Here is a 94,825-nt window from a genome sequence, read left to right as displayed (position 1 = left end):
ATACCTCCTTGGTTCTATTTTGGTTCTATTGAAGATATTTGATTCGTAGGAAATTATACCGTATTTGAGCCTCGTTTCATCAATAAATACTGTATATAGACAAATTTTTTCATTTGACCCAGTCTGAGAGTTTGTCCGTGTCATCCGACCACTTTGAAGTAAGGACTTTTTTGTATCAAAAACCACTTGATTTCTTCAGATGTTTCGGTGTGGTGGCACCCCGAAACATCTGAACATCTAAAAAGTAAATTATTTGTTTTCCTCCGTGTCTCTGTGTGAAAATTTTATTTTTTAAAATTCCTCACGCCCCTTGAATCTTGTATTTCCTGGGGTCGGTGGCTTTGATAATGGCTGAAACGGAATGCTGGTTGAATCCTTTGAATCCCTGCGCTCTCTGGATATTTTCCAGGTGGCCGCCGAGTGCACCATCCTTGCGAAACATATCATGCTGTGTCACTGTTATCAAGCCCTTTTCCAAAAGATTGTCCAGCCGTCCTTTGTCCACGTGCCACATTTCCCCTTCTGTGAATGCCTGTTTTAAAAATTCAAAATAAGAGAATGGGTTCATTGTAATAATGTTTGACTGCTTTAGGTCGGTGCGCAATTTTTCAAAATCAAACCGTGCCGCGAGGTGATGGAGACCGGCCTGCAGGATGCTTTCTCCATGCAACTCCACCCACAACCCAACCGTCCCCCTATGTGTGGTTTGTTTTAACCCGTGTCGGGTAAAATTCTCATTCCTTTCTTCTTTTAGGAGATCGATATCGGTAAACAGCACGATATTGCAATCCGGATGCTCAAGGATCTGTGCGCCCCAGCCCGCTTCCTCACCCGCAAAAAACTGCTCGCGGCAGACAAATCCGAGGGTTTCAAAGATTTTTATTAATCGTGTAAAATTCCCCCGTGAGGAACGGTAGGTATGGTGGTCGTGGTTTCCCCAGCCCAGCCCCAGCCTGTCCAGCCTGGCCTTTTGTATCTGACCTGCCCGGTTTCTTCTCTCCCAGTAGGCTCGTTCCGCCCTGAAAAAGGCATCTGTTACCCTGGCTGGTGTAAGCTTTTTGCACGTATCATAAATCAGTTCCTGTATAGCTTCCATGGCTTCCTCAAGACTTTCATAATACCGCTGCCTGCAGAAAAATGTTTCCAGCGCTTGTCGGTATTCCCAGGTATCTTCGGTCAGTTTTTCAGATACGCAGAAGCCATTATACCCTCTCCTTTCCACTGCAGAGAGGATATAAGTACCCTGGGCAGAAATAACCGCTTTCCTGTAAGGTCCGTAGATATCACCTTCTCTAGAAATATTTTGGCCAATCACCTGAATAAAGTGGTCTAACCTCTCAGGCTTGAGTACGACTTCGATAAAATTTTCCTGGCTGAGCAAAACAGGGAAGAAGACGGCCCCAGGATGCATAAATACCCTCATGCCGGTTGGGGCTTCAATGTGGTCCATTTCCTGAAAGCCGGTCTCCTCAATGGCTTTTGCGCTAAGAACATCCTCTGGTAAAATAACATGATCAATCCAATCAAGAAATCGTGTTGAGGTTTCCTGTTCTATTCGAGGAGAAAGATTGCAGGCAAAATCGTTGTTCCTTAAGAATACGTCAATATGTTGTACCAAGAGGTTTTCAGCATGGGGATAAAGTTTCCAGTCGAATTCATGTGTAAAGCCGCAGTCTGTTGGTCTCATTGAAACCACCCTATTGAACACAGATGAACACAGTGTGGCAGAGCCACAACCAAAGAAATCACCCCGAATTCCCTTCCTTCGCAAGGAGGGGATAAAGGGGAGGTAAAATAAGTTATACAAAAGCAGATTAAAAACCTCGTTAAAAAAGCAAGGTTTTATAAATTTGTAATACAGAACAAAACCCACACAACCCCAAAGTTTGAAATCCCTATAAAATCAAGCTACTTTGCTTTTGCATTCCGCTTGAAAAAGTCTTTAACCTTTTTAAATCCCGGAAGCGATTTTTTAATGGTTTCTTTCTTAACACAGAAGGCGATTCTGATATACCCACTTCTTCCAAAACTCTTCCCTGGGAGCACCAGTATTCCTTCTTTAGCCAGTTCTTGCGTAAATGCAAGGTCATCTCCGGGAGTTTCGGGAAAGATATAATAAGCCCCCATTGGCCGTGTAAACGAATAACCAAAATCCTGCAGGGCATTACAAAACATATCTCTTCTTTTCTGATATTCTGCCCTGTCAACACAAACACCCTGAAGATTTGTAACGACGTGTTGCATAAGAACAGGGGCGCTCAGATACCCAAGAACACGATTCGCAAAGGTCAATGCCTCCATAAGTTCCCCGGAATTTTTCATTGCAGGATGGACAGCAGCATACCCTATCCTTTCCCCCGGAATCGAAAGCGGTTTGGAATACGAGGCCGCAAAAATGGTGTTTGAATAGATGCTAAAGATATCAGGAACCTTGTTGCCATCGTAGACGATGTCCTGATACGCCGCATCATAAATCAAAAAAATTTCTTTCCCAGACTGTCGATTTTTCTCGTTCAGAAGCCTTGCAGTAGATTTCAAACTTTCATCAGAGTAAATCATCCCGGACGGATTATTCGGCGAGTTTATGATAATCGCCTTCGTGCGGGGATTTATCTTTGCTGCTACATTATCAATGTTTAAGGTAAAATCCGCATTTGTTTCTGCCACGCAACAAACCCCACCGTGATTATCGATATAATAGGGATATTCCAGATAGAGAGGTGACAAAACAATGACTTCATCACCAGGATTCAAAATCGCTTTCAAAATAATATTTAATGCACCAGCGCCACCAGCGGTCATAATTACATGCTGCGCAGTGAAATTCAGACCTCTTTCTTTTGACAGTGTTTGAGCTATGGCCTCCCGTGTCTGAACATGTCCTGCCAAAGCTGAATAGCCATGCATCTCTGGGAATGGATTATTTGCAACCTTCTTCAATTCCTCAACAAACGCTGAAGGTGGTTCTATCTTCGGGTTTCCCAGTCTAAAATCATAAACTTCCTTCTCTTCAGAAACAGCCTGAGAACGACCCTCAAAAATCTTCACAATCCAGGACGAGGCGGCTATTCCTTCTTTTACCTTAATAGATATTGACATAGAATTCCTTTCGTATGAGCTGTTTTTGTAAGTTCTTTGATTTTGGAAGATGGCCAGGAATTAATTGTAGTTTTCGGAGTAGTCTTAAATTGTCTTCACTCCTCTTGTCTCTTTCGGGAATCTCTAATATTTTTGGTATTGTAAGAAACCTTGTGTCTTTCATGATTGCATGGAAAATTTCTAACCCCAGTTTCCCCTCTCCAATACACGCATGACGGTCGACGCGGGAACCTAAATTTGTTTTGGAATTATTTACATGGATAGTTTTTATTTTGTTCAACCCAATTATCGCATCAAATTCTTTGAGCACTGTTTCATAGTTTTTATAACCTCTTATATCGTATCCAGCCGCGAAGACATGCGCTGTATCAAAACAAACGCCAATGAATTCCGGATTGTCAATTTCTTCAAGGATGTAAGCAATTTCTTCAAAGGTAGAACCTATCGACGTTCCGTGACCAGCCATAGTTTCCAGAAGTATTTGGGTTTTTTGATTGTCACCTGCGTTTGAAATAATAGTATGTATAGCCTCAGTGGTTCTCTTCATTCCATCCAGTTTATTTGAGTTTCCGTAACTTCCCGGGTGAAGAACCAGAAAATTTACGCCGAATTGTTCCGCCCTCGTTAATTCTATACGAAGTCGTTCTCTTGATTTCTGCCAGAGATTCTTATCCGGGGAAGCTAGATTTACTAAATAGGGGACATGGGCAACTACTTTTCTGACGTGACTTTCCTGCCAGGCAGATTTGAATTTAAAGATCTCTTCATCCGATAACCCGGATACATCCCATCTGCGGGATAATGTCACATAGATTTGAATACATTCACATCCCCATTTCCTGGCCCAGAAAAATCCTGTCGGTAATCCACCTATTGTAGGAACGGTACATCCTAGCATAGTTGGTGTCATTATAGATAACGTCTGCCATCTTTCCAATGAAAATGTCCTGGACTTTCAAAGAACTTTCTTTTAGCATAAATCTAAAAGCCTGATCTTTCGATAATCCTTTTCCAAATATTAACTATTTCCCCAACCGAACAAGTCGGAAAAGACAAAATCCGGAGCACGAAATTAGTGGGTTAACCCTGTCAGGGGTTTTAAACCCTGACAGGGTTAATTTATCCATGTTTTTGCTAAAAATGTCAAAATTATCTTTGGAAAATATTAATATCCCGATTGGTTAAATTTTGGAGGGTAGATTATGAACCGGTTATTATATGTTGCCTTTGGCCTTTTATTTCTGGTCTTTTTAGGTCTCAGAAGTACTCATCAAGAAACGCTCTTATTAGGGCTGGCACTGGCGAAAGCTGAAGAGGCAGCCAAACCTTCCCAGACGACCACTTCCGTCCCATGCAAACCTACGCCTCCTGATGCACTGGGGCCATTTTACACGCCAAATGCACCGGAACGAACCAGTGTTGGAAAAGGTCACGTCCTGAGTGGTGTTGTCAGGACGAGTGTGGACTGTTCACCCATTGTGGGTGCACGGATTGAGTGCTGGATGGCAGGCCCGGATGGTAAATACGACGATGACCATCGCGCAACGATGTTTTCTGATAAAGAGGGTGCGTATAAATTTGAAAGTAATTTTCCACCGCCATATAGTGGAAGGCCTTCTCATATCCACATGAAAATTACGGCCAAAGGCTTTCGGACGCTGGTTACCCAGTATTATCCTGGCAAGGGACAGACGGAAGGTAAATTCGATTTAGTTTTAGTTCCAGAAAATTGAAGCACACTGGCTTGAAGTTGTGCAGACAAGATGTGATTACGTGTTTCCCTTTCGACTCTTTCCATAGCTTGGTTTACCGTAATCTTTGATTGATCAGAAATCGTGTTGAAGGTGACTTATACCGTTAAAACATGAAATAATTAATTTTTGCCTGACAAAATCATAAAATCGTTTAAAAAATAAAAAGTAAATCCGATAAAAGCAAACCTTGAGCAATCAGGGGGGCAGGTTTAATCAGTTGCTGGTGTCTATGCCCAGGGACACGAAAAACAGGGAGGTTTGAATTATGAAAAAGGTTATGGGAATTTTTGCCTTACTGGGTGTGGTCGCCTTTATACAAATAGATTTGGGTTTGGTCAATAAATTTTTGATGAGTTGTCGGTGAAATACCTCCATTGGAAAACACTTTTTCTCCATCAGCTCAAGAAATAAAAGGTCTAAAAGGTTTGCCCTGCAATAATTCAATGTTCAGGAAATTCAAACCAACTGTAGTGGCAAGGTGCGCCTTGCCACTACCCTGTTATAGAAGCCATAGTAGGGTGCGTCCTACGCACCATCCATACGTTGGATTGTTTTGGCGCGTAGGACGCACCCTACCCAAGCTGTCTTCATGGGACGGGCATCTTTGTCTGTGACCATCGCAAAGAGAAATCTTACGATGGTAAAATTCCTTACATGCATTCGGAAACAAGCAGGTTGTTGGGTTTTGTCTTTTAAAACCCAACCGAATTTACCAAGATTTTATTTTCCATAAATAAGAAATTTCTTTGCAAGCATACAAGGATGATACGACATCTTTGCCCTTTTAAGACCTTCTATGCCCCAGTCCTCGCCTGCGTTGATGTAAGCTACATCAGAAAAATCACTGGCGCAAAATTGCTGATAGATAAATTGTGGCATGCCCTGGAAGCCGTTGTTGGTTTTTTCTATGAGGACAGAAGCAGTATCAGGGGTGATATTTTCACCTAACGTAATGCCTTCAATTCGGCCACTGATTGTTATGATTGCACCCGTTAGTCCTAATTCTTCAGAAAAGATGATTGCACACTTAGCAGCCTCTGCTTCGTGGATGAGGCTATACTGATAATGGCCTTCATGATGGTTTGAAAGGTTCGACTCCTGGACTTTTTCCTTTTTCCATTGATCTACCATAAGAAGTGCGTCAGCGATATGTCTGGGGTAGAATTTTTCGAATGAGGCATTGTAATGCTTTTTAAAAAAATTTATTTCGTTTCTCTTCTTTTCGTATTTTCTGCCGACGAGTTTTATGAGATCGGATGTTTTGTAAATGTAGTCAGGATAGCTTTCAACAATACGAAATGGACTATTGTCAAAAAGTTTCAGGAAGTCCTCATAAACGTAATTGATATACGATTCAAAACAACTGGAATCGTTAATTTCTTGCATTAGGGAAAAACATTCATGAAGAGTGTTTTGAATGCTGTTTTTTCCTAACGGCGGGAGCATCATACACATGCCCTTGGAAGTTACTCCAAAGAGGCAGAAATTATTATTAATCAGCTTCCATAATAATTCTATCGATCCTTTCCATATAAAATTGTTTGCAAAAGAATAATCACAGAGATTTACACCTTCTTCTTTTCCATATTTGTCAAAAAGTTTTTTATCTTCAATTTTTAATCTGTTTAAACCATAAATTCTGCATTTTTCTTCAATACTAATATTCGATTCTGTTGTTTTTGAGAGACTAGCATCGATCAGTTGTAAAATGGTTTCTCTCCTGATGCGGTATTGCACCGGACCCACCCACACGACGGAGGTTCGAGGTCTAGCGCAAACCATTGTAGAATTGTGGCAGACATCCCCTGCAGATGCCTGAACCAGTGGTTATTGATTTGCATAGAGTTAATCTTCGGTTTTAAATGTCCGAACGTTTTTATTCTATTTTCCATAAAATTGCCTTGAGGTGATAGTGTATAAATTACGGTGAATTATACAATGCAGAGATAGAATTTCAAGGGTTATTCCAATATATATTAAGAAATATTTGTGTGCTTTTGCAGAGGATGGGAACTATCCAAAAAATAAAGTTTAAAACGGAATAGTAAGTTAATTATATAACCGTATGTGATGGTATAACACTACCTTTGGGTATGATGACTATGTGATCACAAATCATGTAATTTTCTGCTTCAAACTGTTCAAGTTTCTTTACGTTTTCTATCGTCACATTTTCTCCAATATGTACATTCTTATCAATAATAGCCCCCATTATGCGGGAATTATCACCAATTCCTATATCGGGTATCTTTTTAAACCGATTTACCCGAATATTAGATTCCGATTCGTAATAATCTGCACCCATAATAATGGAGTTTTGAATAAGTGTGTTTTTACCGATAATACTTCTGATTCCAATTACAGAATTATGTATCTCTGCGTTATCGATAATGCAACCATCCGAGATGATGGATTGTGTGATCTTGCTGTTGTTGATGGTTGATCCGGGCAAGAAAAGAGGGTTGGTATAGATCGGCGCCTTTTCATCGTATAGATCGAAGCTAGGGGCAGGGGATACCAATTTCAGATTGGCTTCATAAAATGATTTTATCGTTCCAATATCCTCCCAGTAGCCATCAAAAAAATAAGCAAATAAGCGCCTTTTTTTTATAATTTCCGGGATGATTTCCTTGCCAAAGTCAGTTTTTTTTGTTTCTTTCAGTACTTCTCTCAAGACCTCAAGGTTAAATATATAAATACCCATTGAGGCTAGAAGGGTACGACCTTTAGCGCTAACACCATGTCTGTCAAAACTGGATGCATCTAAGGAAAAAGAATTGATGACTTTTTCATCTTTTGGCTTTTCAAAGAAATCAACAACACGTCCCTGTTCGTCTACTTTTAAGATACCTAAACCGTGGGCTTCTCTTCTCTCCACAGGAATTACAGAAACAGTTACTTCTGCCCCGGTTCTAATATGTTCTTTGATGAGTTGTTGATAGTTCATCCTGTAAAGTTGATCTCCGGAGAGTATCAAAACAAAATCAATATTGGGTTGATTTAAAAAGCGAAGGTTTTGCCGCACGGCATCCGCGGTACCTTGATACCAGTCCATGCTTTCGGTGGTTTGGGTTGCGGCCAGGATTTCAATAAAACCTCGGGAAAAGTTATCGAATTTATATGCCCTTGTGATATGCCTGTGAAGGGATGCTGAGTTAAATTGTGTGAGTACGTAAATCTTATTGAGATCGGAATTCAGACAATTGCTAATGGGGATGTCAATGATTCTATATTTTCCTGCAAGTGGGACGGCAGGTTTCGATCTTTCTTTCGTTAAGGGATAGAGCCTTGTTCCACGCCCCCCTCCTAAGATGACAGAAAGTACATTATCCATTTTCAAGCTTGTATGAAGACATTATTGGTTGTAAAATTCCGGATTTAATCTCGATCAATATTGTAAATAGTTTAACAGAAAATCTCGCATATTCAAGTCTTATACGAGAAATGTAATTCGCCTCTTTTAGTCTTGCAATTGCCAACTTGTTTTGATAGGATTCCATAAAACTTTTGGACAAATGTATTTGAAACAATTGTCATTCTGAAAAGGGGGTACGGGTATCCAGAAAAATTTCCTGGGTGCGGTTAATCCAAGTGCTGTGTTCATGTTTTTTGTTCTGGGATTAGCGATAGGCAGTTTTTTAAATGTCTGTATCTACCGAATTCCCAGGAAAAGATCCCTTGTATTGCCGCGTTCATTTTGCCCTGATTGTCATGCACCCATCCGGTGGTATGATAATATACCGGTCTTCAGTTATCTCCTGTTACGGGGCCGATGCAGGGCTTGCAAGGCTAGAATATCAGTACGTTATCTATTTGTAGAGTTGCTGACAGGGTATGTATTCGCGCATTTGTATCTTTTTGTACAATACCGATATGAATCGCCATGTATTTTTATAGGATATGCAGTTCTTTCTTGTGCCCTTATTATATCGACCTTTGTGGACCTTGAGTTACTCGTTATTCCCAACGAGGTCACATTTGTAGGTATTCCCCTGTCTCTTGTTTTAAGTGTAGTATGTCCAGGTTTGCATAACGAACCAAATACCCTGAGAAACTTTTCACTGGTTGGTATCAGTCGGTTAGATATGGTAATCGCGTCGCTATTAGGGATGCTTGCTGGCGGGGGACTGATATTTCTTTGTAGCGTTTTAGGAAAATGGATATTCAAGAAGGATGCCATGGGTTTTGGGGACGTGAAACTCATGGGTATGGTTGGGGGCATCGTAGGCTGGAAACTGGCGGTGGCCATATTTTTTGTTGCACCTTTTTTTGGGCTCTTCATGGGTATCCCTGCTTTACTATTTAAAAAAACTCATTTGATTCCTTATGGGCCATTTTTATCGCTGGCAACCCTGGTGTGTATCTTCTTCCAGGATTATTTTCTTGGAATTATCAATGTATATATTCAACTCCTTACCGTGATATTTACGGGATTCCATTCATAAACCGAATGTGAAAATATCTGATTCTTTTATGGGTAAAGTTTCTTTACTGTGAAAGGAGTGAAGGAAATATGGGAAAGGGACGTGGCGTAATGCGAAGTTTGTGGTTAATTGGGATGGCCGGGGTGTTAGTTGCAGGTACTGGTTGTGCTGAGCTGAAAAGGTTACGGCAGGAAAATCAGCAGTTGAATGACGATATAACACGGCTGCAGCAAGAGAATGCAGAACTATCATCGAAGGCGAGCAGTTATGAAGGTGAGCTGAACCGGCTTGAGAATTCGAGGAGGGAACTCGAGGACAAATTAAAAGATACCGGTGCAACCGTGAGGATAAAGAATGGTGCAGTTTCGGTATTACTCCCGGGTGCCATATTGTTTGATCCCGGACAGACGACATTGCGTCCTCAATCGAAAGCGGCACTCAAGAAGATTGCCGGTATACTTGCGACTGAGGCATCTGCCGAAATGGTAAGGATTGAAGGGCATACTGATAATGACCCGATTAGCAGGCAAAAAGACAAATACAAATCAAACTGGGAACTATCCACAGCACGGGCCACTGCCGTGCTCCATTATATGGTGGAAGAATGCGGAGTTTCTCCGACAAGGGTTTACGTTGCTGGATTTGGGCAATACCAGCCCATCTCTGATAATAAATCAAAAACCGGCAAGGCAAAAAACCGGCGTGTGGAGTTTGTGATAGTACCTGGGGGCAGTGGCGGATAGAATAAATATGATTGCGATTGTGGATTATGGAATGGGGAATCTCCGCAGTGTAGCGAAGGGTTTCGAACGGTTTGGCTTTGATGTCAAGGTTACCGACCATTCCAGCGAAATTATACATGCAGACAAACTGGTACTTCCCGGCGTTGGGGCGTTCCGGGACGCTATGGACGGCCTTAAACAGCGTGGGTTAATAGAGCCGGTTGTGGATTGGGTCCGATCTGGCAAACCATTTCTTGGAATATGTCTTGGGCTGCAGTTGCTGTTTTCTAAAGGCTACGAGGATGGTGAACATGAAGGTTTAAATATTATACCCGGCAAAGTCATCCGTTTTAAATTTTCTGAAGTTGGGACAAACGGGAAATTGAAGATTCCCCACATGGGATGGAATCAGATCAGCTTTCGGAGAGAAGGTATTCCTATCCTGAAAAATGTACCCTGTAATGCCTATATGTATTTCGTGCATTCCTATTATGTTTGTCCAGAGGATGAAGGTGTTATTGCTACGGAGACAGAGTACGGTGTGCGTTTTACCTCGATGATCTGGCACAAGAATATCTTTGCAACGCAATTTCATCCTGAAAAAAGCCAGGAGTACGGGCTTACCATACTCAAAAACTTTGGAAATTTGTAACAGCTTATCACCGGGATAAACGGATTATCACAGAAAAATAATTTTTATTCTGTATTACGATTTGGTTCACTGTCTATCTGACACAGGCATTTATGATCATCATTCCAGCAATCGATTTAAAGGGTGGTAAGTGTGTACGATTGACGCAGGGTCAGAAGGATCTCGAGACAGTCTTTTCTGATGATCCTGTGGATGTTGCCGGATCTTGGCAGGATCAGGGCGCTGATTATCTGCACGTGGTTGACCTGGACGGGGCATTTGAAGGAACCCCCAAAAATCTTGCCGCTGTTGAACAAATCATTAAGAAAGTAAAAATCCCTATCGAATTTGGTGGGGGTTTACGGACGACCCAGTCCATTAAAACTCTGCTCGATTTAGGTGCGGACCGTGTGATTATAGGAACAAAGGCAATCGATTCACCGTCGTGGGTTAATGAACTTTGTACGACATTTCCTGGTCGTATTGCGGTTGGAATTGATGCAAAAAATGGCAAGGTAGCTGTGAAGGGCTGGACCTCCGTTTGTGAATGGACGGCAGTTGCATTTGCCAGCGAAATAGAGAAGGCATCACCGTGTGTCTTGATCTTCACGGATATCTCAAAAGACGGCATGCTGCAAGGTCCGAATATTGAAAGTTTAAAAGAACTCCTGATGACGGTAAAAACCCCGGTTATTGCATCGGGTGGAATCTCATCGCTTAAGGATATCGAGGCACTCAGTCAGTTACCCATTGCGGGTATGATTATTGGAAAGGCTTTATACACGGGACATATTAAATTTTCAGAGGCGAAACGGCTATGTAATTCACTTGCGTCAAAAAAGTAAAAGCCACGGAGAACCGCAGAGAAATGAAAAGATAATTAACGTCAAGATACAAAAACAAGATTCAAAAAAGTTTATCGCTGTGTTCTTTGTGTCTTTGTGGTTATTTTCCTACAAGTCCAAACACTTGTGCTGGAGGTGATCTATGATTCCGTATGAAACAAAAGACATTCGGACCATTGTACTCCTGGGACATGGTGCTTCAGGGAAGACTTCGCTGGTGGAATCAATGCTTTTTAAGGCTGGAGCGACCACACGCCTTGGCAGTGTTGAGAATGGTACCTCGGTTGCAGATTATGACCCCGATGCAAAAGAGAAAAGGCATTCGATAGACTCTTCCATCCTGCATTGTAACTGGAAGGGGCGGGAGATCAATGTTATTGATACCCCCGGTTACCCTGATTTTATTCGAGACACGATCTCCTCACTTGTCGCTGCAGAAACAGCCCTTATTATCTTATCGGCTACGGATGGCATTCAAGTCAATACCCGAAAACTCTGGGATCTGGCCTGCCAAAAAAGACTCGGGAAAATAATAATAGTGACGAAGATGGACGGTGAAAATGTCGATTATCAGGCCATGCTTGAATCTGTTAAAAATACCTTTGGAAATACGTGTGTCCCGTTAGTCTTGCCTGTCGGAACCGGACATGATTTTCAAGGTGTTGTCAATCTGTTTGAATTATCCAATCCTTTGCCAAATGGGGTTATGGGCGACGCTCATGCATCACACGATGCCTTAATCGAAGCCATCGTTTCTGCCGAGGATGCATTGATGGAAAAATATCTCGATGGAAAAGAGATCGAGCGGGCAGTCTTGCAATCCTGCTTTGTGAAGGCTGTTGCGTGCGGAAATGTCGTGCCTATTCTCTGCTGTTCCAACAAAAAAGTCTCAGGGATTGAGGATGTATTGGATGCCATAGCGAACTTTTCTCCGTCTCCGCTGGAAGGGGGCAAAAGGGCTGCTATTGATCTGCAAAAAAATCAGGAAATTATCTTAGAAACCGCAAAAGAAGCACCTTTTAGCGCCTGTGTGTTTAAATCGGTAATTGACCCTTTTGTGGGGAAATTAACTTATTTTCGGGTCATCTCCGGTGAACTGGATGGTGAAATGTCATTTTATAATGTGACGAGCAAAAAGACCAATAAGGCCGGACATATGTACCGGGTCTTTGGAAAAGAGCAACAACCAGTTTCAAAGGCCATCCCGGGGGATATTATCGCCGTGTCTAAACTGGAGGACATGCACATCTCCGATACCATCTGCGATCCAAAACATCCGGTAAAATTCCCGGAGATTGTATTTCCAACCCCTATGTCCTCCCTGGCTGTGGTACCCATAAGCAAGGGTGCAGAGAAAAAGATCAGCGAGTGCCTTCATAAACTTACCGAGGAAGATAAAACCTTCAGGGTTTCTCATGATACCCTGACCAACGAGTTGGTTATTACGGGCATGAGCACACTTCATTTACAGATAATGATCAGCCGGTTAAAACGACGTTTTGGAATCGATGTAGAGACCCATACCCCAAAAATTCCTTACAAAGAAACTATTACAGCCGGGGCACAGGCACAGTATAAGCACAAGAAACAATCAGGTGGACACGGACAGTACGGAGAGGTACATATCAGGATTGAGCCACTGCCGAGGGGAGCCGGGTTTGAGTTTGTCGATGAGATAGTGGGTGGAGTCATCCCCCGTCAATACATCCCGGCCGTTGAAAAGGGGATTCAAGAGGTTCTTCACAAAGGTATCTTGATCGGGTATCCTATTGTAGATGTACGGGTACGGTTGTTCCACGGCTCTTATCATGATGTGGATTCTTCCGAAGCTGCTTTCAAGATAGCGGCCTCACATGCCTTTCAGGATGCCTTCAATCATGCCAAACCTGTGCTTCTTGAGCCGATGGTAAATATCGAGGTTACAATCCCCGCGAAATTTATGGGTGAAATTACAGGAAATCTTTCCAGTCATCGCGGACACATCAAAGGACTGGATTCTTTAGGGGATTTGCAGGTCGTGCGGGCTTCCATTCCTATGTCATCCGTAGCTAATTATGAAACGGAACTGAAATCCATGACTGGCGGCCAGGGTTCATTTACCATGGAATTTTCACACTACGACATCGTGCCAGCCCACCTCATGCAATCCATTATTGCCCAGGCCCAGGCTACCCATGCAAAATAGGCATAGGGTATTTGTAATGCTCAACACAAAGGCGCAAAGGGTACAAGGAAAAATTCATTGCTTATGAAAGGTGATGCATTTCAGCAATAAGGAATTTGTTACCACAGACACAGAGGAAAATGCCATTGCTAGTCCTGCATACTCGGGCTTCAGGCTTATACCAAAAAGTGGATACATAACACCGGCCGCAATGGGAATTCCAATTACATTGTAAAAGAATGCCCAAAACAAATTCTGCCTGATCTTGGACAGTGTTCGCCGGCCCAATTGAATTGCCTTTACAACATCCATCATGTCATTTTTTATTAAAACAATATCCCCGGTTTCCTTTGCGACATCAGTCCCCGCGCCGATAGCAATGCCCACGTCTGCCTGTGCAAGCGCAGGGGCATCATTGATGCCGTCACCAAGCATACCGACCTTCAGCCCCTTTCCCTGAAAATTCTTTATAGTCTCCATCTTTTCTGCAGGTAAGACTTTCGCACGGTACTCCTCAATACCCACCTCCGATGCCACTGTCTTTGCCACTAACTCGCTATCGCCCGTTATCATCATGGCACGTATGTTCATTTGTTTTAGTTGTATCACAACGTCCTGTGCATTTTGCTTTATTTTATCCATAAGACCCAGGACACCGGCACATCTGCCATCGTATGCCACGTACATGAGGGATTTTCCCTGTGCCTCTAGTTCCTCGACCTTATTCTGTAGTCCGTCGCTTTTCACGCCGCGAGAGGTCAAAAGCCCCTCGTTTCCAATCAGTAAAACCTTTTCCTTATAGCGGCAGATAATACCACGCCCTGTTTCTTCATGGAAATCCTGAACTGCATCCCATGCGAGACCTCTTTCTCGCGCCTCATCCACCACCGATTGGGAGAGGGGATGGTTTGAAAGGGCACACCCCGCTGCCGCAAGGATAATCAACTCAGATTCAATAACCATATTTGAAGGTGCAATATCGGTTATCACAAAGCGTCCCTCGGTAATGGTGCCCGTCTTGTCGAATACCATGACATCGAGCCGTGCAATTTCCTCAAGGGCGCTGGCACGTTTGATAAGGATGGAGTGATCAAGACCCACACCACTTCCCACCATAATGGCCGTTGGGGTGGCGAGTCCCATGGCGCACGGACATGCAATTACCAATACGGCAATTGCCATCTTTAAAGCCCGGACAAAGGGCTGCTGTCCGGCAGTATCATAGAACACAAAATACCAGCAGAGAAAGGTCGCTAGGGACAAACCTACGACGATGGGAACAAATATGTTGGATACCCGATCTGCAAATCGCTGGATAGGGGCCTTATCCATCTGGGCATCTTCAACCATAGTGATAATCTGCGATAAAACGGTTTCTTCGCCCACCTTTGTGGTCTTCACCATTAAAACACCCGTTTTATTTATGGTTGCCCCTATGACACTGTCACCTTTCTGCTTCACAATGGGCACAGACTCACCTGTTACCATGGATTCATCCACCGATGAGACCCCTTCCATAACCACACCATCCACAGGGATGATTTCGCCTGCCCTGACTGCCACAATATCCCCCGCATGAAGAGAAGAGGCACTAACCTCTGTCTCTTTTCCTTCCGTTGACAACAACCGCGCCTTATCGGCCTGGAGTTTTACCAATTTCTGAAGCGTATGACTTGCCCTTCCCTTCACCCGTTCTTCCAGATACTTTCCGATGCGGATAAAGGTAATCAGCATCACTGCCGTCTCGAAAAATGCGTGACCTGCCATACCGAAGGCGCCGAGGACAGCAAAGATACTGTAGATATAGGCGGACAAGACACCCATCGAAACCAGCACGTCCATATTGGCAAAAAGATTCCTGATGGACTTGTAGGCGCTCACAAAGAAATCCATCCCCGGTCCCAACACTGTCAAGGTAGCAATAATCATCATTATATAAGGCATGTAGTTATGTATTGAGGCGGGCATGGGTACATACATCAGTACCATCATGGCAGCGGAGGCCACGATACTCAGGATGAGCCATCCCATCTGAATGGATGCCTGAGAGGTTTGGTCCAGGCGAACCCGTTCTTTGGCTGTATAGCCAATCTCTTTCACGTATCTTGTGATTTGAGTCTTGTTTGTGACGTTAGCATCATAGGTCACAATCCCCGTTGCACGGGAAAAATTAATCCGGGCCGATTTAACCCCTCTTAGATCCTTTAGTCTTCGTTCAATTGTCATGGCACAATTGACACAGTGCATGCCAATAACATCAAATTTTATTGTCTGCTCAGCCATTTTGTCTTGGTATTCCTGTATCCTGATTTTCTTCTGCTTTATTTGTTCTATTGCGGAAGTGATTTTCAAATCTTCTATCATTTTAAGTAAAAGTATTATATAGTATTATGTTGTGTTTTCAAAGAGATTTTCCATAGAGTCTGGCGTCAGACGAAACCGGTTACACGTACATTCCTGAGAATGTAAACAAAAAGGAGATTTGAATGAATATCTATGTGGGCAATTTGGCGCGTGAAGTAACCCAGGAGGACCTGGAAGAGGCTTTTAAAGCCTTTGGACAGGTTACATCAGTAACAATTATTAAAGATAAATTTACTGGTGAACCGAGGGGATTCGGATTTATTGAGATGCCGGGAAAGGCTGAAGCCCAGGCGGCAATTGTCGGTATGAACGGCAAGGAGTTGAAGGGTCGGCCGCTGAACGTCAATGAAGCTCAGCCGAGAACTGACCGAGGTGGTGGGCGCGGTGGCGGACGTGGTGGTCGTGGTGGCGGCTATGGCGGAGGTAGAGGAGAAGGGCGAGGCGGTAGTAGACGGCGCTTCTAGATTATGATTTCATACGAATAAGAGTTTTCAGCTAAATACATTTGAGAATGCAGGATTCACAGATAAAACAATTTGTGAATCCTGTGCTTTTTGCAGATATTCTTAAAAACTTGTAATCGGGTAAACTGCGCCGATTGGGAAAAAAGAGCTGAATCATAACAAATCACCACTTGCCACAGTCCATTAACAAAACTTCCAATGATTGCTTAATTCGGTACTCTATTATTTTTACGCTTGACATAATACAAGCAAAGATGCTAAATAACAGCAATTTTATATCGTTCAATTGAATATATATTTGGAGGAATACATGAAAACAACTGTCTTAAAAAGGGGATTGTTCAGTTCAATTTTGACTGTTATTTCGATTCTTATTTTAAGTTACGCTTCTCAGGCTGCGGACAACAAAGACTGTCTCAAAAAACCATCAATTACCATTATCCAAAACGATGGAAACTCTGTGCTTGGTTGTATCAGTGCAGGGAACGAAGATATAAATGAGTTTGGGAAATTACCGGGAATTGATAGGAATTTTGTCTCCTCGTCACCTGCGATTGTATCGTATACCGGTTTTTCAGGTTTTGAAGTACCTTTAGATGACGGGAGCACTGCATTAGTTCATACCCCCCTGACATCTTCTGACGCAACCACTCTTTATGTAACTTTTCGATCAAGTCAGGAAATGCCTTTAAATGAGGTAGAATGGAAATTATTTAAATATAACCAGGATTTAGTACTGAAGAAATATGATTCGAGAAAAATAAATTATAATGATTTCGAACTGGATCCAAATTCTTATTATTTTTCTTCGTGGACTCCCAATCCGGATGATGGTGATAAGCCATTAGTTGAGGGATTGTATCTTTGTAAGGTGACAGTAAAAGCAAAAAAATCTACACTAAAAAGCACTGTTAAATTTAAATTTGAGGTTACTCAATAATTCCTGATGAACATCAATATCAGAAATATCAGATTGAACCTCATTGCGGGTTCAGGTTTGCAACCTTTGCAACTTGAACCCGCAAAGTCTCTCCTGTTCTGCAATGGCTTATAAAATAATCTTTAAGAACGAGTTTCTGGGAAAATAGGAGATCTTCAATAGTCAACAATGTGAACCATCACAAAAAGGCGCATTTTTCGACCTCTGACAGTTGCAGAGGGTTACCTGCCTTTTCTCGGTAACCGCAAATTTAAGGGGTTTATATTCTGTTCTCACATGGGAACCGTCACAGAACGGAAGGTCGTTTGATTTTCCGCAACTGCACCACCAATAAGTTCCCGGCTCTAATTCTATGGTAACAGGCATCTCTTTTCCTCCTTTCCCGAATCCTTCATTTTGATTATGATTAATTTTTGGGCTCACTTTGTTTAAGATGGGCAATTACTTTCCCAATTCTTTCTCTTACTTTCTTGTAATCGATCTTTTCCCATGACTCTAATATTGGTGATAAAGAGTCTGTCCATAGCTTTTGCCTTCTCTAACAACATTTTATCTGAAGCCGTATGGAGATCGAGTTCTTTAGCTGTTACAACCTCGTGTCCAAGCTGCCTTAAAAAATCTACGGTTATTTTGTATATATCGTGGTCAATTAACAATTTCATCAGCTTACTTCCATGTATATCTCTTCCTTTCTAATCAAATCCAGCCGGGTAGGGTGGATTAAGGCGCTGTCTCTTGCGCCGAATCCACCTCCCTGTTGGTGGGTTCGCTCTGCTTAACCCACCCTTATATGTTATGGTGTCTTGCTTTACATAGCAATGAAAGCTTGAATAGGGCCGGTCAATGGGTGATTTTACCAAAGAAAGTCACCCTTTACGCTTGTGATCTGCGATATTGCATTACTCCCACAGATTCATCAAATAATCCTTCATTACCTCTGCCTGTTCTTCTGGCGCGCCGGGGATGTAGTCCTGAAACTCGCCCTCCCTGAAGAACTTGGGCATCTTTGTGCCAGGCTGGATGGACTGAGGATCTAGGAGCCACCGTTTTATCCAGGCTGGCTTGAGCCTTCTTTTGGCGAGTAAGAGGTCTGGCGCCCAGTCGGTTTTGTCACCCTCAGGCATCTTTTCGCCTTTCACATGACACAAAATACAGTTCACATCTTTTGATTCAAACAACTTTTTTGCTGCCAGGAGGTAGCCCGGTGACACTGCCTCTTTTGCTCCTATGTATTCTTTTTTTGTCTCAAATATATATTCAAAGGGATATGCTTCATTTTCTATCTCGGCAAAGAATCTGGCAATACTGGCGGCCTCATCATCCGGCAGGCTAAATGACGGCATTTTTATGTCGAGCCACGGCCTGAGATCAAAAGGTTCTTTTAAAAATTCGAATAACCATTCGGGCTGTACCTTCTTACCCTCACCGTATAATAACGGGGGCGCAAATACCCTTGCCTCTTCCGGCACTAACCCTTCATTTTCCACGTGGTACTCGATGATTTCGGGTGCGATATCGCCCCCAACCGCCTTTTTCCTATCCACGATCTGCAGGTTGTCTATGTACACCGTCTCACCCGCCTTACGCCCTAACTTTTCATTATTCTCCCAGAGTTGAAAATAGATCCCCTCATTCTCTTCCAGCTTTATCATCCCTGCCACTTCAATCTCTCCCGCAAGATGCAATCTGTCCAGGTCGAGCTGATGGCAGCCAATGCAATTGTATTTCCCAATTAATCTCTTCCCTTCCACGATTGCCCGTTCTTTTCCTGTTAGCCTGGCAACATACTTTTCCGGTAATTTTTCCTCTCTCAGCCCTGTTAGTAATACTACCAATGACTCTATCTCCTCTTCTTTTAATCCAAAATCGGGCATCTTCAGGCGGTCTTCCGGTTTTTTATACTTCCCCTCATCAAACTGCCTGGGGTCGTGCAGCTTTGCGCGTAACCATGCCTGCCTTGCCTTTCCCACGTTTTCGGTGAAATGCCTAAGCCCTGCCTCGCCCAATATCTTCTTTTCTAATAATCCAAAATCAAAGAGGGTTACCGGTTTCGACCCGATAGCAGATAGTTCGGTCCCTATCTTCCCCAGCCCTTCCATGCCTTTTATCTCATGACAGCCAAAGCAGCCGTATCTCTTGATCAGTGCATCTCCTGCTTGTGAGAGTTCTTTGTCTTCCAGCCACCTTGCATCCGGTAATGTCTCCGTTACGGTGCCCCCACCTGTTTTCTGTATCAAATATGTGGCAATGAGATGTGCCTTTTCCTGGTTCAATCTGAAGCCGGGCATGCGTGTGAGGGGTTCCTTTGACTTTGGGTTCATAATCCACTCCGCCAGATACCCATAGTTTACCTTTTGTCCAATCCGTGCGAGGTTGGGGGCAACCCCCCGTTCTGCGTCTTCTTTATAACTGTGACATGCCAAACACCCAATCTGTTCAAAGAGGAAATCACCCTGTGATAATTGCTCCTCGTTAAAGGCCGGTATCCCATCGGTGGTCTTTTTTTCATCGGCATGTTGCCAGAGATATGCAGCTATGGCCCGTGATTCTTCAACAGAAAGTTTGAAGTCGGGCATTAACGTGGTAGGCCTGAATTTTTTAGGATCTTTTATCCAGTCTGTGATCCATCCGGCTTTTACCTTGTTCCGTAAATTTCGCAAACCCGGGCCGATTGTCCTGTTTTTATCCTCGCCAAAGCCCGTTGTTTCATGGCATCCGTGGCAACCCAGGTCTTCAAACAGCCTTTTGCCCTTCCAGAGTAATTCACCACCTTTTACTTCCCTGCCTTCGTTATGGCATCGTATGCATGACGCCTGAGTCATCTTTCCACGACAAATCGGAGTAAGCCAGTATTCAACCTCACCATGTGCCTTCTCTACGCCTGACGTGGCACTCGCCTGCCCCTCGTGACAAAGCACACAGCCAAATCTTTCCGGCGGGTGATTGCCTAAATACAATTGCCGGTCAGGGTGGCTAGCGTACGGTTGTTCTGTAGATATGCCTTCTGGCCTATCTACACCTACATGACATGACATGCACCGATCGACAATATTTAAATCCTCCATATGGGTTTGGTAAACTTGCAAGCTTGGGTGGGTTTTCTTGAAGGTATTCAACTGTGTTTTGTATCTTTCTATGCCAGCGGTATAAGTATCTAACTCTTCTGTATATTTATCGATGTCGTGTCTGAGAACGGCCAGTCTTGCCGTTATGGATGCAGCTTTACCTTCCAGATCCTTAATCTTTGCGGTAAATTCCTTACCCCTTTCCTCTAATTCCAAAAGCTCATGCCTGACTTGTTCGTTCTGAGTCTTTCCATAGAGATATTCCTTCTCCATGCCTTCATTCCTGGCAACTATTGTCTGAAACTTCAGGGTCTCTAACTCATTATTCAGTGTCTTTTGTTCTTCTGATAATTTCTTGTATTCATTTTGTATCGATGGTTTTTTAAACTCCTCCCATGCTCGTTCCAGATGATTCTTTGTTTCTCTATATTTCGTCTGTACGTCTGGACTTTCAAAATTTGCCCGTTCCTTTTCGTAGTCCTGCTTGACTTTTTCGTACTCTAAGCGATAGAACTGTTTCTGGTATTTCTTCCACGGTCGTCTGTCAACAGTCTCGTTTACAATTGCCCATGCTGTGATTCCTACAAGGATGAAACTAACCATGACAAAGACTAACAGGTATGATTTGTCCTCTTCTTTTTTTGTAAAACGTGGATTTTTGCTGGTTAACATACTTTTTGTGTTTAAAAGGAATTTCAAATGCAGAGCGAAGCGCCACTTCGCTCTGCTTTAAACAGTATAGGAATTTTCATTTTATTTATACGGTTTTTAGGATATCTGATAGCCTCTCAAGGCTGGTTCAATCTTGCAGATTGAACCATATATTTTGAATGGTACTCTAATGCTCGGTCTTGTGCTGTGAGACGGAATTATACCAAATATTTCGGTTCAATCGAGGACGATTGAACCAGCGAAGGCGTTAAATTTATATATTAAACCACGGTGTTACCCAGATATATTTTACATGGAATACCAGTCTCAAGAATACCTTTATGGGCAGGGCTAACATGGATAAGAAAAGAAATGCCACAATGGAATATCTCATAATGCCAAGTTTTTCTAACATCACACTTCCTTTTGCCCTCAGAAAATGATATGGAATTGTCATGCCCATGAAGAAATATCCGATTACCACTGCACCACCGAGGATACAACCCAGGAAAGATTTGGAATGAACACCGATGAAACTGGTCAGATCGTAGCTGGTTTCTGCTACGATCCGATGCGGATCCCATTCCTGCCAGGGCCAGAACCAGAGCCAGCCCGGCCCACGCATGAAGACACCGACAATAATCAGCAATATCCATAAGATATGGAACCCAAAGCAGAAGGTAAGCATGGCAAACTTCCGTTCCCTGAAGGTATAGTATCCATTCCCCTTTGGGTTAAAATCCACGAAAGGTATGGCCATCAGTCCGATGATAATAAGCACGGGAAAAACGACCCCCGCAATCCATGGATCAAAATAGACAAGCATTTCCTGAAGCCCCAGGAAATACCATGGCGCCTTTGCGGGATTCGGGGTCATGGTAGGGTCAGAGAGTTCCTCCAGTGGTGCATCAAGCAGGATAGACCAGACAATGAGGATGATCATACAAATGATCGCCGCCAGAAATTCTTTTCTTACCAGATATGGCCACGTGGGTATTTCACTTTCGGATATTTCTAAGTCTTTTTCCTTTGCAAGTGTAGGGCCTTTAATAAAGGCCAGTGCCCTGTATCTGCCTTTGTCTTTTGGTTCTTCCATTTTGTTATCAATCTTTTCCATATTTTGCTATAGGGACTTGTATTTTTAAATTTTTATTCTTCCGAATAGGCAAAACGCCTCATCGTGATGGCGTTTACCGGGCAACGCTTGACGCATAGCCCGCACCTGATGCACTTTTCTTCGTCAATAACCATAACGGCATCCCAATCGCCTGGAACGGTACTCTCACCCCTTAAGGCATCAGCAGCCACGACGTTTTTACGGGAGACCATGGAGATACAAGCGTAGGGACAAATATCAATGCAACCTCCGCATAACACGCATTTTTCGTCAATAAATATGTTGAAATGACAGAGCAGGCAGCGTCCCGCTTCCTTAAACGTATTTTTTCTTGATAGTCCCTGTTCAACCTCTGTGTTCAGATTCCACCTTTCTTCCATGGGAAGGGCATCCTGGCTTTGTCTGGGTATGGACTCATAATTGGGAATTCTTTCAGCGGGGGCTTGATCTTTATAGTAAAATTTGTAGCCTTTCCTTTCTTCCCCCGTTAAAAATTTATGGATCGACCTTGCAGCCTTTCTTCCGTCTGCTACGACCTCAATGATATTCCTTGGACCAGTGATACAATCACCTCCTGCAAACACACCCTTTCTGGTGGTCATGAAACTTTCGGGGTCTATAATCGGCATTCCCCAGTGATTGATCTCTATTCCAAACCTTTCTGACAGGAATCCGATGTCCGGTGATTGGCCAATAGCTGCTATGATCATGTCAACAGGTATAATGAAATTGCTTCCTTTTATGGGGATTGGGCGCCGGCGACCTTTTTCGTCTGGTTTGCCCAGCTTGTTTTTTATACATTCGAGGTGTGTCACCTTCAGGTCATGTCCACCGATTATTTTTACGGGAGAAGTCAGATAGTGCATCTTTATGCCTTCTTCCTCTGCCATGCTTACTTCCATTTCTCCGGCCGGCATTTCTTGTAAAGTTCTCCGGTAAATAATAGAAACCGCTCTTGCGCCCAGCCGTAACGATGACCGTGCACAGTCTATAGCGGTAAACCCGCCGCCAATAACCGCTACCTTTTCGGATACGCCTTTTATTATTCCAAGATTTGTATTTTTCGTAAAGGTAACGCCGTGCATTACTCCTTTAAAATCTTCACCGGGAATATCAAGCATCTGCGATTTATGAGCACCCGTGGCAATGTATACGGCGTTATATTCCTTTAACAAGTTATCAAACTTATCATGGGTGTCTATCGGGTTGTTTAAACGGATATCGACACCGAGTTCCTTTATCCAGTTCACAGCATCTTTTATCTTATCGCGAGGCAACCGGTACGGTGGGATACCCACACTTAACATACCCCCGGCGATCGGGAGTGTCTCATACATGACGACATCGTGTCCCTTAAATGCCAGATCATGCGCTGCAGCAAGACCTGATGGACCGGAACCTATTATTGCAACGCGCCTTCCCGTTTTTTCCTTGTGCACTGGTTTTACCGGAGACTTTTTAGAGGCGAATTCTGCCGCGCTCCTTTTCAGCGCGCATATAGAGATGGGTTTATCAATTGCCCCGCGGCGACATGCGGCTTCACAGGGATGAGTGCATACCCTGCCGAGGATATGCGGGAAAAGGTTTGCCATGAAATTGAGGCGCAGAGAGGCATCAAAGTCCCTGTAAACAATGCGTTCTATATAATTCATGGCCGGTGTGTTGACAGGGCATGCGTACTGGCAATTGATGTTCTCCCTGAACCAGTGGTCATTGGCTTTGACTATTTTGTAGTCCACGATCACTATTCCCCCTTTTGATGTTTTTCCCGTTCTATCCGTTTGTCGTTTTCAAATGCCTGTTGAAAGGTGATCCACGTAAAGAACACCAGCAGGATTATCAATCCGGCGATGGGAATATTATCAGGTTTGGTTATAATTGCCCAGACGTTTTCCATGGTTAAATTCCTGAAATTAGGACACAGATCCCGCAGATTAAAAATCTTTGCTAAAAAAGCAGGGTTTTATAAATTTTGTACACAGATCCCACAGATAGAAACTAAATAATCTGTGAAATTTCATAATCCAAAATCTGTGTAATCTGAGAAATCTGTGGTTTTAAACTCTTTTAATAGGTATGAGGCCTCGCCTCGTTAGTTTTTCTTCTATTTATTTATATTCGTGTAAATTCGTGTTCATTCGTGGCTAAACTTATTATAGCGGCCCGGAAATGCCTCCATCCTTGCGGATCCTCCAGAAGTGCACCATCATAAATATGCTGATGATTAAGGGTAACCCGATACAATGCCATACGTATGCCCTTAATAGGGCATTTCCGCCTACCAGTGAACCGCCCAGGAGGGCAAATCTTATATCATTATACGCCGTCATTCCCATTTGTTCCCCAAAAGGTCCTTCATGTCCGAGCAGGGGTGTTGATCTGGCCATGTTCGTACCAACCGTCACAGCCCAGAATCCCAATTGGTCCCAGGTAAGCAGATAGCCGGTAAAACTGAGAAGGAGGGTAAGCACGAGCAGGACGACACCCACACACCAGTTAAATTCCCTCGGTGGTTTATAAGAACCCGTTGCAAATACACGGAACATATGGAACCATACCGTTATGACCATCAGGTGAGCGCTCCAGCGGTGCAGATTTCTCAGGATTGCCCCGAAGGGCACCTGATATTCCAGATCTTTTATATCCCAGTATGCATCATGCACCGTAGGGTGGTAATAAAACATCAATAATACGCCGGTAAACGTGAGTACCAGGAACAGGAAGAAACTGATGCCGCCCATACACCAGGTAAATTTTAACTGGGGTGCATGTCTCTTTACCCTGGCCGGATGCAAGTGCATAAAGACGTTTGAAACGATCTTGAGCATACGGTTTTTCGGCGTGTCGGCAAAGGTATGTCTGAAGATAGACTTCCAAACCTGAGAATTAACCGTTACATCCCTGAGCATGCCGAATAATCCCTTTTCTTTCAGCATGGTTTTGTATTTTGCAAATAACTTTTCCATGTGTCTATTAAGCGTCTTGTAATTACCTGACTCGAACGAGTCGAAACATGTAGCGCGACATTTATGTCGCTGTCATGCGAACCGCAGGGGCGGGGTTACCCCGCCCCTGCCAAGGGTCGTTGCAAAATGTTTTTGTTAAACCTTTAAAAATGCCCCAGGCTTGTCCCATTCGCCGCGTTCTCCTCTGAATCGTACCCCTGCATCAACAACGATTTGTCCGTCAGTGTCCAGAGCAACCTTAAATCTTTCCATGGGCCTCGGAGCGGGGCCTTCAATGTTTATTCCATCAGGTGTGAACCCGCTTCCATGACAGGGGCATTTAAATTTACCCTCTGATGCAAGCCAGTTAGGGGTACAACCAAGATGGGTGCATTTTGCCTCGATTACATAAAGTCTGTTGGCTTCTCTGACGATCCATATCCGGAACTGTTTTTTCAACCTTTCACTTACCCCCGGGGTGTATTGGGATGGATATCCAATTTTATATCTTGTTGGCGGTTCAATAATAGTCCTGGGGAAGAAGAACCTGACAACTGCACCAATTAGCGTTGTGAGAAATATCCCAATAAAACCCCATCCCGTGAAGTACAGGAATTTCCGGCGATTTATTGTGGTTTCTAGATTTTTTGTTGCCTCTACCATGGCACCAATGGATTTACGTGTATGATGCAGATGTGCGCAGAGAGTAAAGTATCTTGAGAAGAAAAACGAAGGTCACAGAAACTCTTATTAATCGTATATTTATTTTGTCTGCGTTTCAATTAAATAAATGAAAATTCCTATACAAATAAATTATGTGGACAAGAAATGCTGTCTAATATTCTATTGATTATTTATTGAATGCTGGTAGTATATTGAAACATAAAAATCCTGTTGGAAATTCGATACATCTGCAATCCGATGCGTTTGGAGGAAGGAGAATACCCGATGGTGGATATATTAGCAAGAGATATTATTCTTATTATTTATATGTTGTGGTTAATCATCACGGGGGTATTAGTCTTTTTTATGCAGGCAGGGTTTGCCTTTTTGGAGAGCGGGCAGGTTCGTTCGAAAAATGCAACCCATGTCTATATGAAGGTCTGCGCAAACATCGGTTTAGGTACACTGGTTTGGTGGTTGTTCGGATTTGCCATTTTTTCCGGTAATTGGAACTATTGCCTTCTAGGGGTAACTGATCCGGGAAATGTGGACAAATTGAATGTATATGGGCATTGGTTTACCATGTGGGGTTTTTGTCTTGTCTCATGCTCCATCGCTTCGGGTTCCATAGCAGAGAGGTTCAGTTTTAAGGCATATCTTATCTATGTGGTTCTCTATTGCGGGTTTATGTATCCATTTTTTGGATGGATGGCATGGTCGGCAGGGCCGTTATTGCGATGGGGCTACGTAGATTATGCGGGTTCTGTGGTGGTGCATTTTCAGGGTGGTCTGACCGCCCTTATCGCTGCAATGATTGTTGGTCCGCGGGTGGAGAAATATGCCCGTACCAGTAAAAAGACATGGCTGTTTGAGTTCGGCCGAGGGGAATGTTATACAATTCCCGGGCACAATGTTTCACAAATGATGCTCGGCGTATTTATATTGTGTGTATGTTTTTATGGGTTTAATGTAGGGTCGGTACTGCTGGGGTCGTTATGTGAACCAACCAGTGCGGTAACAGCGCGGAAGATGATTGATGTCCTCGTCTCTGATTTACCCACGACTACCATCAATGTCACGATGAGCATGGCTGGTGGTATCCTCGGGGCGATGTTTGGGGGGTGGTTAGTGAATAGAAAACCAGACCCGCTCACCACAGGAAATGGGGCAATAGCCGGCATGGTGTCTATCTGTGCTGGTGTTGGCTTTACCCATCCCGGTTTTGCTATTGTTGTGGGTGTGATCAGCGGGGGGATTATTCCACTGGTGGTGAAGTCGCTGGATAAGATTGGGATTGATGACACCGTTGGCACGTGCGGGGTGCATTGCACCGCCGGGGCTATTGGGGGCATTGCAACCGGTGTAATGGGACTTATACGTCCGACCTATCATGGCGTAAGTTGCCACATTGGTATACAGGCCCTGGGTTTTATCATCTGTATTGCTTATGCCTGTCTGTGCTCGATCATTATTTTTGGCGGACTCAAAGCCGTGGGGCTGGGCCGTGTGGATGAGGAAGAAGAGACCATGGGGCTGGACATTTCTGAGCATATGACACCAACCTATCCGGAATTTGTTTCATCCGGCGGTTTAAAAGGATATTAAGATATGATAGCCGTCTTAAAATCGATACCGTTTTTTCCCCTCCTAGCCCTTGTAATACAAGGGCTATTTTTTTCCTTACATGCCTCAGGAGAAATAAACGGGAAAAAATCCTCTATTGGCATTTGGGAAAAACCACGTTATGAACAAGCCAAACAATATATAGAAAATGGGGTAATCGACCGGGCTATACCGGAATTGGAAAAAATAGCCGGGCTTTATCCGGATAACGTGGAAGTTCATGCATATCTCGGATGGGCCTATAGTCAGAAAGGGTTAATTCCTGACTCAGTGGAAGAATTTCAAAAGGTCTTACAGCTAAATCCTAATCTACAAAAAGAAACCTTTGATTATCCGATGGTAAAAGATGTCCCTGCTGTGGTTAAGGAGTTTACTACAAATTTTGAAGACTTGATTGTTTGGATTGACGGATTTTCTGGTGCACATGAAGTACTGGGTTCATGCTATGTGCAACTGGGAAGGTTGCGAGATGCCTTAAACGAGTATAAGAAAGTATTAAATCTGAAATATGGCCACGGTAAAAAAGACCTGGCTGTTGATGGAGAAGAAATAATTTCAGTAATTGACCAGGCCATAAACGAATATGAGGAAGTTTTAAGGTTAAAACCAGATTGTGTGGAAGCCTATATTAAATTAGCATGCGCCCATGCCGGGAAAGGGATGCTGGATATATCCATTACAGATATGAAGAAGGCGATAGCCCTTGAACCTGACAGAATAGATGCACACGTCTACCTTGGTTGTTTTTATGCAATGAAGTGGATGATGGACGAGGCCCTAAATGAGTTGGGTGAGGCAAAAAAGGTCCGAGACTGTATCTTTGAGAATCTCATTACGGAGGGGGAACGTTGCATCAACGATGGAGTGTTTGACAACACAATAGCTGTGGCAAGGGATGCCATCAAGGTATACCCCGGGAATAAGAAGGCATATTGGCTGCTTGCAACCGCATATGGTAAAAAAGGTGAAATGGATAAAGCGATTGAAATATGCAGAGAGATTGTTCGTATGTACCCGGACGACGTTCACGCCTATGTGTTTCTCGGGTGGATTTATGTGCAATGCGACTTGACCGAAGAAGCGAAGGACCTGGTAGAAGGGGCGATTCGCAGAGAACCTGGGAATGCCGAAATCCGGGCGCTGATGGCTTTTCTTTATGCCTCCCAAGATCTGGTAAATGAAGCGATAGCGGTGTGTAACATGATTATTGAATCCGCGGAAAATAATGACATGATAGAAAGTTATGGTTGGATTAAAGGTAGGGTACCTTCGATTGAACAAAAATTCAGGGAGGTAACGGATATTTTAGAAATAAAATCCGATTATACAGAGGCCTATGTGTGCTTAGGGTGGTTACATTCAAAAAATGGAGAACACGAGAAGGCAACCGCTGCATTTAAAAAAGCTGTTGAATTAACGCCAAATTCATATAATGCCCATCGTTATCTGGGGAACCTGTACGTGCAAAGTGGGAAAATAAAAGAAGCGCTGGACGAATATAATAAGGCATTGAATATTCTATCAGGCGTTGCTTTGCAACAATGAGCGGGGGCTAATCCTCATACCAACAAAAACGTTTGGAACCACAGATTTCATAGATAAAAAGCCATTGTAGGGTGCGTCCTACGCACCAAAACAATCCAACGTATGGATGGTGTGTAGGACGCACCCTACACAAGCTGAAAGTAATGATGGATAAGACAGCCTTACTGCTGAAAATATTTTTTAATAAATATTATTGCAGTAGGGCTTTTTTATTTTAATTTTAGCATTTTTAAATAATTTAATAAATATGATAATACGATACAATTTTTGGAGCATCGCAGATGAATCCATTTTTATCAATTAGGAGCAGATTACTTACCTTTGCACTCTGTATCTCGCTTATCCCTATTGCGGTAACTACAACGATATACTACCTCTATGCCAGAAATGCCTTAAAGTATAGGATCTTTGAGGATTTGGGGGCAATTGTAGAGTCAAGAAAGCAGCACGTCCTGTCTTTTATGGAGAGAATTGAGATACGCACGGAAGACTTCAGCACCGACGGGTTCATAAGAAGGTGTTTTGAAACGATTATTTGGAAAGGAAATCCTAAACAGGGTGCAGTAGTTCGCTTAAATAAATATCTCCTAAAGAAAAAGCTGCCGCTCAACCGTCATCTTATAGCAATAGCCCTCGTGGATAAGAATGGCAGAGTGGTCTCATCCACAGATGAGAGGTTAATTGGTAAGGATTTTTCCAGATACGATGTATTTATGCAAGGCATGCGAAAGAGTTATGGTGAAACGAACGTTGGTCAGCTACAATACTTTCCCGACCTCGGTACAAAGTGCACATTGGTCTCAGCCCCAATTATTGCAAAACAAGGGGTTGAAACGCTTGGTGTGATTATCAATGCTTATTCCCTTTCAGCGCTGAATGAGATTACAACTAGCCGTGCCGGAATGGGAGAGACCGGAGAAGTATATCTGGTGAGTAGAGGTAAGTTGATGATTACTCAGTCAAGGTTTATGGATGATTCTGCTCTCAAACAGGTAGTGGACACAGAACCAGTCCGTAAGCTCATTGAAGAGGGAACAACAACGGTTGGTATCTACCGGGATTACAGGGGAAGGCCAGTTGTTGGTGCCTCCGTATATTTACCCAAATATGGCTGGATACTTTTGGCAGAATTAGATAAGGCGGAGTCCTTTGCACCATTAAAGAGATTGGGTCTTGTTGCGTTGTTTTTTGGCGTAGTGAGCACTGTCGCTGTTACCGGCTTAGGAATTTCCTTTGCCGTTTCAACGTCAATTCCCATCAGGGATTTAAAGGATGCCGCGGAGAGATTTGCAGACGGAGACTTAGATTATCGGGTAAAGGTGACCCGCAAGGACGAGATTGGTGTCCTTGCCAGAAGTTTTAATGCTATGGCTGAGGAACTCAAGAGGGTAATCACTGATCACAAGCGTGTCGAGGCGGTGTTGAGGGAATCCGAACAAAGATTTAGAACTATTTTCGACGGTGCAACCGATGGTATACTGATCGCTGATACAGAAACCAAAAGATTCTACACAGGCAATAAAGCGATTTGTCAGATGCTTGGTTACCCTGCCGGAGAAATTAAAAATTTAGGAATCGTGGACACTCACACAAAGGAAGACCTGCCCTTCGTTATAGAACAGTTTAAAAAACAGGCAAAGGGTGAAACTGCATTGGCTAAAGATGTTCCTGTGAAACGAAAGGACGGTAATATTTTCTATGCTGATATTAATACCTCTCTCGTAACTTTTGATGGAAAAACATATCTCATGGGTATCTTTAGGGACGTCACCGAGCGCAAACGGGCAGAGGAGGCATTGCGGAAGAGTCAGGCCAGTCTTGCCAATGCCCAGAGAATCGCCCACCTGGGAAATTGGGAATGGGATATAATAAGAAATGAATTACACTGGTCGGATGAAATTTATCGTATCTTTGGTTTAACTCCTCAGTCATTTGGAGCCACATATGAGGCATTCCTGAATTCTGTTCATCCTGCCGACAGGGAATTTGTAAAAAAATCCGTCAATGAGGCTTTATATGAAAAAAAGCCTTACAGCATCGATCATAGCATAGTTTTGCCGGATGGCTCAGTTTGCATTGTCCACGAACAGGCCGAGGTTCTCTTTGATAATACCGGTAAAGCGATTCAGATGAATGGAACGGTTCAGGACATTACCGAGCGCAAGCGGATAGAGGAAGCGCTGAAGGTACTCAACGACTCTCTGGAACAACGCATAGCAGAACGAACGGCGGCGCTGGTAAAGGCAAACAACGAACTCAAAGTGGAAATTACAGAGCGCAGGCGGGTAGAAGAAGAGCTTCGCAAGTTATTTAACGCTGTTGAACAAAGCTCATGTTCGGTTGTAATTACGGATGTAAGGGGTAACATCGAATACGTAAATCCCAAATTCAGCCGGGTAACAGGTTACGCACCGGAAGAAGTAATCGGGCAAAACCCCCGTATCTTAAAATCCGGCGAGAAACCACCCGAAGAATATAAATATTTATGGGACACTATTACTTCCGGCGGAGAATGGGAAGGAGAATTTCATAACAAGAAAAAAAATGGTGAGCTTTATTGGGAGTATGCATCCATTTCACCTATCAGAAGCCCTGAGGGTGTCATTACCCATTTCGTAGCGATTAAGGAAGATATCACAGAGCGCAAGCGAACAGAGGAAGAATTGAGGAAACAACGCGATCACCTTGAATTTCTTACGAATCGGCTTGCTGCCACCAACAAAGAGTTGGAAGCGTTCTGCTATTCTGTATCGCATGATTTACGCGCGCCGTTGCGGGGCATCGATGGTTTCAGTAAGGCGCTGATGGAAGACTACTCTGACAAGCTGGATGCACAGGGGAAAAACTACCTCCAGCGTGTATGCGCGGCCAGCAACTATATGGGGCAACTTATCGATGACCTGCTGAATCTCTCCCGTATAACCCGCAGCGAAATGATCTGTAAAAAAGTCGACCTGAGTGCGCTGGCGAAGAAGATCGTGTCGGAACTCCTGGAGGCAGAACCGGGACGTCAGGCGGACTTTGTTATTGCTGAAAAATTGGTTGTCGATGGTGATCCGCGATTATTAGGGATAGCGCTTAAGAACTTACTCAGTAATGCATGGAAGTTTACCAGAAAGCGTCCGCGGGCAAGGATAGAACTTGGCGTTAAACCACACGACGGACAAACGGTGTATTTTGTGCGTGACAATGGTGCCGGATTCGACATGGCCTTCGTCAACAAATTATTTGGCGCATTTCAGCGCCTCCACTCAACAACGGAGTTTGAGGGCACCGGCATCGGGTTGGCCACCGTGCAGCGCATTATCCATCGCCACGGCGGTCAGATTTGGGCTGAAGGTGCAGTGGATCAGGGGGCAACGTTCTATTTTACGATTTGAGATTGCAAATTTGGGAGCAATAATTTACAATTTCTGTTAGGAATTTCAAAACAGCTCTGTAGTGGCAATTCATGAATTGCCACTGCACTATTAAAGTTGCCGAATGCCTGATTCAACGACAAGTCATCGTAGGGTGCGTCCTACGCACCAAAACACTCTCCAACGTATGGATGGTGCATAGGACGCACCCTACACAAGCTGTTATAAGGATTCATGCAAAATGTTTCGGTTCAATCGGGGACGATTGAACCAACGAAGATGGTAGGAGCCAACTCCTGTTGGCGACTTGTGGCGCTTGCAATCCGTTGTGATAACCAATCGCCGTCAGGAGACGGCTCCTACCGGTGTGGTTTACCTGCTCGTTCCCAAATTCCGTTTGGGAACGCAATGGGTAAGAAACTCTGTTTTCGGGAAATCAATCGATAAAGTTTCTGGCAGTTAAGCAGTCAAAAGTTGATGCCAACCCCAACCTGATTTATAGCGATATTCGTTGCCAGTCTTGATATGGCAAATGAGCGTAATTATGACAAATCAACAATCTATGAGATCAAATACGCAATCCAAAGTTATCCTGCTTGTAGAAGACAATCCAGACGATGTAGAACTGACACTGCGTGCATTCAGGAAGTACAATATTGCGAATGAGGTGGTAGTGGCAAGTGATGGAGTCGAAGCGCTGGATTATCTCTTCTGCAGGGGTAAGTACGCCGGACGTGACATGAGTAACCAGCCGGAAGTCGTCTTGCTGGATTTGAAACTGCCAAAAGTGGATGGTCTGGAGGTGTTACACCACCTGCGTGCTAATGAACGAACGAAATACCTTCCCGTGGTTATTCTTACTTCGTCGAACGAAGAGCGGGACCTGATAAATGGTTACAAGCTCGGCGCTAACAGTTACATTCAAAAACCGGTGGATTTTACCCAATTCTCCGAGGCTGTGGGGCGGTTAGGGGTTTATTGGCTTCTCCTGAACAAATCTCCGATTAATACAGGAGGAAGGCATTAAATGAAAAAACCACTCCGCGTATTGATTGTGGATGATTCAATGGACGACATTGAATTGATGCTTCGTGAACTGCGGCGCGGAGGTTATGAGCCGGCATTTGAGCGAGTTGAAACAGCCTCAGCTATGAAGATGATGCTCGAAAAACAGGAATGGGATATCGTCCTTGCAGACCATTACATGCCGTTCTTTAGTGCAATTGGGGCTCTGACGCAGTTAAAGCTCAGCGGACTAGACATTCCATTTATTATCGTTTCCGGTTCTATAGGAGAGGATCTTGCTGTTTCTGCAATGAAGGCCGGTGCTCATGATTATATTATGAAGGACAATCTGGCACGACTGGTTCCGGCCATTGAGCGGGAATTGATCGAAGTGGAGGAACGGCGGAAGCGCAGGCAGGCAGAAGAGGCGTTGCGGAAAAGCGAAGCCAGCCTTGCCAATGCACAAAGAATTGCTCACCTGGGAAATTGGGAATGGGACACCGTGAAAAATGAATTGTATTGGTCTGATGAGGTTTATCGCATCTTTGGTTTCGCTCCACAGTCATTTTGTCCGACATATGAGGCGTTCCTGAATGCCGTTCATCATGATGAGAGAGAATTGGTCGAGAAATTTTTTCATGATGCCTTATACGAAAGAAAATTTAACAATATTGACCACCGTATAGTTTTACCAGACGGTACGGTGCATATTGTTTATGAACAGGCTGAAGTTATTTTTGATAATACTGGCAAGGCTATTAAAATGAGTGGAGTAGTCCAGGACATTACCGAGCGCAAACAACTTGAGAAAGAACTGCGGTCGCTGAATGAGTCTCTGGAACAACATGTGGCAGAGCGAACTGCGGCACTGGTGAAGGCAAACGAAGGACTGCGGGTGGAGATCGAAGAGCGCAAGCGGGTAGAGGAAAAAATCAAACATATGGCTTTTCACGACACCCTTACTTCATTACCTAATCGGCTATTATTTAACGACCGCCTGACACTGTCGCTGGCACACGTACATCGTACGAATGAGAAACTTGCCGTGATGTTTCTGGATCTGGACAGATTCAAAAGCATAAATGATACGCTTGGGCATAGTGTGGGGGATCTGCTACTTCATGAAATCGCTAACAGACTGAGAAGATGTATACGAGAAGAAGATACCGTTGCCCGCTTTGCAGGCGATGAATTTACTTTGTTATTGTTAGGAATTAATGAATCGGAAGATGTAAGCAATATTGCCAGAAAAATCCTCGATACTATCCAGCAGCCTTTGATGATCAGAGAACATGAACTCTATATTAGTACGAGCATTGGAATTGCCATATATCCCAATGATGGCGCAGATGCAGAAACCTTGCTGAAGAACGCCGATACCGCTATGTATCATGCCAAGGAACAGGGGAGAAATAATTATCAATTCTATACTGAAGCCATGCATGCTGCATCCTTTGAAAAGATGATTATGGAAAGGAATCTCCGCCGAGCGCTGGACCGCGGGGAATTTGTGGTATACTACCAACCGCTGGTGAATATCGGCACTGGTCAGATCGTTGGTATGGAAGCCCTCGTGCGTTGGCGGCATCCTGATCGGGGTCTGATTACCCCTGAAGAATTCCTCGCCTTATCAGAAAATACCAGGCTGATCGTTTTCATCGATGAATTGGTGTTATATACCGTCTGTGTACAATGCAAGGCCTGGCAGGATGCAGGATTTCAACCTCTGTGCATAGCGGTGAACCTTTCGGCGCATACATTCCAGCAACCCAATCTGGTAGAGACCGTTATGTCGGCACTGCAAAAAACTGGCCTGGATCCGCATTTTCTGGGTTTGGAAATCACCGAGAGTATTGCTATGCAAGATATAGAAGCTACTATTCATAAATTGAGCAAGCTGAGCGATCTGGGCGTTCAAATCGCCATCGATGATTTTGGCACAGGCTTTTCTTCTTTGTATTATCTCAAGAAATTTCCTGTTAAGAAGCTTAAAATTAGTCAGCATTTCGTAAACGGTATTGTGACCGACCAAAATGACAAGGTGATCGTGGAATCAGTAATCGCCCTGGCACAAAGTCTGAAATTTAAGGTTGTTGCCGAAGGAGTTGAGACGGAAGAACAGCTCATCTTTCTTAAGCAAAGACAATGTGACGAGATGCAGGGATATTTGTTCTGCGAGCCTTTGCCAGCTGAGGAGTTTGGGAAAATACCGACGCAGGATAAACAGTTGTGTGGCTTGTGGTAAGAGAAGGTTGTGATGGTTTTCATTATTTCTTTTGCTTCTTGAGCTGCTTCAGGAGGTTTGTTTTAAAGAAGCCTTTCTTTTTTCTCTGTCTTTTTGTTTACCCTCCTGAACCGCTGCATTTTCTTGTTCCTTCTCTCTTTTACCTTGCAACGTTAAGATCGTGGGTGGTATTGTCGATGTATGGCTTTGAGGTGTTGTTTGCTAACGTGGGTATAGATTTGGGTGGTGGAGACATTGACATGTCCCAGCATTTCTTGTACTGAACGAAGATCGGCACCATTTTCCAGGAGGTGGGTAGCAAATGAGTGTCTCAGCTTGTGTGGTGAGATGTGCCCATGGATACCGGCTTTTAAGGCACAATTTTTAACAATGACCCATACATTCTCCCTCCGGAGGGGCCTTCCTGCCTTTGAAAGAAATAAATAAGTGCTATCCTGACTGTTTTTTATCTTTGGCCTGGCGGTTTTTACATACGTTTGAATGGCATCGATTGCCTTTGTCCCAAGGGGTACGATGCGCTCCTTTGCGCCTTTGCCTCTGCACTTTACATAACTGTATTCGAGGTTAATACAGTTCATCTGAATTGCAACGACCTCTGACACCCTTGCACCGGTAGCATACAAAAGTTCAAGAATGGCCTTGTTTCTCATCCCTAATTTCGTTTTTGTATCGGGGATTGAAAGGAGATCGTCGATCTTATGGACGGGGATCACTTCTGGCAATCTCTTCCAGAGCTTTGGTGAATCGATCACCGTAAAAGGATTTCGCTGTAATTTCCCCTCCGAGAGGAGAAATTTGTATAACATACGGATGGCCACAATGGTGCGGGCGATGGAGTTGGTGGAGAGGCCGCGCTTTTTTTCAGAAATAATGAAGCTGGTGATCGTATCAGGACGAACGCTGCTAAAGTCCGATATGTTTTTAGAAAGCAGAAAAGTGGTAAATATTTGCAGGTCATGGCTGTAACTGAGGATAGTATTCTTAGATAAACCGCATTCAACGAGGAGGTAGTTTATAAATGATTCAATAAGGTCGTCCAGGATATTTGCTTCGGACATAACTTTATTAGTTCATAATTATATAACCTTGCATAAATATAGCTACAATGTACCCGGGCAGGCCTCTCGCATGAAATCTGAACCAGCCAAGAGAATAAACAGGCCACTCCTACGGGGTTAATCATCTGTAGGGGATATAATCTACCTACAAACAGTATGCTTCTGACGGAGCTAAAAGAATAATTCGCTTGTAAAAGTCCCGTAGGTACGAACTGTTTGTAGTAACTTTGTGTCCGATGTGACAGTCAAGGATATATCCAATAGTATTATCAATTTCTTTCAACCCTAACAGGATTATAATAAGATAGCCCAGGGCAACGCCCTGGGAAGGAGAAATAAACAGGAATTAACCCTGAAAGGGTTACATAAGAGTATATTAATCCCAGAGGTATTGTTCATCATATTTCACCTGATATTTATTCAAAAACTCTAAGAATTCTTCCTGAAATGTTTTATTTTTGTGATACTTTTTTGATTAATCAAAGATTGTCTATCTTTAGTGCAAAATATAATGTGAACGAGAATATTTGTTAACGACTGAAACATGATCTTCCATCCGTTGTTATTACGCTCCTTCAGAGCTTAAAGATATTGTTATACTCTTACTCAGGGCGTTGCCCTGGGCTTTCATATGCAAGCCCTTTGGGCTTTTACCTAAGTTGAACGCCCATTCCTTTTATTTTTTTGCCTTCAAGCCCAATCTTTTTTCTATGAGCCGATTATGCATTTGATAAACAGATGACCATTCGGTAAAATCCATATCATCTCCGAGCTTGCTTTCACTGAATTTCTTAAAGAAAACCGATGATTTCATCGCTTTAAATCAGCTTTGCACCAACCGGTTTTCTCCAAATAGAGTAACATCTTTATGTTTTGTATACGCAAGACTAATTGTTTTTCTTTATAAAATGAAATTCCCTATACAATCAGGTTTACAAACGCCCGGATCTCAAAACCCCTATTGCCAGTCCCAATCCAAGAATGCCCGCAAAGACAAATCCAAGAATGCCCAGTACCGGGAAGCCGTATACCATGGGGCCTCTATTGGCCATAATAATAAGGGAAGAGCCGATAATCAGGGCGGAGATAACCAGGCTAAATGAAATCCGATTACTGGATTTGTCCATCTCGGATATGAATTTTGAGAGTCCCTGGTGCTCGAATTCGATCTTTAGGGTTCCCATCTTTATCTTTTTTACAATTTCATACGCATCTTTTGGGATTATTTTAAGGATATCCAATAATTCCGAGGAGTAAAGGGTCATGTCCTTGAATATGCGTTTCGGGTCGTATCTTTCATGTACAAGCCTTTCCACTAAAGGTCGGGTATGGGCGATAGTATTAAATTCAGGGTCTAACTGTCTGGCAACACCGTCCATGGTAGCAATGGCCTTGAACAGAACATGAAATTGTGGGGGTATCTTTAGTTTATGTCGTGTCATCAAATCAACGGCTTGGGGCAATATCGTGGATATTTCTACCTGTTTTAATGGAACATCGGAGTACCGCTCAACAAAATCGCTAATATCATGTTTGAACTCCCGTATGGATACTTCCTCAGTGAAGGCACCAAGCATTTCCAATGCCTTTACAACACCATTTATGTTTCTATTGGATACAGCAATCAAAAGGTTTACTATGGCGTCACGTGCCTCTTCATCCAGCCTGCCTACAATCCCAAAATCGATAAAAGCAGCGGCATTGTCGGGAAGGATGAAGATATTCCCCGGGTGAGGATCTGCATGAAAGAATCCGTCAATAAATATTTGTTGCAGGACGGCATTTGCACCATTTGCGGCAACGGCCCTTTTTTCTTCTTCAGGATGGGGCTGGGTCAGGTAATCATTCATCCTGATACCTTTAATTTCCTCTGTAGTGACGACCTTTGGTTTGGTATAATCCCAAAAGACCCTGGGGATATGAATGGTTGTGCTATCTCTAAAATTTTTGCGAAATCTGTCGATATTGTGGGCCTCGTGGGTAAAATCAATTTCCTTCATAATAGTCTTTGAAAATTCATTGACAATGCTAACAGGGTCGTAGACCTTGAGTTCCTCCATATACCGACTGGCCAATTGGGCAAGGGTGTAAAGGATATCAATATCCGTTTCGATCATTTTACGGATATCGGGGCGCTGCACCTTCACAACCACTTCTTCATCCGTTTTGAGTCGTGCCCGATGCGCTTGCCCTAACGATGCTGAAGCAAAAGGAGCTGGGTCAAATTCGGAAAATAATTCTTCAGGGTATCTCCCAAAGGATTCCTTTATCTGCTTTCTGACGTCTTCGTAACCAAAGGGAGGGACACGGTCCTGGAGTTTGCTCAGTTCATTGCAAAGGTCTAAAGGAATCAGGTCCGGTCGAACACTCAGGATTTGTCCAAATTTTATAAATGTGGGACCGAGGTCTTCCAATACCTTCCGGAGTCGGACGGCCCGGGATTCCAGAGGTTCTGTAAAGCGGCGTAATATCCGGGTTTTGATAATGCCCCTGCCGATAACATACTCTTCTAAATGAAGTTGTTGGATGGCAAAACCAAAACCATGTTTGGTTAATATCCTCAGAATTTGGTTAAGGCGGCGTATATCACGGATCTTCTGGCCTATTTTTCGGAGTCGCATGTATTACTCGTTTCCAAAGCCTGGCAAATGAAAACAGACAGGTTTTCTAATAAATACCAAATTCCAAATTTCAAATAAATTGCAAATTACAAAGTCAAATGATCAAAATTCTTAGTTTGGAATTTGGTTAATTGGGATTTATTTGTTTTTTGATGCTTGTTATTTGGTACTTGTTATTACGTCTGGTCTTCTCTGGATTCCAGTTTTTTTATAATCTCCTCCAGTTTCTTCTGCATCTGTTGAAGTTCGTTTCGGGTTGGTATATCCAGCTTGTGGAGCACATTTTCCACAATTTTTTCAATCATAGACATAATTTCTTGTTTGCTTGATGACACTCTTTTTAATAACTCGTTTACCTGTGACTTTGCTTCGTCCTTCTTGATTTCTCCTTTCTTTACCATTTCATCAATGAGTTCTTCAATATTCTCTTTTGTCACAATCAATGAGCCAAAACCGAGGTTGATTACCTTACTGATAATATCTGTCATCATATTTTTCCTCCATGAATAAATTTATTCCAGTAAGACCAGGCCGTATATATTGACCTCTTCGTTGTTGTTTTTCAATGTTTCTATTTTTAAGTTATGATTTCTTGCTGTCTGATAGACGTCGATACCGCATGCCTCCATGGAGGGTCTGGCATCCATGGTACGGGCACAGGATGCGGTGGTTTCACAATTTTCACACAATTTGCAAGGGCCTGCCCCGAGTCCAAAGGCTTTATAAAATCCCATTGCAAACGCCATTTTTTCGATCTCAGCGGTAATGTACCGCATCTGCCAGCTCTGGTGCCCGTGGAGAAGTAATGCCTTGTTATATTCTTTGAGAATTTCTTTCATTTCTTCATGGGATGGTGAGTGGGGCGGGCAGGTGAGTTTTTTCCCGTATTCTTCACATCCGTATTTGCATTTCAATTGGACCCATCGTCCAACGGTAATTGTGTTGGGATGAATAATGACTGCCCGTTCGCAACCGAGTTCTATCGCTTTTTTGATCAATACATTACGCAAATCGTTCGGGGACTGAAGTGGTGGAAGATCGGCTTGAATTTCAGGCATTGCAGAATCCTTGATGTGCATAGGTAAAACCTCCTAAAAGGTTATTCTTGTATCCAGTGTTACTATAAACAAGGCGAGGGGTTTAATCAAATCTTTTTTCCGGAAAATGCACGCAAGGACATTTTATTGACAGTGGCAATTCATACGGTATAATCTTGTCAGAAAAATGAAATTCGGCACATAAAAATAAACAACTTCAGGGTTACTGTGTGCCACTGATGCGATATTATGACGTGGTTATGAAGGAAGAAAAGAAACATCCTACGATCAAACAGCTTCCCACCCATGAAAGACCCCGGGAAAGGCTCATTCAAAGTGGTGATGAGCACCTGACAGATGCTGAACTCCTGGGAATCATCATCCGTGACGGTACTACAAATTACAGCGCAGTTGATTTAGCCAAAAAGCTTCTCTCGGAATATGGGGACTTTCGAAGGCTGAGCTTGGCTTCGGTCGGTGAATTGTGCAAAATAAAAGGAATAGGCCCGGCGCGTGCTGCCCAGATCAAGGCGTCTTTGGCCATTGCAAAACGTTTTTCTACCATTTCGGTGAAACCCCTTCAGCAATTTAAATGTAGTAACGATATTTTTGGTCATTTCCATGAACGTTTGCGGGGAAGGAAACAAGAAATCTTTTTGATTGTCTTACTCGACAATAAAAACCGTATTATGAAAGAATTAACCATCTCTTCCGGCAGCCTGACATCCAGTATCGTCCATCCGAGAGAGGTATTCAATCCTGCAATTAAGGAGTCTGCGGCCTCAGTGGTCTTTGTGCATAATCATCCCTCCGGTGATCCGGAACCAAGCAAAGAAGACATCCAGATTACCCAACGGTTGTTAGAGGCGGGAAATATTGTTGGCATAAGGGTGTTGGATCATGTCATCATCGGAAACGAGTGTTTTGTAAGTTTCAAGGACAAGGGGATTATATCTTGACAATGACTTTTGATATGCTTATACTTGTTTTTTATCGCTTATCGATGCGCACGCCTCCACCAATAGTATTAATCCTTTGCTTTTAAATACAATTTGCTTACGAATCCGCTGTTTTGTGAAGATAGGTTTTTTTTGTAACTGTTTAGCCAGAAAATTATCGTTAGCGCCCATAGCTCAATTGGATAGAGTCACGGACTACGAATCCGGAGGTTGGAGGTTCAAATCCTCCTGGGCGCGTTTTAAAATTTCACTTAACGGGTAAACAGATAATTCCAAAAGATGTTTGAAACTACCGATACACATGAATATTTCATGAGGCAGGCTATTGCTGAGGCAGAAAAGGCTGTAGAGAAGGACGAGGTGCCCGTTGGGGCTGTGATTGTCTGCGAGAACCGTATTATTGCCCGTGCACATAACCAGCGGGAAATGCTCAGTGACCCAACTGCCCATGCCGAAATGATAGCAATAACTCAGGCTGCAGCCTATTTGCAAAACTGGCGTTTAACCGGGACGACGATCTATGTTACCTTAGAGCCTTGCGCAATGTGTGCCGGGGCATTAGTACAGGCAAGGGTAGACACGCTAGTTTATGGAACTGTAGATAAAAAGGCTGGGGCATGCACATCCGTGATGAATCTTGTCCAGGAGCCCAGGTTTAACCACCGTTTGGAAGTTATACCCAATATCCTTGCCAGCGAGTGTAAGTGTTTGTTACAAAAGTTCTTTTTGGAAAACTGTCGTACGAAATAATGTTTATCTGCTTAAACGGCTTAAGTGGTTCGTGTTATTTGAAAGACCCGGAGAGGTGCCAGAGTGGTTGATCGGGGCGGTCTCGAAAACCGTTTCTCGCTTAACAGCGGGACGTGGGTTCGAATCCCACCCTCTCCGCCAGTAGCCAGCGGGTGTTGCCTCAGACCTGTGAAAAACAAATGCGAAGTGAAAAATGTAAGTGGAAAATGCCGTTGAAAAGGGTATTTTAGAATTTGCACTTTGATATTTTATCAATAAAAGTTTCCAGGATTAAGAAGGTTCTGTTTTGCTATGATTTTTGGGAGAGGTGTCAGAGTGGCCGAATGAGCGCGCTTGGAAAGCGCGTATACCGACAAAATCGGTATCGCGGGTTCGACTCCCGCCCTCTCCGCCAGTTTTGTTATTAATAGGCCGTGCTAGATGGGGAGCTAGCGGTTCCCTGTAGCCTGCAACCCGCTATAGCAGGATCGATCGCTTTTTCGAGGGTTCACGACTATTTGCTTTATCAATGTAAGTGGTGATGAGGGCCGGATCTCATGCAATAAGAGATTGTGTGAACTTGGTCAGGTGCGGAAGCAAGCAGCCATAAGCATCGATCCTTATGTGCCGTGAGCCAGTCTGGCCTGAGCTTACTGCATGGATAAGCTAATAGAAATGGGAACGGAAAAAAGTGCACGGCCTTTTCTGCAACTCTTTGTGGTAATAGTTCTTGCTTTTCCTTTGGTTTTGGCTCACTGAAAAATCGGCGGAAGAAAGTGCGTTGCTATAGGGTAAAGGAGAAAGTATAATTAATATATTGATGAACATCGCGTTTGATGTGATTATTGAGGTGACTGTTAATGTCGTATGTTGTATTAGCCCGCAGATATCGTCCTCAAACATTTGAGGACCTGGTGGGGCAAGAGCCCATTGTAATAACCCTCAGGAATGCTATCCGTTCCAACAGGGTTGCTCATGCCTATTTGCTGGCAGGACCACGAGGGGTGGGGAAAACTTCGATGGCAAGGATATTGTCAAAGGCGCTAAACTGCCAACACGGTCCCACGGATACTCCCTGCAATATCTGTGATATTTGCCGATGCATCTCGGAGGGTAACGATATCGATGTTCTGGAGATTGATGGTGCATCCAATCGGGGGATTGATGAGGTGCGGAATATCCGGCAAAACGTTGGTTATGCCCCGTCCCGGGCTCGTTATAAAATTTATATCATCGATGAAGTCCATATGCTTACCCGTGAGGCGTTTAACGCACTTCTGAAGACACTCGAAGAACCACCGGCACACGTTAAGTTTATTTTTGCTACAACAGCAGCCAATCGTCTTCCCGAAACGGTACAATCCCGATGTCAGCGATTTGATTTTAAAAATATTTCCATCCACGATATTGAAAAGCGGCTTTTGGATATTTGTAAATCTGAAGGTGTGCAGGTCGAACCCGCTGCCATTTACATGATTGCAAGATATGCCAGGGGTGGGTTGCGAGATTCTCAGTCAGTCCTGGACCAACTCCTTTCGTTTTGCAAGGATAAGATATCTCCGGAAGACGTAAGCTTCGTTTTAGGTTGTATTGATGAAGATAAGATACAGGGCATGTTTGACAGCTTTGTAAAAAAGGATGTATCCTCTGCCTTGAGGATTGTAGATGAGGTTTTAACCGAAGGAAAGACACCTGGAGAATTTATTGATCAGTTGCTTCCGTGTGTCAGGGATCTTTTGATCTTTTCTTCCTGTGGTCAAGAGGCAACGTGGTTTGAGTTTAATGCCTCTTTCGTGCAACGATATGGAAAATCTTTTTCTTGTGATACCCTCATGTATATGGTCCAAATCCTTTCGGATGCGAAGATGCGCACGACAGATTCTCTCTTGCAGCGTATTTTGCTGGAAATGGCTGTAATTAAGTTGTGCCGGATGGAATCTGTTGGTTCATTGAATGAAATTGTAGAGAAGATTGCATCATTGGAAGAAAGACTTGTACGCTGCAAAACCGGGCCGGTGGGGAAAAATGAGGAAATAGTGCCGGTTCAAAAATCTGTTACTGCGTCAATGGTTTTGGAATCGGTATCGGAAGAATATCATACAACAGCGACTAAAAGTGGTAATTTCGAGAACCTGTGTGATGAAAAAACTGTTTGGGAGAAGGTTCTTCTCATGACCCAGAACAAAAAAAAGTCAACCTGGGCACTTTTGAAAGAAGGTCGATTTGTTGGGTTCAAGGATGGAGAAATTACCATAGAATTTCCCGGTAATTTTTCCTTTCACAAGGAAAAACTTGATCAAACCGAAGAAAAGAAACTTATCGAACAATGCGCCAAAGAGGTGGTGCAGGGAAATGTGAGACTAAAACTTGTGATATCCAAAAATGGAAATCCTGAAAAAAGAAAAGCAAATGTATCCTCAGTGCATGAATCTTCTGATCCGCAGCCGGTCGATTCTTTACTTTCTGAGCCTACAGTAAAAAAGACCCTGGACCTTTTTGGTGGACATGTCGTCAAGGTCAAATAAATAAGAGAGGAGGTCAACACGATGAAAGGTTTTGGTAATATTGCAGAAATGATGAAACAGGCGCAGAAACAGGCACAAAAAATGCAGAAGCAGATGGAAGAGATTCAGAATGATTTGAAGGAACGCGTCGTAGAGGCCAGCTCCGGCGGTGGTATGGTCACTGTGCACATGAATGGTAAACAGGAGATTCTTTCTATTAAGATTGATCCAGAGGTGGTGGATCCAAAAGACGTCCAAATGCTTGAAGACCTGATTCTTTCTGCTGTTTCACAAGCACTTAAGAAATCACAGGAGTTATACCAATCTGAAATGGGAAAAATTACAGGGGGGCTAAATATGCCCGGTATGCAGGGATTGTTTGGTGGTATGTAAGTGGCGGAAATGATTACAAAGAGTGATTTAAGAGGTTTTTTATTTTGAACGCATATCCCCATTCCGTGATAAAACTTATCGATGAATTCAGCAAGATGCCTGGCATAGGACAGAAAACGGCAGAACGTCTTGCGTGTCATATCTTAAAACTGCCGGTAGAAGAGGCTATGCAGCTTGCCTATGCCATCCGTGATGTAAAAAAGCATGCAAAGACGTGTTCGGTCTGTTTCAATGTTTCAGAAAACGATCCATGTCACATTTGCAGTGATACGTCGAGAGACAGATCTATGATTTGTGTCGTCGAACAACTTGCGGACTTTCTGACGATAGAAAAGACGGGGAAATACCGTGGCCTTTATCATGTACTTCAGGGACATATTTCTCCATTAGAGGGTATCCACCCAGAATCTCTGACAATTGAAAAACTTTTGCAGCGAGTGAAGGCTGATCACGTAAAAGAAGTCCTTTTGGCTACGAATCTCAACATGGAAGGAGATGCGACTGCTTTGTATATTCATAAACAATTGTATATCTTAGGGATTAGGACTACAAGGCTTGCGCGCGGATTGCCAACGGGAAGTTATCTTGAATATGCAAATACGGCGATTGTTGCCGATGCCATCAGTGGTAGAAGTGAGATGTTAGGAGTTTAAGTTCGTTTTTTATGGAAGGTGATGTTTCATGAAAATGCAATCATCCTTATTACCGCAGCTTCAACAAAAGCTGAAATTGTCCCCCCAAATCATCCAATCAATTGAGATTTTACAGTTACCATTATTGGCCCTTGTTGAGCATATACAGCAAGAGATGGTAGATAATCCTGTGCTTGAAGAGGTATTAGACGAGAAGAAAGACGAAAATCCCAAGGAGGGGGACGATGTAGTTCTGGTTGCCGAAGAGAATGAGAAGGTTGACGAAATTGATAAATTGGGTGAGATTGCCGAAGATTGGCGTGATTACTATTCACAAACAACAGTACGAAGAAATAACGCTTCGGAAGAGCGTGATCAAAAGCAAGAAGCATTAGAGAACACGGCTGCCAAGCCGATGTCACTTCATGATTATTTAATGGGACAGTTGTCATTGATTGAGATTCCGGACCATCTCATGGAGGCGTGTGAAAATACCATTTATTCGATAGACAAATCCGGATATTTGGCTAGTCCGTTGGAAGAAATTGTGCAATCCCTTGAAAGACCTCTTTCTCTTGAAGAAGTCAAAGAGGCCTTGAAGATTATTCAGACACTGGAACCACCCGGTGTCGGTGCCAGGAACCTGCAAGAATGTTTATTGCTCCAGCTGGACAAACGTGACCCAAATTATCAACTGACAAAGGAACTGCTCCTCAATCACCTGGAAGATATCGAGATGAAGAAATATCCCCTCATAGCAAAGAAGATCGGGTACAGCCTGGAGGTGGTAAAGAGACAAGTGGAGTTCATACGTACGTTGAACCCCAAGCCTGGCTCTCTTTTTTGTGATGAGACTATTCCGTATGTAGTTCCAGAAGTAAAAGTAGAATATATTGATGGAAAATACGAGGTGTTCCTTATTGACAACACCAATCTGCCCCATTTACATATCAGCTCTTTTTATAAGAAATTTTTGAGTGAGAATGGTACTGATACATCGACGCGCCAGTATATACAAAAGAAAATTGAATCGGCGAAATGGCTTATTGATGCTATTGAACAGAGGCGGAGCACGTTGTATAAGGTGGCCTGTAAAATAGTAGAACTACAAAAGGATTTTCTTGATGAAGGAATCCATCGCCTTCGAACGCTCAAGATGCAAGATGTTGCGGATGTTGTTGGAGTACACGTTTCAACGGTAAGCCGTGCCATTGCGCATAAGTATATTCAAACACCTCAGGGCATATTTGAGATGAAATTCTTCTTTACGGGTGGTTTTCAGAATGTAGACGGGTCGATGGAATCATGGGAAGCAATAAGGCAGAAGCTTGCCGAGATCGTTGCAAAAGAAAATAAGGCAAATCCATTGAGCGATGAAGAAGTTGCTGAAAAATTACATGCATCCGGTATAGCTATTGCCAGAAGAACTGTAACAAAATATCGACGGATTATGAAGATACCATCCTCAAGACAGCGAAAGGAATATTAAATGATAAAGAAGAAAACTTCTATGACAAAAATTCTCTTTTTTATTGTAAGTGTGGCCGTTTTCGGGTGTTTGGCCGGCTGCTCTGCCACCGATGAGTATCATAACAAAAGACACCTCGATACCATGAAGAAGGATATGAGCTCTGCACACAAGGATATTGATAGGGTGCTGGGCCTGGATGAGCCTTCTTCTCTGGTAGAAGAAAAATAACTTCTCAAAAGTGAAATACCTATTCACTCCCCGTCAATAAAACTCTATTCCTTAATCCTGACGAGGCAGCAATGGATTTTGATCTTATCATAAAAGGCGGAACTGTAATTGATGGAACAGGTATACCCAGACAAAATCTGGATATTGGCATCAAGCATGATAAGATTACCCTTTTAGCCCCATATATTCCTGATAACAGGTGCCCTACCATTTCTGCAAAGGGGATGATTGTTGCCCCAGGATTTATTGATATTCATTCCCATAGTGATTTTTTATGGCTTGTCCGCCCAGAAAGTGATAGCAAGATACTTGATGGCGTTACCACAGAGATTTGTGGGAACTGCGGTTTGTCTGCCTTCCCTTTGCGCGGAAGGCTATTGGAGAGAAGATCCCAGGGATTAGCAAAATACGGTATCGTTCCCACCTGGCAATCGGCTGCTGAGTTTTACGATACCGCAGAAAAAAGGAAGAGTTCTATCAACAGGGCATTTCTTGTCGGCCATGGGAATATCAGGGCATGTGTCATTGAATATGAAAATAGAAGGCCTGATCCGTATGAATTAATTTCCATGAAGAAAGACCTGGAAGAAGCCATGCAGGCCGGGGCGTTTGGCATGTCCAGTGGTCTGATCTATCCGCCGGGATGTTACGCAACGATGGGGGAGATTACGGAGATGTGCAGGGTAGTTGAGAAATATGGCGGCTTTTATACAACCCATATTCGGAATGAAGGAGATATGCTTGAAGATGCCCTTACAGAGGCAATTGAAGTGTCAAAACGCTCGGGGGTCAGATTGCAGGTATCCCACCTTAAGACATCTGGAAACCGAAACTGGCATAAGATCGAAGACATAAAAACGATTATTGAACATGCTATTAGCGAAGGGACCGACGTTACCTGTGATCGCTATCCCTATATTGCTGCTGCTACCGATCTGGATGTTGTACTGCCAAATTGGGTCTATGAAGGTGGTACCGAAAAGCAAATACAAAGGTTAAAAGATGCAAATACCCGAAAACGCATTGCAAAGGAAGTATCCCAGGAGTACGATGATACCTTTTGGAATGGACTTATGATTTCATCTGTCTATTATGATAAAAACAAGTGGATGGAAGGTAAATCGATCTCTGAGATTGCAAAGGGTCTCAATAAGCCCCCGGTAGAAACTGTTTTTGATGTGCTTGTAGATGAAGATACGAGGGTAGATATTTTTTTGTTCAGTATGTGTGAAGAAAATCTGGAGAAGATACTGGGCTGGGATTTTGTATTTGTTGGCTCTGATAGTTCTCTGCGCGCCAGGCAGGGGATCCTGAATGAAAGCAAACCTCATCCACGGAGCTACGGAACTTTTTCCCGTGTTTTGGGAAGATTTTGCCGGGAAAAGAAACTCATTCCTGATGAGAAGGCGATTCAGAAGATGACGGGACTGCCTGCACAAAAAGTTGGGCTGGACAGGAGAGGTTTAATAAGAGAGGAATATTTTGCAGACGTAACCATTTTTAATCCTGACAAGATTACTGATAAAAGCACATTTACGGAACCCCATCAATATTCAGAAGGGATAGAATACGTGATAGTAAATGGAAAGATTACCGTAAGTAATGGCAGGCACAATGGCGCAACGAATGGACATATATTGCGAAAAATAGTGTAATTATTTGCCGGTGAATGAACACGGATTTCCACGACAAAAGAGACAAGTCAGAAATTGAGGCAAAGTTTATTTGTCCTGATGGGCTTGGTTTGGATGCCTTTCTGAATGTTGTAAAAATCCTGGGTTTCCAATACGCTAAAGAAAAGCCGTGTTTTCAGACTGATATTTACTTTGATACGCCCCGATATACGCTCCTCAATTCTGATTTCGGCCTGCGCATCCGTCAAAGGGGTAAAAGCTATGTGGGTGCATGCAAGTCGTCTGAAAATCAACAAGGCCCTATTTTTGAACGCAAGGAATATGAATGGACATTTTCTCGTGATGAAATAAATCTCTGGAATGAAGAGGAAAAACTAACGATCCCACCACCAATCATCGATATGTTAAACCTCCATGGGCAAGCATTAAGGAAGGTATTAGTGGTAGAGACGCTGCGCCATACTGCAACAATTGAAGGTAATGCAGGATTTAAGGCAGAATTATCTCTTGATGAAGTAACATTTCGTGGACACAAGGGTCAAAAACAATATCGGGAATGTGAAGTAGAATTAAGAAACGGGAGAGTTGAACAGCTCAAGGAAGTTGCCGATGACCTGCAAAATCAGTTAAAATTGCAACCCGCCGTCGATTCAAAATACAAAAAAGGGATGATGTTGGTTGGAAAACACGGTCTCTCTTCACTGCAGTAATTATACTTAATAAACGCAGTAATTATACTGCGATTTCAGCAATACGACCCGATACTTTGTTTTTTTTCTCATTTTTGATATGCCATAAATATCGCAATATCTTGCTTTTATGAAATTAATACAAGAACATAATTTTTCTGTATACTAGGTACATTATTTGTGAATCCAAATATATAGTGTAACCAAGAAAAGAAAATCTTGTATCGTGTATCCAACTTCAACTGGAGGTTTACATTGGAAATAAAAAAAATGTTACCCACTTTGGTAACCATAGGAAATATCATATGCGGTTTTGTTTCGATTTTATGTGTTTCAAGCCGGAGTTTTGAGCTTGCCGCATGGTTGATTGTAGTTGCCATGGCATTGGATGCCTTTGATGGCAGACTTGCCCGCATGATGAAGAGTACTAGCAAGACGGGTGCTCAGCTGGATTCTATGGCAGATTTGGTAACATTCGGCATTGCTCCAGCTGTTCTTATGATTAAGACGTGCGACAATTTTCCGGTTATCTTTTTGTGGGGCATTGGCCTGTTTTTTATGATATGTGCTGCTTTCCGGTTGGCAAGATTTAACGTGCAAAAAGACGAAGGTGTAAATATCCCAAGGCATTTTTTCACGGGATTACCCACCACCCTTTCAGGAGGAACGATTGCACAACTTGTCATCCTTCACCACTTTGTGCAAACAAGATTCGGACCGGATGTAGTCACTATACTTTTACCCTTTATTACTTTTGCACTGGGCCTATTTATGGTCAGCAAGGTTCCATTTTTTAATATCACGAGCAAAATCGGTTTTAAGCAAGGCATTTTGGCTATGGTGCTAGAATTCTCTGCGGCCATTTTATTCTTTGTAATTACCCCGGAATTGGCATTATCAACGGTATTAAGTTGTTATTTGATAATATGTTCGATGTATGGGGTAGTAAAAGGCAAGCATCTAAGCAAGGGGTACTCTACAACATAAATTATCTCGAAATTGTATTCTCAAGAATACTTGAAATATCAGCGGGACTTTGGATGCAGCCCATTGCCACGCACCAAACGACCGCGTTCATTGACAGCTCTAACCCATTCATAAATGTGGTAGAGTTCGATTTGTAAGTCCTTGCATCCGGAACGCCGTCGTCTCTGATGACAACCCGTGGGGTCTTTACCAGCCCTGATTCTATGGCATCGTTCAGCCTGAAATTGCTCAATCCATTTTGTAGCTTCCTCAATTCTTCTTTTTTAACCCCTTTTGCTTTTGACTCAGCTGGTATGCGCCAGGCGTGATGAAACGCGTCATTGGTCACAAGGAATTGTCAGTTTTTAAAGGTATTTTGGATAATCTTTAGCATCTCCTGATGAACCCCTTTGGTGCCGGCGATGATATTCCCCGTTTTTAAATATTGTTTGTCACCTTTAAAGTCTGTGACCACACCGCCTGCCTCTTCTACCAGGAGTGCGCCTGCCGCCATGTCCCATGGTGAGAGGGCGCATTCAAAGAATCCTCCAAAGATGCCGTCTGCGGTATATGCAAGGTCAAGACAGGCCGAGCCGCCTCTTCTGATCCCTGTAGCATGCATAAAAAAATCCTTAAATACCTTAAGATAAAGGTCAATAATGTCTTTAATTCTATAAGGAAAACCGGTAGCAATCAGAGATGTACTCAGAGTGGTGGAGTAAGAGACATGGATACGCCTGTTATTTTTAAAAGATCCGTGCCCCTTCATTGCGGAATAAATGTTTTCCCTGAGAGGTTCGTAAATGAGACCTATTGCCAAATTTCCTTCAATTTCTAAAGCAATAGAGATGGCGAAATTCGGCAGGCCGTGGATATAGTTTAAAGTGCCGTCCAGGGGATCAATGATCCATAGGAAAGAGGACTCTTTTCTCTCTTCAAAAGATTCTTCGGCCAATATGTTGTGGTTGCTAAAATGAGATTTAATATAGTTTTTGATGATTTCCTCAGATTTTTTATCAACTTCGGTGACGTAATCGTTTTTGGCCTTTTCGTCAATCATTGAGGGACACACTTTCCCAAAATGTTCTTTTAAAATAACGCCAGCGCGAAGGGCGGCCTCCCTTGCAACTTCAAGATAGGTATTTAAATCATTTGAATTTTTTGTCATTCGTTGCGTTTCTTATAGCGAAAAGAAGTTTTTCAAATCAGGCTTTTCCCCGTGAGTGCTTTATAGGCACCAAGGTATTTTTCAGAAGTTTTTTGGATGATATGAGGAGGGAGGGGTGGCGCCGGTGGTTTCTTGTCCCAGTGGATGCTCTCGAGATAATCACGGATAAACTGCTTGTCGTAGGAGTGTTGTGGTTTTCCCGGTTCATAGCCTTCTTGCGGCCAGAAACGTGACGAATCCGGCGTGAGCACCTCATCAATCAGTATCGTCTTGCTATCTTTTGTGATACCCCATTCAAACTTGGTGTCACAGATGATAATACCTCTGTCCCTTGCGTAGTCGCTTGCCGTGAGATAAATTTTCATGCTCTTTTCCTTCAATTCTTCAGCGAGTTTCTTGCCAACCATATCGATAACCTTTGAAAAGGTAATGTTTTCGTCGTGTCCTGTTGCTGCCTTGGTAGAAGGGGTAAAGATGGGCTCCGGAAGCTTGTCAGATTCTTTCAGCCCGGCAGGTAACTTTATTCCACAGATTGACTGGGTTTTCTGATATTCTTTCCAGCCGGAACCGGCTAAATAACCGCGGATTACACATTCTACCGGGATGACATCCACCCTTTTCACAAGCATGGAGCGGCCCTGCAGGATGCCTTTATGCTTCGCAATAAAGTCGTTATTCATTTTCTCAATCTGGGTGGTAATAAGGTGGTTTTCGATGATGTCTGCAGTATATTTGAACCAAAATTCAGAAAGTCCGGTGAGTACCTTCCCTTTGTATGGAATACCGCTTGGCAGAACTACATCGAATGCTGAGATACGGTCTGTGGCAATGATTAATAAGGTGTCATTAATTTCATAAATGTCTCGTACCTTACCACGGTTGCATAATTTGAGTTCCGGGATGTTCGTGGTAAGGAGGGGAAGGGTTTCTTTGTTCATTGGTTTTGGTTCTATCTGGCAAAGTCCGGGATATGTTGTTTGAGTTTTGTCTTCAGTTTATTTGCACCTTGAAGGTTTGGCTTTAACGATAAGGCAATATTCAGATGTTTTAGGGCATTTTCATATTCTTCCATTCTAAGAAAACACTCGGCCATTTTTTTGTAGATAAAGGCATTTTCGTTTTTGTATAAATTGAGCTTCAGCACCTTTTCATAATAGCTCAAAGCCTTTTCGGGGGAGGCATATCTTGCCAGGTTGCGACAATAGATGTTTCTTATCCGTTCCTTAATCTCGTGGAGCAAATGTCTTCGGTTTGTGGAACCTTTTCCTCTTTCGAGGATGAATTCGTAAAGTTCGATGGCAATATCGTATTTTTTGAGTTTTTCATAAGCCTCGGCCAATAAAAATTTACAGTCGATATAATCCCGATAATTTAAGTACGAAAGAAAGTCAATAGTATCAAAATCTTTTAATAGACGTTCGTAATTATCGATAGCATTATTTGTATGGCCTTCTAAGAGGTCAAAGAAAATAACACGTATGCGTGCTTGAATATCACCGTTTATTGTTGTTTCTTTTTGTGTGGGTCTTGGTTTTCTATTTACCTGGAAGAGATGTTTGTGTTTTTTGTCGTATTGCTCGCGCGTTACAGAGTCAGAGAGCGTCTTGTATGCTTGTATAATAATCTTGGCCTTTGATTCAGCCCACAGCTTATTCTGACTGTGGATATCGGGATGATATTTTTTGATAAGCGTTCGAAACGAGCGCTTTATCTCTTCTGCACTTACTTCTTGATGTACTTCGAGGATATCGTAATAATTTACCACGGTTAATATCTATAGTGAAACAATAAAGAGATATTTTGTGAGAAAATATAAATTCTATCTGTAGCACAGTGTTTACCACCTCCCAATCCTGACTATAAGGGTTGGCGCTACAATTTCATACCCTTTTATAAGACATAATGCCCAGTAAGGTTTGATACGAAGATAAAACGGTAAACGAATGAATGAAGTAATGCTATCAGCTATTTTGTTACCTGTCAATAGTTTTGATTAAATTCAGGGTATAAGCAGTTATTCATAACGCAACGTCTCCACGGGGTCGAGTCGTGCGGCCCTTAAAGCGGGATAGAGACTAAATATCACGCTACTTGCAATGGCAATGGCAGCTGTACATACGATACTAATCGGATTTACTACCGTTGGGATCTGATTAAAATAATAAACCTCAGGTGGGAATGGTCTCCACCCTGTCATATGGTATAAAGCATTTTCAATCCAATTAATCCTTAAAACAATTGATAACCCTGCAGCAGATCCAATGCTTGCACCAATGCTGCCGATAAGGAATCCATTTAAAAGGAAGATAGACATAATACCGTGAGTGGTTGCACCGAGTGCTTTGAGAATGCCGATATCCTTGGATTTTTCAAGGACAATCATGGTGAGTATGGCCAGGATATTAAATCCTGCTACCACTATGATGAAAAATAGTATAAATGCCATTACGCGTCTTTCCATCATTACGGCTGTCAAAAAAGTTCTTCTTGCATCTTCCCATGTTTGTACATAATATTCAAAGCCCAGTGCAGCCTGTAGTTTGTCTCGTACCTGATTGGCGTAACGGTAATCATCTAATTTTACGCTTATCCCGGTAACGGCATCTTTTTCCTTTGAACCAGTTAACTCCTGTGCCACTGAAAGAGGGATGTATACATAGTTTTTATCAAAATCGTACATTCCCGATTTGAATTTTCCCGTAACAATGAATGCCTTCACACTAATTTTATCCCATTCTTTCAGTGTGACCAGCACGATTTGTTCGCCATTTTGGATGAAACTCCCCGGGTCTTTTTCAGGTTCACCAGGACCGATCCTGAATAATTCTGAACCACCAAATGTGCTGGCGGTATTTTTTTCTCCGTGGGTTTTTAGTAAATCTTCGGGTTGATTTCCGAACGGGCTAATATATGACTTAAAATCACCCACGCTTGCTTCTGCATCAGGATCAATTCCTTTGAAGTAGACGAATTCCTTTCTATTTCTCAATTTGATAAGTGCCGGACCCTCTACATAGGGTGCACAGGCTGCTACATGCTCAAAGGTTTTCACTTTTTCGATGACTTGTTTATAATCTTCGAGTCCGTACATGCCGCCTTTTAAAATAATAATATGCGCCAGTGTACCTCGAATCCTGCTTCGGAGTTCCTGATCAAATCCATTCATTACGGAAAGTACAACGATCAAGGTCATTACTCCAACGGCAACTCCAGCAACTGCAAAAAAAGATATCTTTCTCTTACGCAGATAGCGCAGACTAATGAAAAGATTATACATCGGACAGATTTTGCATTGTTATTTTGAATTGTTAAATATATAATTCCCGAATTCTAGCATATATAAATTTTTAGGCAATGAAATAATAAATTTGCCATTTTTGGAGACATGGAATGTTATATTTTAAAACTGCAGGAGAATCTCACGGGAAATGTCTTGTCGCGATGATTGAAGGGTTTCCGGCGGGGGTGTTTATTGACGAAGCAGTTATCAACAAGGAAATGAAGCGTAGACAAGGTGGATTAGGCAGGGGTGGGAGGATGCAGATTGAGGAAGACCGCGTGGAAATTCTTTCAGGGATTAGGAAAAATATAACCTTAGGTAGTCCCATTTGTTTAATGATCAAAAACAGTGATTATAAAATTGATGAGTTGCCTGCCGTTACTCGTCCCAGGCCAGGCCATGCAGACCTGGCTGGTGTTCTAAAATATAACCAAAAAGATGCGCGGAACATTCTGGAACGGGCAAGTGCAAGAGAGACTGCTGCCAGGGTGGCAGTTGGTGCTGTGGCAAAGATTTTACTCTCTCTTTTTGGAATCGGTGTATTTGGTTACGTAAAAGGGATCGGGGGTATTAATTCAGATAAACTCCTTAAAGACATAGACGTCGCACAAAAAATTCGTGAAAAAAGCCCCATATACTGTATCGATCAGGATATTGAGGAAAGAATTATTGAAAAGATTAAAGAAACGGCAGAAAAAGGGGATTCACTCGGGGGTGTTATTGAAGTTGTTGCGTATGGATTGCCTGTGGGATTGGGAAACCATACGCAATGGGATTTAAGGGTGGACGCAAGGATTGCCTGTGCCTTGATGTCTGTTCAGGCAATCAAGGGTGTCGAATTAGGTTTGGGTTGTACTGCAGCCGACAGATTTGGTTCGGAGGTGCATGACGAGATTTTTTATGAAAAGCCAAAACAGGGTAAGTCGTTAACAGGTGGATTTAAAAGGATGACAAACAATGCCGGAGGAATAGAAGGTGGTCTAAGTAATGGGGAACCGATTATAGCGAGGGCGTATATGAAACCTATTCCGACATTGAAAAAGCCATTAAGATCTGTGGATTTGTTGACAAAGGAGCCAATCACGGCTACCTATGAAAGATCGGACGTTTGTGCGGTTCCAGCTGCTTCTGTTGTTTGTGAATCTATGATCGCCTTTGAAATTGCCAGAGCATTTTTGGAAAAATTTGGAGAGGATAGTATTGACGAGGTGAAACGTAATTTCGAAGGGTATCTTTCGTGTTTTTGAAGGTAGTTGTAAATTTTACTTGAATAATTTGTGTGTTTTGATATCATAATCCTTTTTCTGAGCTAGCGTAGCTCAATGGCGGAGCAGCGGTTTTGTAAACCGCAGGTTGTGGGTTCGAGTCCCACCGCTAGCTCCAGAATGTGTTGCAGGGACAAAGCTTAAGAAACAGAATAATTAGATAGGGTGGATTCCCGAGTGGCCAAAGGGGACAGACTGTAAATCTGTTGGCATAGCCTTCGGAGGTTCGAATCCTCCTCCACCCACCAGTTTTTAGTGGAATTGAAGTTGATTTCTGCGGGCGTAGCTCAATGGTAGAGCCCTAGCCTTCCAAGCTAGTCATGTGGGTTCGATTCCCATCGCCCGCTTGATCTGCTTAAAAATAAAATAAAAATGTACTTTGTGTTTGACATTTATTTTTTTTCATGGTAATATACATGACTTCTGCATTTGTATAGCGAGGGGTGGCAACTGAAGTGCTGAGGTAGGTTGTTAGATTCATATTACCTTGTACTTGCTGCTGTAGCTCAGTGGTGGAGCACGTCCTTGGTAAGGACGAGGCCATGGGTTCAAATCCCATCAGCAGCTCCATATAAAATAAAATATAAAACTAATATATAGGGTATATAGGGCTGGGAATTAATTAGGGAAGGGGAGTCTATGGGTAAAGAAGTATTTAAGCGGACGAAGCCGCATGTGAATGTGGGGACGATAGGGCATGTGGATCACGGGAAGACGACGTTGACGTCAGTGATAACACATGTATTGGCGAAGCAGGGGTTGGCCAAGGAGAGGGCGTATGATTCGATAGACAAGGCGCCGGAGGAGAGGGAGAGGGGTATAACAATAGCGATATCACATGTGGAGTACGAGACGCAAAAGAGGCATTATGCGCATGTTGATTGTCCTGGGCATGCGGATTACGTGAAGAATATGATAACCGGAGCGGCGCAGATGGATGGTGCGATACTGGTGGTGAGTGCGCCGGATGGGCCAATGCCGCAGACGCGGGAGCATATATTGCTGGCGAGGCAGGTTGGGGTGCCGAGGATTGTGGTGTTTATGAACAAGGTGGATATGCTCGAGGATAAGGAGTTGTTGGATTTGGTGGAGATGGAGGTTCGCGAGTTGTTGAGTAAGTACAATTTCCCCGGGGATGAGATACCGGTGATCAGGGGGTCGGCGCTCAAGGCGAATGAGTGCGGGTGTGGGGCGGCGACGTGCGCGAATTGCGGACCTGTGTTGAAGTTGATGGAGGCAGTGGATGCATATATTCCCGACCCAGTAAGAGAGATAGATAAGCCGTTTTTGATGTCGGTGGAAGATGTGTTTAGTATCAAAGGACGGGGTACAGTGGGAACTGGGAGGGTGGAGAGGGGTAAGGTGAAGGTTGGCGATGAGGTGGATATCGTAGGGATAAGGCCGGAGATTAAGAAGTCTGTAGTGACAGGGGTGGAGATGTTTAATAAGACGTTGGATGAGGGGCAGGCGGGAGACAACCTTGGGGTGTTGCTGAGAGGTATAGAGAAGGATGATTTGGAGAGGGGTCAGGTGTTGGCGAAACCGGGGAGTATAACTCCGCATAGGAAGTATGAGGCAGAGGCATATATATTGACGAAGGAAGAGGGTGGCAGGCATACACCATTTTTTAATGGGTATAGGCCGCAGTTCTATTTCAGGACGACGGATGTGACGGGGGTGGTAAGCTTGACGGGTGGTGCAGAGATGGTGATGCCTGGTGATAATGTGAAGGTAAATGTGGAGTTGCTGACACCGATAGCGATGGATGAGGGGTTGAGGTTTGCTATCCGGGAGGGTGGAAAGACTGTCGGCGCCGGCGTCGTTACAAAAATTATTGAATAAAAACTCAGGAATATGCGATGCGTGAATATGTGACTATGGTGTGTAAAATATGTTCTAGTAGGAATTATAGAACGCCTAAAAAGACACAACAAACAGAAAAGTTGGAGCTGAAGAAGTTTTGCAGGTATTGCAGGAAGCACACAGATCACAAAGAATACAAGAAGTAGATTTTTGCTTTATGTTGATTAAATTGTTTTCGCATTAAAATAAAGGTCTGTAGCTCTAATTGGTAGAGCACCGGACTCCAAATCCGGCCGTTGGGGGTTCGAGTCCCTCCAGACCTGCCATATATAAAGAGATTACAAGATGTCGTTTTTTGGGGTTTATAGAAAAGGGTTTGGGGTATATAGCAGAATTGCCGTAGGAATTGCATTAGGCATCCTTGCGTTGTTTGCTTCTGTCTCGCTGTATAATGTTTTGATAGACTTGCCAAATGTTGCCGGAAGTGCGAGGATTCCGTTAATTGACATTAGTTTGTCTTGGGGGCTAGTGTGTGCCTTTTTGCTTTTTGTTTTTTTGGGTTTTTTAATTGGTATTTTTGTCGTAGGTTTTGAGACGGGAATTAGGCCTTTAGATAATAGCGGTAAAAAGACGGTTGAATTTCTCATTGATACTCAGGGTGAACTTCAAAAAGTTTCATGGCCAACAAGATATGAGTTGGTTGGTTCTACGGCGGTTGTTATCGTGTCAGTTATTGTAATAGGAATGTTTATATTGGGTGTTGATTGGTTTGTGTCTGTGGTAATGGAGTACATTGGCGTGCTTTAATGTAATGTATGTCGGTGGCTTGGGTGAAAGGATGGGTATTACGTCCCAGTGTGGCAATGATGATGAGTTTTGGATGCTCCTCAGACTGTCAATTCTTTTGATTCCTTCCTCGTGATTAAATAACGCAGATTAATCTTTGTCTTGCAGTGGTTATAGGGTGCTTTTTGTGGTTTTTTTCTATAGGTTTAAATATTAAAATGTCTAAGCAATGGTTTGTTTTACGCGTTCAGAGCAATAAAGAGGACAAAGTAAGGGATAGTTTGATAGAGCTCATTAAGGCGCGTGGCTTAGAAGGGTTAATCACGAATGTTTTGGTTCCCAGTGAGAAGGTTTCGGAAATTAAGGGTGGTAAGAAAAGGATAACAGAAAGAAAAATATATCCGGGTTATATAATGGCCGAGGTCGAGGTAGATGAGCATGGCCAGATACCGAAGGAAGTTTGGTTTCTGATCCGCGAAACACCTGGTGCCGGCGATTTTATTGGTGGGCAGAACAAGCCGGTGCCTATGGCGAGCTACGAAGTGGAGAAGCTGTTGTCTGACGTTGAGCATAAAGAAGAAAAACCCCGGGCAAAGATTGAATTCAGAGAAGGTGAGAAGGTAAGAGTTAAGGAAGGGCCATTTGAAAATTACGACGGGATTGTTGAAGAAGTGTTACCAGCCAGCGGTCGTGTAAAAATAATGCTTACGGTGTTTGGCAGGGCAACTCCGGTTGAGTTGGAATATTGGCAGGTTGAGGCAATTTGATAGTAGGAGTATAAGATGGCAAAAGAGATCTTGGCAAAGATTAAACTACAATGTCCGGGAGGGCAGGCTACCCCAGCACCACCAGTAGGACCAGCTCTTGGTCAGCATGGAGTAAATATAGGGCAATTCGTAAAGCAATTTAATGACAAGACAAAAGATTTACAAGGTGTTTTGACACCGGTAGAGATTACGGTTTTTAAGGATAAAACATTTACATTTGTTTTAAAATCTCCCCCTGCCTCAGTGTTGTTAAAGCAACTGGCTGGCATTGCGAAAGGCTCTTCTGAGCCAAACAAGCAAAAGGTGGGGCAGGTAACTATGCAACAATTAAAAGAAATTGCAAGTAAAAAACTGGCTGATTTGAATGCTGATAATTTGGATGCTGCTATAAAAGTAGTAGAAGGAACTGCCCGCAATATGGGAATTAAGGTGGTAGACTAATTTCCATAAAAGTGCATGTTTTGGCTGTTTGAAAGGAAAGTATGCAGATGGCAAAAAGAAGCAAGAGATATTTAGAGTCCTGGAATATTGTAGATTCAGGGAAAAAGTACGATTTAAAAGAAGCCGTTAAGTTGCTTAAGTCTTTTAAATCGGCGAAATTTGACGAAAGCGTTGAGGTTGCAATGAAACTGGGTATTGACCCGAAGCAATCGGATCAACTTGTCAGAGGGTCTGTTTCGTTGCCCAATGGTATTGGTAAAAGTCTTAAAGTAATTGTTTTTGCTGCCGGTGAAAAGGCTGCAATAGCAAAAAAAGCAGGTGCGGATGAGGTTGGGGCTGAAGAATTAGTAAAAAAGGTTGAGGGCGGATGGGCTGATTTTGATGTTGCAATTGCAGCTTCTGATATGATGAGGTTGGTAGGTAAACTTGGTAGGGTTCTAGGGCCGCAGGGTAAGATGCCTTCGCCTAAGTCGGGGACGGTGACAGATAACATTGAAACGGCTGTAAAGGAGTTTAAGGCAGGTAAAATTGAGTACAGAACTGATGCGGGAGGAAACGTCCATACCATAGTTGGGAAGGTTTCGTTTTCAGAAAAAGATTTAGAGGATAATATAAATACGTTTATTAAGCATATTATCAACTCACGTCCGGCCTCAGCAAAAGGGGTGTTTTTGGAAAAGGTTTCAGTATCTTCAACAATGAGCCCTGGAATAATGGTACAGATTTAGGGTTAGAAACAAATGCGAAGGGAATGAAATAAAGCAATGGCAAATGAATTAAAAGAACTTGTTGTAAAGGGATTGGTTTCCAACTACCGCAATACAAACAATTATTTGGTAGTGAACTATCAGGGGATAAAAGCATTAGAATTCGATCGGTTGCGAAAAGATTTGCGAAAAAAGAAGATTTGCCTGGAAATAGTTAAAAATTCACTTGCAGCGATTGCATTTAAAGAGCTAAAAGTTACGGAGATTATTGACATGCTCCGTGGTCCTTCAGCGGTAATAACCGGTGGGGAAGATCCGGTAATCATGGCAAAAGAAACCCTGGAGTGGTCGAAAAAAATACCTTTTTTGAGTTTGCGTGGTGGATTTGTTGAAGGGGCGACAGTTTCTGTTGATGATATAAATAATCTGGCAATGCTTCCAAGTATGCCGGTACTTCGCACACAGGTAATAACAGGTATCAATGCACCCATCGTAGGGGTTGCAAGTGCTTTTAATGCTGTTTTGCGTAGCCTGGTAACGGTATTCCAGGCAGTTAAAGATAAAAAAGAAAAAAGTGGTGAATAGTTTTTGCAGGATTCCTGAAAGGTAGGAGGATTAAAATGACTCAGGTAGGTGAAGAAAAGACAGTTGAGCCTTCCGGCAAAATTGCTCAAGTGCTGGATTTGGTGGCGGGAATGACATTGCTGGAAGCCTCACAACTCGTTAAGGCGTTTGAACAGAAATTTGGTGTCTCTGCGGCAGCAGTTGCATCCATGCCGGTTGGGGTAGCAGCCGTTGCAGCAGAAGGTAAAGCGGCAGTTGCAGAGGAAAAGACCGCATTTGATGTTATTCTGAAGGATGGGGGTGCAAACAAAATCCAGGTGATTAAGGCTGTTCGCGCTGAAACGAATCTGGGTTTAAAGGAGGCCAAGGACCTTGTTGAAGGTGCTCCTAAGACGGTTAAAGAGGGGGTTTCGAAAGAGGAAGCAGAGAAGATTAGGAAATCGCTTGAGGATGCAGGCGCTAAGGTAGAAATTAAATAATAATTTGTATTTTCTAACTTAAAAACACGGGGATATTATGGAAATCCGTAATTATGGCAAAATTGAAGAGGTGATAGAGATCCAAAATCTTGTTCAGATTCAGACAAAGGCGTATGGTGATTTTTTGCAAGCGGATGTGCCTGCCTCTAAAAGAAAGAATCATGGAATCGAAGCGATATTGAGAGAGATATTCCCAATAAGTAACTATGATGGAACGATGTCTTTGGACTATATCAAATACGATCTTGGGAAACCACGATATACGCAAGATGAGTGCAGACAATTACGGTTAACATATGGTTGCCCGTTTCGGATTTGGCTGAGATTGAATAGAGCCGAACCCATTGAGGAAGAAGTATACTTGGGCGAGATACCGGTTATGATAGGTGGCGGCGAATTCATTATTAATGGGACTGAGAGGGTGATTGTCACTCAGTTGCACCGCTCGCCGGGGATAGACTTTATCGAGGAATTTCATGCTGAAAAAAGGTTGCATTCGTGCAGAATTATCCCAGAGAGAGGGAGTTGGATCGAATTGGAAGTAGGAAAAAAGGATAGTCTTACGGTAAAAATCGATCAGAGCGGAAAGTTGCCGGCTACCTGTTTCCTGAGGGCTTTGTCAGAGGAATATACGAATGATGAAGATATTATCAGGCTCTTCTATGAAACGGAAGTAGTAAAAATAACAGATTTTGCCTCGGCTACAAAATTAAGAGGCAGGTATACTGTTGACAAGATCGTGAATCCTCAAACGGGAGAAATTGTTCTTGAGGCGGGTCGCCAGATTTCCGATACACTGATAAAGACAATTACGGATTTGGAAATCAAGAAGATTGAAGTAATTAAGAAGATGGAAGATCCATTGATATTGAATTCGTTGGAATCTGATTTTACGAAATCCCATGAAGATGCCCTGTTAAAAATTTATGCACGGTTTCGTCCAGGAAATCCGCAGCAGGTAGAAAAAGCGAGGCAGCTATTTTATGATAAGTTCTTCGATATAAAGCGATATAGATTGGGGTTGGTGGGAAGATTTAGGCTGAACAGGAAGCTGGGGCACAATATTAATGAAACCGAGATGACGCTGCAAAAGGAAGACTATGTAGAGGCCATACGGTATATAATGAAATTACGCAAAGGTGAGGCTGGGGCATCTGTAGACGATATTGATAATTTGGGGAATCGAAGGCTTCGAACCATTGATGAGCTGGCAGGGGAAGAGTTACGAAAGGGTTTTTTAAAACTAAGGCGAACTGTGCAGGAAAGACTAAGTGTAAAAGATTCCGAACAATTAACACCACGTTCCCTTGTGAATTCTAAAGCTATCTTTTCAGCGATAGACTATTTCTTTAGCCGGAGTGAACTGTCCCAAGTATTGGATCAGACAAATCCTCTGGCGCAGTTAACCCACGAAAGAAGGTTAAGTGCATTAGGGCCTGGCGGATTAAACAGAAAGAGAGCAGGTTTCGAAGTGAGAGATGTTCATGTATCTCACTACGGTAGGGTTTGTCCAATCGAGACGCCTGAAGGTACTAATATAGGTTTAATTGCATCCCTGAGCATTTATGCAACAACGGATGAATATGGTTTTTTGATTACCCCGTATCGTATAATTGATAAAGGAAAGATTGCTGATAAAATAACGTATCTTCGTGCAGACGAAGAAGAAAATAAATTAATAGCTCCAGCGGATGTGTTAATGAGTGGTAAGGAGAAAGTAGAAAAGGAGAGTGTATTATGCAGATATAATGGTGATTTTCATCAGGCGAATTTTAAAGATGTAAATTACATGGATGTTTCTCCTAAACAATTGGTAGGAGTATCAGCCAGCCTGATACCTTTCCTTGAGCATAGCGATGCGAATAGGGCACTGATGGGTTCTAATATGCAAAGGCAGGCAGTTCCACTATTAAAAACAGAGCCACCAATAATAGCTACTGGTATGGAACGATTTGTTGCACAAAATTCAAGTATGACGATCCAGGCGATGAATGCTGGGATTGTAACAAAAGTAACAGCCGATGAAATTGTCATCGATGATAGGGATATCTATAACCTGAGAAAATTTGTGGGATTAAATGAAGGTACATGTTTGAATCAAAAACCCATTGTTGCAGAAGGCCAAAAGGTAAAAAGGGGAGAGGTGATTGCTGATGGAGCCGCCACTTGCAGGGGCGAGTTAAGTTTAGGCAAAAATGTATTGGTGGCCTTTATGACCTGGGATGGATACAATTTTGAAGATGCTATAGTGATTAGCGAGGCGTTACTTAAGGATGACAGATTTACTTCCATACATAGAGATGAGTTTGAGGTGGAAATTCGTGAGACAAAATTGGGAAGGGAGGAATTTACTCGTGACATTCCCAATGTTTCTGAAAAAGCGTTAAGTAATCTTGATGAAAATGGTGTAATACGAATTGGAACAAAGGTAAAGCCTGGAGACATATTGGTTGGCAAGATTGCTCCAAAGAGCAGGAGTGAATTGTCTCCCGAAGAAAAGTTATTGCATGCTATCTTTGGACGTGCAGGTGAAGATGTTAAAAATGAATCGCTTGAAGTTCCTTCTGGCATGGAAGGAATTGTAATTAATACGCAGGTGTTTTCTAGAAAGTCCTATCTGTCTGATGACAAAAGGCAAAAAATTTTACAGGAAATAAGCGAAATAGAAGCAAAATATGATGAGAGTATTTCAAAAGAATTTGTGAAAATGTTGAAGGCAATAGATGGAGAAATCAAAGAACCTTTGGTGGATATACAAACGAGACAGACATATGCGCTTGAACGTGGTATGCCAGTGAAGTCAATCCTTACGCTCGAAGAGCGTTTTGATATTGAGAACATAGAGTTTAGCAATAAAAAGAAAAAGGATAAGGTTGTTGAAATTAGTCATGAATATCGTGAAAAAATTGAATTTTTAAAGGACGAAAGAGACAGAAAGATTAACCATTTGAAACGGGGTGATGAATTACCAACGGGGGTTTTGGAGCTCGCAAAGATATCTATTGCGACGAAGAGGAAGCTATCTGTTGGGGATAAAATGGCTGGAAGGCACGGGAATAAAGGTGTTATTTCCAAGATTCTTCCGGAAGAGGATATGCCTTTCTTGGCTGATGGGACACGTGTGGAAATGTTATTGAATCCATTAGGTGTGCCTTCGAGAATGAATGTTGGCCAGATTCTTGAGACCCATTTAGGATGGGCAGCAAAAAAACTGGGGTTCCGGGCAGTCACTCCAATTTTTGAGGGTGCGAGCGAAGATGAAATTCGGACCACTCTTAAGGATGCTGGCTTGCCTGAGGACGGAAAAGCTGTTTTATATGATGGGCGCACTGGTGAACCTTTTGAACAAAAGGTTACTGTTGGTTATATGTATATGTTAAAACTTCATCATTTAGTAGATGAAAAGGTGCATGCAAGGGCAACAGGTCCTTACTCGTTGATTACACAGCAACCATTAGGTGGAAAGGCACGGTTTGGTGGGCAGAGATTCGGTGAAATGGAAGTTTGGGCGCTCGAGGCGTATGGTGCAGCCCACAATTTGCAGGAATTGTTGACTGTGAAAAGTGACGATGTCGAGGGAAGGACAAAGATTTACGAATCGATGGTAAAAGGTGAAAATACGCTTGAAGCAGGTACGCCTGCGTCTTTTGAAGTGCTTGCGAATGAAATTGCCGGGCTAGGGTTAAGTTTAAAATTAGAAAAGAAAAAAATGGAAGTGTTAAAAGAGGGCTAAAGATAATTTAATTTTTACTGCATCAAGTAGTAATTAAATAAGTTCTATAAGAAGGTTCTATTAAGAGGTTTTTAAAATGGCAGATATAGTGTACGATAAAATTAATGAGTATAGTTCGGTGAAAATATCTCTTGCATCGCCTGAGGATATTAGAAGTTGGTCTTATGGGGAGGTAAAAAAGCCAGAAACGATTAATTATCGTACGTACAGAGCGGAGAAAGACGGTTTATTTTGCGAGCGTATTTTTGGTCCCGAGCGTAATTGGGAGTGTTTTTGCGGGAAATATAAAGGGATAAAACATAAGGGAATCATATGCGACCGTTGTGGTGTAAAGATTACACACTCCCGTGTTAGAAGAAAACGTATGGGGCATATTAATTTGGCCGCACCCATTGTTCATATTTGGTTCTTTAAGGCTATGCCATCCCGTTTAGGGACACTCCTGGGGATGAAGACCACTTCGTTGGAACGAATTATCTACTTCCAGGATTACGTTGTAATAGAGACCGGAAGTACTCAGTTAAAAGAATATCAAATACTTAGTGAAGATGAATATAAAGCGAATAAAGAAAAATATGGGGAACAATCTTTCAAGGCTGGAATGGGGGCTGAGGCAATACGGACACTGTTACAAAATCTTGATTTAGTATCACTATCAAAAGAATTGCGTGAAGAACTCAATCAAACGAAGTCGAAACAACGTGCCAAAGAAATAATTAAACGATTGGAAATTGTAGAGGCATTTAGAGATTCTGGAAATAAACCTGATTGGATGGTGCTTAGCGTTATTCCGGTTATTCCTCCTGATCTAAGGCCGCTGGTTTTGCTGGAAAGTGGGAACTTCGCCACATCTGATCTCAATGACCTATACAGGAGAATAATTAATCGGAATAATCGCTTAAAGAAGTTGATCGATTTAAACGCCCCGGAAGTAATTATAAGAAATGAAAAAAGAATGTTGCAGCAGGCGGTTGATGCCCTGTTTGATAATACGAGGGGAAAGCGTCCTGTATTGGGTAGCAATAATAGGCCCCTAAAATCATTAACCGATATGATAAAAGGCAAGCAAGGGCGTTTCAGAGAAAACTTGCTCGGGAAAAGAGTCGATTATTCTGCACGTTCAGTGATAGTTGTGGGGCCTGAGTTGAAATTGCACCAATGTGGTTTGCCGAAGAAAATAGCGCTTGAATTGTTTCAACCATTTATAATTCGAAGATTAAAAGAGATGGGACTTGCAGATACGATTAAGAGTGCTAAAAAAATGCTGGGTCGTAAAGATAAGGAAGTTTGGGATATTCTTGAAGAGGTGGTCAAGAGACATCCTGTGTTGCTCAATAGGGCACCCACATTGCATAGGATGGGAATTCAGGCTTTTGAACCCATTCTTGTGGAGGGGAATGCTATCAAATTGCATCCGTTAGTATGCCGAGGCTTCAATGCAGATTTTGATGGCGATCAGATGGCTGTACATCTTCCCCTTTCTATAGAAGCCCAGGTTGAGGCAATTACCTTAATGCTGTCTACGAATAATATCTTTTCACCGGCTTCGGGTGAACCAATTATTACTCCCACGCAGGATATCGTTTTGGGCTGTTCCTTTCTTACAACAAGTTTGCCGGATAGCCAGGAAGAAAAGTACAAAAAATTTAGTTGCCCTGATGAAGTTGTTTATGCATTGTCACAGAAAAAGGTACATTTGCACACAAAGATTGAGGTAAGAATAAAACAAACGAAAATTATAAAAGACAGGTTTGGTGCTGAAGAATCCAAAAATGGTTTATGTAAAACAACTGTAGGCCGTGTTGTTTTTAATAATATATTGCCCGATGGGATGCCTTTTTATAATTATACATTGGATTTAAAAGGTATCAGTAGAATAATTCAAGATTGTTATAAGCTTCTTGGCAGAGCAAAAACAATCGATTTGTTGGACAACATTAAAGAAATAGGTTTCAAGGAATGTACAAAAGCCGGCCTTTCATTTGCTGTTACGGACGTAAAAATGCCGACGAAGAAACAGGAGATTATTGATAAGACCCAGGAGGAGATCGAAAAAATACAGAAATTATATCGAAAAGGTATAATAACGGAGGGTGAAAGATATAATCAGATCATAGATACTTGGACCTATGCCGGTGAAAGAGTAGCAGAGGAGATGTTGAATGAGCTTAAAAACGATGTGAGGGAAGGAAAGCGGTATTTGAATCCTGTATATTTAATGTCATCATCAGGCGCAAGGGGCAGTTCTCAGCAGTTAAGACAGCTTGCCGGTATGCGTGGTTTGATGGCGAAACCTTCTGGTAAGATCATCGAGGCCCCAATAAAAGCGAATTTCAGGGAAGGGTTAGGGGTACTGGAGTATTTCAGTTCCACTCATGGTGCGAGAAAAGGATTGGCTGATACTGCTTTAAAAACAGCAGATTCTGGGTATTTGACGAGGAAATTGGCAGATGTTGCCCAGAACGTGGTTATAACAGCGCAAGATTGTGGTACTACAAACGGTATTACCAAGAGTGTTGTTTACCGCGGGGAAAAAGTCGAGGTACCATTAAGTAAGGTAATTACAGGGCGGGTTGCGAGGAATAATATCGTAGATTTGGTAAAAGACGAAGTAATTGTAAGAGAAAATGAATTAATCACGGAAGAAAAAGCAAAGAGGATAGAAGCTTTAGGATATGAAAAGATCAAAGTACGTTCACCGCTGACTTGTGAATTGCCTTTGGGGCTTTGTAAAAAATGCTACGGAATGGATTTATCACGGGGGCAATTTGTGGAGGAAGGTATGGCGGTAGGGATTATTGCGGCGCAATCGATTGGTGAACCTGGTACGCAGCTTACCATGAAAACGTTTCATATCGGTGGTACTGCAACTCGTTCGGTGGAAGAGTCTGAGATAAAAGCAAAGCGGGCCGGAACTGTAAAATATAACAATTTAAATGTAGTAAAAAATCCTCAGGAGAAAAATGTCGCCATTAACGCAAATGGTGAGATCTTACTTATAGATTCTAAGGGAAGACAAATTGATAAACATACTGTAGTGCTTGGTGCAGAGGTATTGGTCAAAGAGAATGATAACGTCGTTGCTCACCAAGTGCTATCGAGATGGGACCCCCATATGATCCCCATATTAACAGAAATGTCCGGCAAAATCCGTTTTGAGGATATTGTGATTGGCAAGACTATGAGGCAGGAGTCTGATGTTTCAACCGGTGTAAAACGGAAGGTGATTATGGAACATAAGGGAGATTTACATCCTCAAATCATTATTGAGGATGAAACAGGTAAGATCCTTGGTCTCTATCCGATCCCGGAGAAGGCGCATCTCGAAGTGGAAGAAGGTGAATTTGTTACTGCTGGGACTTTGCTTGCCAAAACTCCGAGGGAAATTTCAAGGACTGAGGATATCACAGGTGGTTTGCCGAGGGTAGCGGAGATTTTTGAGGCAAGAAAACCGAAAGATCCTGCGGTTATGAGTGAAATTGATGGTGTTGTGGAAGTTGGCGAAAAGCGCCGTGGGAAACGCACGATATTAGTTAAGAGTGAGACGGGGATGGAAATTGAACATCTTGTTCCTCGGGGTAAGCATTTAAAAGTACACAGAGGTGATCATATTAAAGCGGGTAATCCGCTGGTGGAAGGGCCTCTCATACTACAAGACATTTTAAGGATAAGTGGTGAGGAAGAGTTGCAGACATACATGCAGAAAGAAGTTCAAAATGTTTATCGGTCTCAAAATGTACCAATTGATGATAAACATATTGAGATTATTATTGCTCAAATGCTCAGAAAGGTAAAAGTGGATGATGTCGGTGACACAAGTTTTCTGCCGGGTCAAGTTGTTGACAAGTTTAGATTTAAAGAAGAAAATAAGAAAATAATAGGGAAGGGTGGAAAACCTGCAACAGCAAAACCACTATTAATGGGCATAACGAAAGCATCTTTGCAATCTGACAGTTTTATATCTGCAGCATCGTTTCAGGAAACAACCAAAGTTCTAACCAGAGCAGCGCTTGAAGGTAAAGTTGATGAGCTGGTTGGATTGAAGGAAAATGTCATTCTCGGACATCTGGTGCCAGCCGGAACAGGTTATAAGTCTTATTGTTCACTTTCTGTGGTACCAAGTGAAGTAGCCACTTCAAGAGAGTTAGAAAAACATGAGGAAAAAGAACTCGTTACGTCAACCTAACAATATAGGGATGAGAAAAATATGCCAACGATAAATCAATTAATCAGGAAAGGCAGAAAGGGCGCTAAAAACAAAAGTAAAAGCCCGGACTTAGAAAAATGCTCACATAAGAAGGGGGTTTGTCTTCAAGTTATGACTAGAACACCAAAAAAACCTAATTCTGCATTAAGAAAAGTGGCCAGGGTTCGGTTGTCGAATGGTAGGGAAATAACTGCTTATATCCCAGGTGAGGGTCATAATTTGCAAGAACACTCTATTGTTTTAATAAGAGGAGGTCGTGTAAGGGACCTTCCTGGTATTAAATATCATATCATTCGAGGAACGTTGGATTGTGCCGGTGTTGATGGCAGAAGGCGTTCGCGTTCCAAATACGGGACAAAAACACCAAAATAGATTTTCATGAAGGAGAATGTAGTTTATGGCGCTTGCATACAGGAGCACAGGGGTATATTTGCAGCCGGATATAAAATATAAGAGTAAACTGGTATCAAAGTTTATTAATTGCCTTATGCGAAAGGGCAAAAAAAGTGTTGCAGAGAAAGTATTTTACGATGCAATGGGAATTATAGAAAAAAAGATAGCAGATGTTGAACCTTTGGAAATATTCGAAACTGCTGTAAATAACGTTAAACCATTGGTGGAGGTTCGGTCAAAACGTGTAGGTGGAGCAACATATCAGGTGCCTGTAGAGGTTCCAAAGCAAAGGCAAATTTCGTTGGCATTTCGGTGGATAATAGGCGCGGCGAAAGGAAAAAAAGGACGTCCTATGTTCCAGCGATTGGCCGATGAACTAGCGGATGCATATAAAAAGCAGGGAGTAGCCATAACCCAGCGGGAAAATACTCATAAGATGGCTGAGGCTAATAAGGCATTTGCACATTTTGCATGGTCAAAATTTTAGTACAGGAAGTTTAATAATTATGAATATTGAAAAAATGAGAAATTTTGGTATTGCAGCTCACATCGATGCCGGTAAGACGACTACTTCAGAGCGTATTCTTTATTACACCGGAAAATCATATAAAATGGGTGAAGTACACGATGGAACTGCGATAATGGATTGGATGGAAGAGGAACAAAAACGTGGGATTACTATTACTGCGGCTGCTACAACATGTACCTGGAATGACTACCAAATTAATCTGATTGATACACCAGGCCATGTGGATTTTACAATAGAGGTAGAACGTTCGCTCCGCGTACTTGACGGGGCCATTTGCGTATTCTGCGGTGTGGGTGGTGTTGAGGCGCAGTCTGAGACGGTATGGCGTCAGGCGGATAGATATAATGTGCCTAGAATATGCTTTGTGAATAAGATGGACCGCATTGGTGCAGATTTCATGAAAGTAGTGGGAGAGATTAATGAACGATTAGGGATAAAGGCGATTCCTATTCAGCTCCCCGTGGGTAAAGAACAAGGATTTAAAGGTGTAATTGACCTTGTAGCTATGAAGGCCTTGATCTACTCGGATGATGTTGATAAATTGGGGATCAATTTTTCCGTAGAAGAGATCCCGCCGGAATATAAAAAAGATGCTGAAGTTCAGCGTGAAAAGATGATTGAGTGGCTAGCAGAACAAGTAGATTGGCTAACGGAAAAATTTTTAAGTGGTGAGAGCATAACAAACGAAGAAATAAAAAAGGCGATCAGAGAAGGGACGATTAATTTAAAACTTGTACCTGTGATGTGCGGTTCTGCATTTAAAAGAAAAGGGGTCCAGCCACTCCTTGATGCCGTATGCGATTACCTGCCTTCACCAGCCGACAGAAAATCAATTGTCGGTACAAATCCCTATACAGATGAGGACGTATCAAGAAAACCGCTTCCCACAGAACCTTTTAGCGCCTTGGCTTTTAAAATTGCATCGGATAAGCACGGTGATTTGACATTTATAAGGGTTTACTCTGGCAAGATAAGTTCGGGTACCAGGGTAATAAATTCTGGGAAAGATAAAAAAGAATTAATTAGTCGTATTTATAAAATGCACGCAAACACCCGTGAACAGGTGAATGAGCTTACTGCTGGAGATATAGGTGCTGTAATTGGTTTGAAGTATACAGTCACAGGAGACACCTTGTGTGATTCTGATAATCCCATAGTTCTAGAGAAGATGGAATTCCCTGATACAGTGATATCTATGGCGATAGAACCCAAGACGGACGCTGAAAAGGAAAAACTTGGCGTTGTACTGTCGAAATTGGCAAAAGAAGACCCAACGTTTAAAGTTCGTATGGACCAGGAGACTGGGCAAATGATTATTTCGGGTATGGGTGAGTTGCATTTGGAAGTAATTAAAAATAGAATGCTGAGCGAATATAAAGTTGATGCCAATGTGGGGGCTCCAAAGGTTTCTTACAGAGAAACAATAGCCAAAAAGGTTGAGGTTGAAGGTAAATTTATTCAGCAGACAGGTGGCCACGGTCAATATGGACATGTGTGGATTACATTAGAACCTTTTAAAGGTGAGGAGTCGGTAACTTTTGAGGATGCCATTGTTGGTGGAAAGATTCCTAAGCAATACATAAGATCAGTAGAAAAAGGAATCAGGGAAACTGCTACGACTGGTGTTGCCGGGGGATACCCGCTCATCGATATAAAAGTTACGCTAACCGATGGTTCAACTCATCCTGTGGATTCATCTGATTTGGCATTTTATACTGCCGCAAGTATTGCGCTGAGAAAAGGTGTGGAAATGGCAAAGTCAATATTACTGGAGCCAATAATGACTTTGGAAATTGTAGTTCCTGAGCAATATATGGGGGATGTAATAAGCGAAATCCATAGTCGAAGGGCAAATATTCTCGAAATGGGTACAAGAGGTGGACTCAGGATTATTAAGGGTGATGTGCCACTTGCAGAGATGTTTGGGTACTCAACGGTATTACGGTCAATTACACAGGGTAGGGGAACATTTACTATGGAACCGTTAGAATACAGACCTGCGCCTGCAAAGGCATTCAGCAGTGTTGCATAATGTTACTTAAAATAATCGGAGGTTTGAGCGATGGGTAAAGAAGTATTTAAGCGGACGAAGCCGCATGTGAATGTGGGGACGATAGGGCATGTGGATCACGGGAAGACGACGTTGACGTCAGTGATAACACATGTATTGGCGAAGCAGGGGTTGGCCAAGGAGAGGGCGTATGATTCGATAGACAAGGCGCCGGAGGAGAGGGAGAGGGGTATAACAATAGCGATATCACATGTGGAGTACGAGACGCAAAAGAGGCATTATGCGCATGTTGATTGTCCTGGGCATGCGGATTACGTGAAGAATATGATAACCGGAGCGGCGCAGATGGATGGTGCGATACTGGTGGTGAGTGCGCCGGATGGGCCAATGCCGCAGACGCGGGAGCATATATTGCTGGCGAGGCAGGTTGGGGTGCCGAGGATTGTGGTGTTTATGAACAAGGTGGATATGCTCGAGGATAAGGAGTTGTTGGATTTGGTGGAGATGGAGGTTCGCGAGTTGTTGAGTAAGTACAATTTCCCCGGGGATGAGATACCGGTGATCAGGGGGTCGGCGCTCAAGGCGAATGAGTGCGGGTGTGGGGCGGCGACGTGCGCGAATTGCGGACCTGTGTTGAAGTTGATGGAGGCAGTGGATGCATATATTCCCGACCCAGTAAGAGAGATAGATAAGCCGTTTTTGATGTCGGTGGAAGATGTGTTTAGTATCAAAGGACGGGGTACAGTGGGAACTGGGAGGGTGGAGAGGGGTAAGGTGAAGGTTGGCGATGAGGTGGATATCGTAGGGATAAGGCCGGAGATTAAGAAGTCTGTAGTGACAGGGGTGGAGATGTTTAATAAGACGTTGGATGAGGGGCAGGCGGGAGACAACCTTGGGGTGTTGCTGAGAGGTATAGAGAAGGATGATTTGGAGAGGGGTCAGGTGTTGGCGAAACCGGGGAGTATAACTCCGCATAGGAAGTATGAGGCAGAGGCATATATATTGACGAAGGAAGAGGGTGGCAGGCATACACCATTTTTTAATGGGTATAGGCCGCAGTTCTATTTCAGGACGACGGATGTGACGGGGGTGGTAAGCTTGACGGGTGGTGCAGAGATGGTGATGCCTGGTGATAATGTGAAGGTAAATGTGGAGTTGCTGACACCGATAGCGATGGATGAGGGGTTGAGGTTTGCTATCCGGGAGGGTGGAAAGACTGTCGGCGCCGGCGTCGTTACAAAAATTATTGAATAAAACGGCAATTTAATATTGACTTTTGTTGAATATATGTTAATATCATTCCCTTTTGCAAAGAAAGTTTCACTATTTCATTAATTGGAGCGTTAGAGTGCTGGATCAGAAAATAAGAATACGAATGGAAGCTTACGATCATAGAATACTGGATCAATCGGCTTTAGAGGTTGTAGAGACGGCGAAGCGCACCGGAGCAAAGGTGTTTGGCCCTGTTCCCTTGCCAACACGGATCGAGAGGTATACTGTTTTAAGATCACCGCATGTTGACAAAAAATCCAGGGAACAATTTGAGATAAGAACGCATAAGAGGCTAATAGATATTGTCGAGCCTACGGCGAAGACTATGGATGCTTTGAACAAAATAAATATGCCTGCCGGTATAGAGATTAAAATAAAAGCATAAATTCGAGATTGCAAATTTCATAGGATTGAGGTGGAAGAAGGATGTTAAATGGTTTTCTTGGTAAAAAAATAGGGATGACGCAGATATATTCTGAGGATGGTAGGTTGTTGCCGGTAACTCTGATACAGGCTGGGCCATGCAGTGTGATGCAGGTAAAAACTATCGAAAATGATGGGTACGCTGCGGTTCAGCTCGGATTTGATGATAAAAAAAAGAAGAGAGCAAATAAGCCGGAGATTGGGCATGCGACAAAGTCTTCTTTAGGACCAAAAAGATTTGTGCGTGAAGTAAAGCCCGATGAGGGCGCAGACATCAAAATAGGTCAAAGCATAACCGTGGATATATTTAATGATATAAAAAAGGTGGATGTAGTTGGTGTGACTAAGGGAAAGGGGTATGCTGGTGTAATGAAGAGGTGGAATTTTAAAGGTGGTCTCAATACTCATGGATCCACCAGGCATAGACCGCCGGGTTCTATTAGTTCAAACACCGACCCGGCAAGGGTGATTCGCGGAAAGAAGATGGCAGGAAGGCTTGGAGGGGAGCGTGTGACGATAAAGAATATTGATGTGGTTGGAATAGATAAAGACAGGAATCTTTTGTTTGTCAGGGGTGCCGTTCCTGGACATAAGGGAGGGTATCTCGTATTGAATAAGGCAAGGGCAAAAAGATAGGTAGGTAAGCTATGGATATATCTGTATTTAATAAAGAAGGTGAAAAAATAGACAGCGTGCAGCTTGATAAAGAGAAGTTTGGTGGTCCGGTACGCAATACACTGCTCAGGGATGTTGTGTTAATGTATGAGGCAAATAAAAGACAGGGCAACGCTTCTACAAAAACAAGGGGAGAGGTTGCCGGGGGTGGAAAAAAACCGTGGGTTCAAAAACACACAGGCAGGGCTAGGGCTGGTAGTATTCGTTCGCCTCTCTGGAAAGGTGGAGGAGTGACGTTTGGTCCAAAACCAAGAGATTATTCCTACGCTATTCCAAAGAAGGCAAAGAAACTGGCGCTTTTTTCGGCGTTGGCTGCCAGGGCTAGGGATAATGAGTTGGTAGTGGTTGAAGATTTAAATTTTAATGCCCCTAAGACCAAGCAGATGGCTGGGATATTAAAGGCCCTCGGAATAAGTGGTTTGAGATGTTTGATCGTTATATCAAAGGCAGATGAGATGGTTTGGAAATCTGCCAGAAATATTCCTTCTGTAAAAGTCATGAGCAGCGCGGAACTGAATGCGTATGAAGTGCTTAAGCCTGAAAAAATACTGCTGACAAAGGAAGCTTTGGGCAAAATAAAATAGGGGGTTCTCATTTAATGAATAATTATCAGATAATAAAGAAACCTTTGAGAACTGAAAAGAGTGTTGCTGATGGAGAAGCGACAAACTCGTATCATTTTGAGGTCGATTTACGTGCAAATAAGATTCAGATAAAAGAAGCGATAGAGAAATTCTTTAATGTAAAGGTTGAAGACGTGCGGACATTAGTCAGGAAGGGAAAGACGAGAAGGGTTAGATTCAAGTTGGGCAGAACGAAAGATTGGAAGAAAGCCATCGTTACACTGAAAGAAGGAAATACTATAGATCTTGGCTATTAATAGCAGGGCCTAACTAACAGGAAGAGGATTGGTGTTTATGGGTATTATATATTATAAACCAGTGACAGCAGGAAGAAGATTCGCGAGCGTTTCCGATTTTTCAGAGGTTACGAGGAGTAAACCTGAAAAAAAGTTATTGGAACCCTTGAGAAAAACTGGTGGTAGGAATTCATCAGGAAAAATAACTGCAGAACATATAGGTGGAGGCAGCAGACGTCATTATAGGCTTATTGATTTTAAGCGTAAGAAGGATAATGTGCCGGCTAAGGTTGCGAGTATAGAATATGATCCCAATCGGTCTGCCCGAATTGCACTGTTGCATTATGCAGATGGTGAGAAAAGATATATTCTTGCTCCAGAAAATTTAAGGGTTGGCCGGACGGTAATGTCGGGAGATAAAATAGAGCCTGAAATAGGTAATTGTATGCCGCTCAAAAATATTCCGTTGGGTTTGGAAGTGCATAATATTGAATTGCGTGCAGGTCAAGGTGGTCGGTTTGTTCGTTCTGCCGGTGGGGCGGCAAAACTGATGGCTAAGGAGGGGAGTTATGCACATATTGTTCTTCCGTCGGGTGAGGTAAGAAAAGTATTTTGCGGATGCAGAGCTACAATAGGGAAGCTCGGAAACGCAGATCATGTGAATATTAGAATTGGAAAAGCTGGTAGGAATCGGTGGAAGGGGAGAAGACCTCATGTAAGGGGGGTTGCGCAAAATCCTGTATCTCATCCCTTGGGTGGTGGTGAAGGTAGAAGTGGGGGTGGTAGACATCCATGTTCCAGGACCGGGTTATTGGCAAAGGGTGGAAAAACGAGAAAAAAGAAGTCGTTAAGTAATAAATTTATCATACGAGGAAGAAGGATTGGCGCCAGGGGTAATCGATAGGATGGAAAATTAGTACTCAGGAGACAATATGAGTCGTTCAGTTAAAAAGGGACCATATATTGACAGTAAGTTGATGAAGAAAGTATTGAAGCAAAAAGATTCTGGGGGTAGTGAGCCTATCCGGACTTGGTCAAGAAGTTGTACGATTGTGCCTGAATTTGTATCGCATACTTTTATGATCCATAATGGCAAAACATTTCAAAAACTTTTTGTTACGGATGATATGGTTGGTCACAAGCTTGGTGAATTTGCCCAAACAAGAATTTTTAGAGCTCATGGGGGTGTGAAAAAGAAAGAAGCCCCGCATGGATAGTGAGTTGTAAGGGTTTATTTTTAGAGTGGCACACTGAAAGGTCGGGTAGCGATGGAATTCAGATCCTGTTATAAATACGCAAGGATATCTCCGCGAAAGGCAAGATATGTAATAGATCTTGTCCGTGGGAAATCAGTTAATGATGCATTAAGAATATTGAGGGTAACTCATAAACGGTCATCCTCCATGATCGATAAGACAATAAGGGCGGCGATAGCAGCGGCAAGCGAAAATCTAGATGTGGATATTGATTCGTTATACGTGACACAGGCCCTTGTGGATGCAGGACCAAGCCGAAAATGGCAACGTCCAAGACCGCGCGGAATGTCAGCGCGCATATTAAAACGTACAAGTCATATTACCGTGGTGTTGTCTGAAAAGGCTAAGAGTCAAATATTTAAAAATAAATGAGGAGAAGAAATGGGTCAAAAGGTTTGCCCAATAGGTTTCAGGATAGGAATTACGGAAGGTTGGAAGTCCCTTTGGTATGCCGATAAAAAGGATTTTGGTTCTTTACTGGTGGAAGATCAGAAGATACGTAAGATAATAAAGAAAAGTTATGGTTTTGCTGGAATACCTTTTATTGAGATAGAAAGAACTCGGCAAGATGCGAAAGTAACATTACACACTGCACGCCCAGGTTTGATTATAGGCAGAAAAGGAGCTGAGGTTGACAAACTCAGAGACGAGCTGCAGAAATTTATAGGTCGTGAAGTCGTTATAAAAATAAAAGAAATTAGCAGGCCAGAGTTGTATGCGCAACTAGTCGCAGAAAACATAGCAGAGCAATTGGAGAAAAGAGCTGCCTTCAGAAGGGCGATGAAGAAGGCTATGGATGCATCCGTAGATGCCGGTGCGAAGGGAGTGAGGATGCAGGTGGCAGGCAGACTAGGGGGGGCAGAAATTGCTCGGACAGAAAAGATGTCATTTGGAAGTATTCCTTTACATACTTTAAGGGCTGATGTCGATTATGGTTTTGCAGAAGCTAAGACCACATATGGTGTGATTGGAGTAAAGGTGTGGATATATAAAGGTTTAATTGGTTCAGTGAAGGAGAAGAAACATGCGCCTGATGCCAAAGAGGGTGAAGTTCAGGAAGTCGCAAAGGCAGAAAATTAAAGGAAATGCTACACGGGGTAATACAGTAGCCTTTGGTGAGTTTGGTTTGCAATCTTTGGAACCAGGCTGGATAACAGCCCAACAACTGGAAGCAGGGAGGGTCTCAGCTTCACAATACCTTCCAAGGGAAGGAAAGTTAACTATACGGGTTTTCCCTCATAAATCTGTTTCATCAAAGCCTATAGAAACTCGAATGGGTAAAGGTAAGGGTGAGCCTGAATTTTGGGTTGCCGTAGTAAAACCTGGGACTATGCTCTATGAGTTGAGTGGGATTAATGAGGAAATTGCCAAACTGACTTTTAACAGAATCGCTCATAAAATGCCAGTGAAAGTACGCCTTGTTCAAAGGAGAAAGACGATTTGAAGGCCAGTGAAATTAGAACTAAATCTAAGCAGGAAATTATAGATGAAATTGAAGCTAGCAGGCGGGAATTACTAAATATTTGTTTCCAGTGGCAGGCAGGAGAAACCAGAAATCCTGCGCAGAGGAAAAGTATTAAAAAAAATATAGCAAGATTAGAAACTATCCTACGGGAGATTGATTTAGGTATTAATAAATATTCTCAAAATGAAGGAGTGGAAAGCAAATGAGTCTTGGATATCCGCGCGGTAGAAAGAGGAAAGTTGTTGGAATGGTGGTAGGCAATAGGATGCACAAGACGATAGTGGTAGAGGTAGTGCGCCTTATTAAACATCCGAGATATGAAAAGTACATAAAACGGTCTACCGTATATAAGGCACACGACGAAAACAATCAGGCGGGGCTGGGTGATAGGGTAGAAATTATAGAAACGAGGCCGCTGAGCAAAACGAAAACTACAAAATTGGTGAAGATCATAGAGAAAGCGAAGCATTAAATAGTAATTGGAGTTTTTGAAATGATAATGGAACAAACAAAACTGGACATTGCAGATAACAGTGGTGCCAAAAGGGCTACATGTATCAAGGTGCTGGGGGGGAGTGGCAGAAAATATGCGGCTGTTGGTGATGTTATTGTTGCCGCAGTAAAGAAAGCTATCCCCGAAGGAGTAGTGAAAAAAGGAGATGTTGTGAAGGGGGTTGTTGTCAGGACAAAAAAAAATATTCGTAGAGACGATGGGTCGTATTTAAAATTTGATAAGAATGCTATAGTTATTATTGACAATGATGGTAACCCGAGAGGAACGCGCATTTTTGGTGCCGTTGCCAGGGAATTACGGCAAAAGAATTTTATGAAGATAGTATCGTTGGCTGCAGAAGTGGTGTAGGCTGATTCAGATAGAGCAAGGGTAATAGGTACATTTTGGAGAGATTTATGCATGTTCGTGTGAATGATTTAGTTGCAGTAATGGCAGGGAATGAAGCGGGTAAAACAGGAAAGATAATAAAAGTTTTACGTGATAAGGAGCGAGTTGTAATAAAAGGTGTTAATTTGGTTTACAAGCATACAAAGCCTAGTCAGAAAAATCCGCAGGGCGGGAGGATACAAAAAGAGGCCTCCCTTTCTATCGCGAATGTGCTGCCAATTTGCCAAAATAAAAGCTGTAAAAAGTACAATAGGGGTGTGAGGACAAAAAAAAAGATATTGGATCATGGTGATAAGCTTCGTGCGTGTGTTTATTGTGGTTCCGAAATAGTGTCGGCAGAATGAAGGTTATGGGATTTAAAATATGGCGAGATTGTTAGAAAAGTATAAACAGCAGGTGGTGCCTCAACTTACAGAGAAGTTCAGATATACTAATAGATTATCTGTACCCAGACTTCAGAAGATAGTTATCAATATGGGCATGGGTAGGGCAACAGAGAATAAAAAACTTATTGAGGAGGGGGTAGAACACCTCACAATTATAGCAGGCCAAAAGCCTCTCATTACAAAAGCCAAAAAGGCTATTTCCGGTTTTAAACTCAGGAAAGATCAGGCTGTTGGATGTAAGGTAACGTTGCGTGGAAAAAAAATGTATGAATTTTTGGACCGTTTGATCAGCATTGTATTACCAAGGATAAGAGATTTTAGAGGGCTTTCTACGAAGTCATTTGATGGTCGTGGAAACTATACCGTTGGACTTACAGAACAGATCGTGTTTCCTGAAATAAGTGTGGATACGGTTGAATTTGTTCAAGGGATGGATATTACTATGGTAATCACTGGCAATTCGAATGAGCAATCCTGCGAATTATTAAGATTATTAGGTATGCCTTTTAGATCAGAATAGGGAGTATGAATGGCAAGGAAATGTCTTATTGAGAAATCGAAGAAAGAACCAAAATATCAAACAAGAAAGTATAATAGATGTAAACTATGCGGGCGTCGCAGGGCTTACTACCGAAGGTTTCAGATTTGCAGGCTTTGTTTTAGAAAGCTTGCTTCAAAGGGTGAGATACCAGGGGTAAAAAAGGCAAGTTGGTAGTGAAAAAGTAAGTGAATAATGACTGAAGATTCTGTTAAAATTTAAGGAAATATAACAATGTGTATGACAGATCCAATTTCTGATATGCTTACGCGTATTAGAAATGCAAATACGATAAGGCGTGAGAGTGTTGATATTCCCTTGTCAAAGTTAAAGTTATCAATTTTGAAAATCTTAAAAGAAGAAGGTTATATAAAAGAGTTCAAAGAGATACCGGGCGAAAATAAACAAAATACCGTTAGGGTTTATCTAAAATATGGGCCGTTAAAACAGAAAATAATCAATAAATTAGAGAGAGTGAGCAAATCGAGCCGAAGAATTTATAAGAAGACAAAGGAAGTTGAAAAAGTTTTTGGTGGGATAGGGGTTGCGATATACTCAACATCAAAAGGAGTTATCAGTGATAAAGAATGTAGGAGACAAAAAATAGGTGGCGAGCTTATTTGTATTGTATCGTAGCAGTTTTATCTGGATAGAGGCTTAATATGTCGCGAATAGGGAAGCAACCGGTTAAAGTTCCAAATGATGTAAAGTTGTCAATAGCTGGCAACACGTTGAATGTTGAAGGATCGAAAGGAAAACTGAGTCAGGTCTTTCATCCTGATATTGCAATAGAATATAATCAACAGGGTAAACAGATTTTAGTAAAAAGACCTACTGACGAAAAGTATCATAAAGCGCTGCATGGTTTGACTCGCGCGCTTATAGCAAACATGATTACAGGTGTTACTAACGGTTTTTCAAAAAATCTTGAAATTGTTGGGCTTGGATATAATGCCAAGATACAAGGCAAGGACCTTGTTTTATTGCTTGGTTATACACATCCGGTGCATTTGGAGATTCCAAAGGGGATAAAAGTGGATGTTACTAATCCTACCAACCCGGCGAAACTTACAGTGTCTGGTCCTGACAAACAAATGGTAGGACAATTTTCTGCAGTAATAAGAGGAATGAAGCCACCTGAGCCGTATAAAGGGATGGGAATTAAATATGAAGGTGAAGTTATTAAGAGAAAGGCTGGAAAGGCATTCACTTCTGGTGGTGCATAGCTGATATAAAGGGCTTAATTATGAATCGTATAAAGGAAAAAATACGTAAAAGAACTAGACGTCATTTGAGGATTAGACGGAAGGTAATTGGAACTAGTGAAAGACCACGTTTAAGCGTCTGTCGAACGTTAAGGCATATTTATTGCCAAATTATTAATGATATTGAGGGAAGGACTTTGGCTGCCGCATCGACACAATCTCCCGACATTCAGTCGCAGATCAAGTATGGTGGGAACGTGAAGGCAGCGGAGATTGTTGGGAAAAAAATTGCTGACGAAGCAAAGAATAAGGGAATTACAAAAGTTGTCTTTGATAAAGGCGGTTATAAGTACCACGGCAGGATAAAGGCATTGGCTGAAAGTGCAAGAAAGCATAATCTGAGTTTTTAAAAAGCGGATTATTACAAGGAGATTCATTTGGCACGTTTTGAAGAACCTATAAATTTAGAAGAAACAGTTATAAGGGTCAATCGTTGTACAACCGTAACGAAGGGTGGAAAGTCAATGAGTTTTAGCGCCCTTGTGGTTGTTGGTGATAAGAAAGGTAGTGTTGGCATTGGGTTTGGTAAGGCGCGTGAAGTACCGAATGCCGTCAGTAAGGCAGTTAAGGAAGCCAAGAAGCAAATGGTTAAAATTCCGTTGATGGGCGGAACAATACCACATGTGGTGTGGGGAAGGTTTAAGGCCGCTAATATTTTTTTAAAACCAGCATCACCTGGAACTGGTATTAAGGCGGGGGCTTCGGCGCGGGCTGTACTTGAATCGGCAGGGATTACGAATATCTTGACAAAGTGTTACGGTAAGAGAAATCCGCTTAATGTGGCCAAGGCGACATTGATAGGATTGCAATCCTTGAGAACAAAGGAAGAGATTGAAGAGCTAAGGGGAGTGAAGATAGAATGAATTTTATGGATGTAAAATCAATGCCGTTTCATAGAAAACGCAAGAGGAGAGTTGGTCGCGGTAGAGGATCAGGGATGGGAAAAACCTCTGGTAGGGGGGGGAAAGGCGCAACGGCAAGGTCTGGGAATGAAACAACGATACAATTTGAGGGTGGACAAACGCCTCTTTTCCGCAGGTTACCAAAGAGAGGATTTAATAATCCATTTAAAAAGAAATATGCTATCGTCAATATTAAAGATATTGCTCAGTTTGATAATGGCACAACGGTAACTATTGACAAGTTAAAAGAATCCGGGATCATTAAAAAAGTTTTAGATGGTATAAAAGTACTCGGTGACGGTGAGATTAAAACCTCTTTGACCGTCGTAGCGCATAAATTCAGTAAGGTGGCAATGGAAAAGATTGAAGCAGCAGGAGGGAAAGCAAAGGTCCTGTCATGATCGAACAATTTGGAAATATTTTTCGAATACCTGAACTACGTAAGAAAGTACTAATAACTCTCGGGCTTATAGCTTTATGTCGTGTTGGTGTTTATATACCGATTCCGGGGATCGATACGATGGTACTGAAGTCTTACTTTAATCAGTTTACGCAAACCGGTGTTGGTCAGTTATTAGGACTTGTAGATATGTTTGCCGGGGGGGCATTGGCTTCTGGTGCTATCTTTGGTTTAGGGGTTATGCCGTACATTAGTGCATCCATCATTTTCCAACTGTTGGTAGGTGTGGTGCCCTATTTAGAAAGATTACAGAAGGAGGGTGAGGTAGGAAGAAAGAAGATCAACCAATATACTCGCCTTGCGACTGTGGGATTATGCCTCTTTCAAGCTTTTGTGATGACGAGAACGCTTTATACTGTCGAAATTAATGGTGCTCCAGTAATTCCTGTATATCTCCAAGGTTTTGGATTTCAGGCTATGGCTGCGCTTCTGTTGACCACGGGGACGATGATTTTAATGTGGATTGGAGAGCAAATAGAGGAACATGGGATAGGCAGTGGGATTTCGATAGTTATCATGGTTGGTATTATTGACCGCTTACCTTGGGCATTTTCTCAGGTAATGCAGAACTTTACCTTTTCTGTAACGCCGGCTGAACATCAGATTGGGATTGTAAAATTAATCATACTGTTAGGTATGTTTTTCTCAATTGTTGGTGGTGTTGTGTATATCACGCAAGGACAGAGGCGCATACCTGTACAGCAGGCGAAACACACGCGTGGAAGGAAGGTATATGGCGGACAAAGGCATTTTTTGCCCCTGCGCGTGAATCAAGCTGGTGTGATGCCAATAATATTTGCACAGTCACTTTTAATTTTTCCGGCTGCGATTATGCAGGGTGTCCAAGTCAGGCTGGAGCCTGGTAGTTTTGGATACTGGGTCACTTCACGTTTATCTGATATTTTGCAAGGTGGAGTAATTTACGTTATACTTTATATTCTTCTAATAACGTTCTTTTGTTATTTTTGGACTGCCATACAGTTTAATCCTAAAGAGATGTCGAATAATATGAAAGATTATGGGAGTTTTATACCTGGGATTAGGCCAGGGCAAAGGACCGCAGAATATTTAGAAGGGATTATGGGCAAAATTACGTTAGCTGGTGCTGCTTTTCTGGCTTTAATTGCAATTTTACCTAAGCTTGTGGCGGGGGGGTTTGAGCTTAACCGTGCTATAGCTGGTTTTTACGGTGGGACAGGTTTGCTGATAATCGTTGGGGTGGCGCTTGATATGGTTCAAAGGATAGAATCTCATATGATTATGAGGCAATATAGTGGTTTTCTCAGCGGTGGCTCTAGAATTAGAGGAAGAATGGGATGAGAATTGTGTTTCTAGGGCCTCCTGGCGCAGGTAAAGGTACACAGGCTGAAACCGTTAGTAAGGTAAAAAAGTTGCCGCATATATCTTCTGGTAATTTATTGAGGGAGGCAGTTGAGACAGGTACTGAAACGGGCATAAAGGCGAGCGATTATATAGAGAAAGGATTATTAGTACCGGATCAGATAGTTGTCGATATCATCAAAGATCGTATCTTACGGGACGATTGTAAAGGTGGATTTATATTAGACGGATTTCCGAGGACGCTTTCTCAGGCGAAAGTATTGGATGAGATGTTAGAAAAGCTCGGGAATAAGTTGGACTTGGTATTTTATTTTTCGGTATCAGAAGAAAATGTGGTTCTCCGATTATCAGGTAGGAGAATTTGTAGCGATTGTGGGGCTAATTATCATCTAAAATTTGTTCCATCTGCGAAAGAAGGAATTTGCGACAAATGTGGGGGAAAGTTGTACCAACGTGCAGATGATAAATCAGAAACCGTATCGGAAAGGATAAGAGTTTATCACGACCAAACTGAAGACCTCATTGAGTATTATAAAAAGAATGGTATCTTAAAAGAAATTATATCTGATGCAAATATAGAGATAATTACTAAAAACATATTAGATACCATTGAGTGTACCCTGATGAACAGACCCTTGATTGGCTATGGAGTAGTTTGAGTTGATTGTTCGAAAATCACCCCGAGAAATTGAATTAATGAGGGTGGCTGGAAAAATTACTGCAGATGCTCTACGGCTAGCCAAGGAAATAGCAAAGAACGATGTAACGACAGACTATATAAATGCAGAGCTTGAAAAGTATATTATAAGTCAAGGGGGAATACCAATATTCAAAGGATATAGGGGGTTTCCGAAAAGTATCTGTGCCTCAATAAATGAGGAAGTGGTTCATGGAATACCAGGCAATCGAAGGCTGAAAAACGGAGATATTCTTAGCGTAGACGTTGGAGTAGGCTATCGTAAATACGTTGCTGATGCAGCGCTTACAATACCAATAGGAGAAATAACAGCAGAGGCCAAGCGAATTATTGATGTTTGTGAAAAGTCGCTTTACTTGGCAATTAGTGTCATAAAGTCAAATGAAAAGCTTTCCTTAATTGCACGGACAATACAAGACTATGTAGAGAAAAATGGTTACTCCGTTATACGAAATTATACTGGTCATGGAATTGGAAGATGTATGCATGAAGACCCTCAAGTACCTAATTTTGTGAGTAGATCGTTACTGGAAGCAGATGAAATTTTGATGCAGGGAGTAACGATTGCTATAGAACCGATGATATGTATGGGTCATTGTGATACTGAGGTGTTAAATAACAAATGGACGGTTGTAACAAAAGATAGAAAATTATCTGCGCATTTTGAACATACAGTAGTAATTACAGAAAATGGGGCAGATATTTTGACATTATAAAAGATTTTTAATATACTTTTTTTATGGCAAAAGAAGAGCCAATTAGGGTTGAAGCTACTGTAAAAGAAGCATTACCTAATGCGATGTTCTGGGTAGAATTGCAGAATGGACATAGGGTACTTGCACATGTTTCTGGAAAAATGCGGATGCATTTTATCAAGATATTGCCAGGTGATAAAGTGACAATAGAAATGTCACCATACGATCTCGATAAAGGCAGAATTATTTATAGACAAGTGTAAACTTAGTTCGATATTTGAAATAATGCATAATTACTGTATAGGTGATTGATATGAAAGTTCGGGCTTCTGTAAAGCGAATTTGTGAAAACTGTAAGATAGTAAGAAGAAGAAATGTGGTACGTGTTATTTGCTCAAATCCTCGCCATAAACAAAGGCAGGGATGATGCTTTCGGATTAATTTGGAGAAATTGAGAAAGGAATATATAAATGCCAAGAATTGCTGGAAACGATATTCCTGCTGACAAAAGGGTAGTGATTGCACTTACCTACATTTATGGAATTGGGAAGGCGCTTTCGCAGAAGATATTGAAAGATTTGAATATCGACGAGAATGTACGTGCAAAGGACCTCCATGAAGATCAACTGAGTATGCTAGGTGCATATATCGAAAAGAATTTTACCATCGAAGGTCAGTTGCGCAGGCAGGAAATGCAAAATATTGCGCGGATGAAAAGTATCAACTGTTACCGTGGGATACGACACAAAGTAGGTTTACCAGTGAGGGGACAAAGAACTAAAACAAATGCACGCACGAGAAAAGGTCGTAAAAAGACAGTGGCTGGTAAGAAGAGTGTAAAAGAGCTGGGTTAGCATGATCTCTGTCTTAATCCTGGATTTTTGATATGCCACAGAGCTGAGAATCGACATGAAAACTAAAGAAGCAATAGAGGAGATATTAAAATCTGGCGGAGAATTATTAAAGGTTCTTGATCTAAATCTTGATCATTCTGGTGAAGATAGGGAAATAAAGAAATTCAATGAGGTGGTAGGGTTTTGCGAACAAGTTCTGCGGATTATAGAAACGTATAAGACAGATAAAGAGATTGTGTTTCTTGATTGTTCGTGCGGTAAATCATATTTGTCATTCGCCTTAAATTATATTTTTTCGAAACGGTTAGCTATAAAAACTTTTTTTTATGGTGTAGATACCAACCGAGTATTGATAGAGAAGTGTGAGCGAATTAGAGATATCCTAGGTTTTAGAAATATGTATTTCATCAACGGCAGGATTATTGAAGTTCAGCCCGAAAAGCCCGTTGATTTAGTGATTGCATTACATGCATGTGATATTGCCACTGATGAGACAATTGCCAAAGGTATTAAACTTGAGGCAAAATATATAATTGTGGTTCCGTGTTGTGAGAATCAAATACGGGGTCGGTTGAAGTCTGGGCATCCGCTAGTCGATTTAACCGATTTTGGACTTTTAAGATATCGTTTTGCAGACATTTTAACAGAGGCCTTGAGGTCGCAATTCCTTACGGGCGCTGGCTATCATGTGAAACTTACTGAGATCGTATCTCCCAAATTTACTCCAAAAAATCTAATGATTATAGCGCGAAGAAAAAAAGAATATGGAAATTGCAACATGGACAAATATAAAAAACTGGACGAAATGTTTAATACAGATTTTGTTTTAAAAAATTATTTTGATGAACGTGAATTAAAACGGAGTGATTGCCTTAGTTCTGTTAATAGTTAAAGAACTTATTTGGTTTTGAGGATAATAAAATAATCATGTCAAGTATTGGTAAGAAAAAGATAAGACGTAATGTAACACGAGCAATTGCTAATATAAAAGCGACTTTTAATAATACTTATGTCACAATTTCAGATATTAATGGCGAGACAATATGTTGGGCAAGTGCTGGTACTGTTGGATTTAAAGGGTCTCGTAAAAGCACTCCTTTTGCTGCTCAGAAGGCGGCGTCAAGTGCGGCAGAGAAAGCCCAAAGATTTGGGGTCCAGGAAATTGAAATCAGGGTGAAAGGACCTGGTCCAGGCAGAGAGTCGGCAATTACGGCACTTCAAGCAGCAGGTCTGAGTGTGAAAGCGATTGAGGATGTAACGCCGCTTCCCCACAACGGTTGTCGGCCCAGGAAAAAGCGCAGGGTATAAATACGTTATAAGGTGAGGTTCAGGAAAGGAATAATATGGCAAGATATGTAGGTCCGCAGTGCAGATTGTGTAGGCGGGAGGGTGAAAAACTATTTCTTAAAGGAATGAGGTGTGACACCGTAAAGTGTGCAATTACAAAGCGTAAATATCCTCCAGGCCAATTTACGTGGGGCAGAGGTAAATTGTCGAAGTATGGCATACAATTTAGAGAAAAACAGAAAGTAAAGCGATTTTACGGGATTTTGGAAAGACAATTTCGGAATTATTTTAGAAAAGCAGAAAGACAAAAGGGAAATACGGGAGAAAATCTTTTGAACATGCTGGAGAGAAGGCTTGATAATGTTGTTTATTTGCTTTCTTTTGCAGCGTCTAGAAAAAGTGCAAGGCAGCTTGTTTTGCATGGCCACGTAATGGTTAATAGTAAAAAAGTAGATATTGCATCTTACCTTGTAAAGATTGGTGATATCATAAAACCAGGAAATAGCGAGGTGAGCCAAAACATTGTGAAAGCAAATATCGAATTGGTAAAAGGTCGGCATCTTCCCGCTTGGGTTCAATTTAAAGCTGATACGCTGGAAGGGGTGGTAATACAACTCCCTACAAGGGAAGATACTTCAGTTCCTGTTCAAGAACAGTTAATAGTTGAACTGTGTTCTAAATAAGTTATTTGGTCAGTTCAATTCATCCCACAACTGTAATACTAGCAAAATGCTTGTAGATAGCCTCACGTTTTTGTTTTTCATATTAGAATAATATTATTCACGACTGATATTTAATTTATTTTAAAATCCCTTATTAATTGGATTAGGGGGAAAAATATGCGAATAAGGTGGAGAGGTCTCGAACTTCCTGTCCGTGTGGATGTGGAAAAAGAGACTTTGACCGATAAATATGGCAAGTTTATAGCTGCTCCGTTTGAGCGTGGTTTTGGGCATTCCATTGGCAATAGTTTACGTAGAATTTTACTTTCTTCGTTGGAGGGAAGTGCGGTTGTATCCGTTAAAATAAATGGTGTGAGCCATGAATTTACTACTATTCCTGGTGTTGTGGAAGATGTGGCAGATATAATATTGAACATTAAAAATCTGGTTGTGAAACTACACACTGACCAACCGAAGATAATAAAAATTGATGCGAACAAAAAAGGGGAAATAAAAGCAAAAGATATTATTACGGATGCCAGCGTGGAGATCGTAAATGGAGATTTGCACATTGCTACGCTCTCCGAGGATATAAATTTTATTGTAGAAATGGAAGTGCGAAAAGGCCGAGGATATGTGACGGCTGAGGAAAACGAATCTGATGAGCAGGAAGTTGGTTTAATTCCCGTCGATTCATTATTTTCTCCCGTAAGAAACGTTCGTTATACTATCGAAGAAACACGCGTTGGGAGACGTACAAATTATGATAAGATTGTTATGGAAATATTTACAAACAGTGTGGTTTCCCCTGAGATGGCCTTAGTTGAAGCAGCAAAAATTATGAGGAAACATTTAAATCCGTTTGTACAATATTTTGAGATAGGCCGCGAATTACAGCAAGTAGAAAAGAGAATGGGAATAGAAACAGTCCTGGAGATATCTGAGGAAGAGCTTAATAAAAAGCTAAGTATGCCAATAACAGAGCTGGATTTATCAGTAAGGGCTTCCAATTGTCTTGAGACCTCGGGCATTGCGACGGTAGGAGATCTTGTTGCGAAGACGGAAGAACAACTCCTAAGGATAAAAAATTTTGGTAAAACTACTTTAAAAGAAGTAAAGACAAAATTGTCACAGCTAAGCTTGTCGATCGGAATGCATGTGGCAATTAAACAAACGGAAGAAGGGAAAGGATAGTCCATGAGACACAGAATGAGAGGAAGACATTTATCAAGGACCGCCGCTCACAGAAAGGCATTAAGACAGAATATTGTAAACAGCCTTTTTACCTATGGGAGAATTATTACAACACTTGAAAAGGCAAAAGAGACGAAATCGTTTGCTGAAAAGGTAATCACGACTGCTAAGAAAGGGTTATTAAAAAAGAATACTGATAAGCCGGGTTATGTCCATTGTTATCGTCAGGTCCTTGCAAAATTGAGAAATGTTGATGTCGTAAGGAAACTATTTGGAGAAGGGCAATGGCGGGAAACGGGAGGTCTTGCCCAAAGATATATGAATAGGAATGGTGGGTATACAAGAATATTAAAGCTATCAGGGACCCGGTTAGGAGTTCTATCGGGTGGAAGTATTGGGAAAATACCTGAACTTGAATATACTATGGAAGGCAGAGACCGAAAATTGCGCTTACTGGGCAGACGTCTCAATGATAATGCATCTCGCGTAATCTTTGAGTTAGTCGAAGGTGCAGTTGAAGCGAAATCCGCTGAGGAAATTAAACCAGAGGTTACCACTGCTTAATTGGGAAATATCGGTAGGTTTTTAACAGGTACAGTATTCTTACCCTTCTACTAAGTAAATAGTAGAAGGGTTTTTTTATTAAAATGAAAATTATTCTTAAGAAGCGTTTAGTACTAGCTTCAAATTCACCGAGACGGATTGCTTTGCTAAAAATGTTAGGATATCATTTTGATGTTATACCACATAATATAGAAGAATGCTTCCTCGACAATGTTTTGCCGGCAGAGTTAGTTCAGAATCTAGCTTTTTTAAAGGCAAGTGATGTTGCCAGAAGAGTGGATAATGCCATAATTATTAGTGCAGATACAATTGTGGTACAGGAGAAAAAAATATTGGGTAAACCAAGGGATACACAAGATGCCAGGAGAATCCTTTCCTTACTGAGTGCTTCTGAACACGATATTCTTTCAGGTGTATGTATTATCGATATGCCTTCAAAAAAGAAATTATTGCGAATCGATCGGACTCATATTAAAATAAAGTATATTAGTGAAAACGAAATTGAGATGTATGTTAAATCAGGTGAACCTATGGATAAGGCAGGCGCATACGCTGTGCAAGGGGAAGGGAAAAAATTTATTGAAAAAATGGAAGGTAGCTATTCAAACGCAATTGGTTTGCCTTTGGAAATAGTTCAAGAAATGCTAAACAATTTTATAGGTACAAATAATCCTAATGCCAAGAAACTTTAGTTGGGTTATACAAGATGAAATTGCCGGTATGGCGAGACCTCTGTCGATAGTCGCAGACCTTGAATTTCTCAAAGATAACGGGATTGAGGCAATAGTTTCTCTAACGGAATTACCACTTCCGAAAACTTTAATAGAAGAATTTGGATTTGAGTATAAACATATTCCCATTGTAGACCTTGCATCACCAACCCAAGAACAAATCGAGGACTTTGTCTCTTTTGTAAATGGCCTTATATTCTCTAAGAAAAGGATCGTTGTTCATTGTGATGCTGGAATTGGCAGAACAGGAACAATGATAGCCTGCTATCTTGTAAGCAAAGGTTGTAATGCAAAAAAGGCTATTGCAGAAGTACGCAAAAGGAGGCCTGGTTCCATTGAAACAATGGAACAGGAAGATACGATAATAAAATATGAAGAAAGACTCTTGAAAAAGCGCAAGGACTAGTCCTGCATTTCATTTCTAAAATGCTGCGTTATATTTCTTGGTGAAATGTTCACTGGCAATGATGGCCGCTCCCAGGGCTGTAGTGATTTGCGGGTCTGACGGGACGTGTAAATCTACATTCAATTCTTGTTCCAGCGCACTCTTGAGTCCCTTATTAAATGCAGGACCCCCATCAAAGAAGACCGCTTCTTTAATGCCAATTTTTTTGACCATGGAACCTACCCGCTTGGCAATAGACTTGTGGATGCCGGCAATGATGTCTTCCACCCTTCTCCCATGGGATAATAGTGAAATGACTTCAGACTCACCAAAGACCGTGCACAAACTATTTATATGGGGTATATCTTCTGCCTTTTCGGACAGTATGCCCAACTCGTCTAATTCCACTTCAAGGATACGGCTCATAACCTCTAAGAAACGTCCCGTTCCGGCTGCGCATTTGTCGTTCATTGCAAAGTCTGTCATTATACCAGTATCATCCAGGGAGATTACTTTGCAGTCCTGTCCACCGATGTTGATAAGGGTTCTTACGTTTACTTTATCACACATAAGCCATTTGGCAGCCTTAGCATTAGCTGTTATTTCTGTGACAATCTCATCTGCGGGTACTATTCTGCGACCATAACCGGTAGCTACGGTGTATTGAAGTTCATTGTCTCTGAGGTTACAATCTTCCAGTATTTCACTGAGCAATAGTTTTACGGTTTTCTTGCAGTTGGTTCCTGTAGAGGAAGTTTTTGAGCCGATGATTGTATGTCCGCGCATTATTACGGCTTTTGTAGTCGTTGAACCGATGTCAATTCCAGCAACCGTTTTCATATTTCAAATATTAACCGTTATAGGCATGCAAGACAAGACAATATTAACGGATATTATTTATCTTATAAAAAATATTTTGACATTTTTAGCAAAAATATGAATAAAACTAACCCTGTCAGGGTTTTAAATCCTGACAGGGTTGGCTCACAAATTTCGTGCCTCGGTTTTTGTCTTTTTCCGGCTCGTTCGGGTCAGGAGTATAGGGAATTTAAAAACTCATTTCAATGTTATTTTGGTTTAAACAAAAAACGTGCCAAGTGAAGCGATAGCCATATGTAAGCGGAAAGAAGCACGCAAGATAACCGCAATTATTTGAGGAAGAGGAATAGAAGATGGTTTATCATCTGCATATTTGACTTCAATAAAAATAATTGCTAGAATTCCGTAATCAAAACATGAGTCTGCGGCAGTCAGCTATCGGCGGTCAGGGGTTAGCAGTAGATATTTACTTTGTTCTTCCGGGATTCGGATGCTGAGCACCGATGGCTGACTGCTTACAAATTTTTTTGTAGAGTATATGATCAATGAATACAGATGAAGATAAATCTATTTTATTATTTCATGATTTGATTGAACTTATGCGGAAGTTACGCAGTAAAAACGGGTGCCCGTGGGATAAGGAACAGAGCCATGCGTCTTTAAAACCACATCTGGTAGAGGAAACTTACGAGGTAATAGATGCGATAGATTCCGGAGATCCCGATAAACTGAAGGAAGAACTGGCAGATCTTTTTTTCCATATAATTTTTCACTGCCAGATTGCAAAGGAAAAGGGGGAATTTGATATTGGTGGTGTAATGGCATTGTGCCTTGATAAGATGACACGTCGCCATCCACATGTTTTTGGAGATGCCTCTGCCGCTACCCCTGAAGAGGTCATTCGTCAGTGGGAGGAGATCAAGAAGAAGGAAAAAGGCGGTGAAGAAAGGAAATTTATTGTGGATGGGCTGCCCAAACATCTCCCCGCCCTGCAAAAGGCCCAGAAATTACAAAAGAAGGTAGCTAAGGTGGGTTTTGACTGGACAAACATGCAGGACGTGATAGCCAAGGTTGACGAAGAACTGGGAGAGGTCAAGGAGGCGATACAGGAAAATAAACCGGAAAATATCGAAGAGGAGGTTGGAGACCTCTTGTTTTCTATCGTTAATCTCGCCAGATTCCTGAAACTCGACACGGAGAATGTGCTCCACAAGACCATCCATAAATTTGTCGATCGTTTTAAAAAGGTTGAGACGGAACTTGCATCCATGGGAAAGGATATTGAAAAATGCCCCCTTGAAGAGATGGATGCTATTTGGAATAAAGTGAAGGGTAATATTTCAGAGTAACGCCTTAGCCACAGAGAGCCAAGAGGAGGGTATATAGAATTCATTGACTGAACAGATTGTTTTGGCGGCTATAGAGAATCATCGTATCCTGGGACTAAGGTTGCAAGAATCAACTTATGAAGCGAATCTCCTTATAACTTTGTGTTCTCGGTGAACTCTGTGGCTCGTCTTCTTCAAAAAATCTTTAAACTAAAAGAAAACCATACCAACGTCCGAACGGAAGCCTTAGCGGGTACTACAACCTTCCTGACGATGTCATATATCATCTTTGTACAGCCTGCCGTACTTTCCACCTGCGGAATGGATTTTGGTTCAGTGATGGTAGCCACATGCATTGCCAGCGCCACAGCCTGCATCTTCATGGCCTTTCTAGCTAACTATCCTATCGCTTTAGCGCCTGCTATGGGGCATAATTTTTACTTTGCCTTTACCGTGTGTGGTCCTATCGTGACTGGCGGCATGGGTTATCCATGGCAGGTTGCCCTGGGCGCAAATTTAATAGCGGGTATGTTGTTTATTCTCTTATCATTCTTTGGATTGCGGGAATTATTAATATCTATTATACCCGATTCATTGAAGAATGCAATTGCGGTGGGGATTGGGCTTTTAATTGCACTCGTGGGGTTTGAATACGGCGGGGTAATTGTGGATACACCCGGCGCTTTAGTTGGCTTAGGCAATCCTAAGTATCCTGAGGTATGGGTGTCTCTTTTTGGTATGATGGCTATCGGAGTGATGATCGCTCTGAAGATAAAAGGAGCCATTCTTTACGGGATTATTGCAACAGCACTTGCGGGGATTCCGCTGGGGATGGTTCAATATCAGGGTGTTATCAGCATGCCTCCCTCGATTGACCCAACGTTGCTGAAATGCGACCCTGTAAAGATATTTGCCGAACCAGGGTTTATCTCAGTTATATTTGTTTTATTATTCCTGGACGTCTTTGATACCATAGGTACCGTAGTGGGAATCAGTGAACAAGGAGGATTTTATAAGAACGGCAAAATCCCCCGGGTAAAACAAATCCTGCTATCGGATGCGCTTTCAGACTGGGTCAAATGAAAAAATTTGTCTATATACAGTATTTATTGATGAAACGAGGCTCAAATACGGTATAATTTCCTACGAATCAAATATCTTCAATAGAACCAAAATAGAACCAAGGA

General features: G+C 42.3%; 97 protein-coding genes, 8 tRNA genes and 1 other RNA gene. 83 read left to right on the top strand and 23 right to left on the bottom strand.

What is annotated here, in order from left to right; genetic code table 11:
* Nucleotides 1–301: 301 nt before the first annotated feature.
* The 3 genes from E3K36_12620 to E3K36_12610 all read right to left on the bottom strand — a co-directional run bounded on the left by E3K36_12620 (nt 302) and on the right by E3K36_12610 (nt 4,036).
* Nucleotides 302–1,687 carry a hypothetical protein gene (locus E3K36_12620; GenBank protein MCF6156060.1) on the bottom strand — a complete coding sequence of 462 codons (1,386 nt, stop codon included), beginning with the start codon at nt 1,685–1,687 and terminating at the stop codon, nt 302–304.
* A 221-nt stretch (nt 1,688–1,908) separates the two neighbouring features.
* Complete coding sequence (locus tag E3K36_12615) at nt 1,909–3,099, bottom strand: pyridoxal phosphate-dependent aminotransferase (GenBank protein MCF6156059.1); 1,191 nt, start codon at nt 3,097–3,099, stop codon at nt 1,909–1,911.
* Nucleotides 3,083–4,036: a deoxyribonuclease IV gene (locus tag E3K36_12610; GenBank protein ID MCF6156058.1), complete on the bottom strand. Its 954-nt coding sequence runs from the start codon at nt 4,034–4,036 to the stop codon at nt 3,083–3,085. The genes E3K36_12615 and E3K36_12610 overlap by 17 nt, the downstream gene beginning before the upstream one ends.
* A 265-nt stretch (nt 4,037–4,301) precedes the next feature.
* Here E3K36_12610 and E3K36_12605 point away from each other — a divergent pair, with 265 nt between their 5' ends.
* Entirely contained in the window at nt 4,302–4,832 is a 531-nt protein-coding gene (locus E3K36_12605; GenBank protein MCF6156057.1) for an intradiol ring-cleavage dioxygenase, read from the top strand.
* A gap of 741 nt (nt 4,833–5,573) precedes the next feature.
* On the opposite strand, the gene E3K36_12600 is transcribed toward E3K36_12605, so the two are convergent.
* Together E3K36_12600 and E3K36_12595 are read right to left on the bottom strand one after the other, a co-directional pair.
* The gene (locus E3K36_12600; protein MCF6156056.1) at nt 5,574–6,635 is read right to left on the bottom strand and encodes a DUF2156 domain-containing protein; all 1,062 of its coding nucleotides are present in this window, start codon (nt 6,633–6,635) and stop codon (nt 5,574–5,576) included.
* 271 nt (nt 6,636–6,906) lie between these two features.
* Entirely contained in the window at nt 6,907–8,193 is a 1,287-nt protein-coding gene (locus E3K36_12595) for a glucose-1-phosphate adenylyltransferase (protein ID MCF6156055.1), read from the bottom strand.
* Between the two features lie 262 nt (nt 8,194–8,455).
* Here E3K36_12595 and E3K36_12590 point away from each other — a divergent pair, with 262 nt between their 5' ends.
* The 5 genes from E3K36_12590 (at nt 8,456) to E3K36_12570 (ending at nt 13,660) form a co-directional block, all read left to right on the top strand.
* Nucleotides 8,456–9,298: a prepilin peptidase gene (locus E3K36_12590; GenBank protein MCF6156054.1), complete on the top strand. Its 843-nt coding sequence runs from the start codon at nt 8,456–8,458 to the stop codon at nt 9,296–9,298.
* A 68-nt stretch (nt 9,299–9,366) separates the two neighbouring features.
* Nucleotides 9,367–10,020 carry a hypothetical protein gene (locus E3K36_12585; protein ID MCF6156053.1) on the top strand — a complete coding sequence of 218 codons (654 nt, stop codon included), beginning with the start codon at nt 9,367–9,369 and terminating at the stop codon, nt 10,018–10,020.
* A gap of 7 nt (nt 10,021–10,027) precedes the next feature.
* On the top strand, nt 10,028–10,651 hold the full coding sequence (hisH, locus tag E3K36_12580; protein ID MCF6156052.1) for an imidazole glycerol phosphate synthase subunit HisH: 624 nt from the start codon (nt 10,028–10,030) through the stop codon (nt 10,649–10,651).
* Nucleotides 10,652–10,743: 92 nt separating this feature from the next.
* Nucleotides 10,744–11,475 carry a 1-(5-phosphoribosyl)-5-[(5-phosphoribosylamino)methylideneamino]imidazole-4-carboxamide isomerase gene (gene hisA / locus E3K36_12575; GenBank protein MCF6156051.1) on the top strand — a complete coding sequence of 244 codons (732 nt, stop codon included), beginning with the start codon at nt 10,744–10,746 and terminating at the stop codon, nt 11,473–11,475.
* 142 nt (nt 11,476–11,617) lie between these two features.
* Nucleotides 11,618–13,660 carry an elongation factor G gene (locus tag E3K36_12570; protein ID MCF6156050.1) on the top strand — a complete coding sequence of 681 codons (2,043 nt, stop codon included), beginning with the start codon at nt 11,618–11,620 and terminating at the stop codon, nt 13,658–13,660.
* 54 nt (nt 13,661–13,714) lie between these two features.
* Here E3K36_12570 and E3K36_12565 read toward each other — a convergent pair whose 3' ends face one another.
* Nucleotides 13,715–15,922: a heavy metal translocating P-type ATPase gene (locus E3K36_12565; protein ID MCF6156049.1), complete on the bottom strand. Its 2,208-nt coding sequence runs from the start codon at nt 15,920–15,922 to the stop codon at nt 13,715–13,717.
* Nucleotides 15,923–16,125: 203 nt separating this feature from the next.
* Here E3K36_12565 and E3K36_12560 point away from each other — a divergent pair, with 203 nt between their 5' ends.
* Entirely contained in the window at nt 16,126–16,467 is a 342-nt protein-coding gene (locus E3K36_12560; GenBank protein MCF6156048.1) for an RNA-binding protein, read from the top strand.
* Between the two features lie 310 nt (nt 16,468–16,777).
* Complete coding sequence (locus E3K36_12555; GenBank protein MCF6156047.1) at nt 16,778–17,407, top strand: hypothetical protein; 630 nt, start codon at nt 16,778–16,780, stop codon at nt 17,405–17,407.
* A gap of 162 nt (nt 17,408–17,569) precedes the next feature.
* Here the strand turns inward: E3K36_12555 and E3K36_12550 are convergent, their stop codons facing one another.
* The 7 genes from E3K36_12550 to E3K36_12520 all read right to left on the bottom strand — a co-directional run bounded on the left by E3K36_12550 (nt 17,570) and on the right by E3K36_12520 (nt 25,848).
* Nucleotides 17,570–17,773, bottom strand: coding sequence for a CDGSH iron-sulfur domain-containing protein (locus E3K36_12550; protein MCF6156046.1), 204 nt, complete (start codon nt 17,771–17,773; stop codon nt 17,570–17,572).
* Between the two features lie 62 nt (nt 17,774–17,835).
* Nucleotides 17,836–18,069, bottom strand: a complete 234-nt coding sequence (locus tag E3K36_12545) for a hypothetical protein (protein ID MCF6156045.1) — start codon at nt 18,067–18,069, stop codon at nt 17,836–17,838.
* A gap of 237 nt (nt 18,070–18,306) precedes the next feature.
* Nucleotides 18,307–21,144, bottom strand: a complete 2,838-nt coding sequence (locus tag E3K36_12540) for a c-type cytochrome (protein MCF6156044.1) — start codon at nt 21,142–21,144, stop codon at nt 18,307–18,309.
* A gap of 253 nt (nt 21,145–21,397) precedes the next feature.
* Entirely contained in the window at nt 21,398–22,231 is an 834-nt protein-coding gene (locus E3K36_12535) for a cytochrome C (GenBank protein ID MCF6156043.1), read from the bottom strand.
* 41 nt (nt 22,232–22,272) lie between these two features.
* Nucleotides 22,273–23,979 carry a 4Fe-4S dicluster domain-containing protein gene (locus E3K36_12530; protein ID MCF6156042.1) on the bottom strand — a complete coding sequence of 569 codons (1,707 nt, stop codon included), beginning with the start codon at nt 23,977–23,979 and terminating at the stop codon, nt 22,273–22,275.
* Between the two features lie 414 nt (nt 23,980–24,393).
* Nucleotides 24,394–25,176 (bottom strand): DUF4405 domain-containing protein, encoded by a 783-nt coding sequence (locus tag E3K36_12525; GenBank protein ID MCF6156041.1) that lies wholly within the window; start codon nt 25,174–25,176, stop codon nt 24,394–24,396.
* A 165-nt stretch (nt 25,177–25,341) separates the two neighbouring features.
* A complete protein-coding gene (locus E3K36_12520) occupies nt 25,342–25,848 on the bottom strand; it encodes a Rieske (2Fe-2S) protein (protein ID MCF6156040.1) in 507 nt (168 codons plus the stop codon).
* Nucleotides 25,849–26,106: 258 nt separating this feature from the next.
* Between E3K36_12520 and E3K36_12515 the strand changes: the two genes are divergently transcribed.
* From E3K36_12515 to E3K36_12490, 6 genes are all read left to right on the top strand, one after another.
* A complete protein-coding gene (locus E3K36_12515) occupies nt 26,107–27,453 on the top strand; it encodes a hypothetical protein (protein ID MCF6156039.1) in 1,347 nt (448 codons plus the stop codon).
* Between the two features lie 3 nt (nt 27,454–27,456).
* Nucleotides 27,457–29,016, top strand: coding sequence for a tetratricopeptide repeat protein (locus tag E3K36_12510; protein ID MCF6156038.1), 1,560 nt, complete (start codon nt 27,457–27,459; stop codon nt 29,014–29,016).
* A gap of 281 nt (nt 29,017–29,297) precedes the next feature.
* On the top strand, nt 29,298–32,396 hold the full coding sequence (locus E3K36_12505) for a PAS domain S-box protein (GenBank protein ID MCF6156037.1): 3,099 nt from the start codon (nt 29,298–29,300) through the stop codon (nt 32,394–32,396).
* Nucleotides 32,397–32,609: 213 nt separating this feature from the next.
* Nucleotides 32,610–32,822 (top strand): hypothetical protein, encoded by a 213-nt coding sequence (locus E3K36_12500; GenBank protein MCF6156036.1) that lies wholly within the window; start codon nt 32,610–32,612, stop codon nt 32,820–32,822.
* Nucleotides 32,823–32,937: 115 nt separating this feature from the next.
* A complete protein-coding gene (locus E3K36_12495) occupies nt 32,938–33,402 on the top strand; it encodes a response regulator (GenBank protein MCF6156035.1) in 465 nt (154 codons plus the stop codon).
* The gene (locus E3K36_12490) at nt 33,403–35,625 is read left to right on the top strand and encodes an EAL domain-containing protein (GenBank protein ID MCF6156034.1); all 2,223 of its coding nucleotides are present in this window, start codon (nt 33,403–33,405) and stop codon (nt 35,623–35,625) included. It abuts the gene before it with no gap.
* 152 nt (nt 35,626–35,777) lie between these two features.
* On the opposite strand, the gene xerD is transcribed toward E3K36_12490, so the two are convergent.
* The 4 genes from xerD to E3K36_12470 form a co-directional block, all read right to left on the bottom strand.
* Entirely contained in the window at nt 35,778–36,683 is a 906-nt protein-coding gene (gene xerD / locus E3K36_12485; GenBank protein MCF6156033.1) for a site-specific tyrosine recombinase XerD, read from the bottom strand.
* Between the two features lie 932 nt (nt 36,684–37,615).
* A complete protein-coding gene (locus E3K36_12480) occupies nt 37,616–39,304 on the bottom strand; it encodes an AarF/ABC1/UbiB kinase family protein (GenBank protein MCF6156032.1) in 1,689 nt (562 codons plus the stop codon).
* Nucleotides 39,305–39,480: 176 nt separating this feature from the next.
* Entirely contained in the window at nt 39,481–39,795 is a 315-nt protein-coding gene (locus tag E3K36_12475; protein ID MCF6156031.1) for a hypothetical protein, read from the bottom strand.
* 21 nt (nt 39,796–39,816) lie between these two features.
* Complete coding sequence (locus tag E3K36_12470; protein MCF6156030.1) at nt 39,817–40,383, bottom strand: DUF2284 domain-containing protein; 567 nt, start codon at nt 40,381–40,383, stop codon at nt 39,817–39,819.
* Nucleotides 40,384–40,601: 218 nt separating this feature from the next.
* Here E3K36_12470 and E3K36_12465 point away from each other — a divergent pair, with 218 nt between their 5' ends.
* The 14 genes from E3K36_12465 to pssA all read left to right on the top strand — a co-directional run bounded on the left by E3K36_12465 (nt 40,602) and on the right by pssA (nt 50,567).
* Nucleotides 40,602–41,300, top strand: coding sequence for a JAB domain-containing protein (locus E3K36_12465; protein ID MCF6156029.1), 699 nt, complete (start codon nt 40,602–40,604; stop codon nt 41,298–41,300).
* 163 nt (nt 41,301–41,463) lie between these two features.
* A tRNA-Arg gene (locus E3K36_12460) sits at nt 41,464–41,537 on the top strand.
* Nucleotides 41,538–41,579: 42 nt separating this feature from the next.
* Complete coding sequence (tadA, locus tag E3K36_12455; GenBank protein ID MCF6156028.1) at nt 41,580–42,050, top strand: tRNA adenosine(34) deaminase TadA; 471 nt, start codon at nt 41,580–41,582, stop codon at nt 42,048–42,050.
* Nucleotides 42,051–42,099: 49 nt separating this feature from the next.
* Nucleotides 42,100–42,191, top strand: a tRNA-Ser gene (locus E3K36_12450).
* A 160-nt stretch (nt 42,192–42,351) separates the two neighbouring features.
* A tRNA-Ser gene (locus E3K36_12445) sits at nt 42,352–42,444 on the top strand.
* Between the two features lie 17 nt (nt 42,445–42,461).
* An RNA gene (ffs, locus tag E3K36_12440) (signal recognition particle sRNA large type) lies at nt 42,462–42,728 on the top strand.
* 161 nt (nt 42,729–42,889) lie between these two features.
* Nucleotides 42,890–44,554 carry a DNA polymerase III subunit gamma/tau gene (gene dnaX, locus E3K36_12435; protein ID MCF6156027.1) on the top strand — a complete coding sequence of 555 codons (1,665 nt, stop codon included), beginning with the start codon at nt 42,890–42,892 and terminating at the stop codon, nt 44,552–44,554.
* Between the two features lie 21 nt (nt 44,555–44,575).
* Nucleotides 44,576–44,926 carry a YbaB/EbfC family nucleoid-associated protein gene (locus tag E3K36_12430; protein MCF6156026.1) on the top strand — a complete coding sequence of 117 codons (351 nt, stop codon included), beginning with the start codon at nt 44,576–44,578 and terminating at the stop codon, nt 44,924–44,926.
* 44 nt (nt 44,927–44,970) lie between these two features.
* Complete coding sequence (recR, locus tag E3K36_12425; GenBank protein MCF6156025.1) at nt 44,971–45,579, top strand: recombination protein RecR; 609 nt, start codon at nt 44,971–44,973, stop codon at nt 45,577–45,579.
* Nucleotides 45,580–45,607: 28 nt separating this feature from the next.
* Entirely contained in the window at nt 45,608–47,047 is a 1,440-nt protein-coding gene (gene rpoN, locus E3K36_12420; protein ID MCF6156024.1) for an RNA polymerase factor sigma-54, read from the top strand.
* Nucleotides 47,048–47,257 (top strand): hypothetical protein, encoded by a 210-nt coding sequence (locus tag E3K36_12415; protein MCF6156023.1) that lies wholly within the window; start codon nt 47,048–47,050, stop codon nt 47,255–47,257.
* A 71-nt stretch (nt 47,258–47,328) separates the two neighbouring features.
* A complete protein-coding gene (locus E3K36_12410; protein MCF6156022.1) occupies nt 47,329–48,912 on the top strand; it encodes a D-aminoacylase in 1,584 nt (527 codons plus the stop codon).
* A gap of 14 nt (nt 48,913–48,926) precedes the next feature.
* On the top strand, nt 48,927–49,601 hold the full coding sequence (locus E3K36_12405) for a CYTH domain-containing protein (protein ID MCF6156021.1): 675 nt from the start codon (nt 48,927–48,929) through the stop codon (nt 49,599–49,601).
* Between the two features lie 234 nt (nt 49,602–49,835).
* A complete protein-coding gene (gene pssA, locus E3K36_12400; protein MCF6156020.1) occupies nt 49,836–50,567 on the top strand; it encodes a CDP-diacylglycerol--serine O-phosphatidyltransferase in 732 nt (243 codons plus the stop codon).
* 1 nt (nt 50,568) lies between these two features.
* On the opposite strand, the gene E3K36_12395 is transcribed toward pssA, so the two are convergent.
* The 5 genes from E3K36_12395 to E3K36_12375 form a co-directional block, all read right to left on the bottom strand.
* The gene (locus tag E3K36_12395; GenBank protein ID MCF6156019.1) at nt 50,569–50,895 is read right to left on the bottom strand and encodes a hypothetical protein; all 327 of its coding nucleotides are present in this window, start codon (nt 50,893–50,895) and stop codon (nt 50,569–50,571) included.
* A 9-nt stretch (nt 50,896–50,904) separates the two neighbouring features.
* Nucleotides 50,905–51,714 (bottom strand): inositol monophosphatase, encoded by an 810-nt coding sequence (locus E3K36_12390; GenBank protein ID MCF6156018.1) that lies wholly within the window; start codon nt 51,712–51,714, stop codon nt 50,905–50,907.
* A 32-nt stretch (nt 51,715–51,746) separates the two neighbouring features.
* Nucleotides 51,747–52,652, bottom strand: a complete 906-nt coding sequence (locus tag E3K36_12385) for a phosphoribosylaminoimidazolesuccinocarboxamide synthase (protein ID MCF6156017.1) — start codon at nt 52,650–52,652, stop codon at nt 51,747–51,749.
* A gap of 11 nt (nt 52,653–52,663) precedes the next feature.
* The gene (locus tag E3K36_12380) at nt 52,664–53,479 is read right to left on the bottom strand and encodes a tetratricopeptide repeat protein (protein MCF6156016.1); all 816 of its coding nucleotides are present in this window, start codon (nt 53,477–53,479) and stop codon (nt 52,664–52,666) included.
* A gap of 249 nt (nt 53,480–53,728) precedes the next feature.
* On the bottom strand, nt 53,729–54,991 hold the full coding sequence (locus E3K36_12375; protein ID MCF6156015.1) for an ABC transporter permease: 1,263 nt from the start codon (nt 54,989–54,991) through the stop codon (nt 53,729–53,731).
* Nucleotides 54,992–55,104: 113 nt separating this feature from the next.
* Here E3K36_12375 and aroC point away from each other — a divergent pair, with 113 nt between their 5' ends.
* The 53 genes from aroC to E3K36_12110 all read left to right on the top strand — a co-directional run bounded on the left by aroC (nt 55,105) and on the right by E3K36_12110 (nt 91,512).
* Nucleotides 55,105–56,241, top strand: a complete 1,137-nt coding sequence (gene aroC / locus E3K36_12370; protein ID MCF6156014.1) for a chorismate synthase — start codon at nt 55,105–55,107, stop codon at nt 56,239–56,241.
* 61 nt (nt 56,242–56,302) lie between these two features.
* A tRNA-Thr gene (locus tag E3K36_12365) sits at nt 56,303–56,377 on the top strand.
* 45 nt (nt 56,378–56,422) lie between these two features.
* Nucleotides 56,423–56,507 (top strand) — tRNA-Tyr (locus tag E3K36_12360).
* A gap of 28 nt (nt 56,508–56,535) precedes the next feature.
* A tRNA-Gly gene (locus tag E3K36_12355) sits at nt 56,536–56,606 on the top strand.
* Between the two features lie 148 nt (nt 56,607–56,754).
* Nucleotides 56,755–56,829: transfer RNA gene (locus E3K36_12350), tRNA-Thr, on the top strand.
* 69 nt (nt 56,830–56,898) lie between these two features.
* Nucleotides 56,899–58,101 (top strand): elongation factor Tu, encoded by a 1,203-nt coding sequence (gene tuf / locus E3K36_12345; GenBank protein ID MCF6156013.1) that lies wholly within the window; start codon nt 56,899–56,901, stop codon nt 58,099–58,101.
* Between the two features lie 17 nt (nt 58,102–58,118).
* Complete coding sequence (gene rpmG / locus E3K36_12340; protein ID MCF6156012.1) at nt 58,119–58,268, top strand: 50S ribosomal protein L33; 150 nt, start codon at nt 58,119–58,121, stop codon at nt 58,266–58,268.
* A gap of 43 nt (nt 58,269–58,311) precedes the next feature.
* Nucleotides 58,312–58,388: transfer RNA gene (locus tag E3K36_12335), tRNA-Trp, on the top strand.
* Nucleotides 58,389–58,407: 19 nt separating this feature from the next.
* Nucleotides 58,408–58,869: a preprotein translocase subunit SecE gene (gene secE, locus E3K36_12330; GenBank protein ID MCF6156011.1), complete on the top strand. Its 462-nt coding sequence runs from the start codon at nt 58,408–58,410 to the stop codon at nt 58,867–58,869.
* Between the two features lie 197 nt (nt 58,870–59,066).
* The gene (gene nusG, locus E3K36_12325) at nt 59,067–59,615 is read left to right on the top strand and encodes a transcription termination/antitermination factor NusG (protein MCF6156010.1); all 549 of its coding nucleotides are present in this window, start codon (nt 59,067–59,069) and stop codon (nt 59,613–59,615) included.
* A 15-nt stretch (nt 59,616–59,630) separates the two neighbouring features.
* Entirely contained in the window at nt 59,631–60,056 is a 426-nt protein-coding gene (gene rplK / locus E3K36_12320) for a 50S ribosomal protein L11 (GenBank protein MCF6156009.1), read from the top strand.
* 47 nt (nt 60,057–60,103) lie between these two features.
* The gene (locus E3K36_12315; GenBank protein ID MCF6156008.1) at nt 60,104–60,784 is read left to right on the top strand and encodes a 50S ribosomal protein L1; all 681 of its coding nucleotides are present in this window, start codon (nt 60,104–60,106) and stop codon (nt 60,782–60,784) included.
* A 36-nt stretch (nt 60,785–60,820) separates the two neighbouring features.
* Nucleotides 60,821–61,348, top strand: coding sequence for a 50S ribosomal protein L10 (locus tag E3K36_12310; protein ID MCF6156007.1), 528 nt, complete (start codon nt 60,821–60,823; stop codon nt 61,346–61,348).
* 35 nt (nt 61,349–61,383) lie between these two features.
* Nucleotides 61,384–61,806 (top strand): 50S ribosomal protein L7/L12, encoded by a 423-nt coding sequence (locus E3K36_12305; GenBank protein ID MCF6156006.1) that lies wholly within the window; start codon nt 61,384–61,386, stop codon nt 61,804–61,806.
* 37 nt (nt 61,807–61,843) lie between these two features.
* Nucleotides 61,844–65,539, top strand: coding sequence for a DNA-directed RNA polymerase subunit beta (rpoB, locus tag E3K36_12300; protein MCF6156005.1), 3,696 nt, complete (start codon nt 61,844–61,846; stop codon nt 65,537–65,539).
* 76 nt (nt 65,540–65,615) lie between these two features.
* On the top strand, nt 65,616–69,725 hold the full coding sequence (gene rpoC / locus E3K36_12295; protein ID MCF6156004.1) for a DNA-directed RNA polymerase subunit beta': 4,110 nt from the start codon (nt 65,616–65,618) through the stop codon (nt 69,723–69,725).
* A gap of 21 nt (nt 69,726–69,746) precedes the next feature.
* Nucleotides 69,747–70,118, top strand: coding sequence for a 30S ribosomal protein S12 (locus E3K36_12290; protein ID MCF6156003.1), 372 nt, complete (start codon nt 69,747–69,749; stop codon nt 70,116–70,118).
* Nucleotides 70,119–70,143: 25 nt separating this feature from the next.
* Nucleotides 70,144–70,626: a 30S ribosomal protein S7 gene (rpsG, locus tag E3K36_12285; protein ID MCF6156002.1), complete on the top strand. Its 483-nt coding sequence runs from the start codon at nt 70,144–70,146 to the stop codon at nt 70,624–70,626.
* A gap of 19 nt (nt 70,627–70,645) precedes the next feature.
* Entirely contained in the window at nt 70,646–72,700 is a 2,055-nt protein-coding gene (gene fusA / locus E3K36_12280) for an elongation factor G (protein ID MCF6156001.1), read from the top strand.
* Between the two features lie 30 nt (nt 72,701–72,730).
* Entirely contained in the window at nt 72,731–73,933 is a 1,203-nt protein-coding gene (gene tuf / locus E3K36_12275; GenBank protein MCF6156000.1) for an elongation factor Tu, read from the top strand.
* Between the two features lie 94 nt (nt 73,934–74,027).
* Nucleotides 74,028–74,336 (top strand): 30S ribosomal protein S10, encoded by a 309-nt coding sequence (rpsJ, locus tag E3K36_12270; protein MCF6155999.1) that lies wholly within the window; start codon nt 74,028–74,030, stop codon nt 74,334–74,336.
* 41 nt (nt 74,337–74,377) lie between these two features.
* Nucleotides 74,378–75,010, top strand: coding sequence for a 50S ribosomal protein L3 (locus E3K36_12265; GenBank protein ID MCF6155998.1), 633 nt, complete (start codon nt 74,378–74,380; stop codon nt 75,008–75,010).
* 11 nt (nt 75,011–75,021) lie between these two features.
* Nucleotides 75,022–75,633 (top strand): 50S ribosomal protein L4, encoded by a 612-nt coding sequence (gene rplD / locus E3K36_12260; GenBank protein ID MCF6155997.1) that lies wholly within the window; start codon nt 75,022–75,024, stop codon nt 75,631–75,633.
* Nucleotides 75,634–75,647: 14 nt separating this feature from the next.
* A complete protein-coding gene (locus tag E3K36_12255) occupies nt 75,648–75,929 on the top strand; it encodes a 50S ribosomal protein L23 (protein MCF6155996.1) in 282 nt (93 codons plus the stop codon).
* A gap of 37 nt (nt 75,930–75,966) precedes the next feature.
* Entirely contained in the window at nt 75,967–76,812 is an 846-nt protein-coding gene (rplB, locus tag E3K36_12250) for a 50S ribosomal protein L2 (GenBank protein ID MCF6155995.1), read from the top strand.
* 28 nt (nt 76,813–76,840) lie between these two features.
* Entirely contained in the window at nt 76,841–77,125 is a 285-nt protein-coding gene (gene rpsS, locus E3K36_12245) for a 30S ribosomal protein S19 (protein MCF6155994.1), read from the top strand.
* Nucleotides 77,126–77,176: 51 nt separating this feature from the next.
* Entirely contained in the window at nt 77,177–77,536 is a 360-nt protein-coding gene (locus E3K36_12240; protein ID MCF6155993.1) for a 50S ribosomal protein L22, read from the top strand.
* Between the two features lie 9 nt (nt 77,537–77,545).
* Nucleotides 77,546–78,244 (top strand): 30S ribosomal protein S3, encoded by a 699-nt coding sequence (gene rpsC / locus E3K36_12235; GenBank protein MCF6155992.1) that lies wholly within the window; start codon nt 77,546–77,548, stop codon nt 78,242–78,244.
* Nucleotides 78,189–78,608, top strand: coding sequence for a 50S ribosomal protein L16 (gene rplP, locus E3K36_12230; protein MCF6155991.1), 420 nt, complete (start codon nt 78,189–78,191; stop codon nt 78,606–78,608). Before rpsC ends, rplP begins: the two co-directional genes overlap by 56 nt.
* Entirely contained in the window at nt 78,605–78,835 is a 231-nt protein-coding gene (locus tag E3K36_12225; protein ID MCF6155990.1) for a 50S ribosomal protein L29, read from the top strand. Before rplP ends, E3K36_12225 begins: the two co-directional genes overlap by 4 nt.
* Nucleotides 78,832–79,101, top strand: coding sequence for a 30S ribosomal protein S17 (rpsQ, locus tag E3K36_12220; protein MCF6155989.1), 270 nt, complete (start codon nt 78,832–78,834; stop codon nt 79,099–79,101). Before E3K36_12225 ends, rpsQ begins: the two co-directional genes overlap by 4 nt.
* 21 nt (nt 79,102–79,122) lie before the next feature.
* The gene (rplN, locus tag E3K36_12215) at nt 79,123–79,491 is read left to right on the top strand and encodes a 50S ribosomal protein L14 (protein ID MCF6155988.1); all 369 of its coding nucleotides are present in this window, start codon (nt 79,123–79,125) and stop codon (nt 79,489–79,491) included.
* Between the two features lie 32 nt (nt 79,492–79,523).
* Nucleotides 79,524–79,874: a 50S ribosomal protein L24 gene (gene rplX, locus E3K36_12210; GenBank protein ID MCF6155987.1), complete on the top strand. Its 351-nt coding sequence runs from the start codon at nt 79,524–79,526 to the stop codon at nt 79,872–79,874.
* A gap of 19 nt (nt 79,875–79,893) precedes the next feature.
* Nucleotides 79,894–80,436, top strand: a complete 543-nt coding sequence (rplE, locus tag E3K36_12205; protein ID MCF6155986.1) for a 50S ribosomal protein L5 — start codon at nt 79,894–79,896, stop codon at nt 80,434–80,436.
* A gap of 9 nt (nt 80,437–80,445) precedes the next feature.
* Nucleotides 80,446–80,631: a type Z 30S ribosomal protein S14 gene (locus tag E3K36_12200; protein MCF6155985.1), complete on the top strand. Its 186-nt coding sequence runs from the start codon at nt 80,446–80,448 to the stop codon at nt 80,629–80,631.
* 57 nt (nt 80,632–80,688) lie between these two features.
* Nucleotides 80,689–81,090 (top strand): 30S ribosomal protein S8, encoded by a 402-nt coding sequence (gene rpsH / locus E3K36_12195; protein MCF6155984.1) that lies wholly within the window; start codon nt 80,689–80,691, stop codon nt 81,088–81,090.
* Nucleotides 81,091–81,116: 26 nt separating this feature from the next.
* Nucleotides 81,117–81,680, top strand: a complete 564-nt coding sequence (locus E3K36_12190) for a 50S ribosomal protein L6 (protein MCF6155983.1) — start codon at nt 81,117–81,119, stop codon at nt 81,678–81,680.
* 20 nt (nt 81,681–81,700) lie between these two features.
* Nucleotides 81,701–82,069 carry a 50S ribosomal protein L18 gene (locus tag E3K36_12185; protein MCF6155982.1) on the top strand — a complete coding sequence of 123 codons (369 nt, stop codon included), beginning with the start codon at nt 81,701–81,703 and terminating at the stop codon, nt 82,067–82,069.
* A gap of 27 nt (nt 82,070–82,096) precedes the next feature.
* A complete protein-coding gene (locus E3K36_12180; protein MCF6155981.1) occupies nt 82,097–82,582 on the top strand; it encodes a 30S ribosomal protein S5 in 486 nt (161 codons plus the stop codon).
* Complete coding sequence (locus E3K36_12175) at nt 82,579–83,022, top strand: 50S ribosomal protein L15 (protein MCF6155980.1); 444 nt, start codon at nt 82,579–82,581, stop codon at nt 83,020–83,022. Before E3K36_12180 ends, E3K36_12175 begins: the two co-directional genes overlap by 4 nt.
* Nucleotides 83,019–84,401 (top strand): preprotein translocase subunit SecY, encoded by a 1,383-nt coding sequence (secY, locus tag E3K36_12170; GenBank protein MCF6155979.1) that lies wholly within the window; start codon nt 83,019–83,021, stop codon nt 84,399–84,401. The genes E3K36_12175 and secY overlap by 4 nt, the downstream gene beginning before the upstream one ends.
* Nucleotides 84,398–85,081 carry an adenylate kinase gene (locus E3K36_12165; GenBank protein MCF6155978.1) on the top strand — a complete coding sequence of 228 codons (684 nt, stop codon included), beginning with the start codon at nt 84,398–84,400 and terminating at the stop codon, nt 85,079–85,081. Before secY ends, E3K36_12165 begins: the two co-directional genes overlap by 4 nt.
* 1 nt (nt 85,082) lies before the next feature.
* Nucleotides 85,083–85,835, top strand: a complete 753-nt coding sequence (gene map / locus E3K36_12160) for a type I methionyl aminopeptidase (GenBank protein MCF6155977.1) — start codon at nt 85,083–85,085, stop codon at nt 85,833–85,835.
* Between the two features lie 23 nt (nt 85,836–85,858).
* On the top strand, nt 85,859–86,077 hold the full coding sequence (infA, locus tag E3K36_12155; GenBank protein MCF6155976.1) for a translation initiation factor IF-1: 219 nt from the start codon (nt 85,859–85,861) through the stop codon (nt 86,075–86,077).
* A gap of 50 nt (nt 86,078–86,127) precedes the next feature.
* Nucleotides 86,128–86,241, top strand: a complete 114-nt coding sequence (gene rpmJ, locus E3K36_12150; GenBank protein MCF6155975.1) for a 50S ribosomal protein L36 — start codon at nt 86,128–86,130, stop codon at nt 86,239–86,241.
* Between the two features lie 43 nt (nt 86,242–86,284).
* Entirely contained in the window at nt 86,285–86,668 is a 384-nt protein-coding gene (gene rpsM, locus E3K36_12145; GenBank protein MCF6155974.1) for a 30S ribosomal protein S13, read from the top strand.
* A gap of 55 nt (nt 86,669–86,723) precedes the next feature.
* The gene (locus E3K36_12140) at nt 86,724–87,560 is read left to right on the top strand and encodes an SAM-dependent methyltransferase (protein MCF6155973.1); all 837 of its coding nucleotides are present in this window, start codon (nt 86,724–86,726) and stop codon (nt 87,558–87,560) included.
* A 35-nt stretch (nt 87,561–87,595) separates the two neighbouring features.
* Nucleotides 87,596–87,976, top strand: coding sequence for a 30S ribosomal protein S11 (gene rpsK, locus E3K36_12135; GenBank protein MCF6155972.1), 381 nt, complete (start codon nt 87,596–87,598; stop codon nt 87,974–87,976).
* Nucleotides 87,977–88,011: 35 nt separating this feature from the next.
* Nucleotides 88,012–88,638, top strand: a complete 627-nt coding sequence (rpsD, locus tag E3K36_12130; protein MCF6155971.1) for a 30S ribosomal protein S4 — start codon at nt 88,012–88,014, stop codon at nt 88,636–88,638.
* Nucleotides 88,639–88,794: 156 nt separating this feature from the next.
* Entirely contained in the window at nt 88,795–89,811 is a 1,017-nt protein-coding gene (locus tag E3K36_12125; protein MCF6155970.1) for a DNA-directed RNA polymerase subunit alpha, read from the top strand.
* A gap of 3 nt (nt 89,812–89,814) precedes the next feature.
* The gene (gene rplQ / locus E3K36_12120; protein ID MCF6155969.1) at nt 89,815–90,375 is read left to right on the top strand and encodes a 50S ribosomal protein L17; all 561 of its coding nucleotides are present in this window, start codon (nt 89,815–89,817) and stop codon (nt 90,373–90,375) included.
* 83 nt (nt 90,376–90,458) lie between these two features.
* Nucleotides 90,459–91,067 (top strand): septum formation protein Maf, encoded by a 609-nt coding sequence (gene maf, locus E3K36_12115; protein ID MCF6155968.1) that lies wholly within the window; start codon nt 90,459–90,461, stop codon nt 91,065–91,067.
* Nucleotides 91,051–91,512: a protein phosphatase gene (locus tag E3K36_12110; protein ID MCF6155967.1), complete on the top strand. Its 462-nt coding sequence runs from the start codon at nt 91,051–91,053 to the stop codon at nt 91,510–91,512. Before maf ends, E3K36_12110 begins: the two co-directional genes overlap by 17 nt.
* Before the next feature lie 15 nt (nt 91,513–91,527).
* On the opposite strand, the gene E3K36_12105 is transcribed toward E3K36_12110, so the two are convergent.
* Entirely contained in the window at nt 91,528–92,331 is an 804-nt protein-coding gene (locus E3K36_12105; GenBank protein MCF6155966.1) for a CoA activase, read from the bottom strand.
* Between the two features lie 524 nt (nt 92,332–92,855).
* On the opposite strand from E3K36_12105, the gene mazG reads away from it, so the two are divergent.
* Nucleotides 92,856–93,659, top strand: coding sequence for a nucleoside triphosphate pyrophosphohydrolase (gene mazG, locus E3K36_12100; protein MCF6155965.1), 804 nt, complete (start codon nt 92,856–92,858; stop codon nt 93,657–93,659).
* Between the two features lie 159 nt (nt 93,660–93,818).
* Nucleotides 93,819–94,721 (top strand): NCS2 family permease, encoded by a 903-nt coding sequence (locus E3K36_12095; GenBank protein MCF6155964.1) that lies wholly within the window; start codon nt 93,819–93,821, stop codon nt 94,719–94,721.
* Nucleotides 94,722–94,825 lie beyond the last annotated feature (104 nt).

Source organism: Candidatus Brocadia sp., assembly GCA_021646415.1.
In the GTDB taxonomy this organism is placed as follows: Bacteria; Planctomycetota; Brocadiia; order Brocadiales; family Brocadiaceae; genus Brocadia.
Note: the sequence above shows the minus strand (reverse complement) of the source record. Positions and strands in the feature narration are given on the sequence as shown.

Bases quoted from the DNA above. Each gene is read 5' to 3' on its own strand.
- E3K36_12620 (MCF6156060.1), bottom strand. From the start codon at position 1,687: ATGAGACCAACAGACTGCGGCTTTACACATGAATTCGACTGGAAACTT.
- E3K36_12615 (MCF6156059.1), bottom strand. From the start codon at position 3,099: ATGTCAATATCTATTAAGGTAAAAGAAGGAATAGCCGCCTCGTCCTGG.
- E3K36_12605 (MCF6156057.1), top strand. From the start codon at position 4,302: ATGAACCGGTTATTATATGTTGCCTTTGGCCTTTTATTTCTGGTCTTT.
- E3K36_12600 (MCF6156056.1), bottom strand. From the start codon at position 6,635: ATGGTTTGCGCTAGACCTCGAACCTCCGTCGTGTGGGTGGGTCCGGTG.
- E3K36_12590 (MCF6156054.1), top strand. From the start codon at position 8,456: ATGTTTTTTGTTCTGGGATTAGCGATAGGCAGTTTTTTAAATGTCTGT.
- E3K36_12585 (MCF6156053.1), top strand. From the start codon at position 9,367: ATGGGAAAGGGACGTGGCGTAATGCGAAGTTTGTGGTTAATTGGGATG.
- hisH (MCF6156052.1), top strand. From the start codon at position 10,028: ATGATTGCGATTGTGGATTATGGAATGGGGAATCTCCGCAGTGTAGCG.
- hisA (MCF6156051.1), top strand. From the start codon at position 10,744: ATGATCATCATTCCAGCAATCGATTTAAAGGGTGGTAAGTGTGTACGA.
- E3K36_12570 (MCF6156050.1), top strand. From the start codon at position 11,618: ATGATTCCGTATGAAACAAAAGACATTCGGACCATTGTACTCCTGGGA.
- E3K36_12565 (MCF6156049.1), bottom strand. From the start codon at position 15,922: ATGGCTGAGCAGACAATAAAATTTGATGTTATTGGCATGCACTGTGTC.
- E3K36_12560 (MCF6156048.1), top strand. From the start codon at position 16,126: ATGAATATCTATGTGGGCAATTTGGCGCGTGAAGTAACCCAGGAGGAC.
- E3K36_12555 (MCF6156047.1), top strand. From the start codon at position 16,778: ATGAAAACAACTGTCTTAAAAAGGGGATTGTTCAGTTCAATTTTGACT.
- E3K36_12550 (MCF6156046.1), bottom strand. From the start codon at position 17,773: ATGCCTGTTACCATAGAATTAGAGCCGGGAACTTATTGGTGGTGCAGT.
- E3K36_12545 (MCF6156045.1), bottom strand. From the start codon at position 18,069: ATGAAATTGTTAATTGACCACGATATATACAAAATAACCGTAGATTTT.
- E3K36_12540 (MCF6156044.1), bottom strand. From the start codon at position 21,144: ATGTTAACCAGCAAAAATCCACGTTTTACAAAAAAAGAAGAGGACAAA.
- E3K36_12525 (MCF6156041.1), bottom strand. From the start codon at position 25,176: ATGCTGAAAGAAAAGGGATTATTCGGCATGCTCAGGGATGTAACGGTT.
- E3K36_12520 (MCF6156040.1), bottom strand. From the start codon at position 25,848: ATGGTAGAGGCAACAAAAAATCTAGAAACCACAATAAATCGCCGGAAA.
- E3K36_12515 (MCF6156039.1), top strand. From the start codon at position 26,107: ATGCGTTTGGAGGAAGGAGAATACCCGATGGTGGATATATTAGCAAGA.
- E3K36_12510 (MCF6156038.1), top strand. From the start codon at position 27,457: ATGATAGCCGTCTTAAAATCGATACCGTTTTTTCCCCTCCTAGCCCTT.
- E3K36_12505 (MCF6156037.1), top strand. From the start codon at position 29,298: ATGAATCCATTTTTATCAATTAGGAGCAGATTACTTACCTTTGCACTC.
- E3K36_12500 (MCF6156036.1), top strand. From the start codon at position 32,610: ATGCAAAATGTTTCGGTTCAATCGGGGACGATTGAACCAACGAAGATG.
- E3K36_12495 (MCF6156035.1), top strand. From the start codon at position 32,938: ATGAGATCAAATACGCAATCCAAAGTTATCCTGCTTGTAGAAGACAAT.
- E3K36_12490 (MCF6156034.1), top strand. From the start codon at position 33,403: ATGAAAAAACCACTCCGCGTATTGATTGTGGATGATTCAATGGACGAC.
- xerD (MCF6156033.1), bottom strand. From the start codon at position 36,683: ATGTCCGAAGCAAATATCCTGGACGACCTTATTGAATCATTTATAAAC.
- E3K36_12480 (MCF6156032.1), bottom strand. From the start codon at position 39,304: ATGCGACTCCGAAAAATAGGCCAGAAGATCCGTGATATACGCCGCCTT.
- E3K36_12475 (MCF6156031.1), bottom strand. From the start codon at position 39,795: ATGATGACAGATATTATCAGTAAGGTAATCAACCTCGGTTTTGGCTCA.
- E3K36_12470 (MCF6156030.1), bottom strand. From the start codon at position 40,383: ATGCACATCAAGGATTCTGCAATGCCTGAAATTCAAGCCGATCTTCCA.
- E3K36_12465 (MCF6156029.1), top strand. From the start codon at position 40,602: ATGAAGGAAGAAAAGAAACATCCTACGATCAAACAGCTTCCCACCCAT.
- tadA (MCF6156028.1), top strand. From the start codon at position 41,580: ATGTTTGAAACTACCGATACACATGAATATTTCATGAGGCAGGCTATT.
- dnaX (MCF6156027.1), top strand. From the start codon at position 42,890: ATGTCGTATGTTGTATTAGCCCGCAGATATCGTCCTCAAACATTTGAG.
- E3K36_12430 (MCF6156026.1), top strand. From the start codon at position 44,576: ATGAAAGGTTTTGGTAATATTGCAGAAATGATGAAACAGGCGCAGAAA.
- rpoN (MCF6156024.1), top strand. From the start codon at position 45,608: ATGAAAATGCAATCATCCTTATTACCGCAGCTTCAACAAAAGCTGAAA.
- E3K36_12415 (MCF6156023.1), top strand. From the start codon at position 47,048: ATGATAAAGAAGAAAACTTCTATGACAAAAATTCTCTTTTTTATTGTA.
- E3K36_12410 (MCF6156022.1), top strand. From the start codon at position 47,329: ATGGATTTTGATCTTATCATAAAAGGCGGAACTGTAATTGATGGAACA.
- E3K36_12405 (MCF6156021.1), top strand. From the start codon at position 48,927: ATGAACACGGATTTCCACGACAAAAGAGACAAGTCAGAAATTGAGGCA.
- E3K36_12390 (MCF6156018.1), bottom strand. From the start codon at position 51,714: ATGACAAAAAATTCAAATGATTTAAATACCTATCTTGAAGTTGCAAGG.
- E3K36_12385 (MCF6156017.1), bottom strand. From the start codon at position 52,652: ATGAACAAAGAAACCCTTCCCCTCCTTACCACGAACATCCCGGAACTC.
- E3K36_12375 (MCF6156015.1), bottom strand. From the start codon at position 54,991: ATGTATAATCTTTTCATTAGTCTGCGCTATCTGCGTAAGAGAAAGATA.
- aroC (MCF6156014.1), top strand. From the start codon at position 55,105: ATGTTATATTTTAAAACTGCAGGAGAATCTCACGGGAAATGTCTTGTC.
- tuf (MCF6156013.1), top strand. From the start codon at position 56,899: ATGGGTAAAGAAGTATTTAAGCGGACGAAGCCGCATGTGAATGTGGGG.
- rpmG (MCF6156012.1), top strand. From the start codon at position 58,119: ATGCGTGAATATGTGACTATGGTGTGTAAAATATGTTCTAGTAGGAAT.
- secE (MCF6156011.1), top strand. From the start codon at position 58,408: ATGTCGTTTTTTGGGGTTTATAGAAAAGGGTTTGGGGTATATAGCAGA.
- nusG (MCF6156010.1), top strand. From the start codon at position 59,067: ATGTCTAAGCAATGGTTTGTTTTACGCGTTCAGAGCAATAAAGAGGAC.
- rplK (MCF6156009.1), top strand. From the start codon at position 59,631: ATGGCAAAAGAGATCTTGGCAAAGATTAAACTACAATGTCCGGGAGGG.
- E3K36_12315 (MCF6156008.1), top strand. From the start codon at position 60,104: ATGGCAAAAAGAAGCAAGAGATATTTAGAGTCCTGGAATATTGTAGAT.
- E3K36_12310 (MCF6156007.1), top strand. From the start codon at position 60,821: ATGGCAAATGAATTAAAAGAACTTGTTGTAAAGGGATTGGTTTCCAAC.
- E3K36_12305 (MCF6156006.1), top strand. From the start codon at position 61,384: ATGACTCAGGTAGGTGAAGAAAAGACAGTTGAGCCTTCCGGCAAAATT.
- rpoB (MCF6156005.1), top strand. From the start codon at position 61,844: ATGGAAATCCGTAATTATGGCAAAATTGAAGAGGTGATAGAGATCCAA.
- rpoC (MCF6156004.1), top strand. From the start codon at position 65,616: ATGGCAGATATAGTGTACGATAAAATTAATGAGTATAGTTCGGTGAAA.
- E3K36_12290 (MCF6156003.1), top strand. From the start codon at position 69,747: ATGCCAACGATAAATCAATTAATCAGGAAAGGCAGAAAGGGCGCTAAA.
- rpsG (MCF6156002.1), top strand. From the start codon at position 70,144: ATGGCGCTTGCATACAGGAGCACAGGGGTATATTTGCAGCCGGATATA.
- fusA (MCF6156001.1), top strand. From the start codon at position 70,646: ATGAATATTGAAAAAATGAGAAATTTTGGTATTGCAGCTCACATCGAT.
- tuf (MCF6156000.1), top strand. From the start codon at position 72,731: ATGGGTAAAGAAGTATTTAAGCGGACGAAGCCGCATGTGAATGTGGGG.
- E3K36_12265 (MCF6155998.1), top strand. From the start codon at position 74,378: ATGTTAAATGGTTTTCTTGGTAAAAAAATAGGGATGACGCAGATATAT.
- rplD (MCF6155997.1), top strand. From the start codon at position 75,022: ATGGATATATCTGTATTTAATAAAGAAGGTGAAAAAATAGACAGCGTG.
- E3K36_12255 (MCF6155996.1), top strand. From the start codon at position 75,648: ATGAATAATTATCAGATAATAAAGAAACCTTTGAGAACTGAAAAGAGT.
- rplB (MCF6155995.1), top strand. From the start codon at position 75,967: ATGGGTATTATATATTATAAACCAGTGACAGCAGGAAGAAGATTCGCG.
- rpsS (MCF6155994.1), top strand. From the start codon at position 76,841: ATGAGTCGTTCAGTTAAAAAGGGACCATATATTGACAGTAAGTTGATG.
- E3K36_12240 (MCF6155993.1), top strand. From the start codon at position 77,177: ATGGAATTCAGATCCTGTTATAAATACGCAAGGATATCTCCGCGAAAG.
- rpsC (MCF6155992.1), top strand. From the start codon at position 77,546: ATGGGTCAAAAGGTTTGCCCAATAGGTTTCAGGATAGGAATTACGGAA.
- rplP (MCF6155991.1), top strand. From the start codon at position 78,189: ATGCGCCTGATGCCAAAGAGGGTGAAGTTCAGGAAGTCGCAAAGGCAG.
- rpsQ (MCF6155989.1), top strand. From the start codon at position 78,832: ATGAGTCTTGGATATCCGCGCGGTAGAAAGAGGAAAGTTGTTGGAATG.
- rplN (MCF6155988.1), top strand. From the start codon at position 79,123: ATGATAATGGAACAAACAAAACTGGACATTGCAGATAACAGTGGTGCC.
- rplE (MCF6155986.1), top strand. From the start codon at position 79,894: ATGGCGAGATTGTTAGAAAAGTATAAACAGCAGGTGGTGCCTCAACTT.
- E3K36_12200 (MCF6155985.1), top strand. From the start codon at position 80,446: ATGGCAAGGAAATGTCTTATTGAGAAATCGAAGAAAGAACCAAAATAT.
- rpsH (MCF6155984.1), top strand. From the start codon at position 80,689: ATGTGTATGACAGATCCAATTTCTGATATGCTTACGCGTATTAGAAAT.
- E3K36_12190 (MCF6155983.1), top strand. From the start codon at position 81,117: ATGTCGCGAATAGGGAAGCAACCGGTTAAAGTTCCAAATGATGTAAAG.
- E3K36_12185 (MCF6155982.1), top strand. From the start codon at position 81,701: ATGAATCGTATAAAGGAAAAAATACGTAAAAGAACTAGACGTCATTTG.
- E3K36_12175 (MCF6155980.1), top strand. From the start codon at position 82,579: ATGAATTTTATGGATGTAAAATCAATGCCGTTTCATAGAAAACGCAAG.
- secY (MCF6155979.1), top strand. From the start codon at position 83,019: ATGATCGAACAATTTGGAAATATTTTTCGAATACCTGAACTACGTAAG.
- E3K36_12165 (MCF6155978.1), top strand. From the start codon at position 84,398: ATGAGAATTGTGTTTCTAGGGCCTCCTGGCGCAGGTAAAGGTACACAG.
- infA (MCF6155976.1), top strand. From the start codon at position 85,859: ATGGCAAAAGAAGAGCCAATTAGGGTTGAAGCTACTGTAAAAGAAGCA.
- rpmJ (MCF6155975.1), top strand. From the start codon at position 86,128: ATGAAAGTTCGGGCTTCTGTAAAGCGAATTTGTGAAAACTGTAAGATA.
- rpsM (MCF6155974.1), top strand. From the start codon at position 86,285: ATGCCAAGAATTGCTGGAAACGATATTCCTGCTGACAAAAGGGTAGTG.
- E3K36_12140 (MCF6155973.1), top strand. From the start codon at position 86,724: ATGAAAACTAAAGAAGCAATAGAGGAGATATTAAAATCTGGCGGAGAA.
- rpsK (MCF6155972.1), top strand. From the start codon at position 87,596: ATGTCAAGTATTGGTAAGAAAAAGATAAGACGTAATGTAACACGAGCA.
- rpsD (MCF6155971.1), top strand. From the start codon at position 88,012: ATGGCAAGATATGTAGGTCCGCAGTGCAGATTGTGTAGGCGGGAGGGT.
- E3K36_12125 (MCF6155970.1), top strand. From the start codon at position 88,795: ATGCGAATAAGGTGGAGAGGTCTCGAACTTCCTGTCCGTGTGGATGTG.
- rplQ (MCF6155969.1), top strand. From the start codon at position 89,815: ATGAGACACAGAATGAGAGGAAGACATTTATCAAGGACCGCCGCTCAC.
- maf (MCF6155968.1), top strand. From the start codon at position 90,459: ATGAAAATTATTCTTAAGAAGCGTTTAGTACTAGCTTCAAATTCACCG.
- E3K36_12110 (MCF6155967.1), top strand. From the start codon at position 91,051: ATGCCAAGAAACTTTAGTTGGGTTATACAAGATGAAATTGCCGGTATG.
- E3K36_12105 (MCF6155966.1), bottom strand. From the start codon at position 92,331: ATGAAAACGGTTGCTGGAATTGACATCGGTTCAACGACTACAAAAGCC.
- mazG (MCF6155965.1), top strand. From the start codon at position 92,856: ATGAATACAGATGAAGATAAATCTATTTTATTATTTCATGATTTGATT.